At 61.6% G+C, this 114,355-nt stretch carries 102 protein-coding genes, 1 tRNA gene, 3 pseudogenes and 1 other annotated feature (1 of these 107 cut by a window edge); of the genes and pseudogenes, 34 read left to right on the forward strand and 72 right to left on the reverse strand.

What is annotated here, in order from left to right; translation table 11 throughout:
• Positions 1-44 precede the first annotated feature (44 nt).
• The 5 genes from ABEB22_RS00005 to ABEB22_RS00025 all read left to right on the forward strand — a co-directional run bounded on the left by ABEB22_RS00005 (position 45) and on the right by ABEB22_RS00025 (position 3,477).
• Positions 45-851, forward strand: a complete 807-nt coding sequence (locus ABEB22_RS00005) for a hypothetical protein (RefSeq protein WP_406870559.1) — start codon at positions 45-47, stop codon at positions 849-851.
• A gap of 55 nt (positions 852-906) precedes the next feature.
• Positions 907-1,956: an enoyl-CoA hydratase/isomerase family protein gene (locus ABEB22_RS00010; protein ID WP_406870560.1), complete on the forward strand. Its 1,050-nt coding sequence runs from the start codon at positions 907-909 to the stop codon at positions 1,954-1,956.
• A 112-nt stretch (positions 1,957-2,068) separates the two neighbouring features.
• Positions 2,069-2,431 (forward strand): hypothetical protein, encoded by a 363-nt coding sequence (locus ABEB22_RS00015; RefSeq protein ID WP_339112351.1) that lies wholly within the window; start codon positions 2,069-2,071, stop codon positions 2,429-2,431.
• A 162-nt stretch (positions 2,432-2,593) separates the two neighbouring features.
• Positions 2,594-3,007, forward strand: a complete 414-nt coding sequence (locus ABEB22_RS00020) for an excinuclease ABC subunit A (protein WP_406870561.1) — start codon at positions 2,594-2,596, stop codon at positions 3,005-3,007.
• Positions 3,008-3,018: 11 nt separating this feature from the next.
• A complete protein-coding gene (locus tag ABEB22_RS00025) occupies positions 3,019-3,477 on the forward strand; it encodes a hypothetical protein (protein ID WP_339112349.1) in 459 nt (152 codons plus the stop codon).
• Here ABEB22_RS00025 and ABEB22_RS00030 read toward each other — a convergent pair.
• The gene (locus tag ABEB22_RS00030; RefSeq protein ID WP_406870562.1) at positions 3,474-3,872 is read right to left on the reverse strand and encodes a DUF4260 family protein; all 399 of its coding nucleotides are present in this window, start codon (positions 3,870-3,872) and stop codon (positions 3,474-3,476) included. The genes ABEB22_RS00025 and ABEB22_RS00030 overlap by 4 nt on opposite strands.
• Positions 3,869-6,724, reverse strand: a complete 2,856-nt coding sequence (gene uvrA / locus ABEB22_RS00035; protein WP_406870563.1) for an excinuclease ABC subunit UvrA — start codon at positions 6,722-6,724, stop codon at positions 3,869-3,871. The genes ABEB22_RS00030 and uvrA overlap by 4 nt, the downstream gene beginning before the upstream one ends.
• Positions 6,725-6,980: 256 nt before the next feature.
• Between uvrA and ABEB22_RS00040 the strand changes: the two genes are divergently transcribed.
• Complete coding sequence (locus tag ABEB22_RS00040; protein ID WP_350934235.1) at positions 6,981-7,346, forward strand: rhodanese-like domain-containing protein; 366 nt, start codon at positions 6,981-6,983, stop codon at positions 7,344-7,346.
• A gap of 30 nt (positions 7,347-7,376) precedes the next feature.
• Here the strand turns inward: ABEB22_RS00040 and ABEB22_RS00045 are convergent, their stop codons facing one another.
• The 6 genes from ABEB22_RS00045 to ABEB22_RS00070 all read right to left on the reverse strand — a co-directional run bounded on the left by ABEB22_RS00045 (position 7,377) and on the right by ABEB22_RS00070 (position 15,954).
• Positions 7,377-7,616 carry a hypothetical protein gene (locus ABEB22_RS00045; RefSeq protein ID WP_339112345.1) on the reverse strand — a complete coding sequence of 80 codons (240 nt, stop codon included), beginning with the start codon at positions 7,614-7,616 and terminating at the stop codon, positions 7,377-7,379.
• A 205-nt stretch (positions 7,617-7,821) separates the two neighbouring features.
• A complete protein-coding gene (gene lpdA / locus ABEB22_RS00050; protein WP_406870564.1) occupies positions 7,822-9,216 on the reverse strand; it encodes a dihydrolipoyl dehydrogenase in 1,395 nt (464 codons plus the stop codon).
• A gap of 70 nt (positions 9,217-9,286) precedes the next feature.
• Complete coding sequence (locus tag ABEB22_RS00055; RefSeq protein WP_339112343.1) at positions 9,287-9,895, reverse strand: DUF924 family protein; 609 nt, start codon at positions 9,893-9,895, stop codon at positions 9,287-9,289.
• A 122-nt stretch (positions 9,896-10,017) separates the two neighbouring features.
• Positions 10,018-11,418: an MFS transporter gene (locus ABEB22_RS00060; protein ID WP_406870565.1), complete on the reverse strand. Its 1,401-nt coding sequence runs from the start codon at positions 11,416-11,418 to the stop codon at positions 10,018-10,020.
• 149 nt (positions 11,419-11,567) lie between these two features.
• Entirely contained in the window at positions 11,568-12,617 is a 1,050-nt protein-coding gene (gene queA, locus ABEB22_RS00065; protein WP_406871155.1) for a tRNA preQ1(34) S-adenosylmethionine ribosyltransferase-isomerase QueA, read from the reverse strand.
• Between the two features lie 7 nt (positions 12,618-12,624).
• Positions 12,625-15,954: a hypothetical protein gene (locus ABEB22_RS00070; protein ID WP_406870566.1), complete on the reverse strand. Its 3,330-nt coding sequence runs from the start codon at positions 15,952-15,954 to the stop codon at positions 12,625-12,627.
• 237 nt (positions 15,955-16,191) lie between these two features.
• Here ABEB22_RS00070 and ABEB22_RS00075 point away from each other — a divergent pair, with 237 nt between their 5' ends.
• The 3 genes from ABEB22_RS00075 (at position 16,192) to ABEB22_RS00085 (ending at position 18,697) form a co-directional block, all read left to right on the forward strand.
• Positions 16,192-16,668: a peroxiredoxin gene (locus ABEB22_RS00075; RefSeq protein WP_406870567.1), complete on the forward strand. Its 477-nt coding sequence runs from the start codon at positions 16,192-16,194 to the stop codon at positions 16,666-16,668.
• Between the two features lie 228 nt (positions 16,669-16,896).
• A complete protein-coding gene (locus ABEB22_RS00080) occupies positions 16,897-18,207 on the forward strand; it encodes a DUF5930 domain-containing protein (RefSeq protein ID WP_406870568.1) in 1,311 nt (436 codons plus the stop codon).
• The gene (locus tag ABEB22_RS00085; protein WP_339112338.1) at positions 18,197-18,697 is read left to right on the forward strand and encodes a polymer-forming cytoskeletal protein; all 501 of its coding nucleotides are present in this window, start codon (positions 18,197-18,199) and stop codon (positions 18,695-18,697) included. Before ABEB22_RS00080 ends, ABEB22_RS00085 begins: the two co-directional genes overlap by 11 nt.
• A gap of 53 nt (positions 18,698-18,750) precedes the next feature.
• On the opposite strand, the gene ABEB22_RS00090 is transcribed toward ABEB22_RS00085, so the two are convergent.
• From ABEB22_RS00090 to ABEB22_RS00115, 6 genes are all read right to left on the reverse strand, one after another.
• Positions 18,751-19,485: an SDR family NAD(P)-dependent oxidoreductase gene (locus tag ABEB22_RS00090; RefSeq protein WP_350934249.1), complete on the reverse strand. Its 735-nt coding sequence runs from the start codon at positions 19,483-19,485 to the stop codon at positions 18,751-18,753.
• Between the two features lie 54 nt (positions 19,486-19,539).
• On the reverse strand, positions 19,540-20,091 hold the full coding sequence (locus ABEB22_RS00095; protein ID WP_350934251.1) for an adenylate kinase: 552 nt from the start codon (positions 20,089-20,091) through the stop codon (positions 19,540-19,542).
• Positions 20,092-20,329: 238 nt separating this feature from the next.
• On the reverse strand, positions 20,330-21,457 hold the full coding sequence (gene prfB, locus ABEB22_RS00100) for a peptide chain release factor 2 (protein WP_339112335.1): 1,128 nt from the start codon (positions 21,455-21,457) through the stop codon (positions 20,330-20,332).
• Positions 21,458-21,551: 94 nt separating this feature from the next.
• On the reverse strand, positions 21,552-24,116 hold the full coding sequence (locus ABEB22_RS00105; protein ID WP_406870569.1) for a penicillin-binding protein 1A: 2,565 nt from the start codon (positions 24,114-24,116) through the stop codon (positions 21,552-21,554).
• Positions 24,117-24,279: 163 nt separating this feature from the next.
• Positions 24,280-25,518, reverse strand: coding sequence for an N-acetylmuramoyl-L-alanine amidase (locus ABEB22_RS00110; RefSeq protein ID WP_339112333.1), 1,239 nt, complete (start codon positions 25,516-25,518; stop codon positions 24,280-24,282).
• Positions 25,519-25,587: 69 nt separating this feature from the next.
• Positions 25,588-26,736 carry a pyridoxal phosphate-dependent aminotransferase gene (locus ABEB22_RS00115; RefSeq protein ID WP_406870570.1) on the reverse strand — a complete coding sequence of 383 codons (1,149 nt, stop codon included), beginning with the start codon at positions 26,734-26,736 and terminating at the stop codon, positions 25,588-25,590.
• Between the two features lie 180 nt (positions 26,737-26,916).
• On the opposite strand from ABEB22_RS00115, the gene ABEB22_RS00120 reads away from it, so the two are divergent.
• Positions 26,917-27,663: a DsbA family protein gene (locus tag ABEB22_RS00120; protein WP_339112331.1), complete on the forward strand. Its 747-nt coding sequence runs from the start codon at positions 26,917-26,919 to the stop codon at positions 27,661-27,663.
• A 67-nt stretch (positions 27,664-27,730) separates the two neighbouring features.
• On the opposite strand, the gene ABEB22_RS00125 is transcribed toward ABEB22_RS00120, so the two are convergent.
• The 3 genes from ABEB22_RS00125 to ABEB22_RS00135 all read right to left on the reverse strand — a co-directional run bounded on the left by ABEB22_RS00125 (position 27,731) and on the right by ABEB22_RS00135 (position 30,417).
• Positions 27,731-28,429 carry a DUF1236 domain-containing protein gene (locus ABEB22_RS00125; protein ID WP_339112330.1) on the reverse strand — a complete coding sequence of 233 codons (699 nt, stop codon included), beginning with the start codon at positions 28,427-28,429 and terminating at the stop codon, positions 27,731-27,733.
• Positions 28,430-28,561: 132 nt separating this feature from the next.
• Complete coding sequence (locus ABEB22_RS00130) at positions 28,562-29,161, reverse strand: DUF1190 domain-containing protein (protein ID WP_339112329.1); 600 nt, start codon at positions 29,159-29,161, stop codon at positions 28,562-28,564.
• Positions 29,162-29,193: 32 nt separating this feature from the next.
• Entirely contained in the window at positions 29,194-30,417 is a 1,224-nt protein-coding gene (locus tag ABEB22_RS00135) for a glutathionylspermidine synthase family protein (RefSeq protein ID WP_350934260.1), read from the reverse strand.
• Between the two features lie 151 nt (positions 30,418-30,568).
• On the opposite strand from ABEB22_RS00135, the gene ABEB22_RS00140 reads away from it, so the two are divergent.
• Positions 30,569-31,852: an AcvB/VirJ family lysyl-phosphatidylglycerol hydrolase gene (locus ABEB22_RS00140; protein WP_406870571.1), complete on the forward strand. Its 1,284-nt coding sequence runs from the start codon at positions 30,569-30,571 to the stop codon at positions 31,850-31,852.
• Positions 31,853-31,921: 69 nt separating this feature from the next.
• Entirely contained in the window at positions 31,922-32,752 is an 831-nt protein-coding gene (locus ABEB22_RS00145) for an aldo/keto reductase (RefSeq protein WP_406870572.1), read from the forward strand.
• Positions 32,753-32,768: 16 nt separating this feature from the next.
• Here the strand turns inward: ABEB22_RS00145 and ABEB22_RS00150 are convergent, their stop codons facing one another.
• The 4 genes from ABEB22_RS00150 to ABEB22_RS00165 all read right to left on the reverse strand — a co-directional run bounded on the left by ABEB22_RS00150 (position 32,769) and on the right by ABEB22_RS00165 (position 38,287).
• Positions 32,769-34,058, reverse strand: a complete 1,290-nt coding sequence (locus tag ABEB22_RS00150; RefSeq protein WP_406871156.1) for a DUF3422 family protein — start codon at positions 34,056-34,058, stop codon at positions 32,769-32,771.
• Between the two features lie 215 nt (positions 34,059-34,273).
• Positions 34,274-35,743 carry an NAD(P)(+) transhydrogenase (Re/Si-specific) subunit beta gene (locus ABEB22_RS00155; RefSeq protein ID WP_406870573.1) on the reverse strand — a complete coding sequence of 490 codons (1,470 nt, stop codon included), beginning with the start codon at positions 35,741-35,743 and terminating at the stop codon, positions 34,274-34,276.
• 13 nt (positions 35,744-35,756) lie between these two features.
• A complete protein-coding gene (locus ABEB22_RS00160) occupies positions 35,757-37,346 on the reverse strand; it encodes a Re/Si-specific NAD(P)(+) transhydrogenase subunit alpha (protein WP_339112324.1) in 1,590 nt (529 codons plus the stop codon).
• 440 nt (positions 37,347-37,786) lie between these two features.
• Positions 37,787-38,287 carry a hypothetical protein gene (locus tag ABEB22_RS00165; protein WP_406870574.1) on the reverse strand — a complete coding sequence of 167 codons (501 nt, stop codon included), beginning with the start codon at positions 38,285-38,287 and terminating at the stop codon, positions 37,787-37,789.
• A gap of 143 nt (positions 38,288-38,430) precedes the next feature.
• Between ABEB22_RS00165 and moaA the strand changes: the two genes are divergently transcribed.
• On the forward strand, positions 38,431-39,438 hold the full coding sequence (moaA, locus tag ABEB22_RS00170; RefSeq protein WP_406870575.1) for a GTP 3',8-cyclase MoaA: 1,008 nt from the start codon (positions 38,431-38,433) through the stop codon (positions 39,436-39,438).
• 58 nt (positions 39,439-39,496) lie between these two features.
• Entirely contained in the window at positions 39,497-40,264 is a 768-nt protein-coding gene (locus ABEB22_RS00175; RefSeq protein ID WP_339112321.1) for a Crp/Fnr family transcriptional regulator, read from the forward strand.
• A 16-nt stretch (positions 40,265-40,280) separates the two neighbouring features.
• Here ABEB22_RS00175 and ABEB22_RS00180 read toward each other — a convergent pair whose 3' ends face one another.
• Complete coding sequence (locus ABEB22_RS00180; RefSeq protein ID WP_406870576.1) at positions 40,281-41,459, reverse strand: M20 aminoacylase family protein; 1,179 nt, start codon at positions 41,457-41,459, stop codon at positions 40,281-40,283.
• Positions 41,460-41,749: 290 nt separating this feature from the next.
• Here ABEB22_RS00180 and ABEB22_RS00185 point away from each other — a divergent pair, with 290 nt between their 5' ends.
• A complete protein-coding gene (locus ABEB22_RS00185; protein WP_339112319.1) occupies positions 41,750-43,681 on the forward strand; it encodes a bifunctional diguanylate cyclase/phosphodiesterase in 1,932 nt (643 codons plus the stop codon).
• A gap of 6 nt (positions 43,682-43,687) precedes the next feature.
• On the opposite strand, the gene ABEB22_RS00190 is transcribed toward ABEB22_RS00185, so the two are convergent.
• Together ABEB22_RS00190 and ABEB22_RS00195 are read right to left on the reverse strand one after the other, a co-directional pair.
• Entirely contained in the window at positions 43,688-46,111 is a 2,424-nt protein-coding gene (locus ABEB22_RS00190; protein WP_406870577.1) for an ATP-binding protein, read from the reverse strand.
• A gap of 72 nt (positions 46,112-46,183) precedes the next feature.
• Positions 46,184-46,558, reverse strand: a complete 375-nt coding sequence (locus ABEB22_RS00195) for a response regulator (protein WP_339112317.1) — start codon at positions 46,556-46,558, stop codon at positions 46,184-46,186.
• A 78-nt stretch (positions 46,559-46,636) separates the two neighbouring features.
• On the opposite strand from ABEB22_RS00195, the gene ABEB22_RS00200 reads away from it, so the two are divergent.
• Complete coding sequence (locus ABEB22_RS00200) at positions 46,637-49,258, forward strand: CheR family methyltransferase (RefSeq protein WP_339112316.1); 2,622 nt, start codon at positions 46,637-46,639, stop codon at positions 49,256-49,258.
• A 17-nt stretch (positions 49,259-49,275) separates the two neighbouring features.
• Here the strand turns inward: ABEB22_RS00200 and ABEB22_RS00205 are convergent, their stop codons facing one another.
• On the reverse strand, positions 49,276-49,929 hold the full coding sequence (locus ABEB22_RS00205; protein WP_339112315.1) for a TetR/AcrR family transcriptional regulator: 654 nt from the start codon (positions 49,927-49,929) through the stop codon (positions 49,276-49,278).
• A gap of 170 nt (positions 49,930-50,099) precedes the next feature.
• Between ABEB22_RS00205 and ABEB22_RS00210 the strand changes: the two genes are divergently transcribed.
• Positions 50,100-51,212: an HlyD family secretion protein gene (locus ABEB22_RS00210; protein WP_339112314.1), complete on the forward strand. Its 1,113-nt coding sequence runs from the start codon at positions 50,100-50,102 to the stop codon at positions 51,210-51,212.
• The gene (locus ABEB22_RS00215; RefSeq protein ID WP_406870578.1) at positions 51,209-52,753 is read left to right on the forward strand and encodes a DHA2 family efflux MFS transporter permease subunit; all 1,545 of its coding nucleotides are present in this window, start codon (positions 51,209-51,211) and stop codon (positions 52,751-52,753) included. The genes ABEB22_RS00210 and ABEB22_RS00215 overlap by 4 nt, the downstream gene beginning before the upstream one ends.
• 15 nt (positions 52,754-52,768) lie before the next feature.
• Here the strand turns inward: ABEB22_RS00215 and ABEB22_RS00220 are convergent, their stop codons facing one another.
• Together ABEB22_RS00220 and ABEB22_RS00225 are read right to left on the reverse strand one after the other, a co-directional pair.
• Positions 52,769-53,161 (reverse strand): adenylyltransferase/cytidyltransferase family protein, encoded by a 393-nt coding sequence (locus ABEB22_RS00220; protein ID WP_406870579.1) that lies wholly within the window; start codon positions 53,159-53,161, stop codon positions 52,769-52,771.
• On the reverse strand, positions 53,158-54,351 hold the full coding sequence (locus ABEB22_RS00225; protein WP_406871157.1) for a LicD family protein: 1,194 nt from the start codon (positions 54,349-54,351) through the stop codon (positions 53,158-53,160). The genes ABEB22_RS00220 and ABEB22_RS00225 overlap by 4 nt, the downstream gene beginning before the upstream one ends.
• 857 nt (positions 54,352-55,208) lie before the next feature.
• Here ABEB22_RS00225 and ABEB22_RS00230 point away from each other — a divergent pair.
• The 3 genes from ABEB22_RS00230 (at position 55,209) to ABEB22_RS00240 (ending at position 59,858) form a co-directional block, all read left to right on the forward strand.
• Positions 55,209-56,543 (forward strand): hypothetical protein, encoded by a 1,335-nt coding sequence (locus tag ABEB22_RS00230; protein WP_406870580.1) that lies wholly within the window; start codon positions 55,209-55,211, stop codon positions 56,541-56,543.
• 61 nt (positions 56,544-56,604) lie between these two features.
• The gene (locus ABEB22_RS00235; protein ID WP_406870581.1) at positions 56,605-57,867 is read left to right on the forward strand and encodes a hypothetical protein; all 1,263 of its coding nucleotides are present in this window, start codon (positions 56,605-56,607) and stop codon (positions 57,865-57,867) included.
• Positions 57,864-59,858, forward strand: a complete 1,995-nt coding sequence (locus ABEB22_RS00240) for a cellulose synthase catalytic subunit (RefSeq protein WP_339112309.1) — start codon at positions 57,864-57,866, stop codon at positions 59,856-59,858. Before ABEB22_RS00235 ends, ABEB22_RS00240 begins: the two co-directional genes overlap by 4 nt.
• An 827-nt stretch (positions 59,859-60,685) precedes the next feature.
• Here the strand turns inward: ABEB22_RS00240 and ABEB22_RS00245 are convergent.
• The 4 genes from ABEB22_RS00245 to ABEB22_RS00260 form a co-directional block, all read right to left on the reverse strand.
• A complete protein-coding gene (locus ABEB22_RS00245; protein WP_406870582.1) occupies positions 60,686-61,042 on the reverse strand; it encodes a hypothetical protein in 357 nt (118 codons plus the stop codon).
• A 318-nt stretch (positions 61,043-61,360) separates the two neighbouring features.
• Positions 61,361-62,380: a DUF4062 domain-containing protein gene (locus tag ABEB22_RS00250; RefSeq protein WP_406870583.1), complete on the reverse strand. Its 1,020-nt coding sequence runs from the start codon at positions 62,378-62,380 to the stop codon at positions 61,361-61,363.
• 344 nt (positions 62,381-62,724) lie between these two features.
• Positions 62,725-63,804 carry a macro domain-containing protein gene (locus tag ABEB22_RS00255; RefSeq protein WP_406870584.1) on the reverse strand — a complete coding sequence of 360 codons (1,080 nt, stop codon included), beginning with the start codon at positions 63,802-63,804 and terminating at the stop codon, positions 62,725-62,727.
• Positions 63,759-64,619: a DUF4433 domain-containing protein gene (locus tag ABEB22_RS00260; RefSeq protein WP_406870585.1), complete on the reverse strand. Its 861-nt coding sequence runs from the start codon at positions 64,617-64,619 to the stop codon at positions 63,759-63,761. Before ABEB22_RS00260 ends, ABEB22_RS00255 begins: the two co-directional genes overlap by 46 nt.
• A gap of 150 nt (positions 64,620-64,769) precedes the next feature.
• Between ABEB22_RS00260 and ABEB22_RS00265 the strand changes: the two are divergent.
• Positions 64,770-66,154: pseudogene (locus ABEB22_RS00265) on the forward strand (IS1182 family transposase).
• A 185-nt stretch (positions 66,155-66,339) separates the two neighbouring features.
• Here the strand turns inward: ABEB22_RS00265 and ABEB22_RS00270 are convergent.
• Positions 66,340-66,822, reverse strand: a complete 483-nt coding sequence (locus tag ABEB22_RS00270; RefSeq protein ID WP_339112300.1) for a MarR family winged helix-turn-helix transcriptional regulator — start codon at positions 66,820-66,822, stop codon at positions 66,340-66,342.
• 66 nt (positions 66,823-66,888) lie between these two features.
• Here ABEB22_RS00270 and ABEB22_RS00275 point away from each other — a divergent pair, with 66 nt between their 5' ends.
• The 3 genes and pseudogenes from ABEB22_RS00275 to ABEB22_RS00285 all read left to right on the forward strand — a co-directional run bounded on the left by ABEB22_RS00275 (position 66,889) and on the right by ABEB22_RS00285 (position 69,862).
• The gene (locus ABEB22_RS00275) at positions 66,889-68,421 is read left to right on the forward strand and encodes an FAD-dependent oxidoreductase (protein ID WP_406870586.1); all 1,533 of its coding nucleotides are present in this window, start codon (positions 66,889-66,891) and stop codon (positions 68,419-68,421) included.
• Positions 68,422-68,454: 33 nt separating this feature from the next.
• Complete coding sequence (locus ABEB22_RS00280) at positions 68,455-68,631, forward strand: hypothetical protein (RefSeq protein WP_339112298.1); 177 nt, start codon at positions 68,455-68,457, stop codon at positions 68,629-68,631.
• A gap of 59 nt (positions 68,632-68,690) precedes the next feature.
• Positions 68,691-69,862: pseudogene (locus tag ABEB22_RS00285) on the forward strand (IS3 family transposase).
• Positions 68,972-69,087: a sequence feature (AL1L pseudoknot), on the forward strand. (Overlaps the previous pseudogene by 116 nt.)
• A 143-nt stretch (positions 69,863-70,005) precedes the next feature.
• Here ABEB22_RS00285 and ABEB22_RS00290 read toward each other — a convergent pair.
• Genes ABEB22_RS00290 through ABEB22_RS00300 form a run of 3 tightly spaced genes read right to left on the reverse strand, consistent with a single transcriptional unit; the run spans position 70,006 to position 71,268 of the window.
• A complete protein-coding gene (locus ABEB22_RS00290; RefSeq protein ID WP_406870587.1) occupies positions 70,006-70,206 on the reverse strand; it encodes a hypothetical protein in 201 nt (66 codons plus the stop codon).
• On the reverse strand, positions 70,196-70,570 hold the full coding sequence (locus ABEB22_RS00295) for a hypothetical protein (protein WP_406870588.1): 375 nt from the start codon (positions 70,568-70,570) through the stop codon (positions 70,196-70,198). Before ABEB22_RS00295 ends, ABEB22_RS00290 begins: the two co-directional genes overlap by 11 nt.
• Complete coding sequence (locus tag ABEB22_RS00300; RefSeq protein WP_406870589.1) at positions 70,552-71,268, reverse strand: lysozyme; 717 nt, start codon at positions 71,266-71,268, stop codon at positions 70,552-70,554. Before ABEB22_RS00300 ends, ABEB22_RS00295 begins: the two co-directional genes overlap by 19 nt.
• A 175-nt stretch (positions 71,269-71,443) precedes the next feature.
• On the opposite strand from ABEB22_RS00300, the gene ABEB22_RS00305 reads away from it, so the two are divergent.
• Positions 71,444-72,052 carry a hypothetical protein gene (locus tag ABEB22_RS00305; protein WP_406870590.1) on the forward strand — a complete coding sequence of 203 codons (609 nt, stop codon included), beginning with the start codon at positions 71,444-71,446 and terminating at the stop codon, positions 72,050-72,052.
• A 207-nt stretch (positions 72,053-72,259) separates the two neighbouring features.
• Here the strand turns inward: ABEB22_RS00305 and ABEB22_RS00310 are convergent, their stop codons facing one another.
• The 28 genes from ABEB22_RS00310 to ABEB22_RS00445 form a co-directional block, all read right to left on the reverse strand.
• Positions 72,260-72,844 carry a hypothetical protein gene (locus ABEB22_RS00310; RefSeq protein WP_406870591.1) on the reverse strand — a complete coding sequence of 195 codons (585 nt, stop codon included), beginning with the start codon at positions 72,842-72,844 and terminating at the stop codon, positions 72,260-72,262.
• 42 nt (positions 72,845-72,886) lie between these two features.
• The gene (locus ABEB22_RS00315; protein WP_406870592.1) at positions 72,887-73,222 is read right to left on the reverse strand and encodes a hypothetical protein; all 336 of its coding nucleotides are present in this window, start codon (positions 73,220-73,222) and stop codon (positions 72,887-72,889) included.
• Between the two features lie 10 nt (positions 73,223-73,232).
• Positions 73,233-74,279: a pyocin knob domain-containing protein gene (locus ABEB22_RS00320; RefSeq protein WP_349295777.1), complete on the reverse strand. Its 1,047-nt coding sequence runs from the start codon at positions 74,277-74,279 to the stop codon at positions 73,233-73,235.
• A complete protein-coding gene (locus tag ABEB22_RS00325; RefSeq protein ID WP_349295778.1) occupies positions 74,279-75,193 on the reverse strand; it encodes a hypothetical protein in 915 nt (304 codons plus the stop codon). Before ABEB22_RS00325 ends, ABEB22_RS00320 begins: the two co-directional genes overlap by 1 nt.
• Entirely contained in the window at positions 75,190-81,276 is a 6,087-nt protein-coding gene (locus tag ABEB22_RS00330) for a hypothetical protein (protein WP_406870593.1), read from the reverse strand. The genes ABEB22_RS00325 and ABEB22_RS00330 overlap by 4 nt, the downstream gene beginning before the upstream one ends.
• Positions 81,277-81,401: 125 nt before the next feature.
• The gene (locus ABEB22_RS00335) at positions 81,402-81,659 is read right to left on the reverse strand and encodes a hypothetical protein (RefSeq protein WP_406870594.1); all 258 of its coding nucleotides are present in this window, start codon (positions 81,657-81,659) and stop codon (positions 81,402-81,404) included.
• Entirely contained in the window at positions 81,656-81,862 is a 207-nt protein-coding gene (locus tag ABEB22_RS00340) for a cold-shock protein (protein ID WP_406870595.1), read from the reverse strand. The genes ABEB22_RS00335 and ABEB22_RS00340 overlap by 4 nt, the downstream gene beginning before the upstream one ends.
• A gap of 139 nt (positions 81,863-82,001) precedes the next feature.
• Positions 82,002-83,003 carry a Hint domain-containing protein gene (locus tag ABEB22_RS00345; RefSeq protein WP_406870596.1) on the reverse strand — a complete coding sequence of 334 codons (1,002 nt, stop codon included), beginning with the start codon at positions 83,001-83,003 and terminating at the stop codon, positions 82,002-82,004.
• Positions 83,004-83,109: 106 nt separating this feature from the next.
• Entirely contained in the window at positions 83,110-83,373 is a 264-nt protein-coding gene (locus ABEB22_RS00350) for a hypothetical protein (RefSeq protein WP_406870597.1), read from the reverse strand.
• Between the two features lie 80 nt (positions 83,374-83,453).
• Entirely contained in the window at positions 83,454-83,909 is a 456-nt protein-coding gene (locus ABEB22_RS00355; protein WP_406870598.1) for a hypothetical protein, read from the reverse strand.
• Between the two features lie 111 nt (positions 83,910-84,020).
• The gene (locus tag ABEB22_RS00360; protein ID WP_406870599.1) at positions 84,021-84,470 is read right to left on the reverse strand and encodes a hypothetical protein; all 450 of its coding nucleotides are present in this window, start codon (positions 84,468-84,470) and stop codon (positions 84,021-84,023) included.
• Between the two features lie 3 nt (positions 84,471-84,473).
• Positions 84,474-84,680 (reverse strand): hypothetical protein, encoded by a 207-nt coding sequence (locus ABEB22_RS00365; RefSeq protein ID WP_406870094.1) that lies wholly within the window; start codon positions 84,678-84,680, stop codon positions 84,474-84,476.
• 38 nt (positions 84,681-84,718) lie between these two features.
• A complete protein-coding gene (locus ABEB22_RS00370; RefSeq protein ID WP_406870093.1) occupies positions 84,719-85,129 on the reverse strand; it encodes a hypothetical protein in 411 nt (136 codons plus the stop codon).
• Position 85,130: 1 nt separating this feature from the next.
• Positions 85,131-85,451, reverse strand: coding sequence for a hypothetical protein (locus ABEB22_RS00375; RefSeq protein ID WP_406870092.1), 321 nt, complete (start codon positions 85,449-85,451; stop codon positions 85,131-85,133).
• Positions 85,448-85,780, reverse strand: a complete 333-nt coding sequence (locus tag ABEB22_RS00380; protein WP_406870091.1) for a DUF2190 family protein — start codon at positions 85,778-85,780, stop codon at positions 85,448-85,450. The genes ABEB22_RS00375 and ABEB22_RS00380 overlap by 4 nt, the downstream gene beginning before the upstream one ends.
• 90 nt (positions 85,781-85,870) lie before the next feature.
• Positions 85,871-87,964 carry a head maturation protease, ClpP-related gene (locus tag ABEB22_RS00385; RefSeq protein ID WP_406870090.1) on the reverse strand — a complete coding sequence of 698 codons (2,094 nt, stop codon included), beginning with the start codon at positions 87,962-87,964 and terminating at the stop codon, positions 85,871-85,873.
• Positions 87,948-89,393: a phage portal protein gene (locus ABEB22_RS00390; RefSeq protein WP_406870600.1), complete on the reverse strand. Its 1,446-nt coding sequence runs from the start codon at positions 89,391-89,393 to the stop codon at positions 87,948-87,950. Before ABEB22_RS00390 ends, ABEB22_RS00385 begins: the two co-directional genes overlap by 17 nt.
• 5 nt (positions 89,394-89,398) lie before the next feature.
• Positions 89,399-89,602 (reverse strand): phage head-tail joining protein, encoded by a 204-nt coding sequence (locus ABEB22_RS00395; RefSeq protein ID WP_406870601.1) that lies wholly within the window; start codon positions 89,600-89,602, stop codon positions 89,399-89,401.
• Positions 89,603-89,604: 2 nt separating this feature from the next.
• On the reverse strand, positions 89,605-91,815 hold the full coding sequence (locus tag ABEB22_RS00400; RefSeq protein WP_406870602.1) for a terminase gpA endonuclease subunit: 2,211 nt from the start codon (positions 91,813-91,815) through the stop codon (positions 89,605-89,607).
• 3 nt (positions 91,816-91,818) lie between these two features.
• On the reverse strand, positions 91,819-92,481 hold the full coding sequence (locus ABEB22_RS00405; protein ID WP_406870603.1) for a DUF1441 family protein: 663 nt from the start codon (positions 92,479-92,481) through the stop codon (positions 91,819-91,821).
• A 142-nt stretch (positions 92,482-92,623) separates the two neighbouring features.
• A complete protein-coding gene (locus tag ABEB22_RS00410; RefSeq protein WP_406870604.1) occupies positions 92,624-93,334 on the reverse strand; it encodes a hypothetical protein in 711 nt (236 codons plus the stop codon).
• Positions 93,327-93,614, reverse strand: coding sequence for a hypothetical protein (locus tag ABEB22_RS00415; RefSeq protein ID WP_406870260.1), 288 nt, complete (start codon positions 93,612-93,614; stop codon positions 93,327-93,329). The genes ABEB22_RS00410 and ABEB22_RS00415 overlap by 8 nt, the downstream gene beginning before the upstream one ends.
• A 98-nt stretch (positions 93,615-93,712) precedes the next feature.
• A complete protein-coding gene (locus ABEB22_RS00420; protein WP_349295793.1) occupies positions 93,713-94,387 on the reverse strand; it encodes a hypothetical protein in 675 nt (224 codons plus the stop codon).
• The gene (locus tag ABEB22_RS00425; RefSeq protein WP_406870259.1) at positions 94,384-94,962 is read right to left on the reverse strand and encodes a hypothetical protein; all 579 of its coding nucleotides are present in this window, start codon (positions 94,960-94,962) and stop codon (positions 94,384-94,386) included. The genes ABEB22_RS00420 and ABEB22_RS00425 overlap by 4 nt, the downstream gene beginning before the upstream one ends.
• Before the next feature lie 261 nt (positions 94,963-95,223).
• The gene (locus ABEB22_RS00430; RefSeq protein ID WP_339112875.1) at positions 95,224-95,838 is read right to left on the reverse strand and encodes a hypothetical protein; all 615 of its coding nucleotides are present in this window, start codon (positions 95,836-95,838) and stop codon (positions 95,224-95,226) included.
• Entirely contained in the window at positions 95,838-96,296 is a 459-nt protein-coding gene (locus tag ABEB22_RS00435; protein ID WP_406870258.1) for a DUF1937 family protein, read from the reverse strand. The genes ABEB22_RS00430 and ABEB22_RS00435 overlap by 1 nt, the downstream gene beginning before the upstream one ends.
• Entirely contained in the window at positions 96,296-96,760 is a 465-nt protein-coding gene (locus ABEB22_RS00440) for a hypothetical protein (RefSeq protein ID WP_406870257.1), read from the reverse strand. The genes ABEB22_RS00435 and ABEB22_RS00440 overlap by 1 nt, the downstream gene beginning before the upstream one ends.
• Before the next feature lie 78 nt (positions 96,761-96,838).
• Entirely contained in the window at positions 96,839-97,036 is a 198-nt protein-coding gene (locus ABEB22_RS00445; RefSeq protein WP_406870605.1) for a helix-turn-helix transcriptional regulator, read from the reverse strand.
• A 91-nt stretch (positions 97,037-97,127) separates the two neighbouring features.
• Between ABEB22_RS00445 and ABEB22_RS00450 the strand changes: the two genes are divergently transcribed.
• From ABEB22_RS00450 to ABEB22_RS00475, 6 genes are all read left to right on the forward strand, one after another.
• Positions 97,128-97,433, forward strand: a complete 306-nt coding sequence (locus ABEB22_RS00450) for a helix-turn-helix transcriptional regulator (protein ID WP_339112268.1) — start codon at positions 97,128-97,130, stop codon at positions 97,431-97,433.
• Positions 97,434-97,823: 390 nt separating this feature from the next.
• The gene (locus ABEB22_RS00455) at positions 97,824-97,973 is read left to right on the forward strand and encodes a hypothetical protein (protein ID WP_406870606.1); all 150 of its coding nucleotides are present in this window, start codon (positions 97,824-97,826) and stop codon (positions 97,971-97,973) included.
• A 209-nt stretch (positions 97,974-98,182) separates the two neighbouring features.
• Positions 98,183-98,434 carry a DUF2312 domain-containing protein gene (locus ABEB22_RS00460; RefSeq protein WP_339114495.1) on the forward strand — a complete coding sequence of 84 codons (252 nt, stop codon included), beginning with the start codon at positions 98,183-98,185 and terminating at the stop codon, positions 98,432-98,434.
• Between the two features lie 215 nt (positions 98,435-98,649).
• Complete coding sequence (locus tag ABEB22_RS00465) at positions 98,650-98,964, forward strand: hypothetical protein (protein ID WP_339112266.1); 315 nt, start codon at positions 98,650-98,652, stop codon at positions 98,962-98,964.
• On the forward strand, positions 98,957-99,199 hold the full coding sequence (locus ABEB22_RS00470; protein WP_339112265.1) for a helix-turn-helix domain-containing protein: 243 nt from the start codon (positions 98,957-98,959) through the stop codon (positions 99,197-99,199). The genes ABEB22_RS00465 and ABEB22_RS00470 overlap by 8 nt, the downstream gene beginning before the upstream one ends.
• A 527-nt stretch (positions 99,200-99,726) precedes the next feature.
• Positions 99,727-101,793, forward strand: a complete 2,067-nt coding sequence (locus tag ABEB22_RS00475) for a methyl-accepting chemotaxis protein (protein WP_406870607.1) — start codon at positions 99,727-99,729, stop codon at positions 101,791-101,793.
• Between the two features lie 208 nt (positions 101,794-102,001).
• Here the strand turns inward: ABEB22_RS00475 and ABEB22_RS00480 are convergent.
• The 5 genes and pseudogenes from ABEB22_RS00480 to ABEB22_RS00500 form a co-directional block, all read right to left on the reverse strand.
• A pseudogene (locus tag ABEB22_RS00480) lies at positions 102,002-102,645 on the reverse strand (DUF2268 domain-containing putative Zn-dependent protease).
• 187 nt (positions 102,646-102,832) lie between these two features.
• Positions 102,833-103,312, reverse strand: a complete 480-nt coding sequence (locus ABEB22_RS00485; RefSeq protein WP_406870608.1) for an N-acetyltransferase family protein — start codon at positions 103,310-103,312, stop codon at positions 102,833-102,835.
• A 578-nt stretch (positions 103,313-103,890) separates the two neighbouring features.
• Positions 103,891-104,856 carry a tyrosine-type recombinase/integrase gene (locus tag ABEB22_RS00490; protein ID WP_406870609.1) on the reverse strand — a complete coding sequence of 322 codons (966 nt, stop codon included), beginning with the start codon at positions 104,854-104,856 and terminating at the stop codon, positions 103,891-103,893.
• A gap of 139 nt (positions 104,857-104,995) precedes the next feature.
• A tRNA-Thr gene (locus tag ABEB22_RS00495) sits at positions 104,996-105,071 on the reverse strand.
• Between the two features lie 51 nt (positions 105,072-105,122).
• Positions 105,123-106,790: an ABC transporter permease gene (locus ABEB22_RS00500; RefSeq protein WP_406870610.1), complete on the reverse strand. Its 1,668-nt coding sequence runs from the start codon at positions 106,788-106,790 to the stop codon at positions 105,123-105,125.
• A gap of 114 nt (positions 106,791-106,904) precedes the next feature.
• Here ABEB22_RS00500 and ABEB22_RS00505 point away from each other — a divergent pair, with 114 nt between their 5' ends.
• Complete coding sequence (locus ABEB22_RS00505) at positions 106,905-107,780, forward strand: hypothetical protein (RefSeq protein WP_339112258.1); 876 nt, start codon at positions 106,905-106,907, stop codon at positions 107,778-107,780.
• A 103-nt stretch (positions 107,781-107,883) separates the two neighbouring features.
• On the opposite strand, the gene ABEB22_RS00510 is transcribed toward ABEB22_RS00505, so the two are convergent.
• Positions 107,884-108,135 (reverse strand): DUF2312 domain-containing protein, encoded by a 252-nt coding sequence (locus ABEB22_RS00510; protein WP_339112257.1) that lies wholly within the window; start codon positions 108,133-108,135, stop codon positions 107,884-107,886.
• Between the two features lie 156 nt (positions 108,136-108,291).
• Here ABEB22_RS00510 and ABEB22_RS00515 point away from each other — a divergent pair, with 156 nt between their 5' ends.
• Entirely contained in the window at positions 108,292-108,507 is a 216-nt protein-coding gene (locus ABEB22_RS00515) for a hypothetical protein (protein WP_339112256.1), read from the forward strand.
• On the opposite strand, the gene ABEB22_RS00520 is transcribed toward ABEB22_RS00515, so the two are convergent.
• From ABEB22_RS00520 to ABEB22_RS00530, 3 genes are all read right to left on the reverse strand, one after another.
• On the reverse strand, positions 108,504-110,486 hold the full coding sequence (locus ABEB22_RS00520; RefSeq protein WP_406870611.1) for an enoyl-CoA hydratase-related protein: 1,983 nt from the start codon (positions 110,484-110,486) through the stop codon (positions 108,504-108,506). The genes ABEB22_RS00515 and ABEB22_RS00520 overlap by 4 nt on opposite strands.
• Before the next feature lie 137 nt (positions 110,487-110,623).
• Positions 110,624-111,757, reverse strand: a complete 1,134-nt coding sequence (locus ABEB22_RS00525; RefSeq protein ID WP_339112254.1) for a FliM/FliN family flagellar motor C-terminal domain-containing protein — start codon at positions 111,755-111,757, stop codon at positions 110,624-110,626.
• Positions 111,758-111,867: 110 nt separating this feature from the next.
• Positions 111,868-114,355, reverse strand: partial view of an ATP-binding protein gene (locus ABEB22_RS00530; RefSeq protein WP_406871158.1) — the 3' portion only. It continues 221 nt past the right edge of the window; the window shows 2,488 of its 2,709 coding nt (coding positions 222-2,709); the start codon falls outside the window, past its right edge; the stop codon is at positions 111,868-111,870.

The raw sequence follows: 114,355 nt of genomic DNA on the forward strand, positions 1-114,355 counted from the left end.
CAGCTGCGGCCACGGCGGGGTTGAGCGGGAGAAAGGATCTCCCCATGTTTGATACGTCAAAACCCACCGCCACATTCCCCGAGCCGATCCGCCATGATCTGGACGGCATCCCCGTGCTGGCGCAGCCGCCCGCAGGAGAGATCCGCGGGATCTGGTTGCATGTTCCGGCCTATGAGCTGTCGAAGGAGGATGCGCTCCCCGTCCTGCAGCGTGCCGCGCGTCTGGGCTATCTGGGTGTCAGTTTCGACCCCTGGATGATGGGCGCGCGCACCATCCCCGAAGACACCGATGACGACACCCGCCGCGCCCGGATCTTTGCCAATTTCCGGCGCAATTTCTGGCCGATCCTCGGCCAGACCGCGATCGAGGTGCCACGGGTGCTCGACTGGGCCGAGGCGGAGTTCGGCATCCATGCGCCCGTCACCATGACCGGCCATTCGATGGGTGGCGATATTGGCGTGGTGGCCATTGGTATGGACAAGCGCATCACCAGACTGGCCGCTGTGGTGGGCACGCCCGACTGGACCCGCCCCGCCGCACGCGATCTCGAAACCCAGACCACCTTCATGGATCTCGGGAAGGCCGACTGGCATGCGCGCTTCTTCCATGATGCGCTGGACCCGATGACCCATCCCGAACGCTATGCCCACGGCCCGCGCATCGCCTTCATTCTTGGCGGCGATGACGAGCATGTGCCACGCAACGGGGCCGAGCGTTTCCGGACCGATCTGGTGGAGCGCTACGGGCTGGAGAGCGTGACCATCACCTATCTCGACGGCAAGTCCCATATGGATTTCATGGACTATGATTTGTGGTGGGACGAGGCTGTGGCGCAGATGCAGGCACAATGAGCTTGCGGCCATCGACCACCTGCCCCACCATTGCCCCGAACGAGGAGGACCCCGAATGGACGACGTGCAGACCCGTATCCAAGGCCGTGCGGGCCGGATTACCCTGACCCGCCCCAAGGCGCTTAATGCGCTAAGCCACCCAATGTGTCTGGAGATCGAGCGCGCGCTTGATCAGTGGCGCGAGGACGGCGCGGTCGATCTGGTGATCATCGATGCCGAGGGCGAGCGCGCCTTTTGTGCGGGCGGCGATATTGCCGCTGTCTATCATGCGGGCCGCGCGGGTGATTATGCCCTGGGCCAGGAATTCTGGCGCGACGAATACCGCATGAATGACAAGCTCGCCCATTACCCCAAACCCATCGTGTCTTTCATGCAGGGCTTCGTCATGGGCGGAGGTGTCGGGCTCGGCAGCCATGTCAGCCACCGGATCATCGGGCATTCGACACAGGTCGCCATGCCCGAATGCGGCATCGGGCTGATCCCCGATGTGGGCGGCACCTGGCTTCTGGCGCGCGCACCGGGACATATCGGCGAATATCTGGGGCTGACCGGCGCCCGTATGGGACCATCGGATGCGATCTTCGCGGGCTTTGCCGACAGGGCAATCCGCGAGGCACAATGGCCCGCGCTGATCGACGAGCTTTGCAACACTGGCACGGTCGCAGCACTCCCCGCGGGCGAGACGCTCGGGGACGGACCGATCGCGCGGGCGCGCCTGACGATCGATCGTTGTTTCTGGGGGGAGGATATCGCCGCCATCCAGTTGAAGCTGGAAACCGCAGGCGACAGTTTCGCGCTCGAGACACTGAAGACCATGCAGCAGAAATCGGCACTGTCGATGGCGGCCACCCTGTGGCTGATCCGCATGGCGCGGGAGGCGCGTGATATCCGCGAGGCTCTTTCGAACGAGTTCCGCTTCACCGCACGCGCCTGCCAGTATGGCGAATTCATCGAAGGCGTGCGTGCCCAGATCATCGACAAGGACCGCCGACCGATCTGGCAATTCAAGGCGGGTGACGTGCCGGAGGACCGGCTCGGGACGCTCCTGTCACCGCTTCCAGAAGGATTGGCTATCGATTTTGGCGCACAAGCAGCCCCAGCTTAAGCAAAGCTGAAAAGTTCCCTCGACACAAAAAAGTTTTTCTTTTAAAAACAGCAACAAAAATCCGACGGAACACGTTTAAAGGACATCTGAAATAGAAATACGGAGCTGTTATATGAAACGCTTTTTGATGTCCGCCTCTGTCGCCCTCGTTGCAATGTCCGGCGCGGCTTTCGCCGACCAGCATGGTGCAAATAACTGCGCCCCGGGTCAGAAATGCCCCCCCGGCCAATCGCAGAAAGTGGATAACCACAGCCAGAAGCCGCAGGCCAAAGGCGAACAGCACGCACAAGCGACCAAAGCTTCGGGCCATAGCGCTCCGGGTCATGCCCCTACAGCCGCTCAACTCAAGCGCCTGCCGGCTCCGCCGAAAGGTCAGGAATACCGTATCGTCAACGACAAGGTTGTCCGCATCGACAGCGATACGCTGAAAACCGTGGCGGCCATTGGCCTCGTCAGCGCGCTGCTGAGCAACTAAGGCACTTGCCTGTCTTTCCCGGCCGGGCATCCCAGCGATGCCCGGCTTTTTTTCGCCAATGCTCTTGGCGGAGTTCGGCAACAAGCCGCGCAAGCCACATTCCGCTTATGGAACATTTTCAGGGCTATGCGCATTTCTTACCCAACTCGAAAGGAGTACGTCATGAACAAGACCATTAAAACGTCGATGATCCTCGCCACCACTCTCTCGCTGGCACCGCTGGCGGCGCTGGCAGATCCGCCGTGGCAGAAGAACGGCCATGGCCTGCCCCCTGGGATCGCCAAGAAAATGGATCACGGGCATCACGATGATGACCGGGTGATCGTCATTGACCGCGACCGCGATGACCGCCGCGCCGATGATTACCGCGATGGCTATCGCGACGGGGCCCGTGCGCGCCACGATTGGCAGCGTGGTGAGCGTATCGACCGCGACTATGTTGTGATCAACGACCCGCGCCGCTATGGTCTGGATCCGCGCTACACTTACTATCGCAGCTACGATCAGGTCTATCGTGTCGACAAGACCGGCCAGATGCTGGCACTGATCGGAGCGGTAAGCTCCATCCTCAACTGACCGGAGACGGCATGTCCCGTTTGACACCCAATATGATCTGCACCCTCGGCGCGACCGCCGGGGGTGTTTTACTGAGCGTGGCTCTGGCAGCACCTCTGGCCGCCCAGACCGTCATAAACGGCGGCAATGCGTTGAATGCCCCCAAAAACCTTGCAGGGGCAGAGTTGGTTCGCCAGCAGCCCGAAAGCGAGCGGACCTGCAAGACGCTTTCCACCGGCTCGACTTTCTGCCGTGTCCCCACAACGGACGGCACCAAAGGGCGCTGGGTTCTGCAGGGCGAGAAGAAGCCCGATTTCGCCGTGGGCGACAGCTTTCCTATCTACAAGCATTCGATGCTGATGGATCTGCGCCGCTACAGCCTGCCCGACGTGGATGGCGACTGGCGCTATTACAAAGTCGGACGCCATATCTACCGCGTTGACCCGCGTAGCAAGAAGGTGATCGCCGTGGTCAAAGGCAGCTTCGACTAACCCTTGCGCCCCAGTTGCCCAAGATCGGTGTCCTGAAATCCCGCGCGCCGCTTCAGCCCGAAGCCGAGCGCGCGGTCAATGCCTGCATGGCCAAGCACAACAAGCCCTGCCGCCACCAGCCACGGAGTGGCCGTGTCGGCTCCCCAACCCGCAGCGCCCAGTGCCGCGATCCCCAGACCGAATCCGTAGATATGGCACAGGTTATACGTGATCGCCCCCGTGGCAGGGCCGAAGAGATAGCCGAAAAACGATAGATCGGGCGCCAGAAAGATTACCGGCCAGACCCACCACGGCCAATCGGGCTCAAGCATATAGGCCAGATAAAGCGCCGCCCCGCCAACCGCGAGGCCTTCGAGGCGGCGCCACATCCGGTCCTGAGCGTGATCCGCGATCATTCAGCCGCGACTTTCAGCCCCAGCATCGGCGCAAGATACCGCCCCGTATGGCTGCGCGAAACTGTAGCCACATCCTCGGGTGTGCCGACAGCCACGATCTCGCCACCGCCATCACCGCCTTCGGGGCCGATATCGATCAGCCAGTCAGCCGTCTTGATGACATCGAGATTATGCTCGATCACCACAACCGTATTGCCTTGATTGACCAGCTCGTGCAGCACTTCCAACAGCTTGCGCACATCCTCGAAATGCAGACCCGTGGTCGGCTCGTCGAGGATATAGAGCGTGCGGCCCGTCGAACGGCGCGAGAGTTCCTTTGACAGCTTCACCCGCTGCGCCTCGCCGCCCGAAAGCGTGGTCGCCTGTTGACCCACCTTGATATAGCCAAGCCCCACTTCCATCAGCGCATCCATCTTCTCGCGGATCGAGGGCACCGCCTTGAAGAATTCCTGCGCATCTTCCACCGTCATATCCAGCACATCGGCAATCGACTTGCCCTTATACTGGACCTCCAGCGTCTCGCGGTTATAGCGTTTACCGTGACAGGTCTCGCATTCGACATAGACATCGGGCAGGAAGTGCATCTCGATCTTGATGACGCCATCCCCCTGACACGCCTCACAGCGCCCGCCCTTCACGTTGAACGAGAACCGCCCCGGTTTGTAGCCGCGCGCCTGCGCCTCCGGCAGACCGGCAAACCAGTCGCGGATCGGCGTGAAGGCGCCGGTATAGGTGGCGGGGTTCGACCGTGGCGTGCGCCCGATGGGACGCTGGTCGATATCGATGACCTTATCGAGATGCTCAAGCCCCTTGATCGTCTCGCAGGGTGCAGGCGTCTGCTTGGCACCATTGAGCCGCATGGATGCCGTCTTGAACAAAGTCTCTAATGTCAGGGTTGATTTCCCGCCGCCCGACACGCCCGTCACACAGACGAACTTGCCCAGCGGAAACTCGGCGGTGACATTTTTCAGATTGTTGCCGGTGGCCTTGACCACCTTGATCTTCTTACCATTCCCCTTGCGGCGCGTCTCGGGGACCGAGATCTCGCGCTTGCCCGACAGATACTGTCCGGTGATCGAGGCCGGATCCTTGGCCAGTTCCTCGGGCGTGCCATGCGCCACCACACGGCCACCATGCACACCTGCCCCCGGACCGATGTCGAAGACGTAATCCGCATGGCGGATCGCATCCTCGTCATGCTCGACCACCAGCACCGAATTCCCCTGATCGCGCAGGTTCTTCAGCGTGGTCAGCAGGCGGTCATTGTCGCGCTGATGCAGCCCGATCGACGGCTCGTCGAGCACATAGAGCACGCCCGTCAGCCCCGAACCAATCTGGCTGGCCAGACGGATCCGCTGGCTCTCGCCGCCAGAGAGCGTGCCGGCCGCGCGTGAAAGCGTCAGATAATCGAGACCGACATTGACCAGGAACCCCAGACGCTCGCGGATCTCCTTCAGGATCGCGCGGGCGATCTCGTTCTTCTGGTGGCTGAGCTGCGAGGGCACGGTATCGACCCATGCAAAGGCATCCTTGATCGACATCTCGACCACCTGCCCCACATGCAGCCCCGCGATCTTCACGGCCAGAGCTTCGGGCTTCAGACGGTAGCCGTGACACGCCCCGCAAGGACGGGTGTTCTGATAGCGCTCCATCTCCTCGCGCGACCATGCGCTTTCGGTTTCGCGCCAACGGCGTTCGAGATTGGGGATAATGCCCTCGAAAGTGCGTTCGACCTGATAGACACGCCCGCCCTCGTCAAAGCGGAAGGGGATTTCCTCCTTGCCCGAGCCATGCAGGAACAGGGTCTGGATCTTCTCGGGCAGATCCTTCCACGGGGTCTTCTTGTCGAATTCGTAATGTTTCGACAGAGCGTTGATGGTCTGCGTCACATAGGGGCTCTTGGTCTTGGCCCACGGCGCCAGCGCCCCGCCCGCGATTGAGAGCGACTGGTCCGGCACCACCAGGCGGTCGTCGAAGAACATCTCGACGCCCAGCCCGTCACATACGGGGCAGGCCCCGAAGGGCGCGTTGAACGAGAAGAGCCGCGGCTCGATCTCGGGGATGGTGAAGCCCGACACCGGACAGGCGAATTTTTCGGAAAACGTGATCCGCTCCCCCTCGCCCTCACGCGGCGCGGTCTCGAGAATGGCAATGCCATCGGCCAGATCAAGGGCTGTGCGGAAACTGTCGGCAAGCCGTGTCTCCATCCCCTCGCGCACCACGATCCGGTCCACCACCACATCGATATTATGGCGGAACTTCTTGTCCAGAACGGGCGGCTCCTCGAGTTCGTAGAACTCGCCATTGACCTTCACCCGCTGGAAACCCTGCTTGCGCAGTTCGAGGAATTCTTTCTTATACTCGCCCTTCCGGTCGCGCACGATGGGCGCCAGAAGATAGCCGCGCGTGCCCTCTTCCATCGCCATCGTGCGGTCCACCATATCCTGCACCTGCTGTGCCTCGATGGGCTGGCCGGTTGCGGGGCTAAAGGGCGTGCCAGCGCGGGCAAAGAGAAGGCGCATGTAGTCATAGATCTCGGTCACGGTGCCGACCGTCGAGCGCGGGTTCTTCGAGGTGGTCTTTTGTTCAATCGAGATTGCCGGCGACAGACCCGAGATATGGTCCACATCGGGTTTTCCCATCATATCGAGAAACTGGCGCGCATAGGCCGAGAGGCTCTCGACATAGCGCCGCTGCCCTTCGGCATAGATCGTGTCGAATGCCAGAGAGGACTTCCCCGACCCCGAAAGACCGGTGATCACCACGAACTGGTCCCGCGGAATATCCAGATCGACATTCTTCAGGTTATGTTCCCGTGCGCCACGGATTTCGATGGTTTTAAGATCGGGCATTTGGACCTCCGGTTGCCTTGGACCCATAGATAGGCGCATGCAGGCAAAACGCCAATGGGATTTAGTGAACAAATTACGAACGTCAGCCAAGGAACTTGTGCAAATCCACCGCGATCAACGGCGACGCCTGCCCAAGAGGCAGAAATACCGGAAGATGGTCGATGTGCTGATCAAATTTCCGCCCATGCCTCAGGCACCCCCTTGCATATGGGCCCGCATTGGCACCATGTCACAGGAAATTTCCAAGGAGCATGACATGTTCGGTTTCCTGCGCCGCCGCGGCAGCGCCATCCCCAGAATCGATGCAGCCGAGGCCCTCACGCGGGTGCGTGCAGGCACGCTGACCCTGATTGATGTGCGCGAGGCCGGCGAGCTGCGCCAGACCGGACGCGCCAAGGGCGCGTTGCATATTCCGGTGGGATCGCTCCTGAAACTGGCGCATCCCGAGAGCGCGGAATGCCTGCCCGCGCTCGAGACCTGCCCGCCTGTCGCGCTCTACTGTGCCTCCGGTGCCCGCGCCGAGAATGCGGCCAAGATGATGCTGCAGATGGGCTATACGGAGGTCTATACGATGGTCAGCCTGCGCTACTGGCAGGATGCGGGTGGCGAGATAACTGCCTGACCCAAGTCAGGTAGCTATCCCGCGAGATCCTCAACCCAACCAGCCCCCATCGGGCGCGGCGCAGCCTACAGGCGGCAGGGTTTTGCCAAAGGTCACATGAAGCTTCGCGCAGCCCCATGCGGCGACCGGCGCGGGCATCACGCGATTGAGCGCGATCCCCACCTCGTCATAGGGCGTATCGGAATTGGTGACATACATATACCAGCGCCCGCCCGCCATCACGATTGCGGCGATCAGCGCCACGACCAGAACATTCACGACCTTTGCCATATATCCCTCCTTGCAGATCTGCGCGTAGTTGCGGCAAGACCGGAAACAACCACAAGGCGAAATTCCTGTTTTCCGGCCCCGCAAGGGCCAGTGCGCGGGTTCTTGCGCGAGCCCCCCGCCTGCGGGCGGAATTCCACCGCAAATCATCCCGAAATGCAGAACACCCGCCTGAAAAGGCGGGCGTTCATGGTTATGGATCCGGCACTCAGAAGTGGATCGCGATCCCGTAGGCATCGAGCACGGCTTCATGCATCGATTCCGAAATGGTCGGGTGCGGGAAGACGGTATGCATCAGGTCTTCCTCGGTGGTCTCGAGCGTGCGCCCGATCACGAAGCCCTGGATCATCTCTGTCACTTCCGCGCCCACCATATGCGCGCCGAGCAGTTCGCCGGTTTTCGCATCGAACACGGTCTTCGCCATGCCCTCTGGTTCGCCCAAGGCGATCGCCTTGCCATTGCCGATGAAGGGGAAACGACCGACCTTGACCTCATGGCCCGCGGCTTTCGCCTTGGCCTCCGTCATGCCGACGCTTGCGACCTGCGGCGTGCAATAGGTGCAGCCCGCGATGGTGCCTTCCTTGATCGGATGGGCATGTTTGCCCGCGATCAGCTCGGCCACCATGACGCCTTCATGGCTCGCCTTATGGGCCAGCCACGGTGCGCCCGCGATATCGCCGATGGCATAGAGACCGTCCACACCGGTGCGGCAGAACTCGTCCACCACCACATGGGTGCGGTCGACCTTCACGCCCAGCCCCTCGAGGCCCAGACCCTCGACATTGCCCACAATCCCCACGGCGGAGATAACGGTATCGACCTCGAGCGTCTCGGTCTTGCCGTCTTTTTCCAGCGTTGCGATGACCTTATCGGCCTTGCGGTCGAGCGATTTGACATTGGTCTTCTCGCGGATCTTCATGCCCAGCTTCTCGAACTGCTTCTTGGCGAATTTCGAGATTTCCTCGTCTTCCACCGGCAGCACGCGGTCCATGACCTCGACCACGGTGGTCTCGGCGCCAAGCGTATTGAAGAAGGAGGCGAATTCGATACCGATCGCACCCGAGCCGATCACCAGAAGTTTCTTCGGTTGATGCGGCGGGTTGAGCGCGTGCTTGTAGGACCAGACGCGTTTGCCATCGGCCTCAAGACCGGGAAGGTTGCGCGCCCGCGCACCGGTGGCCAGCACGATGTTTTTCGAGGTCAGTTCCTCGACGCCCTTGTCGGTCTTCACCGAAACGGTGCCTTTTTTCGGCAGCGTCGCCTCGCCCATGAAGACAGTGACCTTATTCTTCTTGAGCAGGTGGCCGATGCCGCTCGAAAGCTGCTTGGCCACACCGCGCGAACGTGCCACGACCTTGTCGAGATCGTAGCCGATCTTCTCGGCGCTCAGGCCGAAATCTTTCGCGCGCTCCATCAGGTGATATACCTCGGCCGAGCGCAGGAGCGCCTTGGTCGGGATACAGCCCCAGTTGAGGCAGATGCCCCCGAGATGCTCACGCTCGACGACGGCGACATTCAGCCCGAGCTGTGCACCGCGGATCGCAGCAACATACCCCCCCGGGCCCGCGCCGATCACGATCATGTCGAAGCTTTTGGCGGCCATGCGGATTCCTCCATCTGAAAACTAGTTTGGTATTAAACTAGTTCTGTCACCGGATCAATCACCGCTTGCCCTAGAACTGGTCTTCGCGCGAAATCGTCGCCGCGGGAAGGGTTATGCTCATTTCTTCGCCCTGCCGCAGCAAGGCATGCCCGCCATTCCACAGAAACCGCGCCTCCTCCTCGGTCGAGCGGCGGCCGATGATCTCATTACGCCACGGGAAGCGTCCGAACCGCGCGATGACCGCCTGACGCAACCGCGCATCCAGAACCGACCCTTCGGGCATCCGGTCACGGAACAGCGCCACCCCATGCGCCTGTGCAACGGGATCCTCGGCATGGATGTAGGGAAAATAGAAAAACTGGCGCAGCGGCCCGGCAACCTGCAGGTCATAGCCCCGCGCGGTCGCGACATGCGCCATATCGAGCGCCTGCGCTTCGGCGGCCCAAGCCTCGGGCGCGGCGCGGAACATATGGCGGGGCATCTGGTCCAGAAGAATGATCAGCGCCCATGCCCCCTGCGCGCTCTCGAGCCAACCATCAAGCGTGCCCACCCGTGCCTTCCGCCAGAGCCGCGCAAAGCGGCGGCGCATCTCCTCATCAAGGTCGCCATCCTCCCCGAACCAGCGCTCGGGGCCCATCTGCGCACACCAGAAACCGGTGATATTGGCAATCTGCTCCAAACCCTCACCTCCCCAATTCCACTTTAGGGAGGAGCCTGTCATGTTCTGGCCGTGTTGCAAGCCCTGAAAGACAGGGGCACGGAGATTAGCCCAGAAGCAAGGGCCTCAGCGGCCGGAACCGCCTATCCCTGACGCTCTTCGGTATTGGTGCCATATGCCGGATCGGCAGACCCCTCGAAAGGTGTATCCCCTTCCTGGGGATCAGCCGGCAGTGGCAGCGCCATACCAGAGGCGGCTTCGGCGGCGCGCAGATTGTCATGCGCTTCCGCCTCGGCGCGGGCCTCGGCATCGGGGTCATCGGTCACCGCATCGAGCGTATAGTTCACCGCATAGGCCGTCACGGTGGGCGAGAGCACGGCGAAGGTGCCGGTATCATCCGAGGACGGCGCCGCACGTTGGGTCATCCGGTAGAGACCATAGGCTGTCAGGCAGGCAAAGAGCACGCTGATGAACAGGAAAAAGGCCTGCGGGCCGAAGGTTTCCATCATCCAGCCGGTCACCACCGGCCCCGCCACCGAGCCGATCCCGTAGAGGAACATCAGCCCCGCAGAGGCCGCCGCCATCTCGGCGCGATCGAGGAAGTCGTTCGTATAGGCCACAAGGATGGAATAGACCGGATTGGAGATTGCCCCCAAGAGGGCTGCCATTGGCAGCAGCACAGCGAAACCGGGTGTGGCGATGAACAGGTAGAACATGGCTACGGCGGCAATTGCCGTCAGCACGGTCACCATCTGCCGCCGGTCGAGCCTGTCGGACAGATAGCCCAGCGGGTATTGCGCAACCAGTCCGCCGACATAGATGGCCGAAACGAAGAGCGAGATCTCTTTCACATTCAGCCCCGCCTGCGTGCCCCAGACCGACACCATCCCGAACAGAGCCGAGAAGATACCACCCATCAGGAAGATTCCGACACATCCGAAGGGCGAGACCGTCCAGAGCCTGCGGAAGCTCATCCGCGTCTCTGTCGAGAAATCGGGCGCGCGCCCCGCCGAAAGCAGGATCGGCGTAAAGGCCAGCGACACGAGAATCGACGGGATGACAAACAGGAAATATCCCGACGGATCGCCCACATTCAGCATCAGCTGCGCCGAGACGATCCCGATGGATTGAACGATCATGTAGGCCGCCAGAAGCTGGCCGCGATTTTCCTTGTCGGCGCTCGAATTGAGCCAGCTTTCTGCCGAGATATACACCCCGCAGAACGAGAAGCCGATCAGCACGCGCATGAACGACCAGGCGATCCAGTTGGGCGCTGCCGCATAGGCGATCAGGACAGCCGAGATCAGCGAGCCAAGCGCCGCGAAGACCCGCACATGGCCGACCCGCCCGATGAGCCCCGGAATGGAGCGCGACCCGATCAGGAACCCCGCGAAGTAGCCCGTCATGACGATGGACATCTCGTAGGTGCCGATCCCCTCCAGCTGGCCACGGATCCCCAGAAGCGTGCCCTGCATGCCGTTGCCGACCATGAGCAACATCACACCCAGCAACAGTGCCCAGCTATCCTTCACCGCAGCAAACATCGAAAGCTCCCAATCCTGTGCCCGAACCGTGGCACAAAGCCGACATCCATGTCGAGAATCAAACATCCCCGCTTGGCGGTCAGCTAGCCCTCATGGTCCTCACTGTCCAGCTTAGTCTGCCCATTTTCGGTGCAAGTTTGACTAAAGGGTCAAGGGATCAGAAGCGAGCTGTCGCCATAGGAGAAGAACCGGTAGTTATTCGCCACCGCATGAGCATAGATCTCGCGGATACGTTCGGGGCCCATCAGCGCCGAAACCAGCATCATCAGCGTCGATTTGGGCAGGTGGAAATTTGTCATCAGCGCATCGGTCACGGCGAATGTGAAACCGGGATAGATGAAGATATCGGTGGTGCCACGGAAAGGCGCGATGACCCCTGTATCGCGGGCGGCCGATTCAATCAGGCGCAGCGCCGTGGTGCCCACCGGAATGACCCGCCCGCCTGCGGCTTTGGTGGCGGCGATCTCGGCGGCAGCCTGCGTGGTGATCTCGCCCCATTCGCTATGCATCTTGTGGGTGGTCACATCATCGACCTTCACCGGCAGGAAGGTGCCCGCCCCCACATGCAGCGTGACTTCGGTGAACTCCACGCCCTTGGCATGGAGCGCCTCCAGAAGCTCGCGGGTGAAATGCAGGCTCGCGGTGGGCGCGGCCACGGCCCCCGAATGGCGGGCAAAGACCGTCTGGTAGTCATCCTTGTCCTGCGCATCGGGTTTGCGCAGCGCCGCGATATAGGGGGGCAGCGGCATCGCGCCCGCCTCGGCCAGTGCCGCGTCGAAATCCTCGCCCGACAGATTGAACCGCACGGCCAACCGGCCCTCGGTCATCTCCACCACCTCGGCCGAGAGATCGGCGGAGAAGCGGATCACCTCGCCCTCTTTTACCTTGCGCAGCGGTTTGGCCAGCGCCTCCCATGCACCATCGGCACGCGGCTCGAGAAGGGTCACTTCCACATTGGCCGTCACCTCGCCCTGCGCGGACTGGCGTGTGCGCGTGCCCGAAAGCCGCGCGGGGATTACCTTGGTGTTATTGAGAACCAGCCTGTCGCCCTTCTGGAACACATCGACCAGATCGCGCACATGCAGGTCGCGGATCCCGCCGCCTTGGGCCAGTAACAGTTTTGCCGCATCGCGCGGGCGGGCGGGCCGTGTGGCAATCAGGCCCTCGGGCAGGTCGAAGTCGAAATCCGAAAGATGCATCATCGTCTTATTCTGTGCTCAGCGCGGGCGGATCGCTCCGGAACAGGTCGCGGAACATCCCCGGCGTGAAGATGGAAAGCGGGTTGATCGAAACTTTGGGCGCGGTCTTCGATCCCCGCAATGTATAGGTGAAGCCGAACAGGCCTTCTCCGCGTCGGCTGAGGATCTGGCCTATCCCGTTGACGATGTAAAGCGGAGAGATCACCCCTTCCATATCGAAGACGCCGGACTGGGTGAAGTAATTGCCGTTGAGCGTGACCCCCATCGAGGCCCCCGTGGCGCGGCCTTCGCTGATCGACACGCCTTTGGGCGTCAGCTTGAAATCGGCGGAGGCATTGTTGAAGACGATCCCGTCGCCATTGAGCTGTTCGAGAAGTCCGACGATGGAGGCCGCCGACAGCATGGAGGCCAGTACCGGCGCCTTGATGATCTTGAGATTTCTGACGCGCAACTGGCCCTGATAGCTCCGGTCGCCGGTTGGCGAGAGGTTCAGGGTCATCTGCCCGTCGCGGGCATTGTCGAAGAGTTTCGCCGAGGCCAGCACACCGCCCGCATCACGGGTCTCGACCCGCACGGCGGGACGGCCCGAGGCCGAAGGTCCAACCGCGCCGGACACAACCGCGCCACCGTTCAGCCGCGCATCGAATGTCCCGTTGAAGCCTGCGCGGGTGTTGAACTGCCCCACCAGATCGGTGAGTTCGATCCCGTCGGTCACCAGAAGCCGGTCGAGCCGCACCGAAAGCGGTGTGGTGCCCGAACTGCCGCCCCCACCGCCCGCACTATTGGGCAGATCCGACAGGGTCAGCCGCCCGCCCCTGATGGCCACTTTCGGCGGCAGGTTGCGCCCCTGCCCGATCAGGTCCGCCGCCCCGTTGAACCAGCCGCCGATCGACAGAGTGTCAAACCGCGCTCGCTCCAGCCCCTGACCATCGGCGCGCAGCGAGACCGAGCCTGCGGCCTTGAGCCCCGGCACATCGAGAGCGATGCGATCCACCTTGACCGGCTGGGTCAGCGCGCCGCTGATCGCCAGACTTCCCGACGAGCCTTGCGCCTTGCTCCAGCCGATCTGCGGGATCGAGAGCCCGATCCCCTTCATGTCGCTGCGGATGGAATAGGTCACCGGATCGCCCGTCACCATATCCAGATCGAGCGCGGCCCATCCCTCGCCCGAGAGGATATTGTCGGGCAGCGCCACGCCCAGAGCTTTCAGCCCGTCGGGGGTGATATTCAGATAGCCCTGAACCTGTGAATGGCCCGCTTCCTCGGGGCTGAACTTCTTGATCCACCATGCATCGAATTTCTGGTCCTGGAACAGACCGCGACCGCCAATGCGCAACCCGTTCTCGGAATCGGCCAGCAGCTTCATCTCGCGCGAGCGCAGCACCTTTCCGGGCACGATCTTGTCGCTATAGACATCGGTGAGCGTCGCACGCACATCATATTTGAAATCCGAGGGCTGGAGATGTTTCTCCAGCGGAAACTCCAGATGCGTGCGCGCCACGGCCCAACCGGTGGCAATATCGGTGCTCTTGCCCGCTTTCGACAGGAAATTGAAGGGCGGCTCATCCATCAGCGAGAGCGCCGCGGGGATCGGCGAACGGGTCACCAGATCGACCTGCATCGGCGCGGGCTTGAGTTTGATATCGGGCACTTTCAGGGTGGTATCGGCCACCTCGATCGGGCCGCCATTGGGGGCGGTGACCTGCCCCTCCTCGACCATCATCGAATAGGTCTTGCCATCTAGATTGGCAAACCCGCGCCCGTCCTCGATATGGGGCAAGGTCTTGACCGCGCGCACATCGGCACCGCTGAACTCGTAGCCCAGATCGATGCGCGGATCATGGCTGGGCGCGATACGGATCGCCGCGCGCACATTATAGAGCGTGCCATCGGCGATATTCTCCTCGGCCCATGTGCGGGTATGCGCCACCAGTTTCGGCGGCCAGAGCGCCAGCAGGCCCTTCGAGGAAATCCGGCTGATCCCGCTATCGAGGGAGACCTGCCAGCCCTGCGGGCTTGCGGTGATCCTGCCCTTGGCAGAGAGGCGCGTCCGGTCCTCGATCAGCTGGGCCTGTCCGATATCCACGCGGAACGGGTCCAGACCGATACGCAGGTCAATGGCCCCTTCCGAGAAATGCGCGGGCTCCTCGAGCACGCCCTCGGGATCGAGCTGCAGATCATCGAGCGCCACTTGCGCCAGCATCTGGCGCGGCAGGCCCTTGCTGAAATCGCGCAAGAGGATCGAGCCGTTGGCCTGAACGGCGGCGGCAGCGCTGCGGACCTCGAGACGGCTCATCTCGATGCGCTGGTCCTGCTGGTCGTAATGCAGCTCAAGCGCCGCACTCTCGAAGGGGATCGGCTGCGAGCCTTCCACAGGGCTCAGCGCCCCCGCCCCGATATCAAGCTTGGCCACCATCCCCGAGACAACACCCTGATCGTCTATCGAGCTTTGCAGCGACCCCGAGATCGGCGCATCAAGCACCGACAGCCCCGCCAGCGCGGGTGATTGCACCGCCAGATCCCGCGCCGGCACACCGGTGACTGCCGCGCCGAATTGCGCGCGCGGGGAGTTCTTGTAGGTCGTAGCGCCCAGGGCCAGCTGCGCAGGCCGGTCGTTCTGGTCGCCAACATTCAGCGACAGGCTGGCGGAGATGCGGTCGGCTTCCTGTGTCAGGCGGAACTGGCCGTTCGAGACCCGCCAGACACGGCCCAGACGTTCATCATCGAGCCGGATATCGATGGTATCGGCGCGGACCTCGGACAGATCGCGCAGCACGGGTGTGGCAAAGGCCGCCTCGATCGCATCGGTGACATCGGACAGGCTGTCGATCTCGAAATGCTGCATCTCGCCCTGCCCGAGATTGATATCGAAAGAGCCGTCGGCAAGACGGCGCATCGCGATGGCCGCCCCCTTCAACGTGACCGAGGACAGTGCGATCCGGCGCTGCAGGAGGGGCGTGGGCATCACGGCGGCCTGAACCTCGGGCAGCACGGCGATGGGCCGCCCCGAGGGGGTGAGCAGCTGCACCGAATTCAGCTGCACCTGCGGGCGCAGCCCGCTTGCGATCACCAGATCGATCCCGCCCGAGAACCGCGCCTGCAATGTCGCCCCGAGCGCCTGATTGACGCGCGTCTCGATCTTGGCGGTCACGCTGGCAGGCACCCGCATCGGATGATGGGTGAGCGCCGCCCAGACCAGAACCACGAAGAGGCTCACAACAGGAATGGTCACCAGCGCCAATAGCCACAAAAGTGCCCTGCGCAGCGGGCGCCGCTTGGGCGGCGGTGACTGACCGGCCTCGGCCGTCTTCGGAAGATCGGAACTCTCTATGCTCACGCGCCTGTCCTGTTGCGGCCTGACCGCCTTCACGCAATAGCCCTTGCGGGCCGCTCCTATGCCGGACGGCGGGTGCCGACCTGTTTTCGGCCAACCCCATCCCTCACCGCCAGCCATAACCGGAAAACGGGACCAATCCGCGAAAGAGGCTCTTGCCTCCCACGGGCTGACAGATAGAGTTCGTCCGGAAATCATCTAGGCCGTGTTTGGGCTTAGAGACAAGCAAAAGGATAGAAAATGGCGACTATCGGCGAGTTGGCGCCCGAATTCACCCTGCCGCGCACAGAAAATGGCGGCAGCGAAACCGAGCTGAGCCTGAGCGCACTGCGCGGCCGCAAGGTGATTTTGTATTTCTACCCCAAGGACAATACGCCCGGCTGCACGACCGAGGCGCTGGAGTTCACGCGACTGTCGGAAGATTTCGCAAGTGCCGATACCGTGGTGCTCGGCGTGTCCAAGGACAGTCTCAAGAAACACGAGAATTTTTGCGCCAAACATGATCTGAACGTCATCCTGCTGTCGGATGCCGAAGGGCAGACCTGTGAGGATTATGGCGTGTGGGCGGAAAAATCCATGTATGGCAAGACCTATATGGGCATCACCCGTTCGACCTTCCTGATCGACCGCGACGGCACGATTGCCGCGCATTGGCCGAAGGTCAAGGTGGCGGGCCATGCAGCAGAGGTTCTGGCAAAAGCTAAAGAACTGGCCTGAATCCGTTAATTATCGCCGCCGCGCTCTCGGCGAGTTTTCGCTGATGTGAAGGATTGTGCCGCCAAACGGCGCCGGTGCGACAAGGAATCAGGTTGTCACGGGGGGTGCGCGGTTGGTAATCCCTTTCCAGCCGCGCGCAATAGCGCCACATCAATGAAGTCGCACAGGTGACAAATCGGCCACATCCGCCAGACGGACAGGCCCATATCGAAGAGCAGGACAGCCCCTTTGCCCCGACGTCTACTGGATCGAACCAATTCTGCGCTGGAGCGTTTCCTTCCGGAGCAGCGCCTTTTCATGAAGTCGGACGACTCGACCCGTTTCCTGCGGTTGCGCCCCCTGACACAGGCATCGGTTCTGGCAGTGGGCACGGTCCTGTTTGGCTGGTCCATCGTGGCCACCTCGCTCCTGTTCATCGACAATATCTCGGAAGGCTCGTCCGAGCAGCAGGCGGCCATCTCGCAGAAAGCCTTCGAGGACCGCCTCGACAGCCTGTCCTCCGAACGTGACAGCCGCGCCTCCGAGGCGCTGGCCGCGCAGGAACGGTTCCAGACGGCGCTGGGTCAGGTGAGCCAGATGCAATCGGCGCTCCTGCAGTCCGAAGAGCACCGGCGCGAACTGGAAACCGGCCTGCATGTGGTCCAGCAGACCCTACGCCGTGTAATGAATGAGCGCGATGCCGCCAAGGACGAGCTGGCGGGCCTCCAGACCGGCAGCGACGGCAGCGTCAACCCCGCCGCCCGCACCGCTGATATGTCCGAGACGGTGAAGATGCTCTCGAACGCTCTGGGCGATGTCGCCACCGAGCGGGACGATGCCACCAAAGAGGCGGAGGCCGCACGGCAGGAGACCGAGCAGCTGGCCCTGTCGAAGCGCCAGCTGGAGCAGCGCAACGACCAGATCTTCTCGACGCTCGAGGATGCCGTGACGATCTCGATGGCACCGTTCGACAAGATGTTCAAACAGGCGGGTCTGAATACCGACAAGATCCTTGCCGAGATCCGCAAGGGCTATTCGGGGAGCGGCGGGCCTTTGGGCGTGACGATGTCCTCCAAGAGCCCGGCAGCCCTGACCGAGGATGACAAGCGCGCAGCCTCGATCCTCAAGAAGCTCGATGAGATCAATATGTATCGCATCGCCGCCGACAAACTGCCCTTCCAGCTGCCGCTGAAATCGCAATTCCGCTACTCTTCGCCCTATGGCTACCGCTGGGGCCGGTTGCACGCGGGCGTCGATATGGCCCTGCCGGTCGGCAACCATGTGTTGGCCCCTGCCGATGGCGTCGTGATCGCCTCCGAGGTCGAGCACGGCTACGGCAACGTCATAAAAATCCAGCACGAATTCGGTGTTTCGACCGTATACGGGCATTTGTCGAAACGCCGTGTGAAAAAAGGCCAAAAGGTCTCGCAAGGTGACTGGATCGGTGATACGGGTAATACTGGTCGGTCGACCGGACCGCATCTGCATTATGAAATCCGGCTCGGCGGAAAGCCCGTCGATCCGATGACCTTCATCAAGGCTGCCAAGAATGTTTTCTAAAAGCAAAATCCACGAGCCCGGTTCCAAATCCGGAGACACCGAAATCAGCAAGCCCGACACCGGCATGCCGCCGTCGCGCAGCGAATTCGCTCCCTCGTCGGGGCCGGCCCGCGCGAAACCCGGCGCGTCGGTTCTGTCTTCGGACTTGACCATCACCGGCAATATCCGCACCACGGGTGATGTGCAGGTCGAGGGCGTTGTCGAAGGCGACATCCGCGCGCATCTGCTGACCGTGGGCGAGACCGCGACCATCCGTGGCGAGATCGTGGCCGACGATATCGTGGTCAACGGTCGTGTGATCGGTCGCGTGCGCGGCCTGAAGGTGCGTCTGACCTCGACTGCCAAGGTCGAAGGCGACATCATCCACAAGACCATCGCGATCGAATCCGGTGCGCATTTCGAGGGCTCTGTTCAGCGTCAGGAAGACCCGCTGCAGACTGGCGAGACCACGCCCAAACTTGCCCCGCCGGTGGCTGCAAGCGAAGACTGATTTCTCGCGAGAGGATTAGTGAAAAGGGCGGCCAACGGGTCGCCCTTTTTACATTACAACAGACGTTTCGTCAGGCGCAGCGATAGTGCATAGGGCAAGCGTTGCAGGAGCTTCAGCCCCAATGTCAGCTTCTTGGGGAAATGGGTCTCGAACCCGTCGCCCGCCAACCCATCGGCCACGGCCTTCGCCGCCTCCTCCGGCTCGATAATGAAGGGCATGTCGAACTGGTTCTTCTGCGTGAGCCGCGTGTTCACGAAGCCGGGCGAGACAAGGCGCACATCGATGTCGGGCGCGTATTCCACCCTCAGGGATTCCACCAGATTGATGACGCCCGCCTTGGTCGCCGAGTAGAACTGGCCCTTCGGAAGCCCAAAATAGCCTGCGACCGAGCCGAAGATCGCCAGTTGCCCGCCCTGCCGCAGCACAACCGGCGCCGCCTGTGCAAAGCCCAATGTGCCCAAGAGGTTCACCCGCAAAAGCGCCTCGGCCTTCTCCCAGTCGATCTCGCGCACCAGTCCCGGATCATAGAGCGCTGCCGTGGTGATCATGCCGTCGAGCTGCCCCTGCCCGATCTCGGCCACCGCCGCGTCTAGGCTCGCCCGCTCCGACAGATCGACCGTCAGGACGCGGTGGGCGGGCCCCAGCCGGTCCTGTAGATTGCGCAACGGCTCTTCGGAGCGCGCTGACAGGATCAGACGTGCCCCTCTCGCAGCCAGCTCGACCGCAAGCGCCTCGCCGATCCCCGAGCTGGCGCCGACAAGCCAGATCACTTTATCTTTGAAATCCATTGGGCATCTCCTTTCCATTCCCTACGCCGGAGCGGACAAGGAGTTCCCTGATGCTTACGCAGCGACCAGATGCCCCAGCTCGGCGAGGACGGCATTCTCGAGATCGGTGATCGCCCGCCCCCCCGACAGCTCCAGCACCGGAGCCGGCTGGCTCTTCAGCCACTCGCGATGGCGGTTCAGCGACCGGCCACAGAAATAGGGGTCGTCGTAGCTGGCAGCCCAGTTCAGGAATTTGCGGTAGATCTGCTCCATATCGCCTCCCGGTGCCACACGGGTGCCATAGCGCAGCACCTCGCGTTTGCGCAGCCGTGTCAGTCGCAAGGGCGTAGGTGTGCGCAGGAAGATCACAAGATCGGCCTGTGAGAGGATTTCGTCCCCCCAGCCATCGCAGGCCCCCGCCAGCACCCAGCCCGCGTCCCCTTGTGCTTCACGGATCAGATCGCACCGCTCGCTTACGCAGCGCTTGCGGGTGAAGGGAATATCGGTCTCGGCCCAATAGCAATCATCGGTATCGATATAGGGTATCTGAAGCGTTTTGGAGAGCTGCTTGCCGAGGGAGGTAGAACCGGCGCCGGCAGCCCCTGTAATATAAATTCGTTGCGTCATGAAGCCTCCTAAATTTCCCGTTAAAGGGCCCTGTAGGCAGTCATTTAGTGTTTACAATTTCCTCCATCGGCCTAAGAAAATCAATCCGTTCAGCGATCACATCTCGCTCTTGCAGTAAAAAACTGCGCAATTAGATCAGATATATTCAGTTTTCATTCATCAAATTGGAAAAGAGGAGAGCCTTCGCCCTCCCCTTTTGCTCAATCTGTCAGCAGAGATTCGCGGAACCGCCCGTGGATCAATCCGCCGATTGCGCATCCGCGCGGGATTTGCCCTCAACGCCCATCGCAAGCGTCGCCGCCATGAGACCGTCCAGATCGCCATCCAGAACACCCTGGCTGTCGGAGGTCTCGTAGCCGGTGCGAAGGTCTTTCACCATCTGGTAGGGCTGAAGGACATAGGAGCGGATCTGGTTGCCCCAGCCTGCCTCGCCCTTGTTCTCGTGGGCCTCGTTGATCGCGGCGTTCCGCTTGTCGAGCTCCATCTGGTAGAGACGCGATTTCAACGCATTCATCGCGATCTCGCGGTTCTGGTGCTGCGACTTCATCGAGGAGGTCACCACGATATTGGTCGGCAAGTGGGTGATCCGCACGGCGGAGTCGGTGGTGTTGACGTGCTGGCCGCCCGCCCCCGATGACCGGTAGGTATCGATACGGATATCGGAAGGATTGATCTCGATCTCGATATTGTCATCGACCACCGGATAGACCCAGACCGAACTGAACGAGGTATGGCGACGCGCTGCCGAGTCGTAAGGCGAGATGCGGACCAACCGGTGCACGCCGGATTCCGATTTCAGCCAGCCATAGGCATTGGGACCGGTGATCTTGTAGGTGGCGGATTTGATGCCCGCCTCCTCGCCCGCGGTCTCGGATTCCAGCTCGACCTCGTAGCCCTTTTTCTCGGCCCAGCGGACATACATCCGCGCAAGGATCGAGGCCCAGTCACAGCTCTCGGTCCCGCCCGCGCCCGAATGGACCTCGAGATAGGTATCGTTGCTATCGGCTTCGCCATTGAGAAGCGCTTCCAGCTCCTTGGCGGCAGCGTCTTCTTTGAGGGCCTTCAGCGCGGTCTCCGCCTCGGTGATGACATCAGCGTCATCTTCCATCTCGCCCAGCTCGATCAGCTCGATATTGTCCTCGAGCTCCTGCTTGATGCGCTGATAGGTCTCGTATTTGTCCAGCAGCGCCTGACGGTCGCGCATAAGCTTCTGCGCGCGCGCCTGATCATCCCACAGCGTCGGGTCCTCGATCATGGCGTTGAATTCCTCGATCCGGTGCGGCGCCGTCTCGAGGTCCATCCGCTGGCCCAGAAGCTCGAGCGATTTCTTGATCTGTTCAACGATGTTCTGCGTCTCAGCGCGCATGTCGCAACGTCCTTTTCCTGTTCTGGCCGGTCATACAGAAAGACGGCCCCCTCGACAAGTTGCCGAAGGGGCCGAAAATCCGGTCCTGCGCGTGTTAGTAAAGCCCGCCGGCACTGATCGTGCCGAAATTGGCCCGCTGTTTGGGAATGATGGCGGTTTTGCCCGAGGAGGTCGTCACCGAGGTGCTCCCGCTCTCATCGGTCTGACCGGGCGCAAAGAGCGGCAGGTTCGAGCCCATACCGAAGCCCCCATCGACCACCAGCCCCATGCCTGCTGTCGACTGGCCATCGCGGATATATTCGGCCTGCACATAGTCGCCCGTCGCATCCGCCGAGACCATCTCGCCGGTGAAGCGGTTGAAGTTCTGCCAATGGCCTCCCGGCGGCACGGTGAACTCGGTGCCACCGTATTTCTTCACCGCTTCCTTCATGAACTCGTTGAAGACCGGCACACAGAGCGTGCCGCCGAAGGCATGTGCCCCGAGCGAGCGCGGATTGTCATAGCCGATATAGCACGAGGCCACGATATTGGAGGTGAAACCCGTGAACCACACATCCTTGGAGTCGTTGGTGGTCCCCGTTTTACCCGCCACCGGCACGTTCAGGTTCACGCCACGGCCCGAGCCACGCTGGACCACGCCCTTCATCAGCGAGATCATCTGGTAGGCGGTGATCGGGTCGATGACCTGCTCGGCATTGGATTCGATGCGCGGGCCCTCGCCTTCGGGCAGCGTCTGGGCCGAGCAATCGTCACAGACGCGCTGGTCATGACGGTAGATCGTGCGCCCGAACCGGTCCTGCACACGGTCGACCAGCGTCGGCTCCACCCGCTTGCCGCCATTGGCAAACATCGCATAGGCGGAAATCAGGTTGAACTGCGTGACTTCCTGCGCCCCGAGCGCATTGGCGAGGAACCGTTTCATCGGATGGTAGACACCCAGCTTCTCGGCGAGATCGGCAATGGTATCCATGCCGATCTCCTGCGCGATCCGCACCGTCATCAGGTTACGCGACTGTTCCAGACCGGTGCGCATCGGTGTCGGGCCGAAATAGCGGTTCGAGGCGTTTTTCGGGCGCCACATACCTTGCGGCGTGTTCACCTCGATCGGTGCGTCGACCACCACCGTCTCGGGCGAGAAGCCCGAATCCAGTGCGGCCGCATAGACGATCGGCTTGAAATTGGAGCCCGGCTGGCGCTCGGCCTGCGTCGTGCGGTTGAAGACCGAGGACTGGTAGGAGAAGCCACCCTGCATGGCCAGCACGCGCCCGGTATGCACATCCATAGCCATGAAGGCGCCCTCGACCTGCGGCACCTGCCGCAGGGTCCAGCGGATGAAGCTGCCATCGCTATCGGAGGTCATGGCGCGGACCATCACCACATCGCCCACCTCAAGCAGATCGGAGGCCACGCGCGCCTTGCGCTCGAGCTTGCCATCCTTGTTCAGCTTGCGGGCCCATTGCACGTCCTTGGCAGGGATCCAGTTGCCCTTGCCCTCTTCCTTGATGCCCTCGATACCGATCCGCGCATCCTCGGAGGTCAGCTCGAGCACGACAGCAGGCATCCAGCCCTCAACATCACGCGGCACCTTGTCGCTATGCACATCGGCAAGTGCGGCCCGCCAGTCGGCCTCGGTGCCCAGCTTGTCCTTGGGAATGGTCACGCCCGTGCCGCGCCAGACACCACGGCCACGATCGTATTCCTCCAGCGCGTGCTGCAGTGCGCGCGCCGCCTGTGCCTGCATATCGGGGTCGACGGTGGCACGCACGGTCAGACCGCCCGAGAAGAACTCGTCCTGACCGAAGCTGCGCGACAGCTGGCGGCGGATCTCGTCGGTGAAATAATCGCGCGGCGGCAGCTGGTCACGGAAGGGCGCATAATCGCCGTTCTGCACCGATTTCACCGGCAGTTCGCGCTCGGTCTTATAGGTCTCTTCCGAAATATAGCCGTTCTGCCACATCTCGTGGAGCACATAGTTCCGGCGGTCTTTCAGGCGCTGCATATTGCGCACCGGATTGTAGTTCGAGGGCGCTTTCGGCATCGAGGCCAGAGTGGCGGCCTCATAGGGCTTCAGCTCCGAGAGCGGCTTGTTGAAATAGGTCAGCGAGGCGGCGGCCACACCATAGGAGTTCTGGCCGAGGAAGATCTCGTTGAGATAGAGTTCGAGGATCCGCTTCTTGGGGATCGCCTTTGACACCCGCGCGGCCAGAATGAGTTCCTTGATCTTGCGCTCGACCGAGCGGTCCGAGGAGAGCAGGAAGTTCTTCATCACCTGCTGCGTGATAGTGGAGGCCCCGCGGATATCATGTCCGCCGGTTTTCACCGCCTCGAAGACCGCCAGCGCGATCCCGACCGGATCATAGCCCGCGTGATACCAGAAGTTCTTGTCCTCGGCGGAGACGAACGCATCCTGCACGACTTTCGGGATCTCGTCGATCGGCACGAAGATCCGCCGCTCGGTGGCGAATTCGTCGATCAACCGGCCTTCGCTGTTATAAATCCGCGAGATGGTCTTGGGTTGATACTGCGCCAGCTGCTCGTGGCTTGGCAGATCGCGCGAATACATCCAGAAGACGGCCCCGATGGTCAGCGCAGCAAAGAACAGTGCCGTGACTATCCACGAAAAGATGCTGCCGAAGAAGGACAGGATAAATCGGATCAAGGTTCGCTCCTTACCGGGGGATGCCCGTTTTTCGGGAATTACCCGCAATTGTGCCTGCCTATAGCCGCCACGGCTCGGGGCGTCAAAACAAGTTATACCACATCAAGGCGGGATCGCGCTCACATCTCGCTCATGTGAGCGGCCCGCTGTCAGGGTTTTAGGGCTATTTGCGCAAAAGTCTCGCCTCTGCGGCATCCGATTGCGCCCATGTCTGCACCGCCTGCGTGATCACCTGCGCCATATGTTTGCGCCATGTGTCATCGAGCAGTTTCTTGCGGTCGGCGGTTGCATCGAGGAAGCCCAGCTCGATCAGCACCGAAGGGAAATCAGCCGATTTCAGCACCGAGAAATCCGCCCCCTGCACGGGATTTTTGTAAAGCGAGATGCCGCCCGCCTTCATCGCGCCTGCCAGCACCTGCGTGAAGCGCACTGTCCGCGGGCGGGTCTCGGTGCGCGCCAGATCCATCAGAATCCGCGCCACGTCATCGCCATGTCCGTCCAGATCTACGCCGGCCAGAATATCGGCGCGGTCATGGCGCTCGGCCAGTTTCTGCGAAGCGGAATCCGTAGCCTTATCGGCCAGCATATAGATCGTAGTGCCGCTGGCATGGCCGCTTTGCACCGCATCGGCATGCAGCGAGATGAAGAGATCGGCCTCGGCCTGACGTGCGATGGTCAGGCGCGTCTCCAGCGGCACGAATGTGTTTTCGTTACGCGTCATCACCACATCGATTCCCGCCCGGCTCAGCGCCTCTTTCAGCTCGCGGGCAAAGGTCAACACCACCACGGCTTCCGTCGTGCCATCGGCTTCCGCCCCCGGATCGATGCCGCCATGTCCGGGATCGAGCACCACACGCAGCGCCCGCGTGCCGTCCTGCCGCAGGATCGGCGGCGTGACCGGTGTTGGCTGCGGCAGATCCCAAAGCGCGGAATCCGGATCTCCTTTGGCCGTCTCGAACCGGTCTTTGCTGACCGGGGTCAGGGAAATATCCACATCGGGGCTCTCGCCCGTATGCAGCTGCGCCGAGGCGATTTTCATAGGCCCCGTCAGCTCGGCCACCATCCGCGACCAGCCCGGGCGGAACGGCCCCCAGCGCAGCGCACTGACACCGCCCCTGCCCAGCATTTTCGCCGGATCGTGCCCACCGAAATCGACCTCGCGGAAATCCACGACAAGCCGCGGGGGGCTGTCGAGCAGGAAGGCGCGCCACGCCACGGGCTGGGAGATCCCCAGCCGCAGCCGCGTTTCTTTGGCATCTCCGGTGATACTGCTGCGCGCGGGATCCATCTGCGCCAGCGCCGAGAGCCGGTTATCCTGCGCATGGCCCTGAGCAGCCATAAGCGCAAGGCCGATAAGCACCGCGTAAGCCAGCGCCCAGCGGCCAAGGAGTGCTCGCCCCAAAATCTGCATTCTGCCCGATTCCGTTTTGGTTCTTGTTGATGGCAACGCTAGCCGAAACCGCATCGCAAGTCAGCCAGCCAACCGCGCCGCCATGAAAGCCCTGAGCCGCTCCAGCCCCTCGCGGATCCGTGGTGTGGACTGGGCATAGGAGAAGCGCAGCGTGCTCGCCCCGCGATGGGGATCGAAATCGAGCCCCGGCGTGACCGCCACCCCCGCCTCGCGCAGGATCTCCTCGGCAAAGGCCAGACTGTTATCGGTCAGATGCGCGACATCGGCATAGATATAGAAGGCCCCGTCGGGCGGCGCGATCCGGTCAAACCCGATCTGCGGCAGCACCTCCAGCATAAGGCGGCGGTTCTCGGCATAGGCCGCGCGGTTGGCTTCCAGCTCGTCGATACAGTCCAGTGCCGCAAGCGCCGCGATCTGGCTGGCATGGGGCGGACAGATGAACATGTTCTGCGCTAAGCGCTCGACCGTGCGCACATGGTCCTCGGGCACTACGAGCCAGCCGACCCGCCACCCCGTCATCGAGAAATATTTCGAGAAGGAATTGACCACATAGGCCTGATCGGAGACCTCCAGCGCCGTCACCGCGCGATCCTCGTAATGCAGCCCGTGATAGATCTCGTCGGAGATGAAGGCCAGATCGCGGGCTTGCGCCAGATCCATCAGCGCCTTCAGTTCGGGCTTGCCCAGCATCGTGCCCGAGGGATTGCCCGGCGAGGCGACGATCAGCCCCTGCACATCCTCGGGGATGTCCTGTGGCACCGGCTGATAGCGGTTTTCAGCCGATGCGGGCATCCCCACCGGCTCGACCGACATCGCGCGCAGGATCTGACGGTAGCTCGGATATCCGGGCTCGCCCAGAGCCACACGGTCCCCCGCATCGAAGAGCGCCGAAAACGCCAGCACAAAGGCCCCCGAGGAGCCCGAGGTCACCACCACCCGCGCGGGGTCCAGATCGACGCCATACCAGCGCTGGTAAAGCTCCGCGATCCCGCGGCGCAGCGCAGGAAGACCCAGCGCCACCGTATAGCCCATCGCCTGATCGTCGAGCGCCTTGGCCAGCGCATGGCGCGCCCCTTCGGGGGCGGGGGTCGAGGGCTGGCCCACTTCCATGTGAACGATATCGCGGCCCGCATCCTCGGCCGCGCGAGCGGCCTCCATCACATCCATCACGATGAAAGGATCAACTTGTCCGCGGCTTGAGAAACGCATGGGGGGCCTCCATTTTCGGGCTTCGACCCTGCCGCGATAGGCCACGGGCCGCGCAGCGTCAATGCCGCCGCCCCCGAACCTGCGGCAGGCCCTTGCTCCGCAGCGCCGCATGCGTCACTGTGGGGCCCAACCCTCCGCACCTCATCCCATGTGCCGGAGACAGGATCGACAGAGGACCCGATGAACCGCAAACTTATTCCCGCCTTCGCCCTTTCCGCGCTCATGGCCCAGCCCGCAGGAGCGCTGGATCTGGGCTCGATGACCGACGCCGAGCGCGATGATTTCGGGCGCGCGGTGCGCAGCTATCTGATGGACAATCCCGAAGTGCTGGTCGAGGCCATCAACGAGCTGGAGAAAAAACAGAACGCGCAGGTGGCCGAGGGCGACCAGCAGATGATCGCGGCCAATGAGGACGATCTGCTCAACGATCCCAATTCATGGGTCGGCGGCAATCCCGATGGCGATGTGACGATTGTCGAGTTCATGGATTACCGCTGCGGCTATTGCAAGAAGGCCTATCCGGAGGTCAATTCGCTGCTGAAATCGGATGGCAATATCCGCTTCATCGTGAAGGAATTCCCGATCCTCGGCGATGCCTCGGTAAAAGCCGCGCGCTTTGCGATCGCGACCAAGCAGGTGGCGGGCGATGCGGCCTACGAGAAGGTCCATGACGCGCTGATGCGCCTGCGCGGCGATATCACCGACGAGAGCCTGAGCGCGCTGGCCAAGCAGCTCGACCTCGATGGCGAGGCGATCCAGAAGGCCACCAACTCGTCCGGGGTCGAGGCGGTGATCGAGGCCAATTACAAGCTCGCCCAGCGGATGGGCCTGTCGGGCACACCCTCCTTCGTGATCGGCGACGAGATGCTGCGCGGCTATGCGCCGGAGGAAGCCATGAAACAGATGGTGGACGACCAGCGCGGCTGATCGCGCCCCGCGCCATGCAAAAAGCCGGCCCTGAGGCCGGCTTTTTCAATCACGCGTCATGGATGTCTTACTTGAAGACATAGACGATGGCGCGGGTTTGCGGGTCCACGAGGACCGGTTCCTTGTTCACATTGACATAGGAATACTGGCTATCGGGCACGGGCTTGAGCACGACATTCTCGGGCAGCTTCGCGCCAGTCTTCACCTCACCCGACAGATAGACCGGCTCTACCGGGTTTTTCTCGACATAGGTCACGGTGGCCGGTTCGGGCTTGGCCGCATCGCCAATCAGTGCCCCGCCGATGATTGCGCCCACAATGGCACCTGCCGGACCGCCCATCGCCGTGCCCGCCGCGATCGCACCGCCCGCTGCGGCGCCGGCGCCTGCCCCTGCCAGCGCACCTGCGGCCTGACCATCCTCGGCATCTGGGTCAGGCGCCGTGATCGTGGTCACTTCGACATTTTTCGGGCGGTCGGCAAGATAGACGACGTTGTTGCCCTGATTGATCGCGATGTTCGATGCGGGGGTCCAGCCGGTCTGGCCTTCATAGGTCACCTGGCACCAGCTGCCGGTCGCGATGCAACCATCGACCTCGATATTGGCCGCCTGCGGCGCGCTCATGCTCACCGAGTAATCCGCCCCCGGGCCTGCGCGCAGCGAACCGTCGGTGCCCAGCATGGCCGGAAAGGCCGATGCGGTGGTGGCGATGCCGGCGGTGGTCAGTGTGGCAATCGCAGCGACGGTCATTTTGGTCTTATTGAGCATCTTCGTATCTCCTCGTCTATTCACGGGCGGCGCTGTTGGCCGCATTTGGACAGACAACTCGGAATGGCCGAAAAGCGTTCCGCCATCCCGATCACAAGATTCTCAGTCTGCTGGCGGGAACCCGCCGAAGGCTCAGCCGCCGAAGCTGCGCGTCGTGGCGCTCGACCCGAAGCCCCCGCGCGAGACAGCGGTGGCTTTGGTCATCGGCGCCTTACCGATGGTCGAGGCCGGTTTCTTGAACAGGCCCTGATTGAGCTTGGCCTTGCCGTTATTGGTCGAGAAGGTCGCCGAGCGGTCGGCATTGGTATAGCCGCCCTGTCCGTTGCGATAGAGAGGCTGCGCCGAGCCGCGTCCGCCCAGCATATTGCCGATCAGATAGCCCGCCAGAAGCGGCATGAAGATCGAGCCCATACCGCCGCTGCTCTGCTGACCGGTGGCCTGTTCCTCGGAGCCGCAATTGCCCGCGCCATGCTCTTCCTCGCAGACCTGCAGGCTGTCATAGCGTGGCGCGGATTCCACATTCAGTTCTTGCGCCTGCGCGAAGGCGGTGCGGCACTGCTCGGCGGTGAACTCGCCCCCCGCGCCCGCGGCCTGCTCGCAAGAGGCCAGATCGGGGAAGGCCTGCGCATCGACCTGACTGTCATCCTTGCACCCCGCCAGTGCAAAGGCAGCGGCCCCCATGATGGTCAGCGTGACATATCTCGAACGTTTGGGACGGAAATGTTTTGTCATCTTTGTGATCCTTCGTCGAACTGGGGCTGCGGTCAGCCGCGGATGAAATGCGGCTTGAACCGCGACAGGTCTTGGGTGATGCGCGAACGGTCCTCGCGGATGCCGATCCCCACACAGGTCTCGCCCACGATCCACGCGCCAATGATCGGACGGAACCCGTCAAATTCCGGCAGCGGCTGATAGGCCTGCACGATGCGCGGATGCTGGGCATAGCCGTCCTGCGTGGCCTTCTCGACTTTAGCCCCTTCGATGATCGAGACCGACGCCCCCTCGCGCGAGAAGATCGGCTTGGTCACATAACCTTTCAGGAGCTGGTTATGGGCGCGCGCGAAGCTCTCGCCGATCTCGGGTGCGGGGCGGCCATTGCCCGCCAGCGCGCCCGCCACATCCTCTTCGAAATAGGCCGGAAGCAGGTTCGGATGGCCCTCGAAGAAATACCACAGCATCGGCAGGATCGCTTTGTTGGACAACAGCGCCTTCCATGCGGGCTCGAGATATTGCACCCCCGCGCCTGCCAGATATTGCGCGTAATCGTCGCGCAGGAGATCCTCCCACGGATAGAGCTTGAAGAGCGTGCCGATCACACGGTCCTCGTCATCGAGGAACTGCTTCTCCTCGCTGAGCCCGATTTTCTCGAGGTCGAAATAATGCGCGCCAAGCCCCGCCTCACGGGCCGCCCATCCCAGCGCCTCGACGGTGGCATAATCCTCGGGATTGCCGCCCATCGCGGTGAAATGCAGATCCGTATTGGGCTGGAAGAGCTGGCGGAACCGCTCGACAATCGCCTCATGGATGCCGTTGAACTGGTCGCAACCGTCCTCCAGCACGCCCGCCTGCATCTGTTCCTCGAGCCATTGCCACTGGAAGGCCGCGCTCTCGTAAAGCGAGGTCGGCGTGTCGGCATTATATTCCAGCATCTTCGCCGGCCCCTTGCCGTCATAGGCCAGATCGAAGCGGCCATAGAGCTCGGGCTGGTTGTCGCGCCAGCTGTTGCGCACCAGATCCCAATGCGCCTCAGGCAGGCCCATCACCCCGATCAGCTCCTCGGAGTCTACGATCCGGTCCACCGCCTCGCGGCACATCGCATGCAGCTCGGTCGAAGGGTCCTCGATCCGGTCCTCGATCTCGCGGAGCGTGAATTCATAGGCCGAGGTCTCGTCCCAATAGGGCTCGCCATGCATATCGGCAAAGGTGAACCCCACCTCCTGCGCCATCTCGCGCCAGCCTTCGCGTTCGGGCAGATCGATCTTTTGCATGACATCCTCCTGAGGTCTTTCCCGCGATGCCTAGACGTTTTCGCCCCGCCGATCCAGCCTTCTCCGCCCCCAGAGGCGAAAACAACCCGTAGCTTAACCCTTGGGCAAAGATTTCGCCTTATGTCTTTGGCCATTGCAGGAGATGGCCTTGATGTTTTTGCGCAGCCTTACCGTTTTCCTATCGATGATTGTGATCAGCCTTGGTGCCGCCCGCGCGGAGGGGGTGGCCGAGCACGCTGTGACCGGCGTCTTCGCGCCCAATACCGATATCCGGTCCACAGCCTTGATGATTGCAGGTGGGGCCGCCGACCAGAACGCCGCCGAGCTGACCGCTTTGGCGCGGACACTTGCGGATATGAATACCCTCGTCATCCTGATCGAGGCCGACTGGCTTCTGGATCTGGGCGGGGGATGCAGCGGGGCGGTGCCGTCCCTGCTTTCCATTTCGGAGGAGATCGGAAAGCGCCGTGGCGCCGCCCCGAGGGCACCTGTTCTGGTGGGGATCGGGGCAGGGACCGCCGTGGCGCGGGCCGCAGCCGCGCAGGCACCCAACCGATTCAAGGGGCTGGTGACCGCGGGGCTTGCGCGCGATCTGCCCGATCCGTGCAGGACGCCGCTTCCCGAAACCGGCCGCAAGACTGTGCTGCGCTGGCATGAGGTCGCCTCCGAAGAGACGTCCGCTCTGGCGGGCGTCAGGGGCGTGCGCTTCTATCCGCCCGAGGACCGAAGCCCCGAGGCGACGCGCGCCGCGCAGGTGAAGGCCTATCTGGCGCTTGCCGGCACCGATCATGCCTTTGACACCGATACCGGCGCGGAGGGCCTTGATGATCTGCCCATCACCCTGCATCTGCCCGAAGCCGACGCGCCGCCACCGCCGGCCTATGTGATCTTCCTGTCGGGAGATGGCGGCTGGGCCAATTTTGACGAGGAAATCGCCGACAGGCTGGCCAAGGCGGGCCTGCCGGTGATCGGGATCTCTTCCATGCGCTATCTCTGGCAGGAGCGCAAACCAGCCAAGATCGCGCAGGACATGGCGCGGATCGACCGGAGTTTTGCCGCCCGTTTCGGGACCGATCGGGTCATTCTTGCGGGGTTCTCGCTTGGGGCCAATGTGACGCCGTTTTATGCGCCCTTGCTGCCAGAGACGATGGCCGAGCGCGTCTTGGGTCTCGCGCTCCTATCGCCCGAGACCCATACCGGTTTCGAGGTGGTGATGGGCGGCTGGCTCGGCCAGAAGACCGGATCGCAGGATGTGGTCGCGGCACTGGACGCGCTCCCCAAGGCCATGACCACCCTATGCCTTTTCGGCGAGGATGATAAACATAGCGCATGCCCCGCCACCCGCCATGCTCTTCCGATGGCCTTTGACGGCGGCCACCATCTGGGAAAATTCTATGATGAGGCTGCGGGCGCCATCCTCGACCTTCTTCCCTAAGGGCAGCTTGTTCTCCCCCTCAAAGCCATTAGCTTATGCCCTATGTTTTTTGGCTCAGGAGGTTTGAAAATGGCAGCACCGCTCATTCAGCTCAACGATGGCAACAAGATCCCGCAGTTGGGTCTCGGGGTCTGGCAGATGCCCGAAGAGGACGCCCCCGCCCTGATCAAGGCCGCCACCGATGCGGGATACCGCCATTTCGACACCGCCGCGCGTTACGAGAACGAGGCCGGTATCGGGCGCGGTATCCGCGACTGCGGCATTCCGCGCGAGGACCTGTGGATCACCACCAAGGTCTGGAACGACCATCAGGGTTATGACCGCACGTTGACCGCCTTTGACGAAAGCATGAAAAAGCTCGGCCTCGAGGTGCTCGATCTCTATCTGATCCATTGGGCGATGCCCGCGCGCGACACCTATATCGACACATGGAAGGCGCTGATCGAGCTGCAAACGCAGGGCCGTGTGCGCTCGATCGGTGTGTCGAACTTCACGCCCGACACCCTGACGCGGCTGATCGATGCCACAGGTGTGGTGCCTGTGCTCAATCAGATCGAGCTGCATCCCGCCTTCCAGCAGCGCGAGATGCGCGCCCTTCATGACAGGCTCGGGATCAAGACCGAATGCTGGTCACCGCTTGGTCAGTCGCAGGTGCTCTCGCGCCCGGAGCTGGCCGAAATCGGCGAGAAACATGGCAAATCACCGGCGCAGATCGCGCTGCGCTGGCATGTGCAGAACGATCTGATCGTGATTCCGAAATCGGCCAATCCGGAGCGGATCGCCGCAAATATCGACGTGTTCGATTTCACGCTCGATGCCGAGGATATGGCAAAGATCGCCACGCTCGACCGCGCGGATGGCCGGATCGGGCCAGACCCTGCTACCGCCGATTTTACCTGAGATCGCGGCATGGGCGTCAATGCGCGCCCATGCCCCTCTTGATGCGGCGGATCATCAGCCAGACCGCCAGCACGACCAGAGGTGTCAGCCCCGCGATCATCATCTCCTTGCTGACACCCAGCTCTCTGGCCAGCGGATAGACAAGATACCCGCACAGGCTGACCGCGTAATAACTGATCGCCACCACCGACAACCCCTCGACGGTATGCTGCAGGCGCAACTGCAGGTCCGAGCGGCGGTCCATATTCTCCAGCACCTTCTGGTTCTGCGCCGAGCGGTCCACATCGACCCGCGTGCGCAGCAGTTCTGCCGCACGGCTGGCCCGTTCGAGCATGGCATTCAGCCGCCCTTCCGCCGCAAAAACGGTACGGATCGCCGGATCATAGCGGCGCAGGATGAACTCCCCCAGCTTCTGGCGCCCCTCGAAACGGGTCTCGCGCAGGATCTCCACCCGCTCGCGCACCAGCGCCGCATAGGCGCGTGTTGCCCCGAACCGGAACGAGAGCCGCATCGCCAGCGTCTCCAGTTCATAGGAGATATCCAGAAGCTCGTTGAGAACCAGCTCGGGGGCTGTATCTGCATCGCGCATCGAGGCGATCAGCGCGGATAGCGCGGGATCGAGCGAGTTGAGCCGTCCCGTCAGATCGCGCGCCCGCGACAGGCCCAGCATCGACATGGCGCGGTAGGCTTCCAGATCGCAGATCCGCTGAACCACACGCCCGACCCGACCGGGTCCTGTGCCGGGGCGCACGAAAAGCGCAAAGCGCATCTGCCCCGCCGGATCGATCCGGAAATCGCCCGCCAGAATGATGTCCTCATCCACCACCCATGTGCAGACGAGATTTTCGGGCACGAACCAGTCATCGACGAGCCGCGTCACTTGGGCGGGATCCTCCGGCATATCCTCGATCCGGATATGTACCGCCACCAACCGCTTTCCGGGTGCCGCCCGCAGCCAGTCATCGGGAAAGACCGCCGTTTCCGCCGGATCGAAGGGCCGCGATGACACGCCATCGCATTGCGCCAGATAGCTCACGAATTCGGTGTGGCTCTCCCATGAGAGCTGGTAGCGCCCGATCCCGTCGGCATGATGGGTGGCCCCCAAGGGTGGCTGCGGCGCGCCATGACGCCCCAGAAGATCACACAGATGGGCAAAATCGGCCTCGCGCGGGCGCGCGGCAGCCTCCACCGGCTCCTTTACCGCCAGATAGACCACATGCGAGGGCACGGAGATCTTGGGGAACGGGCGCGCATGGAGCTCGGCCACCATCGGGTAGCGCTGCGGGTGATCTTCTTCCGGCGGCATCGGCATAGCGGTATTTCCTCGTTACGACCGGAAAATCCTGCCTCATCAGCGACCAGCTGTAAATAAATTTATCCTGTATGATCAGATATTTGCAGGCATACTTTCGCATACTGGCAAAACTGCATCGGCCAAAGCACAAGGCCCCGGAATGTCTCCCGGGGCCCTGGCTTTATTGCGGTTGGCAGCCTGTGTCAGTTCGACGGCAGGCGGGCCCTTTATGCTTTCATCAGATGGAGGAGTTCATCCACTGATTTACGGGCGTCGCCGTAGAACATGCGGGTGTTGTCCTTGTAGAAGAGCGGGTTCTCGATGCCCGAGTAACCGGTGCCCTGACCACGTTTGGACACGAATACCTGCTTGGCTTCCCAGACCTTGAGGACCGGCATGCCCGCGATGGGGGAGTTCGGGTCTTCCTGGGCGGCCGGGTTCACGATGTCATTCGAGCCGATGACGATGACCACATCCGTCGAGGGGAAGTCGTCATTGATCTCGTCCATCTCCAGCACGATGTCATAGGGCACCTTCGCCTCTGCCAGAAGCACGTTCATATGACCCGGCAGACGGCCTGCCACGGGGTGGATCGCGAAGCGCACGTTCTTGCCGCGCGAGCGCAGCAGGTTCGTGAGTTCGGAGACCGCGTTCTGCGCCTGCGCCACAGCCATACCATAGCCCGGCACGATGATGATGCTATCGGCATCATGCAGCGCATCGGCCACACCGCCCGCATCGATGGCGATCTGCTCGCCCTCGACTTCCATCGCGGGCCCCGTGGTCGTGCCGAAGCCGCCAAGGATGACCGACACGAAGGAGCGGTTCATCGCCTTGCACATGATGTAGCTCAGGATGGCACCCGAGGAGCCCACCAGCGCGCCGGTGACGATCAGCAGATCATTACCAAGCGAGAAGCCGATGGCCGAAGCCGCCCAGCCCGAATAGCTGTTGAGCATCGACACCACCACCGGCATATCGGCGCCGCCGATGCCCATGATCAGGTGATAACCGATGAAGAACGCGAGAAGCGCCATCACGATCAGCGTCCATGCGCCGCCGCCACCCATGTAGCACAGCAGGAGCGCCAGCGACAGGATCGCCGCACCCGCGTTCAGGAAGTGGCCGCCCGGCAGCTTCTGTGCCTTGCCGTTGATCTTGCCCGCGAGCTTGCCGAAAGCGATGATCGAGCCGGTGAAGGTGACCGCGCCGATGAACACGCCAAGGAAGGTCTCGACCTTGAGGATATTTACCTCGGCCATCGACTTATGCGCGACGATCGCGGCAAAACCCGAAAGCTGGTCATAGGCCGCAGGCATCACGCCGGTCTGCGCATGTTCCAGAATGATCGGCATGACCGAGGCCAGCACGATATGGGTATTGAGGCCGATGAACACGGCCGCCAGACCCACGAAGCTGTGGAGTGCTGCCACCAGCTGCGGCATGGCGGTCATTTCCACCTTGCGCGCCAGTTGCGCACCGATGACCCCGCCGATGACCAGCATCACGAGCACCACGACGAGCCAGCCGAAGCCGAGCCCCGAGCCGAAGACAGTGGCGATCACCGCGAGCGCCATGCCCGAGATGCCATACCATACGGCGCGCTTGGCGCTTTCCTGGCCCGAAAGGCCGCCCAGGCAGAGGATGAACAGGATGGCCGCCGCGATATAGGCGGCCGAGATCAGAGCGATATCCATAGATCCCACCCCCTTACGACTTCTGGAACATGGCAAGCATCCGGCGCGTAACCAGGAAGCCGCCGACGATGTTGATCGTGGCAATCAGGATCGAAAGCGCCGAGAGGATCACCACGAGCCAGCCGCCCGAGACCTGTCCACCTGCCCCGATCTGCAACAGCGCGCCGAGGATGATGATCCCCGAGACCGCGTTGGTGACCGCCATGAGCGGCGTGTGCAGGCTATGCGAGACATTCCAGATCACCTGGAAGCCCACGAAGCACGACAGCACAAAGACCACGAAATGCGCCATGAAGCTTGCCGGTGCGACAGCCCCAACGAGAAGCAGCAGAACAGTGCCCGCCACCAGCAGCGTGACCTGGGAGATCGTCTGCTTGCGGAAGGCCGCCTTTTCCTGCGCCTTGTATTCCTCGGGGGTCAGCTCCTTGGCTTTCTCCTTCGGCTTTTGCGCGGCAATCGCCTTGATCTTGGGCGGCGGCGGCGGGAAGGTGATCTCGCCCTGATGCACGACCGTCGCGCCACGGATCACGTCATCGTCCATATTGTGGTTGATGACACCGTCTTTTTCCGGCGTGAGATCGGCCAGCATATGGCGGATATTGGTCGAATAGAGCGTCGAGGATTGCGTCGCCATCCGCGAGGGCAGATCGGTATAACCCAGAATGGTCACGCCATTCTCAGTCACGATGCGCTCGTCCTTGACGGTCAGCTCGCAGTTGCCGCCGCGCTCGGCGGCCAGATCCACAATCACCGAGCCACGCTTCATCATCTCGACCATATCCTTGGTCCAGAGCACCGGCGCATCGCGGCCGGGGATGAGAGCGGTGGTGATGACGATATCGACTTCCGGCGCCAGCTCGCGGAATTTCTTCAGCTGTGCTTCGCGGAATTCGGGGGAAGACGGGGCCGCATAGCCGCCCGTTGCCGCGCCATCCGTCTGGGCTTCCTCGAAATCCAGATAGACGAAGGAGGCACCCATCGACTCGATCTGTTCGGCCACTTCGGGACGCACATCGAAGGCCATTGTGATCGCACCGAGCGAGGTCGAGGCACCGATGGCGGCCAGACCTGCCACACCCGCGCCGACGATCAGCACCTTGGCCGGCGGCACCTTACCCGCCGCCGTCACCTGACCGGTGAAGAAACGGCCGAAGTTGTTGCCCGCCTCGATCACCGCGCGGTAGCCCGCGATATTGGCCATCGACGACAGCGCATCCATCTTCTGCGCGCGCGAGATCCGCGGCACCATATCCATCGCGATCACATTCGCGCCGGTGGCCTTGGCGGCCTCCAGCATCTCGGGCGATTGCGCGGGATAGAAGAACGAAATCAGCGTCTGGCCAGCCTTCAGGCGGCTCAGTTCGGCCTCCTCCGGCGGGCGCACCTTGACGACGAAATCGACGGCGTCAAACAGCGCCTCGGCACCGTCGATAACGGTCACACCAGCAGCCTCATAGGCCGCATCGATGAAGCCTGCCTTGAGGCCGGCCCCCGATTGCACAAAACATTCATGCCCCAGCTTTTGAAGCTGAAGCGCCGAATCCGGCGTCATCGCAACACGCGACTCCCCCGAATAAATCTCCTCTGGAGCACCGATCTTCAAGTTGATCCCCCCTTTTGACGCGGTGTCAGGTAACAAGTGACCTGCCCAAACAGACAGGTCTTGCCAAATGCTTAGACTGCGCAAGATTGTTTCACAAGCGCCGCCATCGCCGAAATCCTTGGAAAGACAGCGTGATTATGAGTGAATACTAACGTATACCGAAGCATACAACGGTATGCGTTAGTTTTTCTATTCGATTTCAACCTGTTATCAGGCGCTTTTTCCAGGTCATGAAATTAAAATATGGAATAATAACTGTCCTATTTTTTTTCGATTGCGACAGTGTGACGCGAGCTGTTTGCGGAAACACTCGAATATAAGACAGCTTTGCTGCCATATTTTTAATAAGGTCCTGAATTAAAACCAAGTTGAGAGCAAAAGATATGCCGGCCCGTAACGAAACGGACCGGCACATAATGCCCCCGAGGGCATAGCCGTGATCAGAGGGAATAGACCGTAAGGGTCGGCAGGTCGGTCAGCGAGACATCCAGCATCCGCAGCGCCGAGAGGGAGAGCTGGCTCTCACCCGCCGGTGCGGGCATGAGCGTCACCTGCGCCGATTTACCGTTGGACAGGACGACCCGCCCTTTGGTTTCGGCTTTCACCAGCGAGGTTTTCAGCCAGAACCCACCCTGTGTCGGATCGCCGAGGCTGGCAACCGTTGTGCCGAGCTTGGTGCCACCGCTCGACTGCGCCATGGCTGCCGCACGCTCGTCAGCCGTGGCGGTGTCGAGCGCTTGCGCGGTCTGGGCGGCACCCTGCGGGATCGGGCTCTTGGTCAGGCCGGTGGAGGGGGCTGGACCGGGCTGGACCGCCGAAGGGCCTCCAAGATGCGAACATGCCGAAAGACCCAGCGCGGCCAGCGCCACGACAAGGCCACCCCGCACTCCGCCCCGCATCCCGCTCCGTGCCACTCTACCGGTCCCTTGCGCAACGTTCATTCGCCCGTCCTCTCTGTCTTGCAAATCGTGATCGACTTCGATCTCCGCTTCAAGCTAGCGCAGCCCCCATGCCGGGGCAAATCGCATTCTGTAATTCCTATTGCGCGCTTGCCGAAACCTGCCGTCGACCCTAGATTTCCGCCATGGATAGCGCACCTCTCATCGACCCTTTCGCCCGCCCGATCTCCTACCTCCGTGTCTCCGTGACCGACAGGTGCGATTTCCGCTGCACCTATTGCATGGCCGAACACATGCAGTTCCTGCCTAAAAAGGAGCTTCTGAGCCTCGAGGAACTCGACCGGCTTTGCTCGGCCTTTATCGGGCTGGGGGTGAAAAAGCTGCGCATCACGGGCGGTGAGCCCTTGGTGAGACGCGATATCATAACATTTTTCCGCTCGGTCTCGCGGCATCTGGACAGCGGACAGCTTGAGGAGCTGACCCTGACCAGTAACGGCTCGCAGCTTGCGCGTTTCGCGCCCGAACTGGCCGCCATCGGTATCCGCCGGATCAATGTCTCGCTGGATACGCTCGACCCTGCGAAGTTTGCGGCCATTACCCGTTGGGGACGGCTCGATCAGGTGCTCGAGGGTCTGAAGGCGGCCAAGGCTGCCGGCCTGCAGGTGAAGATCAATACTGTCGCGCTGAAAGGGTTCAACGAGGACGAACTGTTCGATCTGGTGAGATGGTGTGGCGAGGAAGGGTTCGATTTGACCTTCATCGAGGTGATGCCGATGGGCGAGATGGGCGAGGAGGAACGGCTGGACCAATATTGGCCGCTCAGCCAGCTGCGCGCGCGTCTGGCCGAACGTTTCACGCTGGTCGATCTGGCCCATCGCACAGGCGGCCCTGCCCGCTATGTCTCGGTGGGCGGAACCGGCCAGAAGATCGGCTTCATCACGCCGTTGAGCCATAATTTCTGCGAGAGTTGCAACCGTGTGCGGATCACCTGCACGGGCGAGCTGTATATGTGTCTGGGTCAAGAGGACCGTGCCGATCTACGCGCACCGTTGCGGGCAAGTGCGCAAGATGCGGATCTGGTGCAGGCGATCCGCGAGGCGATCTCGCGCAAGCCCAAGGGCCATGATTTCGACTATTCGCGCCAGAAGGTCGAGGGCCAGATGCCGCGCCATATGAGCCATACCGGCGGCTGAGGGAACCGTGAGGGCATTTCGCGCTTATGTCTTCTGACATAGCAAAGAAAGCCCGACCATGTTGCAGCCCAGCCCGCGTCACGTCCATAGCACGTCCTGTGCGGCCTGCCCTTTACAGAACAATCCCTGTTTCGAGGATTTCAGCGCGCGCGAACTGGCTTTCATGGAGAAGTTCAAAACAGGCGAGATCTCTGTTGCGGCGGGAAGTGCCGTCATAACGGAAGGTGCGGCCAGCCAGCATATGTATACCGTCCTGAGCGGATTGGGTATCCGCTACAAATCGCTGCCTAACGGCAACCGTCAGGTGCTGAACTTTGTCTTTCCGGGGGATTTCATCGGACTGCAGGCCGCTGTCATGGGCGAGATGTGCCACGGTTTCGAGGCCACGACCGAGATGCGCCTATGCGTCTTCGACCGTGCGCGCTACTGGGATTTGCTGCGCAACGAGCCTGAGCGCGCCCATAGCCTGACATGGATCGCCGCGCGCGAGGAGAATTTTCTGGGCGAGAGCTTGGCCACGATAGGTCAGCGTGGCGCAAGCAGCCGGATCGCTTGGGCCCTTTTGCAAATCTATACGCGGCAGGCCGAACTCGGTGCGTCGCGCAGCAAGCATGACGGGCTCTGGGTGCCTATGCCCTGGAAACAGCAGGATCTGGCCAATGCGCTCGGCATGTCGCTTGTGCATACCAACAAGACGCTGGCCAAACTGAAACGCGCGGGACTGGCCGAATGGTCACGCGGCTGGCTGGCCCTGCCCGATCCCGAGCGGCTCGCCCGCGAGCAGGAGATCGTCTTGCCCGGTCAGGCGACCCGGCCACTTCTCTAGCCTCTTGCGCGGAGCATCACGCCGGAAGACGCGCCTCTACCATCTCGACAAACCAGCTTGCCCCATAGGGCAAGGCGCGGTCATCGAAGATGTAGTCCGCACTATGCAGGATCGCGCTATCGCCATTGCCCAGCCAGATATAGGCCCCGGGGCGCGCCTCCAGCATATAGCTGAAATCCTCGGCCCCCATCATTGGCGTCACGTTGGGGTTCACCTTGTCGGTGACCCGCTTTGCGCCCTCGACCGCAAGCGCCGCATATTCGGGGCGGTTCGACGTCACCGGATAGCCGCGATCATACGCGATCTCTGCACGCGCGCCGAATGCCTCGGCGGTGGCAGTGACGATCTGGTTCACGCGCTCCTCGACATAATCGCGCAGTTCGGGGCGCATGGTGCGCACAGTGCCGCGCAGCATGACCTCCTGCGCGATGACATTATGGACCGAGCTGTCGGATTTTATCGCGCAGGTCGAAACCACCACCTGATCATGCGGGTTCACATTGCGCGAGGCGATGGTCTGCAGCGCCATGATGATCTGCGCCGAGACCACAACGGCATCTACCGCATCATGCGGCGTCGCGGCATGACCGCCACGGCCCACCACGCGGATGTCGAACTGGTCGCAGGCCGCCATGATCGGGCCGTCACAGATCGCGAATTCTCCCACCGGAATGCCGGGCATATTGTGGATCGCATAGACCTCCTCGATGCCGAAACGCTCCATCAGACCGTCACGGCACATCTCCAGACCGCCGCCACCGCCTTCCTCGGCAGGCTGGAAGATTACCACGGCGCGGCCTTTGAAGGCACGCGTCTCGCAGAGATATTTCGCCGCACCAAGGAGCATCGCGGTATGGCCATCATGGCCGCAGGCATGCATTTTTCCGGCCTCTTTCGAGGCATAGGGCACATCAGCCTGCTCACGCACCGGCAGCGCATCCATATCGGCGCGCAGGCCGATGGCGCGGTCCCCGCTTCCCGCCTGACCGCCCCCCGCCTGACCGTGGATCACGCCCACAACTCCCGTGCGCCCGATCCCTTCGATCACCTCGTCGCATCCGAATTCGCGTAGCAGCGCGGCCACCCGCCCGGCAGTGCGTTCGACATCGAACATCAGTTCGGGATGCTGGTGGAAGTCGTGCCGCCATGCGGTAATCTCGGGGAGAATTTCGGCAAAACGGTTCTTGATAGGCATGGTTGCGTCTTTCAGAGGGAAACCGGCCTGTAGATTGCGTGATGCGCAAGTCAGGCACAAGCCCCTGCCCTGCATCATTTTTGCAATAATACGCGCAACGCCCGCTCTCCCAACTCGAAAATCGGCAAATTTATTAAAAAACCGTTGACGATAACCCCGAAGTAATGATCTTCTTAAAGTTGTAAAACAGTCCGTTACGGTTTGCGGCTGTTATTTTATCATCAGAGTTTTCGGCCTCAAAATATCGATGTCACGAGTGCAAACGGTTTTTCATGCACAGGACATTATCCATGCCGCAAAAAACCTGCCCGAAAAATACAGCTTCCAGCCTGTTCAGTATGCCGCTGGACCAGCCTGCTGTCCGCGGCCGCCACAAGCTCCGCGAATTGGAGCTGCGCAATCTCCAGAGCGGCCACACGCGGGACTGTGGACCAGCCGCGGATGGCAGGCACAGCATCGACATCCCCCCCCCTGCCCATCCCACCAGCGCTCTGATCACCCTGGCAGAATACACCAAGCGGCTGACGGGGGCCGAATACACTTCGATCACACTTCTGGACACCGGCCATCACGAGGCCACGACGGAGCGGATTGGCGATCTGGAAGCGCATGCCCTGGCGGAAAGCATACAAGACAAACACGCCCCCCACGGAACACGCAAGATCTTCCATTCCCTGTCGGGCAACCACAGCTACTACCGCTTGCGGCTTCTGTCGGACGCGGGCCACCCGTTGGGTTTTCTTAATGTGGTTTTCCCCAAATCGACCCCCGACGATAGCGCGCGCAGGAGCTGTCTCGAAACCACGGCAGATCTGCTGGGACAAGTGCTGACGATACATATCGAGAAGCAGGCGCTGGAGGAGAATTACACAGCGTCCCAACTGCGCGAGAAAAAGCTCGAGCGTCAGGCCGAGGTCGATCCGCTCACACAGGTCGAGAACCATTCCGCTTTCGAGCGTAAGGTCCAGGAGCGCTTGACGATCCTGCGCACCAAAGGCAGCCGCGCCGCCTTCATCATGCTCGATATCGACCATTTCAAATCGATCAACGATCTTTACGGCCATAGTTTCGGCGATAAATATCTGCGCGTAATCTCGTCGGCCATCAGCTCGGCCTTTCCGCCGCCCGCCCTGATCGGACGGCTTGGAGGGGACGAATTCGGCGTTCTGGTCGAGACAGGCTACACCTCGGAGATCTATCTCGAGATGCTGCTTTCGCGCTGCCGAGCCGCCGTCCAGCGCGGGGCGGCAATGCTTGGCAAGGGCGATCTGGGACGGGTGAGTATCGGCGCAAGCCTGTTTCCGGAGCAGAGCGAGACCTATGGCGAGCTGTTCGAGCTGGCCGATAGCGCGCTTTATGCGTCCAAACATGCCGGACGTGCAGTCAATACCGTTTTCTCGGAAAGCCATCATGACAAGTTCAATTCGCGCGCTATCGGGCGGCGGTTCGAACGCGCTATCGCGGAGGATCTTCTGGAACCCTATTTCCAGCCGATTATCTCCACCGCGAGCGGCGCCCGGCTGGGCTACGAGATCCTCGCCCGCTGGCGCGACCCCGAACGCGGTATCCTGATGCCTGATGCGTTCGCCTCTGTCTTCAAGGATTACCGGCTGGCCGAGACGCTGACCCGAACCATGATCCAGCGCGCCCTGACAGCCTATGTCTCAGCCGGGCTGGAGCGGGAGCCCGGCCCTCCGGTCACGCTGTCCATCAACCTCACCTCCTTCGATCTTCTGAACCCCGAATTCGTCTTCGATATGCAGTTGATGTTGAACACGCATGGGCTGGAGTGGGATATGATCACGATCGAGGTGACAGAGAAGGTGATGCTGGACGAGCGCTCGGGCCAGATGCTGCGGTCGTTACAGGAGATGCGCACCCGGGGAGCAACGGTGGCACTCGACGATTTCGGCACCGGCTATGCGGGCCTGCGCCATCTGGCGGACTGGCCGGTGGATATCCTCAAGATCGACCGCAGCTTCTGCGCCAAGATCACCGAGACCGCATCCGACAAAGCTATCGCCGAAGGAATATTGCTGATCGCACAGCGCTGCGGCTATCAGGTCGTGGCCGAGGGCGTCGAGACACCGAGCCAGCTGGACGCCTTGCGTGCCCTGGGCTGCCCGAGGGTGCAGGGGTTCCTCTTCGCCCGTCCGATGTCGAGCGCGGATCTGGCCCGCGCGCCCAGCCGATATATCGTGGCTCCGCATACGGTCAACTGAGCCGGCTTACGCGGGAGATCCGGTCGCCTCTGTCGCGGGCGCCAGCATAACTCCCGGCGGGTTGGAGAGCGTCAGCTCGATCGCATTGACCAACCCGTCGAGCGCCAGCGGCTTGCGCAGTAAAAGCCCTTGGACCAGACGCCCCGAGCGGCTGAGCTGGTCGGTATAGCCCGACATATAGAGCACCTTCAGCTCGGGCCACTGGTGGCGGCATTTTGTGGCCAGCCGGTAGCCATCCACCCCTCCGGGCAGGATGATATCGCTGATCAGGATATCGGGCGCCTTTTCCAGACCCGTCGTGCATTTCCCGAGAGCTTCTGCCGCCGAACGGGCGGAGATCACTTCCGCCCCGAGCACCTGCAGGGATTGCGCGAGAATATCGTGGAAATGCGGATCATCCTCGACCACCATGAACAACAGCCCGGACAGGTCGGGCAGCCGCAGCGCGGTTTGCGGCGCGGAGTTCTGCACGTCGGTGACAGTCTCGAAGCTGAGCGTAGCGACCGTGCCCTTGCCTTCTATGGAACTCAGCTCGAAGCTGCCATCCGCCTGACGGGCGAAATTTTCCACCATTGGCAGCCCGAGTCCCGTTCCGCCCAGACTTTCGCGCGTGGTGTAGAACGGCTCGCGGACATGGCGCAGAAGGGCCTGTGACATGCCCGGACCGTTATCGACCACCGCAATCGCGACCTTGCCGCCGGGCATGGTCTGACAGCGCAGGGTGATTTCGCCATGGCCGCTGCCTTCCATGATCGCATGACTGGCATTGAGCACCAGATTGAGGATCGCACTTTCCAGATCGGTCGGAATACAGCGGATATAGACCGGTGTCGGAGACATATCGAGCCGCAGAAGCACTGCGGAGGGGATGGCCTGCCGCGCCAGATCGACGATGGTGACGAGCTTGGCCGTCAACTCGATCGCCTCTTTTTCGCTGGCACGGTCACGGGTGAGATTGAGGAGCCGCTCCGTCAGATTGGTGCCACGTTCGCAGACCGAACGGACGGCGAGGACCTTGGCGCGCTGCGTCTCGCTCAGCCCCTCCGTCTCCAGCAGGATCGTATCGACCGAAAGCCGCGCAGCGCCGAGGATATTGGCCATTTCATGCGCCACCCCGCCCGCCATCTGGCCGATGGCATCGAGCCGCTCGGTGCGCGAGATATTTTCGCGGAAGATCCAGCTTTCGGTCTGGTCCTCGATCGCCAGAATGCGCAGCGCCTCGGCAAAGCCCTGCCCTTTGCGCGTGAGCGTCGCCGTAATCTTCAGCGCATGTTCGCGCCCTTCAGCGTCGATCCACCCACAATGGAGTTCCCGCGTCGTCGGGCTATTCAGTAAGCGCCGGAACGGGTGCGATGCGCCCAGAAGGGGCTGGCGGTTATCGATGGAATGGAACCGTCCCTCGTGCAGGAAGGCCTCGGGGCTCTCGCCAGCCATCGCTTCGGCAGCAAGGTTCATCATCCGCAATCTGCCCTGCAGGTCGATCACGAAGACCGCCTTGTCGAGACCATCCAGAACATCACGCAGGCGTTTTTCCTCCAGCACCGAGCGGCGTGCGGCGATATTTTGGTAACGCGCCCCCCGCAAGGCTGTGACTGCCGCCAGAAACAAAAGACAGATCGCCAGTGCACTCAAGCGCAGATTGGGAGAAATCAGCCCGTGTTCCGTCGTACTGAGCGCCAGATAACATAGGAGGATCGGCCCGATCACCGCGAGCGGAAGAACAAGCCGCGCCATCTGCCCGCCCATGCTATCGGCGAGAAGATCGGGCAACCAGCTGCCCTCGGGGCTGGCACAGAGCGCCGCCATATAAAGGAGGAGAAACCCCGTCGCGGTATGGAAGGCCATATCCGACAGGTAGGTCACCTTGGCCAATGCGGGCGCATCGAACAGATAGGCCACCATCGCCACGAGACAGAGCAGGATACCGGCACTGGCCAATGCCGCGTGCAGATAGCGCGCCCAGCGGCCCCGCACCCCTTGCAGCCCCAGAATGACCACCATCAGGAAGACGCCCGAAATGGTGGCAGGCGCCATCCGGCCGGTCGGCGCGAGCCGCAGCGGATTGATACTGAGCGGCGTGGTATCGGGATCAGGCAGCGGATACATCTGGTCCTGAATCCCGATCACCGCCATTCCGAGCGCACCAAACAGGAATAAAAGCCGCAGACGCCGGTTCCATTGGCCCTCGCCGCGCAGCCAGAACGCTTGCGCCAGCGTCAGCGTCACGAGCCCCCATGCCGTTTGCGGAACCATCGCAGGCCATGTGGGGGCCAGCTGCCGCAGAGCCGCGCTCTCGAAGACATACCCGCCAACAAGCACCAGCATGGCCAGCGCGAGACATGCGGCCAGAAGCGCCCAGGCAACAGACACACTCGGCAATATCTGCGCGTCCGCGACATTGCGGTCTTGCGCCTGAAACATTCGTTTCATTTAAAATCCTTCCCCCATCCCGCTTGAAGTTCAGCTCGTTAAGACGCCCGTCCCTGCAGGGGGAGAAACGGATCAGGTACTGGTAGACACCACGAGCTGATCCACCAGCCGCGCCAACTCGGCCAGAGAGGTGGATTTCGGCACCCGCATATTCGCCTCGCGCATGCCCAGTCTGAAAATGGGCGAATCGACCACCTCCGACATCCCCGACAGAACGACGATCGGAAGATCGGGCGCGATCTCGCGGATCTTATGGAGCGCCACGATGGCCCCACCACCGGGCATCACGACATCCAAAAATACGATATCCATGCCACCAAGCTCGATATTGGGAATGAGCCGATCCGATTGTGTAACGCCTACTGTGACGTGACCATACGCATCCATGCCTTGCGAGAAGGCAATCAGGTAGTCTTGGTCGTCATCGGCGATCAGAATTCTAGCCAAACGGGTGTCCTTAAAGTTGCAGCTTGCAGAGTATGTGATAGGTTTTCAATTAACTCAAGAGCGACAAGGACTTCCCCCATGCACGATGCGCAGGATGCTCAATTTGCGGAAACCGGTGCATTGCCTCTTGTGGCACTGGGGGCCTCCGCAGGCGGGCTCGAGCCGCTCGAGACGTTCTTCGCGAATTGCGCCGAATATTCCGGCTGGGCCTTTGTCGTCATCCAGCATCTCTCGCCCGATTACCGCTCCATGATGGACGAGATCCTGAGCCGCCGCACAAATCTGCGAATCATCCACATCGAAGACGGCATGAGGATCGAGCCGGACACGATCTATCTCAACAGCCCCAACCAGACGGTCGAACTGAGCGAGGACCGGTTCATCGTCACCGCCTATGGCGCGCGTGGCCTGACACCGCCCATGCCGATCGACTCACTGTTCAAATCGCTGGCGACGCGGGATACGGAAAAGACCGTCGCGATCGTGCTGTCGGGTTCGGGAAGCGACGGGACGCGCGGCGCACAGGCATTGCATGCGGCCGAGGCCACCGTACTAGCACAGGTGCCCTCGCAGGCGGCCTTCTCCTCCATGCCGCGCTCGGTGCTGGCCGCCGGGGCGGCCGACCGTGTCCTGTCGGTCGAGGAAATGCCCGAAGCGATCAATATGATCTTCTCGCTGGGAAAATCGGGCCGTAACGCGATACTGGAGATCAAAGGCACCGCATCACAAGCGATCCTGAAGGCGCTGGAACGCAAATACCATATCGATTTCTCGGCCTATAAACCGGTCAATGTGCAACGCCGCATCGACCGCCGTCAGCATCTGCGCGGAATATCCACCGTCGAGGAATACCACGCGCTCCTAACGTCTGATGACAGCGCGCTCGAGGAACTCTATCAAGACCTTCTGATCGGCGTAACCGAGTTCTACCGCGATCAGGAAGCCATTTATGTGCTCCGTAGGGAGGCGCTCGACAAGCTCGTCGAGCGGTCGGATGACGATGCCCCCCTCCGGATCTGGATCCCCGGCTGCGCCAGCGGCGAAGAGGCCTATACGATCGCCATCGAACTGTCCGAGGCGCTGGAACAGGCCAAACTCGAGCGCAAGTTCCGTGTGATCGCCACCGATGTCCACCGCCGTTCCATCGACATCGCCTCGGCGGGGATCTATTCGGCCGAAAGCGTGGCCAAAGTCCCGCCAGCGCTACGCGCCAAATATTTCATCCACCATCGTGACCAGTTCATCGTCGAACCCAAGCTGCGGCAATCCATCATCTTCTCGGTGCATGATGCGCTCAGCGATCCACCTTTCATGAATCTCGACCTGATCTCGTGCCGCAATATGCTGATCTATCTGAACGAGGAGCCGCAGGCGCGGGTGATCTCGATGTTCCTTTTCGGGTTGCAGAAAAACGGCTACCTGCTGCTGGGGCCATCCGAATCCGTCGGTCGCTTCGGCAGCGAGTTCAAACAGGTCCATACCCGCTGGCGCCTGTTCCAGAAAGCTTCGAGCCGCCGTGTTCTCGACCGCACTATGCTGTCGAACCAGCTCGGCAGCGCCAGTCGCCAGAGCGAGCGCAACGACTTGCCCATGGCCCATTCCAGCAAACTCTCCGCCTCGCGTCACGCTCCGCGCAATGTCGCCTATACCAATGGAAGCTTTCTGGACATGACGCATCGCGAGATGCTTGTCGCGGGGTATGACGCGCTTCTCAAACGCTATGCGCCCTCCTCCATTCTGCTGACCTCCGACGGGCAGGTGCTCAGCTGGTTCGGCGCGGCGAGCGCCTTTATCGACACTATGAATAATCTTGCCGAATGGACGGTAGACCAGATCGTGCATCGCGACCTGCAATTCACAATCAAGGTGGGAATAGAACGGCTGCGACAGGGCGTGGTGGACACCTCGAGCCGGGATGTATCGGTGGATATGGGCAATGGCCGCCAGAGGATGGTAACGCTCCGGCTCGAACCGCTCGATCAGCTGGGCCGTGCGCGGTTGATGCTGGCGAATATCAGCTTCCGCGATGATCCGCAGGACGAGATCCTCGAGCCTGCACCGAGCGAGGCGACGCGGGCCAACGTCCAGCAGAACGAGGATACGCTTTTGTTGACACGCCGCATTCAGGAACTCGAGCGCGATCTGCGTCTGACAGAGGAAACGCTGCAGCATGTGACCGAACGGCTGGAGGCGAGCGGCGAGGAACTTCAGGCCTCCAACGAGGAATTGCAGGCCTCCAATGAGGAGCTTCAGGCCTCCAACGAGGAATTGCAGAGCTCGAACGAGGAACTGCATGCCGTCAACGAGGAACTGGTGACGCTAAGCACCGAGCACGAGATCCAGATCGACAAGCTGTCCGAGCTGAACCAGCAGACCGAAACCGTGCTGCGCAATCTCGGGCTCGGGGTGATCTTCGTAGATACCGACCTGCGCATCCGCCGCTTCAGCGACCTGATCGGAGCGCAGTTCCTGCTGGAGGCGCATGATGTGAACCGCGCACTGGCGGTGGTCTCGCCCAAACTCTCTTTCGTGGATCTGGCAGAGCTGACGCAGGAAGCGATCCGGACAGGGCAGTCCCAACGGGCCGAGGGCGAGCATGGGCGCAATTTCCTGCGGATCGAGATTTTCCCTATGGTCGATCCTGCCTCCTCTGTCGGGGCGCCGGTGACCGATGCGATGTTGATTTTCCACGGGCTCTGAGACCGGAACATCATGCCTCAGGGGCGCCCATAGGCCGCCATGAAAATGCGCACTGCCTCGCGGCAATTGGCCTCGATCTCGTCGTCAGCGGGCGGGGCCGCGCGGAACCCGAACAGGCATTGCCGCCATAGCCCTGCCGTTACCAGTTCGGAAAACCGGTGGGCAGTCATCAACGGATCATCAATGGCAAAGCGCCCCGCGGCGCTTTCCTGACACATCCAGTCCGACAGCACGCCCAGAAAATTCCGTGCGCCGGTCTCGTAGAAACGCTGGCCCAGTTCCGGCATGCGCTCGGCCACCCCGATCACGATACGCTGGCCGCGCACGACATCTTCCGAACACAGTTTGTGCCCCAACAGCCGCGCGGAGTGCAGAAGCTTCTCCTCGGCACTGCCCGGCCCCGCCAGAACCTCGTCGACACCCGCCAAAAAGATCCGCTTGCGCTGTTCGATCAGCCCGACGAACAGATCCTGCTTATCGGCGAAATAGACATAGAGCGTGCCTTTGGACACGCCCGCAGCCTTGCAGATACTGCTCATGGTGGTCGCGTCATAACCGCGCTCGAGAAACATCTTCCATGCGCCTTCCAGGATCTGGTCGCGCTTCTCGGGGTCCTGCCCCGCAGCGTGACGCCGGATCTGGCCGTCACAACAAGAATCGTTTTCGTGCATTACTGCCCCCGAGAGATTTCGGTGAATATAATCGAACCGCTTGGTTCGATAAAGCCCTTGATTGGTAAGCGGACTTGCCTTATCCACATCGAACCGAGCGGTTCGATTGATTCCGCCCGCCTGTCATGCCTGCCGTTCCGCACCGATCATCCGTTCCGAAAGCGCCCATAATGTCCTCCGCTCCTGATACTTCCGTCGAAAATCCCGCCCCCGCCTCCAAACCGGCAGGCCGCAAGAAAAAGATTCTTGCAGGCGTGGCCGTTGTCGCGATCGTGGCCGTTGGCTGGTTCGGCGTCAGCTGGTGGACCCACGGCCGCTTCATGGTGAAAACCGATGATGCCTATGTGCAGGCCGACGTCTCGCTGATGTCCTCCAAGCTGCAGGGCTATGTTTCCGAGATCGAGGTGAAGTCCAACCAGCATGTCGCCAAGGGCGACGTTCTGCTGCGTATCGATGATGGTGACTACAAGATCGCGCTGGAGCTTGCGCAATCCAAACTGCCAACCCTCGAGCGGACATTGGCACGGATCGACGCGCAGATCGCGGCGGCAGAAACCTCGGTGGAACAGGCCAAGGCGCAGCTCGGAGCGTCCGAGGCGGCGCTGACCAATGCCCAGACCAATGCCAAACGTGCCAAGGATCTGGCCGCGCGCCGCGTGACCTCGCAGGCCGATCTCGACACCGCAAACGAGACACTTGCCACGGCTCAGGCCAACAGGACCGCCGCCATTGCTGCCATCGCGGGGGCCGAGGCCGATGTCGAGGTTCTGCGCGCCGAGCGTGCGGAGAGTGAATCGAGCCGCAAGCAGCTGCAGCTGGCCATCGATCAGGCGCAGCGCGACCTCGAGCACACCGTGATCCGCGCGCCCTATGATGGTGTCGTGGCCAATATCGCAATTGAAGAGGGCGAGCTGGTCAGCATCGGCGCCACCCTTGCCGCCGTCGTGCCCGATCATGGTCTCTATGTGGAGGCCAATCTCAAGGAGACCCAGCTGGCCGGTATCACCCCCGGTGCCAAGGCGACCGTGGTGCTCGATGCCGACAAGGACCATCCGATCGAAGGGACCGTGACCTCGATCGCACCGGCCACGGGGGCGATCTTCTCGCTGATCCCGGCCGATAACGCGACCGGCAACTTCACCAAGATCGTGCAGCGTGTGCCGGTGCGCATCGCCCTGCCCGAGGATCAGGTGCCGCTGCGCGCGGGTCTTTCGGCCGAGATCGAGATCGACCGCCGCACCTCGCCCGCAGAGGGCCAGACCCAGACGGCCTCCTCGAAATGACCGACACGCCGGAGCTGACGCCACGCCGGATCATGGCCTTCATGGTCATGGTCTTCGGCATGTTCATGGCCATTCTCGACATCCAGATCGTCTCCGCCTCGCTGTCGGAGATCCAGGCGGGGCTCGGCGCCTCGCGTGACGAGATCTCCTGGGTGCAGACCGCCTATCTGATCGCCGAGGTGATCATGATCCCGCTCTCGGGTCTTCTGGGACGGATGATGTCCACGCGGCTCCTCTTTGCGGCCTCGGCTGCGGGCTTCACGGCGGCCTCCTTCATGTGCGCCACCGCCGGATCGATCAACGAGATGATCCTTTGGCGGGCGCTTCAGGGGTTCTTGGGCGGTGGCATGATCCCTTCGGTCTTTGCTGCGGCCTTCACCATCTTCCCGCCCTCCAAACGCAATATCGTCTCGCCGATCATCGGCCTGATCGCCACACTTGCCCCGACCGTCGGCCCCACGGTGGGCGGTTACCTGTCCCATGCGCTGTCGTGGCACTGGCTGTTCCTGGTCAATGTGCCCGCCGGCATTCTGGTGACCGTTGGCGCGCTCAGCCTGATCGATTTCGACAAGCCCGACTGGAAGCTGTTCCAGACCTTCGACTGGTGGGGCCTTCTGGCGCTGGCCTGTTTCCTTGGCGGGATGGAATATGTGCTGGAGGAAGGTCCGGGCAATGACTGGTTTCAGGACGAGGCCGTGGCCATCCTGTTTATCATTGCCTCAATCGGTTGCGTGACCACCTTCTGGCGGGCCTTCACCCGCGAGAATCCGGTCGTCGATTTCAGTGCTTTCACTGACGCCAACTTCTCGCTCGGCTCGCTCTTTTCTTTCGTGATGGGCATCGGGCTTTACGGGATGACCTATCTCTACCCGCTCTACCTGTCCTCCGTGCGTGGCTATGACAGCCTGATGACCGGCGAGACGGTCTTCGTTTCGGGGATCGCGATGTTCATCGCCGCCCCTCTGACCGGCATGCTGGCCTCGAAAGTCGATCTGCGGGTGATGATGGTCGCGGGGTTCCTGGGCTTCGGCCTCTCGACCTATATGCTGACCTATATGACCGACCAGTGGGATTTCTGGGAACTGTTCTGGCCGCAGGTTCTGCGCGGCATGTCGCTGATGATCTGTATGGTGCCAATCAACAATCTCGCGCTCGGCACGCTACCGCCCGCCAAGATCAAGGGCGCCTCGGGGCTGTATAACCTGATGCGGAACCTTGGCGGTGCGGTGGGGCTTGCGGTCATCAACCAGATGCTGACCGACCGCCAGGCGCTGCATGACGCGCGGCTCGCCGAGGCGGTGAATTGGGCCAATCCGGAAGCGCTTCGCCAGCGCGATCTTCTCGCCAATATCTACAGCCAGTCAGGGCTCGACGGCACCACGGCGGCACTGTCGCAACTGGCCGCACGGGTGCAGGGACAGGCCCATGTGATGGCCTTCATCGATACATTCGTGGTGCTGACCTTCCTCTTTGCCAGTCTCGCCCTAATGGCGCTCGCGATGAAGCCGCCAAAGGCGCAGGGCAAGCCGCCCGCCCATTGAGGCGGGAGATTGCGTTCAGGCGCTGCGGACGAAGAGCTTGATCTCGGTGCTCGAGACATCTTTCGTGCGCTCGAGATAGATCACCTCGCACAGATCGGACAGGTCATCGAAATGGCCGGCCCAGTCATCGCCCATCGCGAAGATATCGATCTCCAGACGTTCGATATCGCGGCGCTTCTGCTCCCAATGCTCTTCGGGAATGACCTCGTCGACATAGCGGCAGGCCGCCACGATCTCGGCGCGATGGGCATAGGGGATGGAAGAGCGCTTGCCCTTGATCGCGTTGAACTCGTCGGTCGAGACCGCCACCGTCAGATGGTCGCCCAGATCGGCAAGCCGCTGCAACAGCCGCACATGGCCATGATGGAACAGATCGAATGTGCCGTAAGTAATCACTTTTAGGGTCATTTCAGTTCCTTCTCAAGCAGGCTCAGAAAAGCCGAGAACCTCTTCTTCGCCTTGGTCCAGGGAAATACGAAAAACGGATCGGGCACCCGCCATCCCTCGCCGTAATTGGCGCTCAGGACGGTATCGGGGTCTTTGGGGATCAGGCGGCGCGGATTACCCTGCCACGGCACCAGATCCATCAAGGCCTCGCGCGGGACATCGCCATAGCTATAGGGATAGACAAACAGCCTGCCCTCCTCGCTGATCCATGCGGGGAACAGATCCACCTGCACCGGACCCACGCGCTTGAGCTTGTGGATACCGGCCGAGACATTGGCCTCGGGATCGATAAGCTCTTCCTCCTCCAGAAGCGTGCGAAGCTGCGAGAAGGCTTCGGCCGCCTCCTCCTCGTTACGCGCATCAAGAAGCACGGCCACATCGATATCATCGTCATGGGGCAGGAAATCGCCATCGCGAACGACGCCCAGAAGCGTGCCGGAATTGAGGAAAACCGTCAGTCCCAGTTCGGCCAGCCGCTCGGCCATCACGTCGAACGCCTCCCAGACGGTCGCGCTTTCCAGCCCGTCGAAGGTCATCCCGCCATGCGGTGCGATGGCCACGCCATGGCTCGTCATATGCTCGGTGAGCGCATCAAAGGCCAGCGGTCGCCCCTGTGTCTCGAACGCCTTGCGGATATGGGTCATATGCATCCGGCCACGCGCCGGACGTCTGTCGAACAGCCCGTAGAGCCAGCGGCGGGCAATCCGGTTGCGCAATGTCGTCGGACGGCCATCGATCCGCTTGTAGAGCGTCTTGAACAAGGTATTGCTGCGGGCTTCGGGTTCGCTACGCGCGTAGATCTCCATCAGCGCCACCATCCGCGCATCGCGCAGTTCCGGCAGATCGAAGCTACGGATATAGTCGCTGCGCCGCCCGTCGGGCGTTTCGAGGAAAAGATGCAGCGGGAAGCGGTGCAGATCGATGAATTGCGACACGATCCGCGCGCGATCGGCATTACCGCCATCGGTAAAACGGCGCGCGAGCTTGGGGGTGCGCTTGTCGTTGAAGACCACGGGAAGCGTGCCCTCCTCGCCCCGCAAGACCAGAACGGGAGCGTCCTCACCGGCGTTCAACGGGAACGCGTCCGAGACGATGAACGACCCGCTGAGCTTGGCCTTACCACGCGGCACATCGACATCCAGCGTCAGCATATCGCTCACGATCATCTCGCGCAGGGGCGCGCTCTTCGCAATTATGTCGTTGTCTTTCGGAATCGGTCCGGCCCTCGATATATGACAGTTTCGTGACACCGATATTGCTGAACGGGTCGGCATCGCGTCAATCGTTAAAAAACTATTAAGTAAATGCGGTCCAATTGTGACAATCTCCGGTTAAAGGCGCCGAGGCATTGCACCGTTCTGCCCCAAATCGGTGAAACTCATAGCAGCATGAGAACAGTGCAGCGGTTTTCCGAAGTATGTGTTCCATATAATAAACATATCAATTTGGCACTCCAACTCCGGCCCACACCTTGCACGCACGCCCTGTTTCAGCTCCTACCGGACGGCTTACGCGTTCCGAAGCCGCGCAACGTAAATCAACCAAAGCGTGTATTGTGACACAATGAAAATCCTCAAAATTGTTCTATAACTTACTGATTCGAGCGAAAAAATCTGAAACTCTTCTGAAATACGTTTCTGAAACACCCACGCACATTTTTTAAACATCTTCGATGGCAGCGCATAATTGTGATCAGATAGAACGGGTTGCCGCTCTGCGCTTCGTCAATTTCGAGGCTAAAAGTTAATAAGATTTCATGATTAATATTCGTAAATGCAAAAAGTAAATGGCGGCACTTGATCGGATATCGGTCACGTGTTGTCATTTACTTAACGAAAGGTAAACCGGGATTGTCCGGTTTAGACGATAAAGCAAGATCCTCCACGACTTCTCGCCCCGGCGCACTGCGCGTCGGAGGAGAACCTATTCAGCTCCGACCCTTCAGGTCGGCGCTCGAGACCTCTTTGCCTTACTCCAGACGTTCAACATCGAGAAATGGAGCCCTCCCATGGCCTTTTCCACTGGTCTCGCTGGTATGCGGGTCTTTTCCTATAGTGCTGCCTCGGTATTGGGGCTTCTGATGGTGTCTAATACGCTCGCTCCGGTCCTGACGACCCGATCCGAACGCGCCATTGTCAATGCGCCCTCCTATCTGATCACCGCCCCCATTGACGGGGTCGTGCAGGGTATGACCATGAACAGCGGCAGCCGCCTACGCGACGGCGAGACGGTCGCGCGCATCCGCAATGTCTCGGTCGATCAGGCCAAACTGGTCGAATTGCGGCTTCGGGTCAGCGAGATGACACAGGAGATCACACAGCGCAATCTGCGCCTGAAGACCTTCGAGACGCAGGCCGCCCAGCTGTCGGATCAGGTGCTGCGCATGCAGCGCGAGGTGCTTGGTAATCTGGAGAACGAGCTGGCCATAAACCAAACCCGCATCGAGCGCCTCGAGGCGACGCTGGGACTGGCAAAAGGGGCGGCCGCCCGTCAGGCCAAGCTGCAGACGGCCGGTATCGTGTCCAAGACCGTGGCCGAGGACCAACTGGTGACCGCCGATATCGTCCAGAGCCAGCTGGACGAGTTGCAACTGGGCAAACGCCAGCTCGTCGAGCGCCTGAACGCCGCGCGCAAGGGGATCATCGTCGGGATAGATAGCGGGCAGGTGCCCACCCTGCAGGCCGAATGGCGCAGCGCGACACAGGCGATCGCGCTGTTGAAGGGCGAGATCTCGACACAGGAAGACGGTCTGCGCGCGGTGATCGCCATGCGCGATGCCGAGGAGCACCGCGTCTCGCTGCTGAGCGAGACCAGTGTCGAGGTGCAGGGCCAGTCCGAGGTCACGACGCTGGCCATCGAGGACGGGATGGCGGCGCGCGCAGGCGATACCCTTGCCCGTGCAGTGCGTTGTGATCAGCGTGTGATCGTGGCCATTTTCCCCGAACGCACCGCCAGCAAACTCGGCCCTGGCACCGCGATGAAGATCTCCTCCCCCGATTGGCTGGAACCGGTGCCAGCCAAGGTGACCTCGATCCTGCCGCGCACCACGGATACCGAGGATACCCGCTATGTGCTGCCCTTCCCGCCCACCGAACGGCGCGAGTTCTATGTGATGATCCAGCCCGAAGCTGCCCCGCCGCAGACGGGCGGCATGGCCTGCGGCGTTGGCGCATGGGTCACGGCGGAGCTTCAGGAGGGCACCCTGCCGCAATTGAGCGCAGGCGTGCGCGGTCTGCTCGATACGGCTCTGGCCGCGATCAAGCCGAATTCGGCGCTGGCCGCCTCTGAGGACACGGCGTTCCCCCGACATGAGATCGCACATGATGTCGCCTCGGGGCTTTAGATCCCCCCTGCTCGGCGGCATTCTGGGCGTGTTTGTAACAAGTTCCTTTTTTCCCGCTGCCATGGCCTCTCCGTCTGCGGAGCTGGAGGAGACATTATGCACCTCCCTGCGAACGAGCCTTCCTGCCGGGCCTGATCCGGGTTTTCTGACCAGCTGGCCTGAACAGCCCAACCGCGGCGCGGGCGTCTCGCAGCCTGATCCGGCGTTGCGCGATGCGGGCTTTGTCTATGACAACGCCCTTGCGGTGATCGCTCTTCTGGGCTGCGGGGACCTGCCCTCGGCCCAGCGCATCGGCGCAGCCTTCCTGCAGGCGCAGGAGGCGGATCGCAGTTATAGAGATGGCCGCTTGCGCAATGCCTATCGCGCGGGCCTTTCCGCCCGGCCTGCCTTGCCCCCCGGTTACTGGTCGGACAAGGAGGGGCGCTGGATCGAGGATGCCTATCAGGTCGGCACGACGAGCGGCAATATGGCATGGGTGGGGTTGGCCTATCTGCATCTCTCTGCCGCCAGCCATGACCCGAAATGGCGCGCGGCGGCGCTGGGGCTTGCCTACTGGATCGATGACCATATGCGCCCCGATAACGGGATGAAGCGGGGCTATCTGGGCGGCTATTTCGGCTTCGAGCCCGACCCTGCCCGCGCGCCATGGTCCTCAACCGAGCACAATCTTGATATCGTCGCGCTATCACGGGCCCTGATGGCCAGCACGCCCCCCCTGCCGCCGGACGATGGCGCGCGGCTCGAACGGATCGAGGCCACCGCCCGCGAGATGGTTCTGAAAATGTGGCGCCCCGCGCGCGGAGCCTTCCTGACCGGCACCACTCCAGAGGGGCAGCCCTCAGAGAACGGCGGCACGATGCTCGATGTGCAGGTCTGGCCCTATCTGGCACTCCCCGAACTGGGCCGGATCAGCGGCCGCCCTGCAACCGTGGCCGACATCCTGAAAGGGCTCACTGTCACCCGAAACGGGCGGAACGGATTGGATTTCAACGACGACCGCGACGGCATCTGGGCTGAAGGCACGGCACAGGCAGCCCTCACCCTGAACCGGCTGGGTCTGACCGCACAGGCAACAGAGTTCATGATCACCCTCTCGACGCTCGTCGATCCCGCGACCGGCTACCTTCTCGCCACGGATGGCACCACCCTCTCGACGGGCCTCTCCATCGGGATCGGATCGAGCGGGGAGATCGCCTTCACCTATCCGCCCCGCCCGCATCTCGGGGCCACCGCCTGGGCGCTTCTGGCCCTGCAGGACCGCAATCCCTTCATACCGGCCCCGCTGCCCCTTTCCCAAGACCCCTCTCCGGAGCCTCTCCAATGATCTCTCCTACGCTTGCGGATATGTCCTCGATCCTTGCCTATAATCTCGGGCTGCTGTTCCTGATGCTGGCGCTTGCACTGGGGCTGCCCTCCGACAGGCCCTTTCCACGGCGTCTGATTGGATCGCTCACCGCGCTCTCGGTCATCCTCTACGCGGTCTGGCGCACCACCCAGACCCTGCCCGAGTTCTCGTTCACGCTCAAAGGGCTCTGGCCGTGGATCTTCTGGGCGGCGGAGATGGCGGCCATCGCCTATTCGCTCGCCTCGATCGTCATCCTGTTCAACCATCGCGACAATGGCGAGTTTGCCGATGGGGCCGAGGCGATGCTGGAAGCCAGCGAGGACTGGCCCCGCGTGGATGTCTTCATCTGCACCTATAACGAGCCGATCAATGTGCTGGAGAAATCCATCCTGCCCGCGCTGGCGATGGATTACCCCGATTTCCGTGTGTTTGTCTGTGACGATACCCGCCGTCCCGCCCTGCGGGCCTATTGTGAGGCGGTAGGTGCCAATTACCTGACACGCCCCGACAATGCCCATGCCAAGGCCGGAAATCTCGACAATGCCTACCGGCTGACCGATGATGCGGGCAAAGGCGATCTGATCCTCGTGCTCGATGCCGATTTCGCGCCCCAGCGACAGTTCCTGCGCCGCGTGGTGGGCATGTTCGAGGAACCCAGCGTCGGCCTCGTCCAGACCCCGCAATTCTATTACAACAACGACCCGATCCAGCATGCCTTCGGATTGAGCGACAGTTTCGTCGATGACCAGCGCGTGTTCTTCGATATCTTCCAGCCCGCAAAAGACGCGGTGGGCTGCGCCTTCTGCGTCGGCACATCCTTCGTTGTCCGGCGCAATCTGATCGCCGAGTTGGGCGGGTTCCCCAAGGGCGTTCTCTCGGAGGATATGTGGCTCAGCTACAAGCTGATGGAGCTGGGCTACCAGACCCGCTGGCTGAACGAGAGGCTCTCGGTGGGGCTCTCTGCCGAGGGTGTGGGCGAATATATCACCCAGCGTACGCGCTGGTGTCTGGGCACGATCCAGATCGGCTGCATGCCCGACGGGCCGCTCTCGCCCAAAGGCCGGTTCACCCTGCGCCAGCGGCTGCATTATGTGCACGGGCTGATGTCATGGCTGTCCAAGCCCTTCATCCCGCTAATGCTGATCGCCCCCGTGCTTTACTGGTATTTCGACCTGCCCGCCTATCACGCGGACGAGCTGGCCTTTCTCAGCTTCGGCCTCCCCGCGCTGATCTGTTTCTGGGTCTACTCGACTTGGGTCTCGGGCGGGCGCACGCTGCCGCTTCTGACCGAGGTCACCCATGCGCTGACCGCCCTTCCCGTGACCATGACCCTCCTTGCCGCGCTCAGAAACCCGTTCGGCAAACCCTTCAAGGTCACCGACAAGGGCGGCGACCATTCATCGGTCAAGGTGAACATTCCGCAAGCCACCTTCTTCGGCGCGATCTCCATGGCTCTGGGGCTGGCCATCGCACTCAATCTGGTGGGGCCGCTCGCGATCACCGAACCTTCGGCCAAGGATCTCTTCAACCTGACATGGGCGGCGGTTGCGATGCTGATCTCGGTCATGGCGCTCGGGATCTGCTATGAGCGCCCCCGCCCCGGCAACGAGGTGGAGATCCGTATGGATCTGGCAGGCCAGCTCCGCTACGGCTCGGAGATACTGGATCTGCGGCTTACAGGGCTGAGCGTCGAACACGCCCGCGCCACTATGGCACAGGGCATCCAGCGGCTGACCGCCAACAGCGTGTGTATTCTGGAACTTGACGGGCTGCCCGAGATCCCTTGCCGGATCGGGATCCTGCGCGCCCATGGTGGACGCCAGAGCCTCAGACTGGAGTTCATGCCCGATACGGCGGCGCGTCAGGCCCTGACCCGCCATCTCTTCTCGCAAGCCCCCGAAAACGTGGCGCGGCGCGGGCAGCTGCTGCCCGCAATAGGCCATAGCCTACGCCATCTCCTCTGGGCGTGACCTATCGGAGAGGCCCGACAACGCCTCAGGTTCATGCCGCCCGAGTGGCGACAGACGCACCCCACCTGTCTGGCCCCGCGTGAACCCGATCCAGTCCTACCCAGCTTTCCGATCGGACAAGCGCCCCTTATCTCCGAGGCATCAACGGTTTCAGATGCCTGGCAGGAACTGCCACGACTAACAGACCTTCCATGCGCACTTCGCCCGCCGGAACGAGAAGAAGGAGCGCCAACGAGCAGGGACGAGAGGTTCACCCCGGAAGATGAGTCGGACCAGATCCCGAGCTGGATTCGGCTGACAGGGGTCCAGCGCTACTTTTCGGTCCACCGCCACACGGTCTGCAAGGCCGAGAGGGAAAGTAAGATCAAGATTTTCCGGCAATCTGAAAGCTGCAGAAGGCGTGAAGACATTGATAAATGGTGCCCCCAGAGAGCATAATAAAATTATTTAAAATCAGAATATTAAGAAAAAATACGGGAGAAAAATGCGTATCGTAACTATCATCTCAAAGAGATAGTCTAAATAGCTTCCCGCCCTATTCTAAGAAGCAGATTCGTGGTTCAAATCACTTCGCGCCTACCAATTCGATTTTCGCGCACAAAAAAGTTCAGAGCATCAGGCGAAAAGTATCTCCTTCGAAAAGCGAATGAGACACTTTCTTAAAATTGCACAAACGGCCCTATTCGGACATTCATCGGGCCGATCTACGCGGTGATGTAGTTCACTGAACCAGCCATTCGTGGCACTGTGCAGCACGATCCGGTTGCTCGACGGCGCCAATCCGGACGAAGCGGTCATTCACGTGAATGGCGCAATCCACTGTCCCTCTACTCGTAAATCTCTCCTTCATCACCCACGATCTGGGCACCTAGCTGCGCAGCCAAAGCCCGCATTGCTGATCTTTGCTGACTATTGAACGTTTGAAAATCAGGGGAAGGACGAGTTGAAATCCGTCCATTGAACCATCTGAACATTCTGATCCAAGTTTGACTAGTAGGGTCAAACAGTTCAGCCGTTCCATGCGTTACAGGATTCGATATCTTTTCTCCAGTAACGGGGTTCGTCACTATCGTGGTCGCCGTATCTGCTAACCTAACGTATTCAACACTGCTTACGGCCTTTGTCCATTCATCTAGGCTGATTGGCCGGCCACTGTCTCGTTCTATATGGATTTCATAAGCCATGCCATTCTCTCTTCTATTCCTACTTTCGGTCAGTTGCTAAGGAATAAAGCGGACCCGCCATGCAAACAATGTAGTTTGGGCTCAAACCGGTCATGTGGCGGCGCTGCGGTCCCATCACGAGGGCTGAGCCACCCTATCGACGCGTTCGGCCCTTTCCTGCCGTTCAGTCCCTAGTCGACCGCCGCGGTGCAGCTTCACCAGACCGGCCATTCGTCCATTGCGCAGCATTCTCGGAAGATGAATGTAGCTGATGCGGACGGAGCGGGCGTTTGCGGCATTGTCATCATGGACGATAACATTAGAGGTTGCACCGGGTGATTAGGTGGCGGTCGAGGGTGTGGCCTTACGGCGGGCCAGAAGCTTAATCAGCAGACGGTCACCTTTTGGGGTGATGCCCCAATAGCTTCCCCTGTCATTAACTCCACGCTTCTTAGTGCCTTGAACCATAAGGCCGAGGGCGCGGAACTGGACAAGTATTTCACTCCAACACTCAACAGCAACTGTCGCGCTCCGGACACTATTCTTGGTAGGCTGTAGTGAGTGAAACCTCGCAATGAGGTTGGTCAGTTTGTCTTCAGTGGTTTCGTTGATCAACGCTGGGCCGATGTCGCGGAACAGGTCGTTCCAAGAAACCTCGACATTCCATTCAACGTCAAAAATATTCCAACCATCATCAGTTTCACGTCGGATACCGTAAACGGTTACTTTGTCGTCACCTGATTCAAGGCTATCGTCGTCTTCTTCAGCCTCTTGGGCATCAAGCTGATCCTGGAGCCGCCGATTTTCCTCCGTAAGAGTATTAATTCGTTCCAAAAGTGCGATTGGGGATGAACCGTCATTTCGTATCCAGCCGGGCCTAGGGGAAATTTTGATTTCTCTGACCAACGAGCGCGAAACAAGGCCGCCTAGTTCAGATGGCGTCTTCCAGTTTCTTATTGGATGAGTAGACATGACTTCGGATCGAAAGGATTCAAGTTTCTGTCGAGAAGCCTCATCCTTTTCGGCTTTCCCTACTGGAATGCTCTCAGGTTCGCCATGGACAAAGGCCAAGACCGGCAGCCCTATCTTCTTTGCGTAGCGATACTCTTTCTCTGTGTAACTTATGCCCTCGGAAGTCGTCGAGCCGTAGCGTCCCCCGATAATAAGGACGTAGTAATCACACTCATCAATAACGCGCTTGATCACATCCCACTGACCCTCGTTGGATGCCACAAACGCCTCCATACCGGTTGGTATGCAGTCCAGCTCCCAAATCGCTTGGATAACCTCAGCCCTCTCAGCCGCAAGATCGGTAAACGTTGAGCTGACAAATACTTGATGGCGAACGGAATAAGACAAAAGTGCCTCTTCATATTTCTAAACTAAGTTCACATGACATGACACAATCACACTTCGACCAAAAGTAAGAACTTTCGTCCTGTCATGTGCAGCACAACCTGACAGTCCGCTAAGAGCTCGAAGCGGTCATGCGGCGGTACGGCGGCCCCATCACGAGGGCCGCGCCAGCCTACCTACGCGATCGGCCCTAAGCGGACGTCCACTGAGGGAGCTGCATGCTGCGATGCGGCCCGTCGGTCCTGCCCTTCGCCGCATGCGCAAAATCACACGCAAGCCGAATAGACATTCAAGCGCAAGCAGAAAACCGCTGACTGACTTTCAAATTGGTGGTCATTGGGCAGCAACTAATTCAATAGGCCATCTTCTTTCAGGCGACTGTATGCAGCCCGAATCGCGTCCTCGCTGAATTTGTTCCGCTTGGCTTCACTCCATCCCTGCATCTCTTGAATGATCTTTTCCACAGGGAAATGACCTTCATGATGAGCAAGCAGATGAACAGAGGATAAAAGCTCCAACCCGTAGGGGCTTTCATACCCCTGAACGAGCTTGCTCAAACGATCAATTACATCATCAGCTTTTCGGTCGGTGGTGTTCAAATACTCATTGGCCAATGCACACCCGCTGGGCGTCACGTGCGATTGACGCTCGCCCCTCAGGAAACCGTCGATCATCCCATGACGCTCCATAGAGACGTAGGCGAGCTTCAAGGTTTCCGAATAGGGGCCGTGCAGATTACGGGCGAATTTCAGTTTGAACTCCACGCCCAAGGCTTGAAGAAAATACGCGATTTTTTGCAGAGAAATTCTGTCAAAAGATCCGTCAAAAAAGCGTTCAAGATCATTCAGTGCTTTGAGCAGAATGGCGCGCGGGAACGTCATCGAAAGACCCGAATGAACATGTTCAGGCGCGTCAGTTGCATCCTTGGGCGCGAACAAAACAATGTCAACATCATCGAGATTCGACAACTTCGCTTCGATCAGAGGCCTTACATCTGCCCAGTCCAGACCACCGTTGCCGCACCCAAGGGGGGGGATCGCGATGGACCTGATTTCGTGCTCTCGGATGGTCTCAACCAACGCGTCGAGGCCATCCTCGACGTACTCCATCTTCGACTTCGAGCGCCAGTGGGCCTTCGTTGGGAAGTTGATTAGGTAGCGCGGGCCTTCGGAGGTGAAGAGTTCCTTCGTGTCAAACACGAACATTTTTCCGGGATGCAAGCCTTTGGCATCGCACAAAGACTTGTACGCCCGGAAGTTCGCGGGCCATCTGTTCTTAAACTCCAAAGCGACGCCTTTTCCCATGACGCCAACACAGTTGACGGTGTTCACCAGAGCCTCCACAGGCTCAGCGAACATATCTCCTTTTTTCGTCCGTATCGTCATCCGTAGTAGCACCCGCGTTTTGTCAGGATCGGGATGTTCCATGCCGAAGCAGCCATCATCCCTTCCAGTCGTGCCCGCATATCATCTGTTTTGACAACGATACACCCAATTTTGTCCAGTGGTACAGAACTGTGAACCAAGAACTCAGCCATCCGCTTGGAACTGCGCGTCATCCGCTCTGGCGGGGTCGCGCGATCCTGGAACCAGCGGCAAACGCCATGGTAGCCAATCTCGTGAATCGTAGCGACTCTCGGGTCGTCATCGAACACGTTCCAATGAACGTGTTCTTCCAGCTTCGTGAGGTCGGTTTCAATCGTTGGCATCGGTGCTCTTGAATTCAATGCATAGTCGCTGAAACAAGTGAACAAACCGGTACCTACGAATGCTTGTGGTGAGCTGACCAAGAAGATCCGATCATCCTCGCATGCTTTGCGAAGTTCCACTCCCGCCGGGGAGACCAATGGTACGTTTTTCATGTAAATAGTATAAGTAAACGATGTGATGGGGCTGAAATAGAACGGCACAAAGTCGTTGACTACGCAGCCGTTGGGCATCTCAAATTCGCCCGTACCACGTCGATTGACAATATCTTGATACGAGGTCTGGTGGCAACTTTGCGGCGTAGAGTGGTTTTTCGCCCTAATCTCACCATCTGCAAGAAACGTCGGAAGGTCTTCATAATGAACCTGTCGAAATATATATCGGTCCGGCAAATTTGCCCCCTCGTCTAAAACATCGTCGGATACTTGATACGGTTTCCCTATGTCCTTCAAGCAAGAACTATGCTTGAGCGGACCAACGTACGTTATATCTTCACAGATGGCTGCTTCCCGCTGACGAAAATCCACCAGCCACACACATCGGACGACTGCTACCGCAATCGCGTCACGGTACGTTAGCGCCTGCAGAGAAAGTCGGCTTTCCGCCGATGCTGTTGAAAAAGTCTTTGTTGCGCTGCGGCAAGTCTTTCGATTCACTCGACTATGAGGAGATTGGAGGATTTCGTCATGATGGGCAGGCAAGAAGCACCGGCGCAGCTGTTTTACGATTTCGATCTGGAGCGGCACGTCCCGGCCAATCACATGCTGCGCGAGATCGACCTGTTCCTGAATGGTGACACTCTGCGCGAGGCGCTGCGCCCATTCTACAGCCATCTTGGTCGCCCCTCGATCGATCCGGAACTGATCATCCGGATGCTGGTGATCGGGTATGTCATGGGGATCCGTTCGGAGCGCCGGCTCTGTGATGAGGTTCACCTGAACTTGGCCTATCGCTGGTTCTGCCGGTTGGGGTTGGAAGGCAATGTCCCGGATCACTCGACCTTCTCCCGCTATCGCCATGGCAAGTTCAGGGAAAGTGGCTTGCTGCGGCAGGTTTTCGAGACAACCGTTGAACGCTGCCTGAAAGAAAATCTGGTGTCGGGCGAAGGTTTCGCGGTCGATGCGAGCCTGATCTCGGCAGATGCCAACAAGATCCGCTCCATCGCGGCGGAAGACTGGAGCCCCGAGGCCGCGCGGGACGCTGGCAACAGGGCGGCACGGGAATATCTGGAGACACTGGATGACGCCGCTTCGGGGCCGCATCGCCTGTCCAGCCCAAGTTCGTGGCCAAGTCCGATCCGGCAGCACAATGGACCCGCGCCGAGGAAAGTCGCCCCTATTTTGCCTATGCCACCAACTACCTGATCGACACCAAGAGTTCGGTGATCATGGATGTTGAAGCGACAAGAGCCATCCGCCAAGTCGAAGTTGGAGCTGCGCGCACGATGCTGGACAGGACCGAAAAACGCTTTGGCATCAAGCCGGACTGGCTGGCCGCCGATACGGCCTATGGCAATGCCGAGAACCTGGGCTGGCTGGTCGAGAAGCGCAGCATCATTCCCTTCATCCCGGTGATCGACAAGTCGGAACGGACCGACGGAACGTTCTCCCGCTCAGACTTCCAGTGGGACGAGACGAATGATCAGTATATCTGCCCCGAAGGCCATGCCCTCAAACAGTTCAGACGCAACTATTCCGATCCGAACCGAGGCCAGGATAGTGGTGGGCGAAAGAAATACCGCTGCTTGAAGGCAACCTGCCAAGCCTGTCCATCCAAGGAGATCTGCTGCCCGAAAGCCGATGCCCGGTATGTCACGCGTGAGCCCCATGAAGAGGCGCGCGAGTTCGCCAGAGAGTGCCGCAAGACCAAGGCCTACAAAGTGTCGCGCGACAAACGGAAGAAGGTCGAGATGCTCTTCGCGCACCTCAAGCGTATTCTTGGCCTAACACGGTTGCGGCTCCGTGGTCCAAACGGCGCCAAGGACGAATTTCTGCTCGCTGCCATCGCACAGAATCTCCGAAAACTCGCGAAGCTCCGCCCGCGAAGCGTCCGACAGGAGGCCGCAGCATGAGCTGAGCGGCCATATTACCGCCTTGAGGCGGGTCGACGGGCGATCGCCCGAACGCAATAGCCTTGCCCGGCGGCGGCGAGCCTCAAAATCGGCGATTTCGACCGACTTTTTCAACAACATCCGCCCACACCGGCAGGACGGTTCAGTTGTAGAGGAAGTCCGCTTAACGATCTCAATAATCTACGCTATGGCGTGTCAAACGGTATCGAGCCGGTCACTTCGCGCATTCCTTTCGCCAGCTTCTGCACAAGATGAACGAGCTCCCCAACCTCTCCCTCGTCCCAGGACTCGAATATTACCCCGGCCATCCTGGCGCGAGCAGCATCGACGGCGTCAGTCATCAACTGCCCATGCGGCGTGATGCAGGCTTGGCGGATGCGGCGGTCGCGCGCACTGCCGCGCCTCTTGACAAGGCCGAGGTCGTCAAGCTTGGCCACCTGCCGGCTAACCGTCGTGTAGTCACGACCGACGCGGTCTGCCAGCTCCACAACACCCAAGGGGCCGAACCTCTCGACGCTGACAAGCAATGCGAAGAGGGCGCGGTCGAGGTTAAGTCCAGATGCTCGAAGCATCTCCTCATCAACCTGCGGGTTGTTCATCAGGGCCATGATATCGAGCAGCGCGATATGTAGTTGGCGCGTAAGTGTCGAGATGTGTGTATTTTGCATATTTATCCTTGGCAGAATCGACAGATTTAATTATGTGTATTTTGCACATAATACGGAGAATTGCAAATGCTTGAAGACCTGGACGTTCTGATCGTCGGCGCGGGACCGGCGGGGTCGACCCTTGCCGTCGACCTTGCGCGGCGCGGCGTGAGCACCCGCATCATCGACAAGAGTCCGCACGGATTTCCCGGATCGCGCGCCAAGGGCATTCAGCCCCGGTCGCTCGAAGTGTTCGAAGACCTCGGCGCGCTGGACGACATCCTCGCTGCCGGGTCTCCCTACCCACCTCTGGGCATCCATCTGGGGCCGGTCCGAATCCCCAAGCGGATGTCCAAGCCGGCGCCCGAAAGCGACGCTACTCCCTACCGCGACACCTGGTTGATCCCGCAGTTCAGCACCGACTCGATCATTCAGAAGCAGCTCGCGCCGTTCGGGGTGCAGGTCGAATACGGCACGGAACTTCTCGGGGTCGAGCAGGACGACAGCGGGGTGACGGCGCGGATCGCAGGCCCCTCCGGACCCGAAGAGCTGCGCGCCCGCTATGTTGTGGGGGCCGATGGAGGCGCAAGTCTAGTACGCAAGAGCGTTGGCATCGCCTTCGAGGGGCAGACCAACGAAGCCGACCGGATGATCATCCTCGACTGCCGGATCGAAGGCCTGGGACGCAATCACTGGCACGTCTGGCCCGGCCTCGGGGGCCGGTTTGCCGGGGCCTGCCCGCTGCCGCATGGCGACCTCTTTCAGGTGATGATCCGCCTGCAGCCGGGCGAGGCGCCCGACTTGTCCGATGCCGCGTTGAACGAGCGGTTCCGGAAGCAGACCCACTCCGGCAAGCTGCGGCTGAGCGACATACAGTGGAAAACAGTCTTCCGGCCCAATATCCGGCTGGCGGCGCGTTACCGTGAAGGCCGGGTATTCCTGGCAGGCGACGCGGCGCATGTTCACACGCCCATGGGGGCCCAGGGGTTGAACACCGGCATCCAAGATGCCTACAACCTCGGCTGGAAGCTCGGTCAGGTCCTGGCCGGTGCCCCCGAGACGCTGCTTGAAAGCTACGAGGCCGAGCGGCAACCGATCGCCGCGCGGGTGCTCGGCCTGTCGACCGCGAAATACGAGGCCCTCAATCGGCTCGATCCTGCCAGCATCAAGCGGGGCGCGGATGAAAAGCAACTCGGCATCACCTACAAGGGCGGCCCGCTGGCCAGCTCCGAAGCCGAGGCAACCACGACACTACAATCGGGAGACCGTGCACCCGACGCGAAGCTCGCGGATCAGGACCGCACCCCCCTGCGCCTGTTCGATGCAACCCGCGGCCCAGCCTTCACACTGTTCGCCATTGGGCAGGAAGCCCGGGCAGAACTCGCAGCCGTCACTTGGCCCGAGAACGGCGCCGGACTGACCCGCGTAGCCATCGACGGAACGGCCGGGGAAGCGCTTTCGCTGAGCGATCCGCAGGGCTCCTTCCGGTCCATTTATGGCATCGCGGCAGACACGCTTATCCTGATCCGACCGGACGGCTACATCGGCGAAATTGCAACCCATGACCGTATCGCGGCGATCAACAACTTCGCATCCCTCGTGGCGCCAATCACCGCCTGACCCTTTCCAACTTTTTCGTGATGGAAACCGACCATGAAAGTTCTTGTTGTCCTCAAACAACCCTACGAGGGCAGCTACTGCGCCGCCATTCTGGAAAGCATCCAGACCAGCCTTGCCGACTATGGCCATGAGCTCGACCTTATTCACCTTGATCGGGATGACTTCGATCCTGTCATACACGGTAAGGACCTAAGGGTCATTGCAGTATGACGATACTGAACCGCCCCGGGTTTGCCGGAGGCTCCAACTCTTGATTCGGGTAGAGCATCATGAGAAAGATAACGAACAAGTTTTCCCCAGAAGTGCGCGAACGCGCCGCACGGATGGTTCACGACAATGAAGGGCAGCATGGCTCTCGGTGGCAGGCCATCACGTCGATTTCTGTGAAGATCGGGGGTTCGGCGAAGACGTTAAGCGACTGGGTCAAGAAGGCTTAGATCGACGGCGGCAAGCATGTCGGCATTCCGAGCGACATGGCTGACAAAATGAAGGCCTTGGAGCGGGAGAACCGAGAACTCCGACAGGCCATTGAGATCCTGCGCAAGGCGAGCGCTATTTTGCGATGGCGGAGCTCGACCGCCGGCCGAAGTGATGGAGGGTTTCGTCGAGGTGCACAGAGATGCGCATGGGGTCGAGCAGATCAGCAAGGTGCTGTCGATCGCCCCCTCCACCTAATATAATCACTTGGCGAAGCGGGCCGACCCAGCGCAGTTATCGGTCCGCGCGCGCCGTGATGCTGCTTTGCGGCCCGAGATCCGACGCGTTTTCGAAGAGAACTGTCGCGTCTACGGCGTCCGCAAGGTCTGGCGGCAGCTCGTCCGGGAAGGGTTCGATGTCGCGCGTTGCACGGTGGCGAGGCTCATGAAGGACATGGACATTCAAGCGTCATCCGTGGCAAGCCGCACAAAACGACGATCCCTGACAGAAAATCCCCATGTCCGCTGGACAAGGTGAACCGCGAGTTCCGCGTCCCCGCGCGGAACATGCTCTGGGTGAGCGACTTCACCTACGTCGCCACCTAGACCGGCTTTGTATATGTCGCCTTAGTCATCGATACCTATGCGCGCAAGATCGTCGGCTGGCGTGCCAGCACTTCTGAATAGACCGGGTTCGTCCTTGATGCTCTGGAGCAAGCGGTCCATGACCGGCGGCCGACAAAGGGCATGGGGCTGGTCCATCATAGCGACAGAGGGTCGCAATACCTGTCCATTCGTTACACGGAAAAACTGGGCGAGGCCAGCAGTGTGAGTGACAGCTACGACAACGTTTTGGCCGAGTCATCAATGGCCTCTACAAGGCCACCTCACATCGCTGTGGTCTCTAGCGCAGCTTCGAGGCCGTCGAATATGCCACGCTGGAATGGGTGGACGGGTTCAACAACCGGCGCCTTTTTCAGCCTATCGGGAATATCCCACCAGTCGAGGCAGAGGCGAACTTCTAGGCAACTCTGGAAACCGAAGACATGGCAGCGTAACTAACGACAATCAGCCTCCGGCAAAACCGTGGCGGTTCAAGTGCCCACGAGGTCGGGGGAGATAGTCTTTCGCTGCGCTTAGTTCGAATGTCGGCAAAGGGCCGAGTGCTTCATTCAACCATACGTTCAAACGCCTCCACCGCAATCCGACGCCGCCCATCACAAGCGATCAGCTCGTCGCCAAGCCGAGTAATGCTCACCGCGTCATCCGCCAGCGTCCCGCCTGTCGCCAGCAGGGATGCCGGAGAGGCGCAGGGGATGCGGGCGGCGGCTGGCAGCACCACCTGCGGCCGCGGCGTTTCATCGGGCACCACCGGACCAGTGGTCGCGGATTGACTGCAGGCGGCCAGCAGGAATGCCGAGGCCAGACAGATCGGAATCTGCTTCAAGTTCATTGATAAACCTCCTTCGGGCTGTGTCGCGTTCGCCCTGCGCAATGGTCAGGGCCCGATCAGCCTCTGCCAGCGCCGCGTTGGCGGCGTTGGTCTTCTTGATCGCCTCGGCGCTGCGCTGGCGCTCTGCGAGCAGGGCTGCGGATTTCTTCGCGTCCCATGCCGCCTGCTTGGTCGCGAGCTGCGCACCGAGCCTCCAGCCCTGCACGGCCCACCCTGCCCCGAAGCTCGCAGTCATCAGAAGGAAGAGGACGGCGCCCGCGATTACAGCCCGGACAGGCATAGATCACGCTCCGCCTTGCGCCGGTTGGTCAGGCCACGCACCACGCGGCCACCGGCCTTGTTCCACATCAGGAGCGCATCGCAGGCCCCGGGCAGATCGCCTGCTAGAGCGCGGCGCGACATGCTCGAGCGGCAGAAGCCATGTGACCCGATATTATAGGCCGCACTGATGAAAGCGGCGCGGGTCCGCTCCGGAAGGCGTGCCGGCAGACAGGGTCGGATCGCGGCCTCGAACTGCGCCACGCGCGTGGCGAGCTGCGTCCAGCACTCAGCGTCGGTTGCCACATCGCCCATCTTCACGCCTTCGGTTTCGCCAAAGCAGATTGTGGGTATGCCGACGATATCGCGATAGGCGCGCAGCTCTCTGCCTTCCCAAGGCGCGATCGTGGTGATCGCGAGCGCAATGGCGGTCGCCACACCGGCCACGCCCGCCGCGTGCCGCTTGCGCAGCCCCCCGCTTTCGTCGCGGGCGAGATCCTCGGACCAGATGCCGGATTGCTGCACCAGCCGCGCGATGGTGGCCGCGATCGAGATGAGGCCCGCCAATGCGGCAAAGGCCCCGGGCGGCATGCCGAGAAGATCGGCATCGAGAAGCGAGACCACGACCTCGAGGCCGGAGAGCACCGCCGTCAACAGGATCAGGCGGATCGACCAGGCGCGAAGAAGCACCTCGCGCCAGTCGGGCAAGAGTTTGAACATTCCATTTCTCCATGAAAAAGCCCCGCTCGATGGCGGGGCGTAAGGTTGAATTTAGACTTCCTGAGGTGATCGATAAATTTCACTCATCAAGCCCAAAAATTTGATATTTATGTACGAATCGCCGCGTTCGGCGTAGTTTCAGTTATGGCCTGTTTGCATGCTAAGACATCAACCTGTGTCCGTTCGACGTCACGCCAGAGAAGCCCTCTTTGTCTGCGGCTCGCTCGTCGTCGTATTTAACATCTTGGGATGGAGCCTGAATCTTCAGGCCTTAATCCGATTTCCAGATGCAGCAATGGTGCCCAGCACAGCCGTTAGCATTGCGCTTCTATTTATCGGCAGTGCGGCAGTCTTATCTCGACCGGCAAAGAAGGCTGCCGCAAAAATCTGCAGTTTGATGGCCGCCGCAATTGCGTTGATCAATATCAGCTTACGGAAGTCCTCGCTTCCGGACCTAGATCACCTTGTGTCCAATGTCATGGCGGACGATCAGATGTCCGAAGGCACTATTCTGTGCATTCTCGTCTGCGCCGCTACGATTTTGTCGCTCGCCTCCGAAAAGCTGCGGAAATTCGAACTCCACTTGTCCGGCGCGATAGCTGGTGTTCTGCTGATTATTGCTGTTTTCATTCTTTGTCGTTTTGTGCCTGGCACATCGGCGTGCCCTCTCATCTTTCAGAAAATGTCATTTTACACGGCAGTCTGCTTCTTGGTCTTGTTCATTAACCTCTTCGTTGCTGCAGTCGTCCTGCCATTCCAGCAACACGAAGACAGCGGAACCTAAATAACAAACCTCCTTGTGTGCTCATATCGCCGCTTCACGAACACGACAAAGAAACCAAGCCGATCAATCCCCGCTCGATGGCGGAGCAAAAAATCGGATCTTGTCAGGGCAAAGCGTTGCCCTAATTCGTGCAGGGCTCTGGGCTATGTTACACCTACTCCGTAGAGAGCACTAAGGCGCGGTCGCAGGCAGCGAGCCGCGCCTTTTTCATCCCTTCTTCAGCAGACGATAGGCCACCGGCTTGGTCTTCTCGGGAATGAGCTTCCCGTCACAGTCATACTGCAGCTGCAGCTGGACCGTGATACGCCCCGGATAGAGCGCCGCTGGCGGGATCAGTTCGATCCTGACGCGTGAGAGATCCGTGCCGATCTGCTGGATCGGTGCCGAGGACGCGCGCATGCCCGGAAGATCCACATTCGTCACATCGCGAAACAGCGGCACCCATTGCCTCAGCTGGCACCCCTCGCCCAACTCTGTACGCTGCACGAAAAGATGCAGCACCACGTTCTGCCCCTGTTGTACCGGTTCCTCGATATAGGCCATGCCGAATGGCTCACGGATGACCCGATCCGCGCCCGTGGCCGAAGCAACTGCCTTGGTCACGGTATCGAGCTTTGTCTCGAAACCATCCACCCGATCGGGAAGCTCCCAGAACCGCAAAGCGCGTTCCTTCACCGGCGTGAAGATCCACACCATCACGACGGTGAGCGCCCCAATCATCCAGCGCACAGCGAACTTCGCCAGCTCGTCGCCGAAGAACTTCCCCGCCTTGCGCGCCTGTGTCTTATCCATGTCTTGCCTCATGCTCATAAAAAATCCCGCCTCGGGGGCGGGTTATTCGGCCTCTGCCGTAGTGGTCTCTTCGGCCTCTTCCTCGGGCGGCGCCGGCAGCGGCACCGGCCCGCTGGTCACGGTGACCGGCTCGGGGAAGCGCTGCGCCTCGGAGGCATTGTCGCCGATCGGCAGCAGCAGCGTGACGGTCCAACCGTCTGTCGCATCCCGCGTGGCGCTCAGGATGTAGCCGGCAAGGCCCGTCTCTTCATCGTATTCCAGCGCAGTCAGAGTGAACTCGGTGCCGTTGACGGTTAGCGTGTCGCCCTCCACGGACAGCATGTGGAGTTCGTAATCGGTGCCCGGACGGCGGACGATGGGTGAGAAGATGATATTCAAGGTCTGCTCCTTACTTCCAACGGCCGACAGCGCAAGTGTGCACATATTTCTCAACCGACCCCGATAAAGAGGTCGAGCTCCATGGCCGGAAAGGCACCACGGTTGTCGTCGCAGTACCGAATGCCACTCCCGTGATAGATGCCGCCGCAGTCTCTGCAGCGCCACTAACCGATGGGATCGCTGAAAACGCTGCGGGGAAAGTCCAGTTGGAGGAGCTTCCCTGCATGAACAGGGCACCATCGGCAGTTGTCCAAGTATATCCGCTGTGAGAAGAGCGCCGCCAGCAAATCTGCGTCCCATCGACAAAGCGCACATATTCGCCATTGGAGTTTGATCCGCGCTGGAAGAGCGGCTGCACACCATCCGCTGTGGACGACGTTATTGCGCTATCACCGCCATAGACCACGCTCCAAGCGCTCCAAGCACTCCCATCATAGCTGCGTCGGTATTCGCGACCCGCGACGGATGCCGGGGAAGTCGCGATGAATGTCTGGGTTTTTACACCCGTATTCCACTCGAGGGTGTATAAGAACCCAGCCATCCCACTTCCGCCCACATAAGGCGAGTTAGTCGCGGAGGGACTGATGGACATCCACATCCCGCTCGGCGCGTCATCGCAATTGAACGAAGAGCTCAATCCATTTGCATTATACGCTTTTCCGAGAATTCCGGCATCACCGACTTTCAGCAGACGATTGGCAGTCGTGTCGTAGTTCGATTGCGTGACACCGGTGCCCGCGAGTAGCGCACCCGACGCCTTCAGCACCCCGCTCTGGCCGATCAGGCTGCGCCCGTCTGCCGTCAGATCCGCCATGGCCATCGCGCCGGCCCCTGTGAAGTAGGGCAGCTTGTTGGCCGCCCCTCCCAGATGCGCGAAGGCCGCGATATTGTCCGAGGGCACATCGCCGATCATCGTCTCGATCCACTCGCCCATGCCCTGCATGTACTCGCCCATGACGGGGAACCAGCCGAGGAACCCTTGGGCTTTGGCGGCAAAGCTCGGATCTCCGAGGATCGGGGCCTCGTTGGGTGGTGGGGTATAGGTGGGTTTTGCCATCAGGCCACTCCTGTCAGGGTAAGGGTTGCAATCGTGCGCCCGCCGCCCGAGAGCGCGGGGAAGAAGTCATCGGCCACGCCGTAGACGGCGAGGGCAAAAGGCGTCATGCCATCGCCCGGGTAGAAGTAAGCCGGCGCCCCGCGCGCCTGCTCGAGCGCGCGCTGGATCCGGCGGTTGGCCGAGGAGGCAAAGGCCAGCTGCCATTCGGCCTTGCGGGCCGTCGGGCGTTTGACGATCGAGACATTGCCATAGTCATCGGTCTCGCGACGCGAGTAATCGGTAAAGCCCGAGCGCGAGCCATCGAGCACATCGCCCAGGTATTCGCCCCGCCCCATGACGATCTCGGCCACCGAGGCCGTGCCGCCCGGATTGGAGATGGTGATCTCGAGCGTGAAGCCCGAAAGCGCGCCGAGATCGACAAAGACCTGCTCCGGGTCGAATGTGTCCTCATAGGTGAAGAAGTCGGCCCAGCTCTGGATCTGGCTTGTGTCGAGGAGATCGGCCGTGCGGTCATAGACCACGCCGCCGCCCGCATCGCGGATCACCACCTGCAGCGAGATCGCCACCAGATCGATGAAGGCGATCGCATCGACCCGCGCGGGCAGCCCCAGCGTATAGGTGATGCTCTCTCCCCGCGTGGTGGCCTGCCCCAGCGTGGCGTCAAACGCCCGCCAGCGATTGGTCGAGCCGACCTCCACCCAGTAATCTCCGGCATTCGCGCCCGAGACCGGATGCACGCCCGATCCGGGCGCGAGCGCCTCATAGATGCGATGGGTGGCGGTGAGGATCACCCGATCGCCCACCGCATAGGCCGTGCCAGAGGCCCAATTGCCATAGTCATCCTCGGCCACATTCGAGGCCTGCATATTCCCCGCGCCCAAGGGCACGGGGATGATCATCAGGGCTTGTGTCATTGCGTCTCGGCCTCCCGCCGTTCTTCGATCATGCGCAGCTTGCGCATGTCATTGGTGCCGCTCAGCCCCAGCTGGCGCTGTTCGCTGCGCATACCGGCCAACTCCTCGCGCAGCGCCTTCACCTCTGCGACGAGCGCCGTGTCACTGCCCTGCCCGCCGCCGCCCTGCCCGCCGCCGCCGCCCGAGAGCATCCGGCGGGTCTGATCGGCCGACCAGATCCGGCTGGCGCCCGTGGCCTCGATCTCGGGGCCCTTCTCGCCCACGAGCCTGAGCCCGCCCGCGTGATGGCCGCCCGCCGCAAATTGCGGGATCTCGATATCGACGCCGAGATCGCGCAGCGCGCGGGCCGCCTCCTGCAGCGAGGTCTCGAGCGCCTGTTCCTTCAGGTCGCTCGCGGCCGCCGCATCATTGAGCCGCGTGGCATAGGCCATCGCCTGCTCATAGGCTGTGGTGTTGAGCTGCGCGACGATGGCATTGTAGGTCGCCCTGTCTTCCTTCCGGTCGAGCATGACCAGCTGCTTTTGCGTGTCCTGCGCGCTGAAGGTCTTGTTGCCCACCTGATAGGTGGCCAGTGCGGCCAGCCCGCCCGAGGACCATGTCGAGAGCTTGCTCGGCGCCCCCACCGCCTGATCGGGCGTGAAGTTCGCCAGCTGGTCCATCAGGCTGTCATAGCTCGCCTGTGCGGCAGCCACCTGCGCCTGTTTCTGCTGCGCTTTCAGCAGATCGCTCTGCGCAATCACTGCGCTGCGAAGACTGGTGAGGCTCGCACGCAGCCCCACCATGCTGGCCCGCGCGGCCTCCATCGGCGCCTTGACCGAGCTGGTCATCAGGCTCGCGAAGGCCGAGCTCGGATCAAAGCGGAAGGATCCGCCCAGTGTGATCTTGCCCGCTGTGCTGCCCGAGACCGCCGCCAGCAGGCTCTGCTGCTGGGCGGTCAGCCCCGAGAGATCGACCGTGCCCTTCAGCGTGCGGGTCAGTGTCCCGCTTGCGGCCCTGAGCATGCGGATCTGGTCGCCCGAGAGCGAGCCCAGCCGCACCGTGCCGGCGATGATGCGCGAGACGGTCAGCGCCGCGCTCGAGAGCGCCGCCCGCTGATCCGAGCTCAGACCTTTGGCAAACGCCGCGCGGATGGTGATTGCCCGCGCAGCCGAGGTGTTGGCATTCAGAAGCAGCGCCTTGATCTGCGCCGATTGGTTGCCCGCCAGCACGCCCGTGATCCGCGCAATATAGCCGCCCTGCTGGGTGAGCAGGATCCGGCGTTGATCGGCGGTGAGCCCTTTCGAGAAGGCCGCCTCGATCATCGCCGCATAGCTGCCCTGCCCCGCAAAGACGAGCTGCCGCAGATCGCCGGTGATGCCTTTGCCCAAGGCCGCATTCACCGTCACCGCATAGGCGCCAAGATTACCGAGCGCGAGCGTCACCGCCCGTGCATCGGCTTTCGAAGACAGCGCCACATTCACCACCCGCGCCAGCTCGCTATTGCCCGCGAGCGCCACCCGCATGGTCTCGGCATCGAGCGTGCGGCCCGTCAGCAGGTTCACCGTCTTCTGCAGCTTGGAGGTGGTGGCCAGCGCCAGAGACCAGATTTTCGCCTGCGGTGTGCGCCCGAGCTGGAAGTCGAGCACACGCGTGAAGGCTTTGGCCGCATCGAGGGCCAGCGTCTGCACCCGCCCCGAGGGCAGCACACCTGCCACGATCGACAGGCTGCGCCGGAAGCCGGTCGGATCGTCGAGCGCCAGCGCCTGCACTCGGGAGGAGACCAGCTTGCCCGAGACCAGATCGAGGATCCGGCGGAACTCTTCCGCCTCGCCCAGGGCCAGCTTCTGCACCGTGCCCGGGACCGACTGCCCGACGCGGAAGTTGATCACCTTGTCGAGCGCATCGATATCGTTGAACACGATCGCCCGCAGATCCGCCGGCAGGCTCTGTGCCACCCAGCGGATCGATTTGAGAAGGCTCGAGGCATCCTCGAGCGCCAGCGCCTGCAGGTCCGCCGGCAGCAGCGTCCCCGACATATAGCTGATGGTCTTGACCAGCGTATCGGCCGAGGTGAGTGCCAGATCCAGAAGATCCCCGCTGATCTGCCCCTGATCCGCGATCAGGCTGATCGTCTTCACATGTTCCGAGGCGCCTGTCAGCGCGAGCCATTTCTGATCAGCCGAGAGGTCGGAGCGGGTGATGAAGTCGACATAGCGGGTCACGCCCGAGGCCGAGTCCCTCAGCATCGCCTTCAGGTAATCGGGGATCTTCGCATCCTCGACCACATCGATGGCCAGATCGATCTGTTTCTGCAGGCTCGCATAGTTGATCTCGGCGGCAGCTTGGATCGCGTCATCAAGGCTGCCCAGCTGGGTCTCGAGCGTAGTGATCTGCTCCTCGGTCAACGCATTGCCGGCCGCGAGATAGTCCCGCGCCTCGGTCATCAGATCGACCTGGGCCTGCGTGAGGCTGGCGATCGCTTCGGACTTCGCCCCCTCGATCTGGGCAATGCCTTCCACCTGCCCCAGATCAGACGCCACCCGCGCCTGGGCGCGGGCCACATCGAGCGCGCTGGTGGCCGTGGCAGACACTCGATCGAGATAGGTCTGCGCCACACCGGTCAGCCCGCTTGTGGCATCGAGATCGCCCGCCTTGGCCGAGGCCAGCGTGCTCTGATAGCGCGCGGCCGAGAAGGCCAGCGCCGATTGCGGCGAGGTCATTGCCGAAGCCGTCCCCCGCATCTCGGCCACGAACTCGGCGATACTGTCGGCCGCCTTATACCAATTGGTCGCGGCCTGCGCCGAGGCCTGTTGCGCCGCCGTATAGGCAGTGATCGCGCCATCGAGCGAAGTCGAGACCTGCCCCGAGAGCGCCTCGATCTGCGCGGTGAAGGCCGAGACCTGCGGCAGGATCTCGTCAAAGACCCCCGCCATCCCGACAAGCGTCGCCCAGAGCTCCCGCCCGCCTGCACTGGTCAGATCCATCGCATCGACCAGCGCGCGGTATTGATCGCGGCTCTCGGGCATCGCGAGGCCCATCTCGGCGAGCGCCTCGGTCGTCTGGCAGGTCAGCGTGGCGAGCCGCTCGCTCTCGGAATAGACCGCCTCGTAATAGGTACTCACAGCCGTGCCGAAGGCCTCATCGCCGCCAAAGAGCTGCGTCAGCTGGCTGGCCATATCAGCCCCCACCAGCCCCGTCGCGCGGAAGCTATTGCCCAGCGTATCCATCGCGGCATTGACGGTTTGCAGAGCCGAGGCCAGACGGTTGATCGTTTCCATCGCCCCCTCGCCCGAAGCCGAAAATGCCTCGAGCCCCGTCACTTGACCTGCATAGGCGTCGCCCAACTCTGTGAGTTTGTCCTGCAGCACCTCCAGCGCCTCGTCCTCCGAGAGCCCCTTGGTGGAAAACTTCAGCTCATAAGCAAAGCCATCGAAAGCTTCCGCCCCGATATTCAAAGCCGAAGCCGCGACGGCAATGCTGTCCTGCACGCCATAGACGGCCTGGCGGATCGGATCGGCGATCTCTGAGGACGCCGCCGAGTAGGTCGTGCGCTTCGATTTGGAGAGACCCCAGAACTTCGACTTCTCGATCCGTTCATAGGTCTGCACCGTCACATCACTCCCGCCGATCAGCGCGCGGATGCCCGTGTCGAGCACCTTGGTCTTGCCGATCAGCCCCGAGATCAGAAAGCCCACCGCCGCCACCGGCAGCGCGATGGCCCCGATCGCGGCCGAGAGACCCGCAATCCCGGAGGTCGCCCCGCCCAGAACGGAGGTGAGATAGGTGCCGGCCGCCGCCAAGCCACCGCCCGCGCCGGTGAGGCTGGTGACCAGCCCGCCCGCGCCCGAGATGAAGGCATTGACCGAGGTGCCGATGACACCCGCGAGCCCCAGCCCGCTGGTCGCGATCGAGCCGAGGCTGCCGCCGGGCATGACGCCCGCCGCAGAACCTGAAGCCGCCGCTGCCGTGCCGGCCACTCCGGTCGCGCCCGTGACCCCCATTGCCACCAGAATGCGGTTTTTGGCCGCCGTGGCGATCATCTGTTTGAGCCAGGATTTGAACATATCGCCAATGCTCCCCAAAGTGGTCCGGAACCCCGTAAAGAGCCCATCGACCAGCGTGTCTGTGAGGTCGCCCACCAGCGGCAGGCTATCGGCCAGATCGGCATTGAGCTGCGCCATGGCCTTTTGCACTTCCTCGGGCGTCAGAAGGCCTTCCTTCGCCAGAGCCGTCAGCTCGCCCAGCTCGCGGCGATAGCGGTTCATCGGATCGATCAGATCGCGCCAGCGCTCGGCCTCTTTCGCCTGCGCCTTCGCGAGATTTTGCGCGGCCTTGACGCCTGCCGTACCCGCCTTGGTCGAGGCTTTTTGGGCCGCCGTCAGCTGATCGAGCGTCGCGAGCTTGTCGGACATCGTCTTGATCTGTGCCTGATCGATGGCAAGCCGCGCATCGGCCGCTAGCGCATCCTCGCCCGCGGCCACCGCCGCATCACGCCGCGCCTGGGCTTCCAGCTCGAGCCCTGCGATCCGCGTGGCATTGGCCACGTTCTGCTTGTTGCGCGTGGCCTCGATCTGCACATCGAGCATGGCGATCTGATTGTCGAGATTGGCCGAAAAGCCGGTCGCGGCCGCCATGGCCGAGGCCAGACGCTGCGCGGCATCGGCCGCGCTGTTGAGCCCCACCGGCAGATTAGCCGCGATCTTCTCGGCCTGTTCGGTATAGCCCGCCAGCCGCATCGCCGCCAAACCTGTCTTGATGGTCGCTTCAGCCGCCTCCTGCAGATCAGGCGGAATGCGGCCCGCGCTATCCTTCACCGCCATGAGCACCTGTGTCAGATCCTTGGCGCCGGCCGCCACCTGATCGACATCGCCGGAGTTGATCTTAGACATCGCATCGGCCACGCCGCGCGCTTGAATAATCGTCAGCCCGAACTGGCTCTGCAGCTGGCGGATGCTGGTCTGCGCCATGGTCAGGAAGTCATCGCGCAGCGCGCCGCCCGCCTGACGGGTCGCCGCATCGAACCGGTCCACCTGCGCCACGAGATCGGCAAAGCGGGTGCGCAAGGCCTCGGTCGAGGCATCAAGGTCATTCATCGCCTTCAGCTGGGCCAGATCCAACATGGCAAGGTTCATCTCCCGCGCGGCCTCGGCATTGAGCCCGAACTCCTTGCGCAGCGCCGCCATCGGGATCGCCGCGACATCGAGGGCCGCGCGCAGATCGCCGAGCGAGCTTTCGAGGTCACCCACCGCCTCGCCCATATCCTTCGCCTTGCGGCCCAAATCCCCGAGCATCGGCAGAACCACCGCGCCCACGGCTACCAGCGTGCCCAAGGCGCTCCCGATCATCGCCAGCTTGCCCGAGAAGCCCAAAGCCCCCAGCAGCTGCGGGGCTTGCATGGCGAAGGCCCGCATCACATCGGTGCCGCCCGCGATCTGCACGAAGAAGTCCTGCACCTGGAACGACGCATTGGAGAAGGCCGAAGACATCCGCCCCGAGATCCCGCCTGTGCGCTGCATCACGCCGCTCGTGGCCGAGAGCTGCTCGCCCAGAAGCCGCAGCGTATTGGCCCGCGCGCGGTCATCGACCACCCCCGCCGCCTGCGCGGCATTGAGCACCTCCACCGCCTGCTTGTAGCGCTGCGAGCTGGCGAAAAGCGGATCGACCGAGGCGCGCAGGCTCTCGTAGCTCCGTGCAGCAGACTGGGCCGTGCGCGCGGCCTCCGCCTGTGCCGCTTCACCCGCCCGCGCCGCCTGTGCCGCGCGATCGGACGCCGTGGCCACGCCGAGATACCTGGCCGCCGCCTGCTCGAGCACCTGATTGGCCGCCCGCTGGCTCGCCACCCCGCTGTCGACAAACCCCGCCACCTGACGCTGGATGTCGGCGTAACGCTGGCTTGCCGCAAAGGCCGGATCGATCGAGGCGCGCAGCTGGTCGAACGACCGCGCGGCCTTCACCTCGACCGAATTGCGCACCCCCGCCCAGGCCTGATTGATATTGCCCGCCATCTTCTGCGCCTCGGCACTCGCCGCCCGCGCCCCCGACTGGAACTGGCTCAGGTCCAGCCCGAGCTTCGCCTGGATCGCACCCATCTGGCCCATCGCCATGGCACACCTCTTTCGCATAGAAAAAGGGGCAGACCGTGAGGTCCGCCCCTTGGGGTTAGTGCCGCGCGAGGCAGCGATCTTGTAAATCTTTGAAGAACGCCCAGACGGCTCAGCAGCCTGGCTCGTTAACGCGCTGCGTCGCGGGCAAGTCTCGCCGCTTTAAGCCGCGCAGTTTTCTCGGAGCGCTTCTTGAGCTCCTCCGCTTGGAGGACCTTGAAAGATGCATCGGTTCTGATGCGCTTTTTGTCGCGGACGCGCGCAGCGTCGCTCAGCATGCTCTCAGCGTCGGCTTGGCTTGTCTCCATCGCGCCAGATACTGGCAGTTTCGTCGCGATGACTTCGGTCCGCTCCACCTTATGGAAGAAATCCTCAGAAGTACTCATAGTTGCACCAGATTGGTTGCGGCCGTACGGCCGTTGCCGTCAGTCTCGGAATCAAAGCTGATCTTCTGACCCTCCTTCAGACCACGCAAACCCGCGCGCTCCAGCGCTGTCACATGGACGAATACATCCACCCCTCCATCATCAGGCTCGATAAAGCCGTAGCCTTTGGTGCTGTTAAACCACTTCACGGTGCCATTAGCCATTTCCGTAAACCCTCCCCATGAACCGCCGTCGGCGACATGCGACAATTTTCTAGCTTCGAGCTAGGCTGCGTGGGCAAGCGAGCAAGAGCACCGGCCGTAACGGCAATTCGAAAGGATGCGGGCGACACTCTATCTGGCGTTAGGCTATCAGCTTGGATTCGTACGCCCGTAAGCAACGCCTTGCTGGCGCAAGGTGCATATCAGTGAGTTCAGGAAAAAGACCTTCGAGTTCGGCCCGTAGCTCGCCATTCATTTGGGCCAGGATACTGTCACCAAAGAACATCGTCTCGGTTGCGGCTCCGTCCGCTTCAATAATCTCATGTCGCTCGCAGGCTATGTGCAAGTAGCTCACGCTTGGCCTCGGATCGATACGGATCGTCGTCCCGTTCACGAGGTGTATGGCACTAGCCAGAACTTCGTCCTCTCCAAACAAACATTCGGCTTGAAAACCTTCGACCAACATACGGTGTTGTTGGGAGACAAGCATGTCGCGGTTATTACCTAAAGCACCGGCCATGATCATTATCGGAGCGTTGCGTCCAATTCCAATACGTTCTGTCCGTCCACACCAGACGATCGGTTGCGCGCCATGATCGCGGGTCATCACCATGTCTCCGATATTTAAATCCTCGATTAGGCGTAGACCTTCAGGCGTGCGAATAAGTGTCCCGGGCGTAAAACATGGCACGTCACCCGCATCATCCACACTTGGCTCGGTCGAGGACATGGATGAGAATGGAAGCTTCGTCTCCGTCCGTTCGGGGAAGGTGGGCCCATAGGTCATTGTCCCATCCGTAATACCACTTAGGTCGATCAGATATCCAGAGCTTCCACCGAATAGGAATTCATAGGTCGAGCTGGAAGCACGACCGCTGAACACGTCATCTTGGGGATTAAGCTGCGACGCGACGGTATTGCCCGAGGAATCGTAAATCGTTACCCACTGTCCATTGGCAAAATAGTCGCCGTTGACTTGTGTCACCACGACCTTGAAGTAATCGCTAGCGGTTCCCAACGCCTTGACCCCAGTGACAGTCACTTTCAGATCGTCACCAGAGTTATTGTTTGCATTACCCTGAGAGGAGGCAGTTGCATAAGAAGCGATCTTATCGCCCGTGATGTAAAGCGTAACTTCTGTCATCACATACCCCGACTGGATGCAGCTTTGCACTGGTAAAGGCGCCTCCAGTTCCAAAATGTAAAGAGGGCTCTGCGATCCGGATCATAGAAGCGGTATATTTCAAAGGCTACTCGCCATTGAAACATCTCCCCACAGCCAACGGATCCTCCCCCGCCTGCCGGGCCGCATAATACCCCGCACACATCTCGAACAGCAGCTCGGCCTCCCAGCCTTCGGTGATGCGGCCTGTGGCCTGCATGAAGGCGCTGATCTCGGGCCAGTCGGTGGCGCGCAGATCGAGGCCGGTGGAGCGGACCGGATCGAGGCGGATCATCGCCTCGACCAGATAGCTGCCGGCATCGAGTTCGGGCAGCCCGAGCGGGCGGCCCATACGCTCGGCGAAAGCCAGCCGGGTCTCTTTCCACGATTTGGGCGTGGAATGGAGATAACCCAGCTGTCGGGCATAGGCGATCAGCGCGCGTTTGCGTTTCCCAAGTAACTTTCACGCTTGGAGGCGAAGGCCAGCACCTGCTCGGCGAAGCTCTTCTCGCCCTCCTGACCGTTGATCATCTGCAGATTCAGGAACCAGCGCAGATCGTCCTCGGAGGTGCTAAGCGCCGCTTCGCCGCGCGCGATATTCTCGAAGCCGGTGATCAGGGGCACCGCGCCATCGACCATCTGGGCGTGGAGATCCTCGAGGGTGCGCGCCTCCTCGCTTTCCTTCTTCGGCTTGTCCTTCAGCTTGGCGCGCTGGACCGCGCGCAGGGCCGATTGCACCGCACGGCTCTCGGTGCCGCGCACCAGCACGACGCAGGGCTTGCACCGCGCCTCATCGGCAAAGAGTTCCTCGCCCGAGGCGGGGTCCTTGAGATGCAGGCGGGCGGGTTTGTCAGCGGCCGAGCGGCTGTCGAATTTGGTGAAGTCCATGAGGCATATCCTTGAGGTTCGGGTTCAAGAAAAAGGGCGGCTGCGGGTGAACCACGCCCGCAACCGCCCGGCTCCGGCGCAAGCCCGTGCCGGAGATCTCTGTCTGTTGGCTTAGGCCGCAGCGACCCGCACGAGCGCCGAGTTGATCCGGAACTGGCCGGTCATGCCCTTGGCGGTGGAGGCCGTGCGCGAACGGTCGCGGATATTGGCGACCTTGGTGTGGAAGTAGATCACCTCGCCATCGGGATCGGTGATCTTCACCGAGACATCCTCATTGGTGTTAGACTTGGCTTTGAGGATCTCCTGACCCGCATCGGTCTCGCCGGTCAGCAGGAAGGTGAAGTCACAGGTGCCGCCATCGAGTGCGCCGTTGACGTGCAGCGTGCGGCCCTTGAGCGTGGTCTCGGTGGTGTCCTCGGACGTATCGCCGATCTCGCCGAACTCGGTGATCTCGCCCACCTCGGCAAAGCCTGTGAGGGCGCCAAAGCCCGCCGCATCGAGCGTGGCGGGTTTGCCTTCGGCCACTTCAACGGTGGCGCCAATATAGGTGCGTTGGGTCATGGGTTAGCCTTTCTTCTCGGGGGTGGCGCTGGCGGCTTTCGCCTCCGCCGCTATGATGATCGCGCCCGAGCGGATCCGCCCGCCCAGCACATTGCGGTTATCGATCAGATCGAGCACGGCCTGCGGCAGCTCGGTCTCTTTGCCAGCGGGCAGGATATGCCCGCTCGGCAGGGTCAGATCGCTCGACCCGGTATTCTTGACCTTCGGCATTGCGAAGCTCCTTTGTTGTGAGGAAGGATCCCCGCGCCTTACCGGCGCAGGGGTTTGAGATATTGGAGCGTGAAGCTGACGACGGCGGTGCCGATCACCGACTCGCCCTCGCCATTAAGCGTTGTGGTGACCTCCTCGGGCATGAGGGTCACGCGCTGGCCCCCAAACGCCCCCATCACCGCCGCCTTGATCGCCTCGGCATCACGGTCGAGCTGGTCTTCCAGATCATCGGCCCCGAGCCGCTTGATCACCACCTGCAGGAGCACCTCCCGCTCGAAGGAAGCGAGCGTGCCAGGCTTCCCCCGCTCGCGCGGGGTGGCCACGCCCATCACCGGTAGGTCAGTGGCCGAGAAGTTGCCCGCCCAGGCCGAGACCAGCGTGACGCCCGCAAGGTCGGGGGCGCTCGCGAGCGCGGCTTTGGCCAGCTCGCGGAACTGCGTCCGGCTCATGTCAGACCTCCTTCAGCTCGCAGAGGATCAGCGCATCTGCGGCAGGTGAGCCCGAGGGGTGGATCGTGGCGAGGCGATAGATCTTACCCTGCCCCGGATCGATCCGGTCGTCCCGGGCGAGCTCCGGCACCAGATCGCGGCTGACCCGCCATGTGGGCGCGGCAATCACGATCGGGGTGCCGTCTGCGCCCTCGATCTCGATGGGGGCGGCGCGGAAGATCGACTGGATCTCGCGCGGGGCCCCGCCTTTGGGCATGTAGGTGACCACATCGCCAAAGGCCGCGCTCAGCACCCCTGCCATGCCGGCAAAGACACCCGTCACCGGATCGTGCCATCAAGGAGCACGATGCCGATCTCGGACGGATCATCCGCCGCCTCCAGCGCCACGCCCACAAGGCTATTGCCCGAGGCCACCGTGGTCACCACATCGCCCGCGGCCGCCAGATAGATCTTGGCGCCCACCGTCCATGCCTGCGCCGAGGTCTTGGGCAGTTCGAACACGCCGCGCCGGATCAGCGTGACGGGCTCTCCGGTTGCCGCCTTGCCTTGCGCCACCCCCGTGATGGCCCCGATCTTCACCAGCTGGCCCGAGGCCACTGCGGCCTCCGCCGTCAGCGTGATGTTCTCACCCGCTTGCACATATGTCTTCATCGCGATCTCCTTCTCGCATGGGTCGTAAATGACGACGGGCGCCACAAAGGGCGCCCGTTCGTCAGGTCAGTCTCGTTGCCTCACGCCCGATCAGGCGCCCGCATTCTTATAGGTCCCGCGATACTCGACCGCCGCCGCCCCGAAGATGTGGCGGGCATTCATCGTCACCACATCGGGGTTCATCCCGTCGAGCGTCTCCACCGTCGGGGCCTCATAGCCCTCGAGATAGGCGTGCTGGATCGGCGGCATGTCGGAAGAGACCAGATACCAAGCGGTATCCGAGCCACCGGCCGCGGCGCCCAGATGCCCGACCGTCGAGGGCGTCAGCGAGTTCGAGAACGGGTTCACATCCGCCGTCTTGGCCGGGGTGATCGTGGTGATGAACTGCCCCGCCACCATCTCGAGCGCGGGCGGCACGATCAGCCGGTCGGCCTCGATCGAGAGGAAGTCATCGCTGTCTTTCGAGCCGAACGCCCGCTGCTCCCACATCGCCTTGCGCGCGGCGGCAATCGAAGCGACCGAGATCGCCGCTGCGGTGCCCGCGAGATTGCCGTGATCGGCATGGAAGAGCGCCTTACCATCGGATTTGAGCTTGGCGTTATTGCGGAAGAGCGTCCAGACCATGGAGCTTTCCATCAGCCGCGCGGCAGTGGCGAACTCGGTCGGGATACGCTGGAAGGCGCCCATATCGTCATTGATCACCGATTCAAAGGTGAGGTTGATCGTGCGGCCACGGCGCTCGACCTTCAGCCCCTCGGCCTCATCGACGAGACGGGCCTGTTTATACTCGCCATTCTCGCCCACGGGTTTGAGCTGGAAGTCACCGCCGAAGCGCACCGCATGCAGCTCGCGGAAATCGGCGGCCGAGATCGGCGCACCGGTCACCAGCTGCCAGCTCGCCGCGCGACGCTGATAGGCGGCTAGGAGCGTGCGCTTCATCACCTCGGTGGTGATATAGGCAAAATCGCTGACGCCGAGCGCCCCGCCGGTCATGGTGGTGGCCATCATGCCGCGCTTGACCTGTGCCGCCTCATCATAGCCGCGCGTGGCCCCGCCCAGATCCATCGCCATGCGTTTGATCCGCAGCCCGCGATACTCGGCCGCCGGCCCGTCGGTCTTCTTCATCAGCGCCCCGATCATCCCCTCCATGCGGGTGTCGGTCTCGTCGCGAGTGATACGGGCGGGAGAATGACTGCGCGAGGGCGCTTCAGCGGAGGCCATCTGCGCCATGAAGCGGGTGCCGGCATCAACGAGCGCCGTGCCATCATCGATGAGCGCATCGATATCGGCCTGCATCAGCCGGCCCGAACTCAGGAAGGGCGCGGCCATCTCGCGGATGCCCTTCACCCGCGCCCGCTCGGCCGCCACCGGATCGGGCTGCGGGGTGGCCATCCGGGGGGCCGGTTGCGGTGCTGGTGCGAGCGGCGTTTGCGGCGGGGTGCTCATCAACGGTGCCTGCGGTGCGGGCGGCGCCTGGGTCTGGGTATTCGGGGTCGTCATGGTTGCTTCCTTTACATTGGGCATTTGGGGAACACGGGACAGGAGCTGCTCGAAGCTGGCACCTGCGCTCATGAAGGCCGCTCGCGCGGCCTCCATCGTGGCAAATCTTGTCAGGCTGGAGGTGGCAGCGGTGCTGTCCTCGCCCGCGATCCCGTCGGCAAAGCCCTGCGCCACGGCCTCCTCGGGGCCATACCAGGTCTCGGCCTTCATGATCTCGCGGACCTCGTCAGACGTCTTGCCCGAGGCGCTCGCGTAGACAGCCGCATAGGTATTGGCCGAGGCCCCGATCACATCGGCCTCGCGGCGCATCTCGGCTTCCGTCCCGAACACGAAGCCCGACGGATCATGGATCATCAGCTGCGAGCCTTGCGACATCACCCGCTTGGTCCCCGCCATCAGAAGAAGCGAGGCGGCCGACGCCGCAAGCCCCTCGACCACGATGGTCGCCCCGCCCGGATGGGCCGCGAGGATCGCGCGGATCTGCTCGCCCGCCCAGACATGGCCGCCGCCCGAATTGAGCCGAACGGTCACCGGCCCCTCGCCCATGATCTGCAGGGCCTCGCGGACCATGCGCGGCGCGAAGAAGATATCGCTCTCGAGCATATAGCCCGCATAGTCATCAAGCAGCACCGTCCCGCTCAGGATCAGCTCGCCGCCCACGATCAGGTCACTCGCCTTCATCATCTCTCTCCTGTCTCTGTGTGCCCGAGGCCGTTTTGGGCTGGATCGGATCAAGCCCTGCCGCCGCGTCTGCCGCGTGGTCCTGCGCCCGCTCGGCGCGGATCGTGTCGGGATCGCGCCCCAGCTCGCGCTGGGTGCGCTGGCGCGAGTTCAGCCCCGCCTCGACCTCCTCGATCATCGCGGGGATCTCTTTGGTCGGATCGACGAGGATCCGCCGGGGCGGTGTCCAGTCGATGGTGAAGGCAGGAAGCGCCGCCCCCTTGACCGCCAGCCCCTCGCGGAACCAGCGCTCCATGCCGCGGCAGAACTGCCCGATCATCAGCCCGCGCTGCCACATGCGGATCAGCCGGTCCATCTCCATCCGCCCCATCCGGCCCGAGGAGAAGTTCACCCCTTTCAGATCGCCCGCGAGCGCCTCGTAGCTGATGCCCAGACCCATCGCGACCATGCCAAGGCCGCGGCGCATGAACTCGTCATAGCCGTCGATCCTCGGCGGGGTGGTGAAGTTGGGCTTTGCGCCCGCGGGGAGGTTGACCACCGCCCCCGGGGCCAGCTCCTCGAGCCCCGCGCCCGCATTGGCCGGACGGGTGGCATTGTCTTCCCATTCCACCACCACGGCCATCAGCGCGGCCATCTTCTGCTTGAGGATCTGCGCCTCCTGATAATCGCCCAACTCGCCCAGCGTCATCATCACCGGCGCCAGCCACGGCACACCGCGCAGCTGGCCCGCGCGGTCAAAGCGGCGGATATGCAGGATGTCGGACCAATGCACCCGCGTGGAGCTGAGAGCCTTGCGGTTCTGCACGGCGCCCGGATGCTCGTTATAGAGGTGATAGGCCTCGATCGCGCCGGTGGGCCCGTATTCGATCCCCTCCACCACGAGGTTCTGCCCATGCGACTGCACCGTCATATCGAGATAATCGGCCTCGATCAGCTCCACCTGATAGGGCAGCCGCAGCTGCGGGTCATGGCGCGGATTGCGCATGCGCCGACGCACCAGCACCTCGCCATCGGCAAAGACCGTGGACATCACGATGCCCTGCATCTCGAAGAGGTCATACTCGCCAAGCGCATCGATATCGGGGGTCAGAAGATGCTGGAGGGCCGCCTCCACCTGCGTCTTGTCCTGCCCGCCTTCCATGCGGATCGAGGGGGTGATCCCCTCGCCCACCACATTGGCCACCACCACATCGCGCCCGCGCGCCGCATAGGGGCGGTTGCGGATCATGTCGCGCGAGAGATTGCGCATCCGCGCGCGATGGCCGAAGGCCGCGGCATCGGCCGAGGAGCCCGGGGCTTTCCAGCCATAGGTGCGCCGCCCGCGCGAGGCGGCATCGAAGTTCATCAGCTGTGCGACCCCCGCACGGGCGCGCAGCCGTTTATAGCCCGCTTCAGGACTGAAGAAGGACACAACACGGTCGATCGGGTTCATCAGTCTCAGAGCCCCCGCAGGGTCTTGGGATAGCTCACCGAGAATCGGCCCGCGCCTGCGCCCGAGAGCTGGTCCTTCATCATCACCAGCGTGGCGCGCATCTCGTCGAGCGTGCGGTATTCCACCCGCTCGCCATTGATCTGCACCACCCGCGCGCCGGTCGCGATGGCCCGCTCCATGCGGGTGATATCTGCTGCTGTCCAAGCCATCTCTAGCGTCTCCGAAGATATCTGATGCCCATGCCCGCAGGCTGCGGGCGCGGTGTGTAGGGAGGCGCATCGGGATCTCCCGCCGCCTCCAGTTCTGTCTGTGTCTCTGGCTCGATTACCTCGCCCGCTTCCGGCGCCAGCCGCACGGCAAAGGGATTGGCCACGCCCAGCACCGCCCAATCGGGCGGGGCCTCCCAGTTGATCCGGCTCAGCCCCTTATGTTCGGCCAGCGCCAGCGCCTGCACCGAGAGATCGAGCGTCTCGTTGCGTTTGACGCCGGCCTTCAGCTCGTAGCCCTTGGGGCCACGGCGCTCGGCCAGAAGTTCGGCCAGATGCTCTTCCTCCAGCCAGTCGGGCGTGTGCTGGGCGCCGGGGCCCCGCTCGAAGCGCCCCAGTGCCGCCAGAACCGAATCCTTCAGCCGGTCGGTCGCCATATTGAGGAGCCGGACCGCACGGGCCTTGCGGCCTTTTGAGCCCCGCGCGGGGGCGGCATACCAGACCCGGTCCGAGAGGTTCGGCCCGCCCCGCCCGAGCGAGAGGAACCACCGCTCCCCCTCGCCCGCCTTGCGCCGCCCGCGCCAGAAGCGCTCGGCATGATCCGACCACCCCGCAGGCCCGTTGAAGTCCACGGCGAGCGCGCAAGGGGCGAGCGCCCAGGGCTGGCCCTCGACCGGATAGGTGCGGCCCGCGAGTTGGGTGAGAGCCCCTGCATCCTCGGCATAACGGCCGGGATCGAGGGCACGGAACTCGCCGTCGTCGTTTTTGGCCCGTGGTGCCCCTTCCGGCGGTTGCGCCAGCGCGAAGCGGTCGATGATCACCCGCTCGCCCTGCGCGCCCCAGGCCATGACCAGCGCCTCGAAGCGGTTGCCCTGCACATCGACCGAAGTGGTGATGAAGCGCGTCCAGCCGGGCGCGGTCCTGCGATCGAGCCGCACCGCATGCTCGAAGAGCATGGTGGTGGTCAGCTCGCCCTCGATCTGCAACCCATGCGGCACATAGGGCTCGCCGCGCTCGGTGAAGTAGACGCGGCTCAGCTCGGTATAATCGCCGAACTGCTCGGCCTGCCGGAGCGCGAGTTCATAAGAGGTCACGATCCCTTCCCAGCTGGCAAAGGCCGCCGCCGCCCCGTTGAGCGAATAGCTCGCCACATCGGTGGCGCGCAGATCCGGATCATCGATCGTGACCAGCGCCCGTTTGCCATCCGCGCCAACGGTCGTGCCCTCATGCAGCCAGCCGCCGCGCCCCTTCAGGATCTGGCGGTTCATCTCGTTCTTGTGGCGATGGCTGTAAAGCGTGCCGCACTGCGGGCAGCCCATCTCCGCCCTGGCGCCCGCCACCGCAGGCTCGAGCGTGTTGTCATAGCGCAGGTGCTTGAAGTGCGGTTCGAACAGCTCTCCGCACTCGCGGCACTCCCAATAGAACCGCCCCCGCGTGCCCTCGTTATAGATCCGCACGATCCCGCCCGAGACGGGCGGCAGCTCATGCGGGTTCGAGCTCCCCGCCTTCCAGGTCTCGTCGGTCACCGGAAAGGCCGGTGTGCTCTCGAGAAGCACGCAGCCGCGCGACATGAAGGTCCGGATCCGCTGGCGCGCCATCCCGTAGGGGCTGCCCTCGGGCGCATCTTTTGGGCCCAGCACCTGCGGCATGTGATCGTAATCGGTCAGGAGCACCAGCCGCTGCGAGCGCGACGACAGCTGGCGCGCCACCGGATAGCCGATGGTCAGCCGCATCCCCTTGAAGCGCTTGCGCGAGAAGGTGCTGTCATCACGCGCCCGTCCCAGCCGCTCGCGCACCCTGCGGCTATGCTCGATCATCGGGTCGAGCTTCTCTTCCACCCAGGCATCCGCATCGGGCTTTGACATATGGATGATCTGCACCGGTGCCGGCGCGCACATCACCGAATGCACCGCCACCGTGATCAGCATCGTGGTCTTGGCCGATTGCGATGGCCCCACGAAACAGACCGATTTGAACTTGCGCGACTGGGTGATATCGGCAGGCTCGACCATATAGGGCGCAACCGAGCGGTCGAACAAAGACCAGTCCGTCCCGATCGGCACCTGCATGAACTCTTCGGCCGCATCGGTCACCGAGATCCGCGAGGGCGGATCCAGAAGCGGCAGCGCATCGGCGAGGAGCTCGCGCGGCTGCGTCCAGGCGGGCAGCGGCGGGATGTTCAGCACCGACGCCCCGCGATCCATCATCTCGACCATATCCTAAAGCCCCATCTCGTCCTGACGGTACTCCGCCAGATCTTCCACCGCGCCCGTGCCAAGGATCGAGCGCTCGATCCGCTCGCGCATCTTCATCACCACCTTGTCGCACCGCGCCTCGACCTTCGCGACCTCCTCGACCCCTAACCCGAGATCGCGCTCGAGATGGTCGGGCATCGTGCCCAAGGCCGTGGCCACCACCCCGATCAGATCTTCCAGAAGCTCGGAGACCTTGGCCGCCCGCACCAGCTCGCCGCGCTGTTCGGCCACGCGGTTGCGGTGATACTCGGCCTCGGACCATTCGCGCAGCTGCTTGGCGGTCAGCCCGCCCTCTTCCTCTTCCTGCTCCTCATCGAGGTTGCGGAAGGCCAGAGAGGCCTGCATCGCATGCGCATCGCGCGTGGCCTTGGTCGCGCGGCTCTGCTCGTCCCGCGTCCTGCGCCAGGCATAGCAATGCGAGAGCTGGAACTCGTAAGACACCCCGTTCTGACCCGCTGTCAGCACCGGCATGCCTTGACCCACCCATTTGGTCACCGAGTTCTCGGAGACATTGAAGGCGATGGCGAGTTGCGCGCGGTTCATCACCCCATCCGACAGCCCGTCGGGCAGCGGATAGAGCGCGGTATCGAGCACGCTCCCGTCCGCCAGCGTGACAAGGTTGTCCATCGGACGCTCCCTCCAATCTCAAGAATAACAACAACAACCCCAACCCCACCTGCGGAAAACCCGGAAACAGGTGAACGTCACGGGGTGCGAATTACCCGCATGCGGGCTTTGCCCTGGAAGGACCCGTGGGCTTTGGGCGGGCTTAGCCGAAGCGTTTGGCGATCATCTTGGCCAGCGTCCGGCCAAGATGCGCGGGCAGCCGCGTCTCGTAGATCCGCTCGGCCTCGGCGAAGAAGCCCAGGCGCTTGTGATAGACCGGCACCTTGTCCGACAGGATCGCCACCCGCTCGGCAATGCCCGACGGCCCGCGCTTATAGATATCCTGCGTGAGCCCCGCTTTGGGCACGAAGTAGCGCGCCCGTTTGGGTTTACGTTTGCGCGAGGCTTTGGTCTCGTTGGCCGCGCGGTCCCGCTGGGCATTCAGCGCCGAGAGCACCTGATTGCGCTCCCCCGTCGACCAGTTGCCATAAGCATCGAGCCGCGCGCCCTCGGCAGGGATCACCGACTGGATGATGCCTTCAAAGGCGAGGTTTTGCGCCAGAAGCTTCTCGAAGCCCGTCTGGCCCCGCGGCCCGCCCTCTTCCTGCACCTTCAGGTAATGGCGCCGGCCAATCACCGCCCGCTCCTCGACCGCAGCCTCCAGATCGGAACTGCGGGCTTTGCGAACCCTAAACGCGTTTTGCGTGAACCGCGTGGGCCGGTCGAAGACCACCGTCATCCGCTCCGCCACCTGCGCTCGCGCCTCCTCCACCGTATCATTGAGCGCCCAAGTCGAGGCGATCACCACATCGCGCTTGGCCAGCGTGTCGAGTGCCGTGGTGAAGCCCGAGACGTCGAGGATGGGGCTAGGCATCTCGGAACCATTCGGGCGAGTGCGGGAAGATCACCTCCTCGGCCTCTAGCTCGGCATTGGCCGGCAGGAGGCGCGAGACATTGAAGACCGCGCACCCGCCGATCAAGCCGAAGAAGCGCAGGACAAGATAGCCGATCGGTCCCTCCGGCCCGACCATCCGGCAGCACCATTCATTCGTGGTCTCAACCGGCGCGACAGCCGAAGCCTTGAAAGAGAGGCGCATCCGCACCCCTCGCCCATCCTCCGACGGGTCGAACCATACCCGTTCAACCTTATGCATATCGCCACCGATGTCTGGAAATGGAAAACGCCCGCAAGGTCTTTCAACCTTCGGGCGCTCGTGTGGTGACTGCAAAATGTCAAATCGGACTGATGCAGTCAACTCCTATTTCTCCACGGAGAGAGCACAGGCTGGGCGCTGGTAACGATGATGGTGTCAAGATAGCCAGGAACGCGAAGCTGCGAAGCCACCTCAAGAAGCGCACCACACCAATCGAGATAGGCTCGACGGCGCTTTGCTGTCTCCGAACCGCCCCCCACGAAAGAGATCGGGCAGCATCGACTGCCAACCTTCCGCAGGTTGCGCGACCGAGCCGAGCGATAGGACCAGTCATCACCTTTAGCCTCGAGCGCAATCGATGCGCCCTCTTTGTCGAAATCCCAACCAACCGGCACCACATGACGGCGCGCAGATCCCCGCCAATCCGGCGCAGTCCCTGCACGCGCATGGGTCGCCACCAGCACCGCCATCTTGCGCCCGAACATCGGGTTCAGCTCCAGCGCCTCGACCGCTGCCGCGATCATCGCCGCGTCGGGATGCACATGCGGCGCCAGGCCAGCGCCACCGCCATCGACGCGGCAGCCGAGCTTGGCCTGCTGCATCATCCGCCATTCGGGCGAGACGCCCACGCGATCAAACTCATGCGCCCCGCTATGGTCGAAATCCATCCGCGCATTCTCCGGCCCGAAGGCCCATTCCAGCGCCGAGCGCACACTCATCACCCGAGGCCCCGCCGCCACGATCCGGCCCCGCCGCACATCCGTCATCATCATTGCTCTGCCCCTGCCAGCTTCGCGATTTTCTCGCATTGGTTCATCGCAACCCGCCGCCGGTGGCGGAAGGCCATGTCGTCATCGGAGACCTGCCGGCCCGCGGCCATGTTCTCCTCGATCAGCATCAGGCGGCGCAGATTTTCCCGGGCCTTCTCGCGCAGCTGGCTGGCAGCAAAAGCGTTTGGCCAGCGGCGGGTATCCTTGACCGCGCGGCGCAGTTCGGGGGCCCAACCATCGCGCAGGGCCTCGCGCCCCATCGCGCTTGCAAAGACCGCGCGCATCAGCGGACTGCCGGTCTCTTCGGGCGGATCGATCTCGGCGGCTTTCTTCAGGATCTGCGCTCCTGCCCAGATCCGATCACCACGCGCCCCGCCCGGATGCGCGACGATCTCTTCCTTGAGCGCATCGAGATTGATCTCGGACATATAGGCAAGCTTGCCGCTCACCTCCTCGATCATCTCCTCGAAGCCTGCCTTCGTCACGGTCGAGGGCCGCCCGAGCCCCAGCCGCATGAGCGGCTCGAAAAGCACCGCCCGCACACGCTTCTCGCCGGTCGCCTGTTCCACACTGTCCATGTCACCGCTCCTTTCTCAGCAATGGCCGAAAGCCCGCCGCGAGCGGGACGCTCAGGGCGGTGCGATCCGGTATTTCTCTTTTCTTTTCATCTCTTTTCTTCTCCTTTCGGCGGTTACAGAAACCGCGCAAAAAAAGGGAAGACAGCCGGATATTCACGGAAAATTCCGTGTCATTTCCGTTTTGATCCGTGATTTTCCGTAACCGTTCCGGAATATTCTGTAACCGTAACAGAATATCACTGATTACACAGAAACCCCGCATCACCCTTGGGCCTCCATGAACTCGTTGAGAGCCTGCCGCACCAGCGCCTCGCGCCGCTGCTTGCCGGGGTAATGCTCCTCCAGGAATGCGTTGAACCTATCGAGGAACATCGGGTTGTTCATCAGCTGCCCTGCCCCGATCCGCTCCTTGATCATCGCCTCGAGATCCTTGAGCTGCTTGGCCACCTTGCGGTTCTCGGCATCGGCGGCATTGCGGCGCTTCGACTTCAGCGCCTCCTCGGCCACCTCGGTCACCACGTTGTGGGCATAGCGCACCTCGCCATTGTCACAGCGCACCTTGTACCAGCCGTGAAGCGGGGTAATGTCGCGTTCGCAAAGCTGCTGCCAGCGCTCGAGCGTGATCCCCAGCGCCTTGGCCAGCAGCCGCTCATTCGTGGGCAAGGTGCCAACCGGCGTCTCGTCATGCGCCTCGCAGAAGAGCTGGAAGCCATACCAGCCCACATCGGGCTCGGCCAGTTGGCGGAACTCGCTCTTGCGCCAGCGTTTGAGGTTCCACTGGATAAAGAAATGGCTATCGAGCCGCTCTTCGGCGGAGATCGGATAGGATGGCATGCTGTTATCGCCCACCACCGTAAAGCTGCGTTCCGCACCCATCACATTACCCCTTTCGCTTCGACCATGACGGGCACCCCATGCGAGGCGGCCCATTGCACATCGGCCCAGATTTGCGGGCAGCTTGCCCAGCCACGGCAGGCGGGCACCCAGAGCGCGCCAGCCGCATTGCGGAGACCTGCGACCTGTTTGGCCCAGCCGACCGGCTCGTTGATTTTGAGATGCATATCGACCTCGAGCATCGCCGCCCCGAGGATCACGGGCGAGACCGCCCAGATGCCCAGGCGCGACAGCTCGGCACAGGCCCGCGCCGCCGAGAGCGCGTCGGCTTCGGTGACTTGGCAGAGATCGAGGCGGACAGTCGAGGTCACATACACCGGCTTGCCGCCTGAGCGCCCGACAACCTCCGAAGGCCCGACCCCAAAGACGATCGGGCCGGACCAGTCCTGCGGTTTGACCGAATGCGACAGCGCGGCCCATTCATCAAACGGGGCGCCCATCACCTGCCCCCCTTCGTCTGGATCGTCTGCATCAGGATCGCGCGAAGCCCGGTCATCTCGGTGATCGATTCATCGACTTCCGGCAGCGCTATTTGTGCGTCTTCCCACCGGCCAGACCGCGCGGCCTGCAAGGCAAAGAAGATCGCCTCGCCATTTTCCTTGATGGCATCGGCGCAGGCGCTCGTAAGCTCCTCCATCACTGCCACCTCGACCGGCTGGAACACGCCGCCCGCAAGCGCCGCGAAATGGCTTGCAAGAATGGCCGCCGCTGCGGGGTCCATCCGCGCCATGCGGTCGAGGTAGTTCACCCCCAATCCGCCCGGACGATCCTCGCGCATCTCGGTGCCATAGCTCAGGACCGAAGGCGCGAGCCCCGTAGCGGCAGAGGCCTTCCGCACCCCGCCAAACACGTCATAAACGTCCGACACCACATCTTGGATCGAACCGGCCTCAACAGGGCGCATGTGAACCTCCGGAAAAACTGTTCGCTAGGAACTGGACGCGACCCGCGTCACAAAGAGAGCATGGGAAATCCGGCAGCATCATTGATCACCGCGCTTGAAGTCGATCGCTCTAACCTCTCCAGAGGTTGCGTCCTCGATTGCAATCGCGAGATCCAAACTGGGCCGCTTCTTCCCCCTCACGATCGTACTGATATGAACGGTGCTACAGCCCACGCTTTTAGCGAAGGCCTCAAGGGTCAAGCTACGACCAGTGATATATGCGCGAAGTTTCTCCATACTCTTTTATTAGCTGATGGCTAATATGATGGCAAGCGCGCATCTTCTTAAAGCTAATTGCCAGTTTTTCTACCCAGTGCGAAAAAATAGCATGGGCAATAAACTGAAATATTATCGGCAAAAGCGTGGATATACGCTTCAACAGCTCGGAAAGCTGTCGGGCTACGCTGGCCCGACGTTAGGCAACGCCGAGAACGGAAAGCGCAACCCATCCGTCGAGATGATCAGTCGTCTGGCAGAAATATACGGCGTAAGCGCCAACGAACTTTTAGATGATACTCCCCTTAGTTCAGTCGACGAGCAAATCCGGGACCACGCGGAACTTCTTCGATCGATGAGCGACGAAGAGCGTATGGCCGTAATACGGCATGCTCAGGCACTCGCCTCGAAGCACTAACGTCCCTCCAAAATTTACGCTGCGCTTCAGTATTCATGCATAGCAATGCATGGCGCAGCTCGAGCGAAAATTCGTCGTCGTCCAAAGATCAGTCTCACACTTACACAGCTACGAAATCAGCGTATTCGCTGAAATCTCACCAATTCTATAAGCAAAATCATATCTGATCAGGCTTAGGGGTCAAGTTCGGTGTTCTCATTTTGTTTCAAATGAGGCAAACACTGAGGCATGACGCCACTTACCCTCACCAATTTCCTATCTGCTAGCTACCAGAAATAACTTGTTAGCTTAAGGCTAATTTTTTCGTTGCAAACTAATTAGCCAGCAGCTAACGTTCATCTCGTCGGCAGCGACACAAGAGCCTGCCGCCCCTCAAGATGGAGCCGCGTCATGCAAACCTTTTATCAAGCCAAACACTCACGGAAGCCCCTCGGGGCAATCGTCTGCGCCTGCGCGGCTCTCCTGCTCCTGCTGATCTATCTCGACCCCATCGCGCAAGCGACCTGCGCCCAATGGCAGGCCGAGAACCCCGCTTTCTGAGATCGGTTGCCTGTTTACTGCTCGCAACCCAACTGCCGGGCGGTGCGCTGCCTGACACCGTCCGGCCTTTTCTCAAGGAGCCCATCGTGAACGCCATGACGCCCATTCCCCAAGACACAGAGACGCCCGAGTTCCTCGCCCGCACGGCCCATAACATCAGCCGCGCCAATGCGGGCAAGCTGCCGACCAAACCCGACGCGGATTTCAAGGTGGCCGAGGACAAAGCCTATCAAGTGACCGGCGACGAGCTGCGCCAGTTCATCGAGCAGTTCGAGAGCCTCGAGGCCGAGAAAAAGGATATCGCCGGGCAGCAGAAGGACGTGATGGCCGAGGCCAAAGCCCGCGGATACGACACCAAGATCCTCAAAAAGATCATCGCTCTGCGCAAGCGCGACAAGAACGACATCGCCGAAGAAGAGGCGATCATGGACATCTATAAGCAGGCGCTCGGCATGGACTGACAGCATCCGGCCCCATCCCCTTTCCTCCCGGGGCCAGATACGGGGCGGCGCTTAATACCCACCAGCGCCGCCCCAAGATCCCGAGTTTCGGCCAGCACCTATCAGGCTTTGCCCCAAACTCAGGAATTCGGCGTGTCCCACGCGCGCCGGACAGGCGGATGCGGCAACCAGTTCGGAGGCCTGCCGCGTCCGTCGACCATCATGAAAGGAGCAACATGGCTTCGCATCAACATAGCATCATAGAGAAACGAGCGGTCATCATTCCGGACGGCCTCGGAAATACCGCCTACTGCACCCGCGTCGTCAGCTTGGCGCGTGCCCCTTGGGACACTGCCGATGGCAAGCTGACGGATCGCCCCGAAACAGCTCCGCGCCAGCCGACCCTTACCAACGGACTGGCGCGCAGGCCGATCAGCGGAAAAGCCTTTGGCAACCTCATGTGTAAGGTAATCGCGGAAGAGCTGCGCCTCCTGCGCGAAGAAGCCTACCCCGCCGAAGTATTTATTGGACAGGAGGCGCAGGATGGGTGAGCAGCCCCGCATGATGGTCATGGTGGACGAGAACCGCCTCAATGCAATGGAAGCGCAGCTGCGCAACCTCTGCCGGCTACTGGAAGCTTCGAACATCAAGCCCAAGGATGAATGGCTCACAGCCGCGCAGGCCGCAGAGCAGCTCGGTGTAAGCACCCAGACGATCTGGCGCAAAGCCACAAGCGGCGAGATCGCAGCAAGGGGTACAGGTAAAGCGCGACGTTACAAACTATGAGTTTTTTAAGACCGGACAAAATTAGCCTAATCGACGAGTTTCAAAGCGTCTGCGCCGCGCCATCAAAGCTTGTCGTGGGACTATTGCGTATTATCAGCAAACTGTCTCTCACTCTCGATAACATAGACCGCGAAGTCTTGCTGAGACTGGCCGGTGAATGCCCGCCCCCAGCGCAACCACTCATTGATCGCGCAGCGAAAAATCGCTTCGAGCCCAGACCACCAGATGCAGCATTTTGCAGATGCAGAAATACTGCACCGGTAATTTCGGCCCTGAGTCGACCTTCGGTAGATTTGGTTCTGCTGTGGCGCGGCTCCTCCGAAACGGTCGTTCGCAACATCGCATAGTAAACTCAGATAATAAGGGTCGGCTGTTTACGACATAACACCCGTATAGCAGTGCTTATAAATGAGTAATTTATGATTTTATCTGCTCGAAACGAACTGTTTTAGATTATTATCTACCTGAGGATTAAATCAAAATTATCGAAGATGCGCCATGATTCCCCTGACTTAACGGAGGTGTTTATGCGTATCTTGAGTTCGCTTTTCACAAGAAAGCCATCGAACGTCTCGCATCATGTGTCCTGCTTCGATGCTGTCGAACGCAGCTATCTGACGTGCAGGCTGTCGCTTGAGAAAAAGATCATCGATGTGAATGACCGCTTTCTGCAAGCGGTTGATTATGCTCGGGAAGAGCTTATCGGTACGGACTATATGCGGCTGGTGCGCCCGAAGGACCAACAGGATACCAATTATAAAAAACTCTGGGCAGATTTGGCTCAAGGCGTCCCGGCGCAGTTTATCCGCCCGCGTTTAAACAAAGCTGGTGAAGAACGGTGGTTTGACGTTAGTTATTTGCCTCTTGTCGGCTCGAATGGTGCTGTGAACGAGGTTCTGCTTCTGGCGCATGATATCACCGAGATGCACCTGCGCCGGAGGGATAACCGTTCAAAAGTCGATGCTTTGTCACGCACGATGGCGGTGATCGAGTTTGATCTGCAAGGAAACATCCTGATGGCCAACCAGCATTTTCTGGATGCTGCAGGGTACACGCTGGAAGAGATCGTCGGGAAGCACCACCGTATTTTCATGTTATCCGGTGAAGCCGACACACCGGCTTACGCGAATTTCTGGAAGGAGCTTGGCGCAGGTGCGTCTAAGAACGGACAGGTCCGTCGCAAGACCAAATCCGGCGAAGTCTGCTGGCTTGAGGCCACCTATGAAACCCTGACCGATCCAGAGGGCCGACCCTTCAAGGTCGTGAAATATGCGTTCGACATTACAGCCAGCAAAAACCGCGAAGCGGAATGTGATGCAAAATTGGCTTCTATCGAGCAGGTTCAGGCGGTTATCGAATTCACAGCGGATGGGAAGATCACCTATGCCAATGATCTTTTCTGTCAAACTATGGGATACGACCAAGAAGAGATCATTGGCAAACCCCATTCGATCTTTGTCGAGGACGCTTACGCAAAAAGCGCCGATTACATTGAGTTCTGGAAAAGCCTGGGAGCTGGCAAAGCCAATGCGAGCCAGTTCAAGCGTATCAGAAAAAATGGAAAACCCGTCTATATCGAGGCGAGCTATAATCCGATCAAGGACGCCTCTGGACGTGTTGTAAAAGTCGTGAAGTTTGCCGTCGATACGACCATTTTCCAGACAGCCGTTTCCGAGGTGGGTGCGACATTGGACCGCGTTTCAAGCGGTGATCTGACAGCAAGGGTTCAGGCCGATCTCGGGCCGTTAAACGGCCTAAAGCAGTCTCTCAACCTTACAGTCGAAAAGCTTCAGTCGGTGATCGATGCAGTGACACTATGTGCGGGAGATCTGGCGCAGGAAGCCCAAGCGATCAGATCGGGCAGTCATGAACTGTCACGCCGGACAGAAACGCAGGCGGCCACTCTGGAAGAAAGTGCTGCCGCGCTTGAAGAGCTGACCAGTTCAGTTTCTGGGGCCACCCAGATGACAGTTTCGGCTCGCCAGGAAGTGCAAGGGGCATCTGCTGAAGCAAATAGTTCGGCGAAGGTTGTTGATGAGGCGATTGAGGCGATGGGGGGTATTGCAGATTCTTCTCGCCGTATTTCCTCCATCACCAGCGTCATCGATGACATCGCGTTCCAGACCAATCTTCTTGCGCTGAATGCAGGTGTTGAAGCCGCTCGCGCGGGAGATGCTGGCCGAGGGTTTGCAGTTGTCGCATCTGAGGTACGGGCTTTGGCGCAGCGATCCGCTGAGGCTGCGCGGGAGATCGGCTCTCTTCTGGTCGAGTCCGAAAAGTGCGTGGCAGAAGGTGGCGCAATGGTCGATCGCGCAGGTTCTGCGCTCAAGAGCATCGTCCAGCGCGTCGAAAGTATCAACGGGATGATCGCGACCATTGCCTCCTCTGCTTCAGAGCAAGCGAGCGGCCTTTCTGAGATGAACAGTGCAGTTTCTGATTTGGATAGGTCGACCCAGCAGAATGCGGCGATGGCGGAAGAAACTAATGCGGCCGTGGTAGCGCTCAATCAGAGGATCGAGCAGCTGCTTGAAGACGTGAGTTTCTTTAGTCGTGATAAAGGGGCCGATCATACGGCGGCTGAGTGGGTGGCGTGATACTCGCATGAGGCGTCTGCATTGAAGGCTATGATCAGCCAATTTGTGACACTTCTCAGTACTCGTTTTCAGCGACTCCGGTCCCTCCGCATTCGCATTCCATAATACCCGGTTGAAGGCCAAAGGCAGCTTCGAGCTCTTCTTACAATATGCTATAATCGATACAAACGGCGGCTATCGAATGTCGATGATCTTCTGCGCTGTTCTATCAAGAGCCAATTTCAAGGTTGCCGCGAAAGCTGGCCGCTTCGGCGTGGATCAGCGTGGCTGGCGTTTCGTTCGGGTGCGCAATCAGATGCCTCCCAACTAGGGCATATCCAAGGGCGTAGCCCCGCCACGCGGGGTCCGTTCCAAAAAACCATGCGGCGTGGTCGTAGGCTGCATCGTCCCAAGCAACGGCTGCGTCAATTGCGGCTTGCGCAAGGGCTTCGTCATCGAGTGATGACTCCCACTTTTCAGGCGCCCCCCCATAGAGCTGTTGCGCAAATAACCTGCCAACCCTTCGGAGACGAGGGCCTCGCCCAGCGTGCGGCCGTAACCCGGTCCGCGCCACCGAAGCACATGGTGCAATTCGTGAACAACCGTTCGCTCAAGCGGTTCGCCCAGATTTCCCGCACAGTTCGAGTTGGCCGGATCGAAGGTTAGTTGGATCATATCGGCGGTCGGGGCATAGCCCGCGTGCCCCAGATGCGCGATGACGCGGCCCGGCCAAGCCTGTACCACCACGTCAAGATCTACGGTTTCTGTAACGGCCTCTGCACGCGCTTGCGCACGATCAATCGCGGCACGGATCGGGGACACAAGGCCGTCGAGGTGACCTGAGGAGTTTGCAATGTGGATGGTCCATGTCATAACGCCTTAATACACATTCAGCACTGGTCGGTCCAATCCACGGAAGCAGCACCGCGTTCAAAATGCAGCGAACTCCCGCTCTGTCCCCTTTGCGGACTTTTTTGGCGGATGCCTCGTGCAGGCTAGGGCGCGATATAACACCCGTCGAAGGCCAATGACCGCTTCGAGCCCTAACCGCCCTTCAATCTCAAAGCCGGATCGCAAAGCGGGGAGGATGGGCATCCCTACGCTCGAACCCCAATTTTTCGTAGAACGTTTGTGCCTTGTGGTTATCTGGATGGGTGCCGACCGTCATGTAACTGCAAGACAGGGCGCGTGCCGTGATCTTGCAGGCGTCCACGAGGCTATGCCCAACGCCTTTCCTCCGGAGCGAGGCTTCGGTGAATAAATGATGTATGTCCACCCCGCGCAATCCGAACTGAAGTCGGGTCAGTCGGCAAAGGGCGGCATAGCCGACCAGTTCGCCATCTGTTTGCGCGACAAGGACATACAGCCATGGATTTTCTCCTGAAATGTCCCGGATAAGGTCGTCCACCGTCAGGGTTGGAGTATCTCCGTGATGATCGGCGAGCTTTCCGGCCATCTCGAGAATGCGCTCTGCGTCGCTTTGCCGGGCAAAGCGGATCAGTCCGAAATCAGTTGTTAGGGGGAAATTGCTTTTTAGCATTGCTGGCTCCTTGTCGCCGTAGGAGTCAACTATCTGCCACCATACGGCGGCAGCATGTTCATATGCACCGCGCTCAGATGAGGCGGCGATAATAGGTTACGAAGAGGGCGGCTTTCATCGTCATGCAAGGTTCGTCGCAACAATTCGGCCACATGTCAACGACCGCTTTGTCCGCACTGCGGACATTGGCGCAAGCAGCAGCGAACTTCCGCTTCCCGCCCCTCCTGCCAAACGTCTGGCAATCGCGACACAGATCGAGCCGTTGTGGCGAATGGCGGCGATGTCAGAGGTAGTCGCGGAAATTCGGACCAGCACTGAAAGAACGACTTACCGCTACCCCATTTCGCATCCAAGTTAAGCACGCAAGTACGCAGCAAACCCGCCTTTTACTGGATATCCAAATGACCCGCTGTAAAGCGCTGCTAAAGCTCCGCGTCCTGCGTGCGATCCAGTTTGTCATCATCCCAGATTTGATCGGCTTCTCGCTTAGTTCGTTTACAAAAAATCCGTTCAGCTATCACGCTATCTTACGCAAAGTCATTTATTGAGCCCCAACTCACGGCAGCATTAGCGCTCGATCATTCCAAACGTCGTGCAATATCTGACGCGGTTTCGCGGTAATAAGTATTGAGCAAAATGGACAGATCGCGGTGACCAGAGATCTTGGCCAGCGTCATGACATCCACCTTCCGCGATAGCTTGGTCAGCGCATAGGCGCGGCTGTCGTGGAAATTGAGGCCCTCAATCGCGGCCTTGCTTCGAACCTTCCGCCAGAGAACATCGATCTGCTGCGATGTCAGGCCGAACACCGGATCCAGATCCGGAAGCATACGCAACAACTCCACGGCAGCAGAGGATAGCGGCACCTCTCTGGCCGAGCCATTCTTGGTCATGTGGAGGCGGCAGACACGGCTCTCCAGATCGACATCCTCGCGGCGCAACCCGACAATTTCGCCCGCCCGCATGGCCGTCTCGCAGGCGAAACGGAACGCGTGATAGGCCCGCGCGGTTGCGTGGCTCAGGTCATCCCCGGCAACCAATGCCAACCGCTCGAATTCCTCATGGGTCGGCAGACGGTCGCGGGCCTTGGGTTGTGCTGGCTTGCGCACATCTTTGAGCGGGCTTTCCTTGATTAAACCCCATTCGCGGACCGCTTGCGTCAGCACTGCGCCGAGCAGCGTCATCTCCCTTCGCACAGATCCAGCAGAAACCTCGGTCAGCCGCCGGTCGCGCCAGTCGGCCAGATCGTTCGCACGCAGGTCTCCCATGCGGATCTTGGCCAAGCTGTCGCGCTGAAGCTTTTCTAACCGCACAAGCTCCCATCGATGGCCACGCTTCGAAGGCGACACCTCGCGGACATAGCGGTCCATGATCTCGCCAAAGGGCTGCGCCGATGCCACGGCCTCCGAGTTTTCCAGTTCCCATTCGGTCCGCGCAGCCCAGTCTTTAGCCGATTGCTTCGTCGGAAAGATTTTGCTCTTTCTGATTCCACGCTTGTAAACTTGCACTCGCCAACCGTTGGCGGTTTTCGCGATCGAGGCCATGCGTAATCCCATGCGTAATTTGTGCGTAGTCGAATGCACATTTTTGGAAGAATTACGCATTCATAGCACAACAGAGAAACCGCAAAAGCCCTTATATCAAGGGGATTTCTTACTTTATGCCATCATGGGATTTCAAAGGTGGTGCCCCCAGAGAGACTCGAACTCCCGACCCTCGACTTACAAAATCGCAGCTCTACCAACTGAGCTATGGAGGCACATGCGACCAGATACAAATTTGTCGGGCCGCTGGCAAGCCCCTGATCGGGCTATCTGCGTGAAAGATTGGCGCGTGCCAAAACCACCACAGCGGCAAGCCCCACCGCCATCACCAGAAGCGCTGCGGGTGCTGCATCGCCAAGGTTCTCGAGGCTCGCCTTCTCATGGACGCGTGTGGCAAGGGTCTCGTAGTTGAAAGGCCGCAGCAACAGCGTGGCCGGCAGTTCCTTCACGCATTCCACGAACACCAGAAGAAGCGCCGAGCCGACAGATCCGCGCATGAGCGGCAGGTAGACCTCGCGCAGGATCTGGCCCAAGCCCCGCCCCAGCGAGCGCGCCGCCATCGGCAAAGAAGGCGGCACCCGCCCGAAGGCGGCATCCGTCGAGGCCTGCGCCACGGCAAAGAAGCGCACCACATAGGCGAGGATGATCGCCACGCCCGTCCCCGTCAGAACAAGCCCCGGATCATGGCCGGTCAGCGCCCAGATCGTATCGGCCTGCCAGTTATCGAACGCGGCCAGCGGAATCAGGATACCCACGGCCAGCACAGCCCCGGGGGCGGCATATCCCAGCGCGGTCAGCGGGATCACCAGCCGTGGCAATCCCTGCCCCGAAAGCCGCATGCCATAGACCATCACCAGCGCCATCGCGACACAGACAAGCGAGGCGACCCCGCCCGTCAGCAGGCTATGCCACGCCGCCAGCAAAAGCCCCGCGCCGATCCAGCCCTCGGGATTGGCCAGCGCATGTGCGCCGATTACCGCGACCGGAAGAACGAACCCGATAGCAAAGGGAACAAAACAAAGAGCGAAGGCGAGGCCCCCCGCCCAGCCTTTCAGGTGGATGGGCGTGACGGGGCGGCTCTGGCGGGCGGACTGGTAATAGCGCGAGCGTCTGCGCCCCAAGGCCTCGATCGCAAAAAGCGCGAACACGACGCCGAGGATCACAAGCGCGATCTGCGCCGCGCCACCGGCATTCCCGGCCTCGAGCCATGTGGTAAAAATCCCCGTGGTCAGCGTCTGCACGCCGAAATAATCGACCACCCCGAAATCGGCCACGGTTTCCATCATGGCGATGGCCGCCCCGGCTACAATGGCGGGACGGGCAAGCGGCAGACCAACCCGCCAGAACAGCGCCAGAGGCCCGGCACCAAGCGCACGGGCAACCTCGTAGCTTGCCCCCGACTGCTCGCGGAAGGCATTGCGCGCCATCAGATAGGCATAGGGATAGAAGCTCGCGGCCAGCACGACCACCGCAGCCCAACGCGAGCGCACCTGCGGAAACCAGTAATCCTGCGCCGATTGCCAGCCGAACATATCCCGCAACAGCCCCTGCAAAGGCCCGGAATAATCCAGAAAATCCACGAGCGCATAGGCCGTCACATAGGCAGGGATCGCCAGCGGAAACAGCAGCGCCCATTCGAGCCAGCGATGGCCCGGAAAGCGATACATCGCCACGATCCACGCAGCCCCTGCGCCCACACAGGCGGTCAGCGCCCCTACCCCCGCAGCAAGCACGGCGGAGTTTTCCAGATAGCGCGGCAGGGTCGTGGCCAGAAGATGTGGCCAGATATTTTCCGTGGGATGGGCCGCAAGCCAAACCACCGCTGCGATGGGTGCCACGATCAGCGCCGCAAACACCACCGCCAGTGCGGACCAGCCGCCGGTGCCGGAGGCCCTGCCGCGGCGCAGGCGCGTTAAGAATGCAGTCATCGCCATGGGCTATATCCGACTTGATCAATCAGGAACACAAGTTCCCGCATAGCCCGAAAGCCGTTTGCCTGTAAAGAAAAGCTGCTCTAATCTAACCCCATAAATCGAGCGGGGAAAAACATGCAGGTCGTCTATCACTTGGGTGCACATGCAACAGATGAAGACAGTCTGGTGCGCTGTCTGGCCCGAAACCCGCGGGTGCTTGAGGAAAACGGCGTGGTCGTGCCCCATCCCCGCCGCTACCGGATGGTGCTGCGCGACACGCTGCTGACGCTGAAAGGCGCCGAGGCCGATATCGAGACCTCGGATGCTGTGCTCGCCGCCGTGACCGACAAGGAAGACATCAACCGCATCATCTTCAGCCATGAATATTTCATGTGCATTCCCGAACGTGTGGTGACCGATAAAGGGTTCTACGCGATGGTGCCGGGCAAGCTGGAGCCTCTGGCCAATATCTTCCCCGATGCCGAGATCGAATTCCATCTGGCGATGATCAATCCCGCCACGCTGATCCCCGCACTGGCCCAACGCGACCCCGAGCGCAGCTACGAGGATCTGATGTGCGGACGCGATCCGCGCGATCTGCGCTGGCGGACGGTGGTGGAAGGCATGGTCGATGCGGCGCAGGGCCATAAGGTCGTGGTCTGGTGCAACGAGGACGCGCCCCTGATCTGGCCCGAGATCATGCATAGCCTGAGCGGGATCGGCGACGATGTGACACTCAATGGCGAGCAGATGATCCTGAAGACGATCATGACCGAGGGCGGATTCCGCCGCTATGCCGATTATATCCTCAATAACCCGCCGAAAACACTCGAGCAGCGCCGCAAGGTGACGATGGCGTTTCTTGACAAATTCGCCAAACCTGAGGAGCTGGAGATGGATGTCGCGCTGCCCGGATGGGACGAGGCGATGATCGACGAGATCACCGCGCTCTACGAGGCCGATATCGATGCGATCGCGCAGATGGCAGGCGTCGATTTCATCGCGCCGTAATCGCCAAGCGTGATGCGGGGCAAGGATGGATCCTTCATAAAAAAAGGCCTCCCCGACGGGAGGCCTTCCGGTTGCGACATTCCGGTTGCGACACGGGGGCCGCTCATTCCATGCCAAGCGCCTGCTTGTAGATATCGAGGATCGCTTCCTCCTCGGCCACGTCATTCTTGTCGCGCTTGCGGATCGCGATGATCTTCTTGATCACCTTGGTGTCGTAGCCGCGCGCCTTGGCTTCGGACATGATGTCCTTTTGCTGCTCGGCAATATCTTTTTTCTCGGCTTCGAGGCCTTCGAATTGCTCGATGAACTGGCGCAGCTCGTCGGCGGTCACTTGATAGGCAGCATCATTGGGCATCTTATGTTCCTCATAGTCCACTTGCCCCGTTCCCTAAGCCAGCCGCGCCTGCGTCGCAAGCCTCAAGCGTGGCGGGAGCGGCAGCCAAGGCTTGTCACAGTGGCATGAAATCGCTAAGCGCGGGCCCGACAGTATTTCTCTTAGAAGGGCCTCGGCATGGAATTCCTGATCTGGATCGGCGCGTTCATCGCGGTTTTGGGGCTTGTCGGACTGGGGTGGTGCATCGTCACCGTCGGCAAGGCCAAGCGCGCAGGGCTGGACGAGGACGCAATGCGCGCAAAACTCCAGCGCATCGTCGCCGTCAATCTGGGGGCACTTTTCGTGTCCGTCATCGGGCTGATGATGGTCGTGGTGGGGATCTTCCTGCGCTAAGCGCGATCCAGATCCCCAAAGCAGCGCCCGTTGCGGATCAGCACATCCCAGAGCGTCACGGGCTCTGCGGCACCGCCCGCCGCCAGCTGCATCAGCTGGTCGCGACAGGCCTCGAGGCCTCGCTGGTCGGCCATGAACATCGGCCCGCCTTCATGGCGCGGAAACTCGAGCGCATTGACCGCGCTCAGATCCAGATCACCGGGCCGGTCAACAGCCCCCAGCTGCAACAGCTTGGCCCCCTCTGCCGCCATCGCGAGCCAGATCCGCTCGATGATCTGCGCGCCCGTCAGCGGACGCGCTACATAATCCGCCTCGGCCCGCAGCGCCTCGAGAAGCGCGGGCTCCAGCGGATCGGGACGTGCGACGCCGTCGCTATAGAGATAGACCCCGCGCCCCTTGCGCAGACCGCCATAGCCCTCGACCATCAGATAGGTCAGCAAAGGCCCCGGCAGGAAGCCCGCGGCTTTCAGCCGTGCGATGACCACCTCGACCCCCAGCCGGTCGATCTGCGCAAACGGTGCCTGCATGCCGAACCCCTGCAGCGCCTGATCCACCTCTTCGGGTGCAGCGCCGGCCAGAACGCAATATTCGGCCGCCACCCAGATCGCCGCCTGCAGACGCGCGATCAGCCCCGGATCGACCCCCGGCAGCCCGAGCGCCAGATCACCACCCGCACGCAGGAGCGCAGCCACCAGTAGCGTATCCTCGACCGCTGCCCCATGCACCTCGACATGGCGCCCGTAGCGGTCGATCCGCAGGGCGCAATCGGGTTGGGTCGTGGCGACGAGCGCCCCGCGCACGCCCTCGAGCGCATGGGCGATATCGTCGCGCTCCTGCGCGGCGGGTTCTGCCAGAACGATATCGGCCTGCGCGAAAGCCTGCAGCGGATCGGTGGTCGCACTCACCCGATCCCATGCCGCATCGCGCGCCTCCCCGCTCATCCGCCCCAGAAGAACGGCCGCCTCCTGCGCACGGGCAAGGTTCGAGAGACCCTTTTCCAGCCGGTCCTGCATCGCCTCGGCCCAGATCACCCGATGCCCCGCATCGGCCAGCGCATAGACGAGCCCGTCAGGCGGGTTCCAGACGGCCACGATCCGGCACCCCAGCGTCGCGGCATCGATGGGCAGGGCTTCCTGCGCATGGGCGCGCGCGGCAGAGGCCCGCAGATGGCGCAGCGCTTTGGAGGCCGGTGAGGAGAGAAGATCGAGATGCGCGACCGCCTCGAAATCGAGCGCCTCGCCCATCGGCAGCAGAACCGCCGCCTCGGCCACCGCCAGCGCCTTGTCCCAGACGACATGCTGCGGACCGGTCTCGATTGCCTCGCGCAGCGCATCCAGCTCGGTGAAATAACTCTGCGTCAACCGGCTCGCCCCGTTCGGATCCGGCACCAGACCGACCTCGCCAAAAGCCTGTTCGAGCGTGGCGGCAAGCGCCTGCATCTCGACCGCTTCGGCAGGCACAACGGCATCGCAGACACCCAGCTCGACCGCCTGCAGGGCGGCCACCGGACGCCCCGCCTTGAGGAAGGACAACACCTGACGCGGACCCGAGCGGCGCAGATAGCGGATCAGACAGCCCGCTGCCGGAAGGTAGCCGAGGCTGGGCTCCACCGGATCAAAGCTCGCGGTATCGAGCGCCAGACGCAGTTTTGCCGCCTGCGCCAGTGCCAAGGCCCCCGCGCGGATACGGCCATCAAGCACGACCGCCACTGGACAGGACAGATCGCTCAGGCTCTGCGCCAGCGCCGCAAGTGAAGGCGCCTCCGCATCTTCGTGGAAATCGGCTTCGGGATCCTCGGCACAGGGCCAACCGGCCGCAGCGCGCATAACGACACCACGCAGATCCGGGTCATGACGGCACATATCGAGGGCCGCGCCCAGAGACCGGCGGAGTTGCGCATCGAAGCCCCGAGCCCCCGCATCGGGCAGGGTCAGGAACGTGACCCCCTCGCATCGCTGTACTCTGATCCGCCTGACCATACCGCCCCGCCTCGCAAAATCCCACGCGGACAAGGCCAATCCAGCCCTGCCTGCCCACCGCTTACGGCAAGCAGTGGGCGTCTCGCAAGTCAGAGCTGCGCAAATTCCTCAAATTCAGGTCCGGATCGCCGCGGGGTCTAGCCGCCGGTGCCGGTCCGCTGGTTCTCGTCCTCCTCGAAGGCGCTGAAATCCATCGCGGGGAAGCCGCCATCGCCTGCATCATCGCCGCCCAGGCCGCCCAGATCCATCGCGGGGAAACCACCCTCGTCCGCGTCACCGCCCATTGCAGGGAAGCCACCCTCCGCTCCGGTCATTCCGCCGAAGGGATTATCGCCCACCGACATCGCGCCCAGATCGGGTCGGGTGGTCAGCTCGTCAAGCTCGTTGATCTCGGTGCTTTCAGCCTCGTTGGCGGTCAGCCGGAGCGCGCGACGCCCGCTATGCTGGCCAAGCTTTGCGGTGCCCATACGGCGGCCGTCCACCCCTTCCACGCGTAGTTTTTCCAACGCCTCACGCGGGATCGGTATCTCGACACCGGGCTTGAAACTCATCACACCCGACAGCGGCATCGACCAGCGATGCAGCACAGCCGTCAGTTCCGCCCGCGTGCCCATCACGGTGCTCTCCATCTGCTGCGCCCAGAGCGCCTCGGCCTCGGGGGCACCCGCATCTTCGGCGGTGGCCGCCAGGACACGCTCGCCCCTGCCCCGCGCAGGCACAGCCCAGAGCATGGAGACCTCGCGGTCCATCGCCTGTCCGATCTGCATGGTGATCGAGAAAACACGGTAGGTGATCTCTTCGAGAATCAGCGACAGTGGCCGCGGATCGTCGAAAAAGGACAGATAGCGGAACCCGCCCGCCCAGATGATGTCGTCACTATCGGCGAGCGCTTCTTCCAGCCCTTCAAGGAGCGAATCGAGCACGCCCTGCACCATGGAAGCATCGACCCGCGTGGGCCGTCGCGGCCCGGGCTGGATCCGCGACAGCACCCCCATCGTCTGCACCTCGATAAGCGAGGAGAACGTGATCGGCGGCAAGGCCACAACGCCAAACGCCTCTTTCGGCCCTTCCAGAACGCAAAGCATCGGCTGCTCGGGAAAAACTTCCATCAATTCGGTCAACGAGACCTGACTCTGTTCGACACGCAACACCTGCAGCGGAAGATCCAGCGTATCTTGCGCAACCTTTGCAAAGACATACCGGATGGCGCGCTCGGGCGACACAGGGCCGCCAGAGGCTGCAGCCTTGGCCGCATCCGTCTTCTTTCGCAAGATTGTTGAAGGCTTCTGATCCACCATGTTATCCCACTTGTACCCGAACCGAGGGTGACACAGGGCAGCCTCGCAGATCAGGGTTTACAAAACCTTTAACGCAGCAATGATTACAAACCATCTTTCACATCAACCACATTTTTTACGCTGCGAAGCGGCGCACGCACCCGGAACGCGGCCCCGCCCTGCCCCGGAAGATAGTCGATAGACCCGCCCAGATTACCCAGAATCTCCTTGCAAATCGCAAGACCCAGCCCGGCCCCGCCTGCTTTAGCTGTATCGGTAAGTCGTGAAAATTTCTCAAAGATCAGATCCTGCTCGGCCTTTGGAATGCCTTGCCCGTTATCGATGAAATCGATCTGGGCAAACTCCCCGTCCCGCCGCACTTCGATTCGCAGAACCGGCTTTGCTGCAGCGCAGCATTTGCGTGCATTGGTGATGAGGTTGATGAAGACCTGCACCAGCCGGTCGCCATCGGTAATAAGCCCGACATGTTCGCTCGGGAAGTCCCGTTCGATGCGCAACTGGCCCGCCTCATGCCCCGCCTCCGGCCCTGCGGCCTGTGTCGCGCGGTCCAGCAGATCATGCAAATTCGTGGCCCCGATATGTAGCTGCACCTTGCGATGTTCAAGCACCGAGAGATCCAGAAGATCATCGAGCAGCCGCGTCAGGCGCCGGGCTTCGTCGAGGATGATCTTCGCATAGTCGCGCCGCATCGCCTCGGGGAGATCCGGCTCCATCAGGATCTCGGAGAATGCGCGGATCGAGGTCATCGGCGTGCGCAGCTCATGGCTGATCTGGCCCAGAAACGCGTCTTTTTGCACCGAGATGCGGGTCAGTTTGTCATTGGCCTCGCGCAGCTGGCGCGCGACCTGCGCAAGCTCTTCGGATTTGGTCTCGAGCTGATAGGAATGTTCTTTTATGTCAGCCGCTTCGCTGGCCATATTGATCAGATCCCGGACCGAGATCACCCGCCCGCCCGATAGCTGCGCCAGCATCGCATGGGCCGTGGCCGAGCCCACCGAGCCGGCCAGCCGCCGCTCCAGCGCTGTCAGGAAATCTCGGGTGGGGTCAGGCAGCCAGCCGGTTTTACCCTGCCGTGCGGCCTCTTCCTGAAAGAAACGCTGCGCTACCTGCGCGCCAAGGATACGCTGCGCCATCGAGAGGTAATCCTCAGCCTCGGCCACCGCCATATGCCAGCCCCGCGGCCCCGGCCCCTCCTCGTAGATATTGACGAAGGCCACGCCCTGCAGACGTTCCAGAGGCGGCGGGAAAGACAGCAGCGACAGCGTCACATAGCCCGTCACGTTGAAAAACAGTGACCAGAACAGCGCATGTAACAGAGGGTCCATCCCCTCCAGCCCGAAAAGCGCCTCGGGACGGAGCCAGCCGATCCCCCACGGCCCCTCTGCCAGCATCTGCGCCGACATCAGCCCCCCTTCCCCGAAGGACGGCACAAAGAGCGTATAGACCCAGATCGCGCCCCCCAAGAGCAACCCTGTCAGCGCGCCCTGATGGGTGCCACCGCGCCAGTAGAGCCCGCCCAGGAGCGCCGGAAGCGTCTGCGCCGCGCCCACAAAGGCAATGAGCCCGATCTCGGCCAGCGCCCCCTGACCCGACAGCCGGTAATAGCCAAAGCCCAAGCCCATTACCAAGGCAATCGCCACGCGGCGCGACATCAGCACGATATGGCGCAGATTGCTGTTATGGGCGGGCCACAGCGCCAGCCAGAGCGGCGTCACGATCTGGTTCGAGATCATCGTGGCCAGTGCAATGGCCGCCACGATCACCATCGAGGTCGCAGAAGAGAACCCGCCCAGAAAGGCCAGCAGTGCCAGCCAGTCATGGCCTTGCGACAATGGCACCGTCAGGACGAAAAGATCGGGATTGGCGCCCTCCGGCAGAAGCTCCAGCCCCATCACCGCAATCGGCAGCACGAAGACCGAGATCAGCGCCAGATAGGCCGGAAAGGCCCATGCGGCAAAGGCCAGATGCCGTTCCTCGACATTCTCGACCACCAGCACCTGAAACATCCGCGGCAATGTCAGGATCGCCGCCGCCGACAAAAGCGTCAGTCCCATGAAGCGGCCCGGCTGCGGCACCCAGTCCTGCGTCGCGTGCAGATCGATGCGCTCCATGATCGGCCCCCAGCCGCCCCCCAGGACCCAGACGACAAAGCCGCCCACCGCCAGCACCGCCACCAGTTTCACCACCGCCTCGAGCGCAATCGCCATAACGACCCCATGATGGCGCTCCCTCGCATCCAGATTACGGGTGCCGAAAAGGATGGCAAATGCCGCAAGCCCGATGGCAATCCACATCGCCCAACTCTGTTTGGCATCACTTACCGGGACCATTCCGCCATCGGCCACGGGCACCGCAAAGGCGCTCAGGCTCTCGGTCACAGATTGCAGCTGCAGCGTGATATAGGGGGTGGCGGCCAGCACAGCCAGCAGGGTCACCACCACGCCGAGACTGTTCGATTTGCCATAGCGGGCCGAAATCAGATCGGCCACCGAGGTCACCCTTTGCGCCCGCCCCACCTGCACCAGCTTGCGCAGCAGCCACCACCAGCCGCAAAATACAAGGCTCGGACCC

The organism is Thioclava sp. 'Guangxiensis' (genome assembly GCF_045348365.1).
In the GTDB taxonomy this organism is placed as follows: Bacteria; Pseudomonadota; Alphaproteobacteria; order Rhodobacterales; family Rhodobacteraceae; genus Thioclava; species Thioclava kandeliae.

Excerpts from the sequence above, each read along its gene's own strand:
- ABEB22_RS00005 (WP_406870559.1), top strand. The coding sequence starts at position 45 with ATGTTTGATACGTCAAAACCCACCGCCACATTCCCCGAGCCGATCCGC.
- ABEB22_RS00010 (WP_406870560.1), top strand. The coding sequence starts at position 907 with ATGGACGACGTGCAGACCCGTATCCAAGGCCGTGCGGGCCGGATTACC.
- ABEB22_RS00015 (WP_339112351.1), top strand. The coding sequence starts at position 2,069 with ATGAAACGCTTTTTGATGTCCGCCTCTGTCGCCCTCGTTGCAATGTCC.
- ABEB22_RS00020 (WP_406870561.1), top strand. The coding sequence starts at position 2,594 with ATGAACAAGACCATTAAAACGTCGATGATCCTCGCCACCACTCTCTCG.
- ABEB22_RS00025 (WP_339112349.1), top strand. The coding sequence starts at position 3,019 with ATGTCCCGTTTGACACCCAATATGATCTGCACCCTCGGCGCGACCGCC.
- ABEB22_RS00030 (WP_406870562.1), bottom strand. The coding sequence starts at position 3,872 with ATGATCGCGGATCACGCTCAGGACCGGATGTGGCGCCGCCTCGAAGGC.
- uvrA (WP_406870563.1), bottom strand. The coding sequence starts at position 6,724 with ATGCCCGATCTTAAAACCATCGAAATCCGTGGCGCACGGGAACATAAC.
- ABEB22_RS00040 (WP_350934235.1), top strand. The coding sequence starts at position 6,981 with ATGTTCGGTTTCCTGCGCCGCCGCGGCAGCGCCATCCCCAGAATCGAT.
- ABEB22_RS00045 (WP_339112345.1), bottom strand. The coding sequence starts at position 7,616 with ATGGCAAAGGTCGTGAATGTTCTGGTCGTGGCGCTGATCGCCGCAATC.
- lpdA (WP_406870564.1), bottom strand. The coding sequence starts at position 9,216 with ATGGCCGCCAAAAGCTTCGACATGATCGTGATCGGCGCGGGCCCGGGG.
- ABEB22_RS00060 (WP_406870565.1), bottom strand. The coding sequence starts at position 11,418 with ATGTTTGCTGCGGTGAAGGATAGCTGGGCACTGTTGCTGGGTGTGATG.
- queA (WP_406871155.1), bottom strand. The coding sequence starts at position 12,617 with ATGCATCTTTCGGATTTCGACTTCGACCTGCCCGAGGGCCTGATTGCC.
- ABEB22_RS00075 (WP_406870567.1), top strand. The coding sequence starts at position 16,192 with ATGGCGACTATCGGCGAGTTGGCGCCCGAATTCACCCTGCCGCGCACA.
- ABEB22_RS00085 (WP_339112338.1), top strand. The coding sequence starts at position 18,197 with ATGTTTTCTAAAAGCAAAATCCACGAGCCCGGTTCCAAATCCGGAGAC.
- ABEB22_RS00090 (WP_350934249.1), bottom strand. The coding sequence starts at position 19,485 with ATGGATTTCAAAGATAAAGTGATCTGGCTTGTCGGCGCCAGCTCGGGG.
- ABEB22_RS00095 (WP_350934251.1), bottom strand. The coding sequence starts at position 20,091 with ATGACGCAACGAATTTATATTACAGGGGCTGCCGGCGCCGGTTCTACC.
- prfB (WP_339112335.1), bottom strand. The coding sequence starts at position 21,457 with ATGCGCGCTGAGACGCAGAACATCGTTGAACAGATCAAGAAATCGCTC.
- ABEB22_RS00115 (WP_406870570.1), bottom strand. The coding sequence starts at position 26,736 with ATGCGTTTCTCAAGCCGCGGACAAGTTGATCCTTTCATCGTGATGGAT.
- ABEB22_RS00120 (WP_339112331.1), top strand. The coding sequence starts at position 26,917 with ATGAACCGCAAACTTATTCCCGCCTTCGCCCTTTCCGCGCTCATGGCC.
- ABEB22_RS00125 (WP_339112330.1), bottom strand. The coding sequence starts at position 28,429 with ATGCTCAATAAGACCAAAATGACCGTCGCTGCGATTGCCACACTGACC.
- ABEB22_RS00130 (WP_339112329.1), bottom strand. The coding sequence starts at position 29,161 with ATGACAAAACATTTCCGTCCCAAACGTTCGAGATATGTCACGCTGACC.
- ABEB22_RS00135 (WP_350934260.1), bottom strand. The coding sequence starts at position 30,417 with ATGCAAAAGATCGATCTGCCCGAACGCGAAGGCTGGCGCGAGATGGCG.
- ABEB22_RS00140 (WP_406870571.1), top strand. The coding sequence starts at position 30,569 with ATGTTTTTGCGCAGCCTTACCGTTTTCCTATCGATGATTGTGATCAGC.
- ABEB22_RS00145 (WP_406870572.1), top strand. The coding sequence starts at position 31,922 with ATGGCAGCACCGCTCATTCAGCTCAACGATGGCAACAAGATCCCGCAG.
- ABEB22_RS00150 (WP_406871156.1), bottom strand. The coding sequence starts at position 34,058 with ATGCCGCCGGAAGAAGATCACCCGCAGCGCTACCCGATGGTGGCCGAG.
- ABEB22_RS00155 (WP_406870573.1), bottom strand. The coding sequence starts at position 35,743 with ATGGATATCGCTCTGATCTCGGCCGCCTATATCGCGGCGGCCATCCTG.
- ABEB22_RS00165 (WP_406870574.1), bottom strand. The coding sequence starts at position 38,287 with ATGAACGTTGCGCAAGGGACCGGTAGAGTGGCACGGAGCGGGATGCGG.
- moaA (WP_406870575.1), top strand. The coding sequence starts at position 38,431 with ATGGATAGCGCACCTCTCATCGACCCTTTCGCCCGCCCGATCTCCTAC.
- ABEB22_RS00175 (WP_339112321.1), top strand. The coding sequence starts at position 39,497 with ATGTTGCAGCCCAGCCCGCGTCACGTCCATAGCACGTCCTGTGCGGCC.
- ABEB22_RS00180 (WP_406870576.1), bottom strand. The coding sequence starts at position 41,459 with ATGCCTATCAAGAACCGTTTTGCCGAAATTCTCCCCGAGATTACCGCA.
- ABEB22_RS00185 (WP_339112319.1), top strand. The coding sequence starts at position 41,750 with ATGCCGCAAAAAACCTGCCCGAAAAATACAGCTTCCAGCCTGTTCAGT.
- ABEB22_RS00190 (WP_406870577.1), bottom strand. The coding sequence starts at position 46,111 with ATGAAACGAATGTTTCAGGCGCAAGACCGCAATGTCGCGGACGCGCAG.
- ABEB22_RS00200 (WP_339112316.1), top strand. The coding sequence starts at position 46,637 with ATGCACGATGCGCAGGATGCTCAATTTGCGGAAACCGGTGCATTGCCT.
- ABEB22_RS00205 (WP_339112315.1), bottom strand. The coding sequence starts at position 49,929 with ATGCACGAAAACGATTCTTGTTGTGACGGCCAGATCCGGCGTCACGCT.
- ABEB22_RS00210 (WP_339112314.1), top strand. The coding sequence starts at position 50,100 with ATGTCCTCCGCTCCTGATACTTCCGTCGAAAATCCCGCCCCCGCCTCC.
- ABEB22_RS00215 (WP_406870578.1), top strand. The coding sequence starts at position 51,209 with ATGACCGACACGCCGGAGCTGACGCCACGCCGGATCATGGCCTTCATG.
- ABEB22_RS00220 (WP_406870579.1), bottom strand. The coding sequence starts at position 53,161 with ATGACCCTAAAAGTGATTACTTACGGCACATTCGATCTGTTCCATCAT.
- ABEB22_RS00225 (WP_406871157.1), bottom strand. The coding sequence starts at position 54,351 with ATGCTGACGCTGGATGTCGATGTGCCGCGTGGTAAGGCCAAGCTCAGC.
- ABEB22_RS00230 (WP_406870580.1), top strand. The coding sequence starts at position 55,209 with ATGGCCTTTTCCACTGGTCTCGCTGGTATGCGGGTCTTTTCCTATAGT.
- ABEB22_RS00235 (WP_406870581.1), top strand. The coding sequence starts at position 56,605 with ATGGCCTCTCCGTCTGCGGAGCTGGAGGAGACATTATGCACCTCCCTG.
- ABEB22_RS00240 (WP_339112309.1), top strand. The coding sequence starts at position 57,864 with ATGATCTCTCCTACGCTTGCGGATATGTCCTCGATCCTTGCCTATAAT.
- ABEB22_RS00245 (WP_406870582.1), bottom strand. The coding sequence starts at position 61,042 with ATGGCTTATGAAATCCATATAGAACGAGACAGTGGCCGGCCAATCAGC.
- ABEB22_RS00255 (WP_406870584.1), bottom strand. The coding sequence starts at position 63,804 with ATGGAACATCCCGATCCTGACAAAACGCGGGTGCTACTACGGATGACG.
- ABEB22_RS00270 (WP_339112300.1), bottom strand. The coding sequence starts at position 66,822 with ATGCAAAATACACACATCTCGACACTTACGCGCCAACTACATATCGCG.
- ABEB22_RS00275 (WP_406870586.1), top strand. The coding sequence starts at position 66,889 with ATGCTTGAAGACCTGGACGTTCTGATCGTCGGCGCGGGACCGGCGGGG.
- ABEB22_RS00280 (WP_339112298.1), top strand. The coding sequence starts at position 68,455 with ATGAAAGTTCTTGTTGTCCTCAAACAACCCTACGAGGGCAGCTACTGC.
- ABEB22_RS00295 (WP_406870588.1), bottom strand. The coding sequence starts at position 70,570 with ATGCCTGTCCGGGCTGTAATCGCGGGCGCCGTCCTCTTCCTTCTGATG.
- ABEB22_RS00300 (WP_406870589.1), bottom strand. The coding sequence starts at position 71,268 with ATGTTCAAACTCTTGCCCGACTGGCGCGAGGTGCTTCTTCGCGCCTGG.
- ABEB22_RS00310 (WP_406870591.1), bottom strand. The coding sequence starts at position 72,844 with ATGGATAAGACACAGGCGCGCAAGGCGGGGAAGTTCTTCGGCGACGAG.
- ABEB22_RS00320 (WP_349295777.1), bottom strand. The coding sequence starts at position 74,279 with ATGGCAAAACCCACCTATACCCCACCACCCAACGAGGCCCCGATCCTC.
- ABEB22_RS00325 (WP_349295778.1), bottom strand. The coding sequence starts at position 75,193 with ATGACACAAGCCCTGATGATCATCCCCGTGCCCTTGGGCGCGGGGAAT.
- ABEB22_RS00330 (WP_406870593.1), bottom strand. The coding sequence starts at position 81,276 with ATGGCGATGGGCCAGATGGGTGCGATCCAGGCGAAGCTCGGGCTGGAC.
- ABEB22_RS00335 (WP_406870594.1), bottom strand. The coding sequence starts at position 81,659 with ATGAGTACTTCTGAGGATTTCTTCCATAAGGTGGAGCGGACCGAAGTC.
- ABEB22_RS00340 (WP_406870595.1), bottom strand. The coding sequence starts at position 81,862 with ATGGCTAATGGCACCGTGAAGTGGTTTAACAGCACCAAAGGCTACGGC.
- ABEB22_RS00345 (WP_406870596.1), bottom strand. The coding sequence starts at position 83,003 with ATGACAGAAGTTACGCTTTACATCACGGGCGATAAGATCGCTTCTTAT.
- ABEB22_RS00350 (WP_406870597.1), bottom strand. The coding sequence starts at position 83,373 with ATGGGCCGCCCGCTCGGGCTGCCCGAACTCGATGCCGGCAGCTATCTG.
- ABEB22_RS00355 (WP_406870598.1), bottom strand. The coding sequence starts at position 83,909 with ATGGACTTCACCAAATTCGACAGCCGCTCGGCCGCTGACAAACCCGCC.
- ABEB22_RS00360 (WP_406870599.1), bottom strand. The coding sequence starts at position 84,470 with ATGACCCAACGCACCTATATTGGCGCCACCGTTGAAGTGGCCGAAGGC.
- ABEB22_RS00365 (WP_406870094.1), bottom strand. The coding sequence starts at position 84,680 with ATGCCGAAGGTCAAGAATACCGGGTCGAGCGATCTGACCCTGCCGAGC.
- ABEB22_RS00370 (WP_406870093.1), bottom strand. The coding sequence starts at position 85,129 with ATGAGCCGGACGCAGTTCCGCGAGCTGGCCAAAGCCGCGCTCGCGAGC.
- ABEB22_RS00380 (WP_406870091.1), bottom strand. The coding sequence starts at position 85,780 with ATGAAGACATATGTGCAAGCGGGTGAGAACATCACGCTGACGGCGGAG.
- ABEB22_RS00385 (WP_406870090.1), bottom strand. The coding sequence starts at position 87,964 with ATGATGAAGGCGAGTGACCTGATCGTGGGCGGCGAGCTGATCCTGAGC.
- ABEB22_RS00390 (WP_406870600.1), bottom strand. The coding sequence starts at position 89,393 with ATGAACCCGATCGACCGTGTTGTGTCCTTCTTCAGTCCTGAAGCGGGC.
- ABEB22_RS00395 (WP_406870601.1), bottom strand. The coding sequence starts at position 89,602 with ATGGCTTGGACAGCAGCAGATATCACCCGCATGGAGCGGGCCATCGCG.
- ABEB22_RS00400 (WP_406870602.1), bottom strand. The coding sequence starts at position 91,815 with ATGGTCGAGATGATGGATCGCGGGGCGTCGGTGCTGAACATCCCGCCG.
- ABEB22_RS00405 (WP_406870603.1), bottom strand. The coding sequence starts at position 92,481 with ATGGACAACCTTGTCACGCTGGCGGACGGGAGCGTGCTCGATACCGCG.
- ABEB22_RS00410 (WP_406870604.1), bottom strand. The coding sequence starts at position 93,334 with ATGCCTAGCCCCATCCTCGACGTCTCGGGCTTCACCACGGCACTCGAC.
- ABEB22_RS00415 (WP_406870260.1), bottom strand. The coding sequence starts at position 93,614 with ATGCATAAGGTTGAACGGGTATGGTTCGACCCGTCGGAGGATGGGCGA.
- ABEB22_RS00420 (WP_349295793.1), bottom strand. The coding sequence starts at position 94,387 with ATGATGATGACGGATGTGCGGCGGGGCCGGATCGTGGCGGCGGGGCCT.
- ABEB22_RS00425 (WP_406870259.1), bottom strand. The coding sequence starts at position 94,962 with ATGGACAGTGTGGAACAGGCGACCGGCGAGAAGCGTGTGCGGGCGGTG.
- ABEB22_RS00430 (WP_339112875.1), bottom strand. The coding sequence starts at position 95,838 with ATGGGTGCGGAACGCAGCTTTACGGTGGTGGGCGATAACAGCATGCCA.
- ABEB22_RS00435 (WP_406870258.1), bottom strand. The coding sequence starts at position 96,296 with ATGGGCGCCCCGTTTGATGAATGGGCCGCGCTGTCGCATTCGGTCAAA.
- ABEB22_RS00440 (WP_406870257.1), bottom strand. The coding sequence starts at position 96,760 with ATGCGCCCTGTTGAGGCCGGTTCGATCCAAGATGTGGTGTCGGACGTT.
- ABEB22_RS00445 (WP_406870605.1), bottom strand. The coding sequence starts at position 97,036 with ATGGAGAAACTTCGCGCATATATCACTGGTCGTAGCTTGACCCTTGAG.
- ABEB22_RS00450 (WP_339112268.1), top strand. The coding sequence starts at position 97,128 with ATGGGCAATAAACTGAAATATTATCGGCAAAAGCGTGGATATACGCTT.
- ABEB22_RS00455 (WP_406870606.1), top strand. The coding sequence starts at position 97,824 with ATGCAAACCTTTTATCAAGCCAAACACTCACGGAAGCCCCTCGGGGCA.
- ABEB22_RS00465 (WP_339112266.1), top strand. The coding sequence starts at position 98,650 with ATGGCTTCGCATCAACATAGCATCATAGAGAAACGAGCGGTCATCATT.
- ABEB22_RS00470 (WP_339112265.1), top strand. The coding sequence starts at position 98,957 with ATGGGTGAGCAGCCCCGCATGATGGTCATGGTGGACGAGAACCGCCTC.
- ABEB22_RS00475 (WP_406870607.1), top strand. The coding sequence starts at position 99,727 with ATGCGTATCTTGAGTTCGCTTTTCACAAGAAAGCCATCGAACGTCTCG.
- ABEB22_RS00485 (WP_406870608.1), bottom strand. The coding sequence starts at position 103,312 with ATGCTAAAAAGCAATTTCCCCCTAACAACTGATTTCGGACTGATCCGC.
- ABEB22_RS00490 (WP_406870609.1), bottom strand. The coding sequence starts at position 104,856 with ATGGCCTCGATCGCGAAAACCGCCAACGGTTGGCGAGTGCAAGTTTAC.
- ABEB22_RS00500 (WP_406870610.1), bottom strand. The coding sequence starts at position 106,790 with ATGGCGATGACTGCATTCTTAACGCGCCTGCGCCGCGGCAGGGCCTCC.
- ABEB22_RS00505 (WP_339112258.1), top strand. The coding sequence starts at position 106,905 with ATGCAGGTCGTCTATCACTTGGGTGCACATGCAACAGATGAAGACAGT.
- ABEB22_RS00510 (WP_339112257.1), bottom strand. The coding sequence starts at position 108,135 with ATGCCCAATGATGCTGCCTATCAAGTGACCGCCGACGAGCTGCGCCAG.
- ABEB22_RS00515 (WP_339112256.1), top strand. The coding sequence starts at position 108,292 with ATGGAATTCCTGATCTGGATCGGCGCGTTCATCGCGGTTTTGGGGCTT.
- ABEB22_RS00520 (WP_406870611.1), bottom strand. The coding sequence starts at position 110,486 with ATGGTCAGGCGGATCAGAGTACAGCGATGCGAGGGGGTCACGTTCCTG.